Origin of the sequence: Clostridium massiliamazoniense (genome assembly GCF_001403635.1) — a bacterium.
Lineage (GTDB): Bacteria > Bacillota > Clostridia > Clostridiales > Clostridiaceae > Sarcina > Sarcina massiliamazoniense.
On record NZ_LN879466.1, the window covers coordinates 115,344 to 230,686 of the forward strand.

General features: G+C 28.1%; 103 protein-coding genes, 1 pseudogene and 1 other annotated feature (2 of these 105 cut by a window edge). Of the genes and pseudogenes, 86 read left to right on the plus strand and 18 right to left on the minus strand.

Annotation, left to right across the window (positions count from 1 at the left end; all coding sequences use genetic code 11):
* The 39 genes from ARA19_RS01580 to ARA19_RS01770 form a co-directional block, all read left to right on the plus strand.
* On the plus strand, positions 1-384 hold the 3' portion of the coding sequence (locus ARA19_RS01580) for a Crp/Fnr family transcriptional regulator (protein ID WP_055069204.1). It extends 300 nt beyond the left edge of the window; only the last 384 of its 684 coding nucleotides appear in the window; the start codon falls outside the window, past its left edge; it ends in the stop codon at positions 382-384.
* A 119-nt stretch (positions 385-503) separates the two neighbouring features.
* The gene (gene asrA, locus ARA19_RS01585; RefSeq protein ID WP_055069205.1) at positions 504-1,514 is read left to right on the plus strand and encodes an anaerobic sulfite reductase subunit AsrA; all 1,011 of its coding nucleotides are present in this window, start codon (positions 504-506) and stop codon (positions 1,512-1,514) included.
* Positions 1,514-2,308 carry an anaerobic sulfite reductase subunit AsrB gene (gene asrB, locus ARA19_RS01590; protein ID WP_055069206.1) on the plus strand — a complete coding sequence of 265 codons (795 nt, stop codon included), beginning with the start codon at positions 1,514-1,516 and terminating at the stop codon, positions 2,306-2,308. Before asrA ends, asrB begins: the two co-directional genes overlap by 1 nt.
* Positions 2,309-2,333: 25 nt before the next feature.
* Positions 2,334-3,299, plus strand: coding sequence for a sulfite reductase subunit C (gene asrC, locus ARA19_RS01595; RefSeq protein ID WP_055069647.1), 966 nt, complete (start codon positions 2,334-2,336; stop codon positions 3,297-3,299).
* Positions 3,300-3,555: 256 nt separating this feature from the next.
* Entirely contained in the window at positions 3,556-4,848 is a 1,293-nt protein-coding gene (locus tag ARA19_RS01600; RefSeq protein ID WP_055069207.1) for a polysaccharide deacetylase family protein, read from the plus strand.
* A 705-nt stretch (positions 4,849-5,553) separates the two neighbouring features.
* On the plus strand, positions 5,554-7,629 hold the full coding sequence (locus ARA19_RS01605; protein ID WP_055069208.1) for a molybdopterin oxidoreductase family protein: 2,076 nt from the start codon (positions 5,554-5,556) through the stop codon (positions 7,627-7,629).
* A 23-nt stretch (positions 7,630-7,652) separates the two neighbouring features.
* Positions 7,653-8,066 carry a 4Fe-4S dicluster domain-containing protein gene (locus ARA19_RS01610; protein WP_055069209.1) on the plus strand — a complete coding sequence of 138 codons (414 nt, stop codon included), beginning with the start codon at positions 7,653-7,655 and terminating at the stop codon, positions 8,064-8,066.
* Positions 8,066-9,295, plus strand: a complete 1,230-nt coding sequence (locus ARA19_RS01615) for an NAD(P)/FAD-dependent oxidoreductase (protein ID WP_055069210.1) — start codon at positions 8,066-8,068, stop codon at positions 9,293-9,295. Before ARA19_RS01610 ends, ARA19_RS01615 begins: the two co-directional genes overlap by 1 nt.
* Before the next feature lie 307 nt (positions 9,296-9,602).
* On the plus strand, positions 9,603-10,811 hold the full coding sequence (locus ARA19_RS01620; RefSeq protein ID WP_055069211.1) for a molybdopterin molybdotransferase MoeA: 1,209 nt from the start codon (positions 9,603-9,605) through the stop codon (positions 10,809-10,811).
* A 267-nt stretch (positions 10,812-11,078) separates the two neighbouring features.
* A complete protein-coding gene (locus tag ARA19_RS01625; protein WP_055069212.1) occupies positions 11,079-12,815 on the plus strand; it encodes a sigma-54 interaction domain-containing protein in 1,737 nt (578 codons plus the stop codon).
* A gap of 185 nt (positions 12,816-13,000) precedes the next feature.
* Positions 13,001-13,162: a binding site (T-box leader), on the plus strand.
* Between the two features lie 383 nt (positions 13,163-13,545).
* Positions 13,546-14,871: an APC family permease gene (locus ARA19_RS01630; protein ID WP_055069213.1), complete on the plus strand. Its 1,326-nt coding sequence runs from the start codon at positions 13,546-13,548 to the stop codon at positions 14,869-14,871.
* Between the two features lie 436 nt (positions 14,872-15,307).
* A complete protein-coding gene (dpaL, locus tag ARA19_RS01635) occupies positions 15,308-16,525 on the plus strand; it encodes a diaminopropionate ammonia-lyase (RefSeq protein WP_055069214.1) in 1,218 nt (405 codons plus the stop codon).
* Between the two features lie 51 nt (positions 16,526-16,576).
* A complete protein-coding gene (locus tag ARA19_RS01640; protein WP_055069215.1) occupies positions 16,577-17,764 on the plus strand; it encodes a YgeY family selenium metabolism-linked hydrolase in 1,188 nt (395 codons plus the stop codon).
* Positions 17,765-17,780: 16 nt separating this feature from the next.
* Entirely contained in the window at positions 17,781-19,367 is a 1,587-nt protein-coding gene (locus ARA19_RS01645; protein WP_055069216.1) for an N-acyl-D-amino-acid deacylase family protein, read from the plus strand.
* An 80-nt stretch (positions 19,368-19,447) separates the two neighbouring features.
* Positions 19,448-20,539 carry a 4Fe-4S binding protein gene (locus ARA19_RS01650; RefSeq protein ID WP_055069217.1) on the plus strand — a complete coding sequence of 364 codons (1,092 nt, stop codon included), beginning with the start codon at positions 19,448-19,450 and terminating at the stop codon, positions 20,537-20,539.
* Between the two features lie 106 nt (positions 20,540-20,645).
* Positions 20,646-21,020 (plus strand): RidA family protein, encoded by a 375-nt coding sequence (locus tag ARA19_RS01655; RefSeq protein WP_055069218.1) that lies wholly within the window; start codon positions 20,646-20,648, stop codon positions 21,018-21,020.
* Between the two features lie 352 nt (positions 21,021-21,372).
* Positions 21,373-21,669: a hypothetical protein gene (locus ARA19_RS01660; protein ID WP_055069219.1), complete on the plus strand. Its 297-nt coding sequence runs from the start codon at positions 21,373-21,375 to the stop codon at positions 21,667-21,669.
* A 29-nt stretch (positions 21,670-21,698) separates the two neighbouring features.
* A complete protein-coding gene (locus ARA19_RS01665; protein WP_055069220.1) occupies positions 21,699-21,989 on the plus strand; it encodes a PQ-loop domain-containing transporter in 291 nt (96 codons plus the stop codon).
* Positions 21,990-22,126: 137 nt separating this feature from the next.
* Positions 22,127-22,963 (plus strand): selenium-dependent molybdenum cofactor biosynthesis protein YqeB, encoded by an 837-nt coding sequence (gene yqeB, locus ARA19_RS01670; RefSeq protein WP_055069221.1) that lies wholly within the window; start codon positions 22,127-22,129, stop codon positions 22,961-22,963.
* A 252-nt stretch (positions 22,964-23,215) separates the two neighbouring features.
* Complete coding sequence (gene ssnA / locus ARA19_RS01675; RefSeq protein WP_055069222.1) at positions 23,216-24,544, plus strand: putative aminohydrolase SsnA; 1,329 nt, start codon at positions 23,216-23,218, stop codon at positions 24,542-24,544.
* Between the two features lie 35 nt (positions 24,545-24,579).
* Positions 24,580-25,980 carry a dihydropyrimidinase gene (gene hydA / locus ARA19_RS01680; protein WP_055069223.1) on the plus strand — a complete coding sequence of 467 codons (1,401 nt, stop codon included), beginning with the start codon at positions 24,580-24,582 and terminating at the stop codon, positions 25,978-25,980.
* Positions 25,980-28,547 (plus strand): selenium-dependent xanthine dehydrogenase, encoded by a 2,568-nt coding sequence (gene xdh, locus ARA19_RS01685; RefSeq protein WP_055069224.1) that lies wholly within the window; start codon positions 25,980-25,982, stop codon positions 28,545-28,547. Before hydA ends, xdh begins: the two co-directional genes overlap by 1 nt.
* Positions 28,548-28,767: 220 nt before the next feature.
* Positions 28,768-29,052 (plus strand): hypothetical protein, encoded by a 285-nt coding sequence (locus ARA19_RS01690; RefSeq protein ID WP_055069225.1) that lies wholly within the window; start codon positions 28,768-28,770, stop codon positions 29,050-29,052.
* Between the two features lie 24 nt (positions 29,053-29,076).
* A complete protein-coding gene (locus ARA19_RS01695) occupies positions 29,077-29,388 on the plus strand; it encodes a PQ-loop domain-containing transporter (protein ID WP_197276548.1) in 312 nt (103 codons plus the stop codon).
* Positions 29,389-30,228: 840 nt separating this feature from the next.
* On the plus strand, positions 30,229-32,520 hold the full coding sequence (xdhA, locus tag ARA19_RS01700; RefSeq protein WP_055069226.1) for a xanthine dehydrogenase molybdenum-binding subunit XdhA: 2,292 nt from the start codon (positions 30,229-30,231) through the stop codon (positions 32,518-32,520).
* Between the two features lie 12 nt (positions 32,521-32,532).
* The gene (gene xdhB / locus ARA19_RS01705) at positions 32,533-33,405 is read left to right on the plus strand and encodes a xanthine dehydrogenase FAD-binding subunit XdhB (protein WP_055069227.1); all 873 of its coding nucleotides are present in this window, start codon (positions 32,533-32,535) and stop codon (positions 33,403-33,405) included.
* Position 33,406: 1 nt separating this feature from the next.
* Positions 33,407-33,874, plus strand: a complete 468-nt coding sequence (gene xdhC, locus ARA19_RS01710) for a xanthine dehydrogenase subunit XdhC (protein WP_055069228.1) — start codon at positions 33,407-33,409, stop codon at positions 33,872-33,874.
* Positions 33,875-33,912: 38 nt separating this feature from the next.
* Positions 33,913-34,386 carry a nucleoside deaminase gene (locus tag ARA19_RS01715; RefSeq protein WP_055069229.1) on the plus strand — a complete coding sequence of 158 codons (474 nt, stop codon included), beginning with the start codon at positions 33,913-33,915 and terminating at the stop codon, positions 34,384-34,386.
* 69 nt (positions 34,387-34,455) lie between these two features.
* Positions 34,456-35,160, plus strand: coding sequence for a selenium cofactor biosynthesis protein YqeC (gene yqeC / locus ARA19_RS01720; protein WP_055069230.1), 705 nt, complete (start codon positions 34,456-34,458; stop codon positions 35,158-35,160).
* A gap of 3 nt (positions 35,161-35,163) precedes the next feature.
* Positions 35,164-35,754: a nucleotidyltransferase family protein gene (locus ARA19_RS01725; protein WP_055069231.1), complete on the plus strand. Its 591-nt coding sequence runs from the start codon at positions 35,164-35,166 to the stop codon at positions 35,752-35,754.
* An 84-nt stretch (positions 35,755-35,838) separates the two neighbouring features.
* Positions 35,839-36,624, plus strand: coding sequence for an XdhC family protein (locus ARA19_RS01730; RefSeq protein WP_055069232.1), 786 nt, complete (start codon positions 35,839-35,841; stop codon positions 36,622-36,624).
* A 364-nt stretch (positions 36,625-36,988) separates the two neighbouring features.
* Entirely contained in the window at positions 36,989-38,071 is a 1,083-nt protein-coding gene (mobB, locus tag ARA19_RS17005) for a molybdopterin-guanine dinucleotide biosynthesis protein B (RefSeq protein WP_084764146.1), read from the plus strand.
* Positions 38,059-38,550, plus strand: coding sequence for a MogA/MoaB family molybdenum cofactor biosynthesis protein (locus tag ARA19_RS01740; protein WP_055069233.1), 492 nt, complete (start codon positions 38,059-38,061; stop codon positions 38,548-38,550). Before mobB ends, ARA19_RS01740 begins: the two co-directional genes overlap by 13 nt.
* A 25-nt stretch (positions 38,551-38,575) precedes the next feature.
* On the plus strand, positions 38,576-39,100 hold the full coding sequence (locus ARA19_RS01745; protein ID WP_055069234.1) for a substrate-binding domain-containing protein: 525 nt from the start codon (positions 38,576-38,578) through the stop codon (positions 39,098-39,100).
* 36 nt (positions 39,101-39,136) lie between these two features.
* Entirely contained in the window at positions 39,137-40,156 is a 1,020-nt protein-coding gene (locus ARA19_RS01750; RefSeq protein WP_055069235.1) for a molybdopterin-binding protein, read from the plus strand.
* 140 nt (positions 40,157-40,296) lie between these two features.
* Complete coding sequence (gene moaC / locus ARA19_RS01755; protein WP_055069650.1) at positions 40,297-40,791, plus strand: cyclic pyranopterin monophosphate synthase MoaC; 495 nt, start codon at positions 40,297-40,299, stop codon at positions 40,789-40,791.
* 1 nt (position 40,792) lies between these two features.
* Positions 40,793-41,758 carry a GTP 3',8-cyclase MoaA gene (moaA, locus tag ARA19_RS01760; protein WP_055069236.1) on the plus strand — a complete coding sequence of 322 codons (966 nt, stop codon included), beginning with the start codon at positions 40,793-40,795 and terminating at the stop codon, positions 41,756-41,758.
* Between the two features lies 1 nt (position 41,759).
* Positions 41,760-42,188, plus strand: coding sequence for an MOSC domain-containing protein (locus ARA19_RS01765; RefSeq protein ID WP_055069237.1), 429 nt, complete (start codon positions 41,760-41,762; stop codon positions 42,186-42,188).
* Positions 42,189-42,411: 223 nt separating this feature from the next.
* A complete protein-coding gene (locus ARA19_RS01770; RefSeq protein ID WP_055069238.1) occupies positions 42,412-43,575 on the plus strand; it encodes a macrolide family glycosyltransferase in 1,164 nt (387 codons plus the stop codon).
* Between the two features lie 93 nt (positions 43,576-43,668).
* On the opposite strand, the gene ARA19_RS18260 is transcribed toward ARA19_RS01770, so the two are convergent.
* The 4 genes and pseudogenes from ARA19_RS18260 to ARA19_RS01785 form a co-directional block, all read right to left on the minus strand.
* A complete protein-coding gene (locus tag ARA19_RS18260) occupies positions 43,669-43,926 on the minus strand; it encodes an SDR family oxidoreductase (protein WP_197276560.1) in 258 nt (85 codons plus the stop codon).
* Positions 43,927-43,952: 26 nt separating this feature from the next.
* A pseudogene (locus ARA19_RS01775) lies at positions 43,953-44,165 on the minus strand (aldo/keto reductase); the annotation flags it as partial.
* A gap of 148 nt (positions 44,166-44,313) precedes the next feature.
* Positions 44,314-45,645: an MFS transporter gene (locus ARA19_RS01780; protein ID WP_055069240.1), complete on the minus strand. Its 1,332-nt coding sequence runs from the start codon at positions 45,643-45,645 to the stop codon at positions 44,314-44,316.
* 151 nt (positions 45,646-45,796) lie between these two features.
* Positions 45,797-46,420, minus strand: a complete 624-nt coding sequence (locus ARA19_RS01785; RefSeq protein ID WP_055069241.1) for a TetR/AcrR family transcriptional regulator — start codon at positions 46,418-46,420, stop codon at positions 45,797-45,799.
* Between the two features lie 360 nt (positions 46,421-46,780).
* Here ARA19_RS01785 and ARA19_RS01790 point away from each other — a divergent pair, with 360 nt between their 5' ends.
* Positions 46,781-48,223: an MDR family MFS transporter gene (locus tag ARA19_RS01790; RefSeq protein ID WP_197276550.1), complete on the plus strand. Its 1,443-nt coding sequence runs from the start codon at positions 46,781-46,783 to the stop codon at positions 48,221-48,223.
* A 147-nt stretch (positions 48,224-48,370) separates the two neighbouring features.
* On the opposite strand, the gene ARA19_RS01795 is transcribed toward ARA19_RS01790, so the two are convergent.
* From ARA19_RS01795 to ARA19_RS01805, 3 genes are all read right to left on the minus strand, one after another.
* The gene (locus ARA19_RS01795; RefSeq protein ID WP_055069242.1) at positions 48,371-49,633 is read right to left on the minus strand and encodes an ArsB/NhaD family transporter; all 1,263 of its coding nucleotides are present in this window, start codon (positions 49,631-49,633) and stop codon (positions 48,371-48,373) included.
* Positions 49,634-49,800: 167 nt separating this feature from the next.
* Positions 49,801-51,066 (minus strand): ArsB/NhaD family transporter, encoded by a 1,266-nt coding sequence (locus tag ARA19_RS01800; RefSeq protein ID WP_055069243.1) that lies wholly within the window; start codon positions 51,064-51,066, stop codon positions 49,801-49,803.
* Between the two features lie 90 nt (positions 51,067-51,156).
* Positions 51,157-51,477, minus strand: a complete 321-nt coding sequence (locus ARA19_RS01805; protein WP_147574344.1) for a hypothetical protein — start codon at positions 51,475-51,477, stop codon at positions 51,157-51,159.
* A gap of 757 nt (positions 51,478-52,234) precedes the next feature.
* Here ARA19_RS01805 and ARA19_RS01810 point away from each other — a divergent pair.
* The 7 genes from ARA19_RS01810 (at position 52,235) to ARA19_RS01835 (ending at position 58,249) form a co-directional block, all read left to right on the plus strand.
* Positions 52,235-52,603 (plus strand): glucuronate isomerase, encoded by a 369-nt coding sequence (locus ARA19_RS01810; protein ID WP_055069245.1) that lies wholly within the window; start codon positions 52,235-52,237, stop codon positions 52,601-52,603.
* Positions 52,604-52,843: 240 nt separating this feature from the next.
* Positions 52,844-54,238: a glucuronate isomerase gene (uxaC, locus tag ARA19_RS01815; RefSeq protein WP_055069246.1), complete on the plus strand. Its 1,395-nt coding sequence runs from the start codon at positions 52,844-52,846 to the stop codon at positions 54,236-54,238.
* 27 nt (positions 54,239-54,265) lie between these two features.
* On the plus strand, positions 54,266-54,829 hold the full coding sequence (locus ARA19_RS01820; protein WP_242862371.1) for a GntR family transcriptional regulator: 564 nt from the start codon (positions 54,266-54,268) through the stop codon (positions 54,827-54,829).
* Positions 54,813-54,956, plus strand: a complete 144-nt coding sequence (locus ARA19_RS17935) for a hypothetical protein (protein WP_242862372.1) — start codon at positions 54,813-54,815, stop codon at positions 54,954-54,956. The genes ARA19_RS01820 and ARA19_RS17935 overlap by 17 nt, the downstream gene beginning before the upstream one ends.
* A gap of 449 nt (positions 54,957-55,405) precedes the next feature.
* Positions 55,406-56,419 carry a TRAP transporter substrate-binding protein gene (locus ARA19_RS01825; RefSeq protein ID WP_197276551.1) on the plus strand — a complete coding sequence of 338 codons (1,014 nt, stop codon included), beginning with the start codon at positions 55,406-55,408 and terminating at the stop codon, positions 56,417-56,419.
* An 11-nt stretch (positions 56,420-56,430) separates the two neighbouring features.
* Entirely contained in the window at positions 56,431-56,922 is a 492-nt protein-coding gene (locus ARA19_RS01830; protein WP_055069247.1) for a TRAP transporter small permease, read from the plus strand.
* A gap of 19 nt (positions 56,923-56,941) precedes the next feature.
* Positions 56,942-58,249 (plus strand): TRAP transporter large permease, encoded by a 1,308-nt coding sequence (locus ARA19_RS01835; protein ID WP_055069248.1) that lies wholly within the window; start codon positions 56,942-56,944, stop codon positions 58,247-58,249.
* 88 nt (positions 58,250-58,337) lie between these two features.
* Here ARA19_RS01835 and ARA19_RS01840 read toward each other — a convergent pair whose 3' ends face one another.
* Positions 58,338-60,341 carry an FUSC family protein gene (locus ARA19_RS01840; protein WP_055069249.1) on the minus strand — a complete coding sequence of 668 codons (2,004 nt, stop codon included), beginning with the start codon at positions 60,339-60,341 and terminating at the stop codon, positions 58,338-58,340.
* Positions 60,342-60,438: 97 nt separating this feature from the next.
* On the minus strand, positions 60,439-60,867 hold the full coding sequence (locus ARA19_RS01845) for a MarR family winged helix-turn-helix transcriptional regulator (RefSeq protein ID WP_055069250.1): 429 nt from the start codon (positions 60,865-60,867) through the stop codon (positions 60,439-60,441).
* A 450-nt stretch (positions 60,868-61,317) separates the two neighbouring features.
* Between ARA19_RS01845 and ARA19_RS01850 the strand changes: the two genes are divergently transcribed.
* The 4 genes from ARA19_RS01850 (at position 61,318) to ARA19_RS01865 (ending at position 66,630) form a co-directional block, all read left to right on the plus strand.
* Positions 61,318-62,175, plus strand: a complete 858-nt coding sequence (locus tag ARA19_RS01850) for an SDR family oxidoreductase (RefSeq protein ID WP_055069251.1) — start codon at positions 61,318-61,320, stop codon at positions 62,173-62,175.
* Between the two features lie 38 nt (positions 62,176-62,213).
* Positions 62,214-63,260, plus strand: a complete 1,047-nt coding sequence (gene uxuA, locus ARA19_RS01855; protein WP_055069252.1) for a mannonate dehydratase — start codon at positions 62,214-62,216, stop codon at positions 63,258-63,260.
* 40 nt (positions 63,261-63,300) lie between these two features.
* Positions 63,301-65,103 (plus strand): beta-glucuronidase, encoded by a 1,803-nt coding sequence (uidA, locus tag ARA19_RS01860; RefSeq protein ID WP_055069253.1) that lies wholly within the window; start codon positions 63,301-63,303, stop codon positions 65,101-65,103.
* 129 nt (positions 65,104-65,232) lie between these two features.
* Positions 65,233-66,630, plus strand: a complete 1,398-nt coding sequence (locus tag ARA19_RS01865) for an MFS transporter (RefSeq protein WP_055069254.1) — start codon at positions 65,233-65,235, stop codon at positions 66,628-66,630.
* A 952-nt stretch (positions 66,631-67,582) separates the two neighbouring features.
* On the opposite strand, the gene ARA19_RS01870 is transcribed toward ARA19_RS01865, so the two are convergent.
* Together ARA19_RS01870 and ARA19_RS01875 are read right to left on the minus strand one after the other, a co-directional pair.
* A complete protein-coding gene (locus ARA19_RS01870) occupies positions 67,583-67,804 on the minus strand; it encodes a DUF2922 domain-containing protein (RefSeq protein ID WP_055069255.1) in 222 nt (73 codons plus the stop codon).
* A 110-nt stretch (positions 67,805-67,914) separates the two neighbouring features.
* Complete coding sequence (locus tag ARA19_RS01875; protein WP_055069256.1) at positions 67,915-68,130, minus strand: DUF1659 domain-containing protein; 216 nt, start codon at positions 68,128-68,130, stop codon at positions 67,915-67,917.
* Between the two features lie 368 nt (positions 68,131-68,498).
* Between ARA19_RS01875 and ARA19_RS01880 the strand changes: the two genes are divergently transcribed.
* From ARA19_RS01880 to ARA19_RS01945, 15 genes are all read left to right on the plus strand, one after another.
* On the plus strand, positions 68,499-69,116 hold the full coding sequence (locus tag ARA19_RS01880) for a bifunctional 4-hydroxy-2-oxoglutarate aldolase/2-dehydro-3-deoxy-phosphogluconate aldolase (RefSeq protein WP_055069257.1): 618 nt from the start codon (positions 68,499-68,501) through the stop codon (positions 69,114-69,116).
* Positions 69,094-70,128, plus strand: coding sequence for a sugar kinase (locus ARA19_RS01885; protein ID WP_055069258.1), 1,035 nt, complete (start codon positions 69,094-69,096; stop codon positions 70,126-70,128). Before ARA19_RS01880 ends, ARA19_RS01885 begins: the two co-directional genes overlap by 23 nt.
* A 188-nt stretch (positions 70,129-70,316) precedes the next feature.
* A complete protein-coding gene (locus ARA19_RS01890) occupies positions 70,317-71,003 on the plus strand; it encodes a FadR/GntR family transcriptional regulator (RefSeq protein WP_055069259.1) in 687 nt (228 codons plus the stop codon).
* Positions 71,004-71,566: 563 nt separating this feature from the next.
* On the plus strand, positions 71,567-71,848 hold the full coding sequence (locus ARA19_RS01895) for a hypothetical protein (protein WP_055069260.1): 282 nt from the start codon (positions 71,567-71,569) through the stop codon (positions 71,846-71,848).
* Between the two features lie 165 nt (positions 71,849-72,013).
* Entirely contained in the window at positions 72,014-72,274 is a 261-nt protein-coding gene (locus tag ARA19_RS01900) for a DUF1294 domain-containing protein (RefSeq protein WP_278321657.1), read from the plus strand.
* Between the two features lie 533 nt (positions 72,275-72,807).
* Positions 72,808-73,038 (plus strand): hypothetical protein, encoded by a 231-nt coding sequence (locus tag ARA19_RS01905; protein WP_055069261.1) that lies wholly within the window; start codon positions 72,808-72,810, stop codon positions 73,036-73,038.
* Positions 73,035-73,598 carry a hypothetical protein gene (locus ARA19_RS01910; protein WP_055069262.1) on the plus strand — a complete coding sequence of 188 codons (564 nt, stop codon included), beginning with the start codon at positions 73,035-73,037 and terminating at the stop codon, positions 73,596-73,598. The genes ARA19_RS01905 and ARA19_RS01910 overlap by 4 nt, the downstream gene beginning before the upstream one ends.
* A gap of 72 nt (positions 73,599-73,670) precedes the next feature.
* Complete coding sequence (locus tag ARA19_RS17365) at positions 73,671-73,814, plus strand: hypothetical protein (RefSeq protein ID WP_157452210.1); 144 nt, start codon at positions 73,671-73,673, stop codon at positions 73,812-73,814.
* A 436-nt stretch (positions 73,815-74,250) separates the two neighbouring features.
* A complete protein-coding gene (locus ARA19_RS01915) occupies positions 74,251-77,625 on the plus strand; it encodes an MMPL family transporter (RefSeq protein ID WP_055069263.1) in 3,375 nt (1,124 codons plus the stop codon).
* A 407-nt stretch (positions 77,626-78,032) separates the two neighbouring features.
* Positions 78,033-78,926 carry a phosphoenolpyruvate carboxykinase (ATP) gene (locus tag ARA19_RS01920; protein WP_055069264.1) on the plus strand — a complete coding sequence of 298 codons (894 nt, stop codon included), beginning with the start codon at positions 78,033-78,035 and terminating at the stop codon, positions 78,924-78,926.
* Positions 78,927-79,791: 865 nt separating this feature from the next.
* Positions 79,792-80,754, plus strand: a complete 963-nt coding sequence (locus tag ARA19_RS01925; protein ID WP_197276552.1) for a TDT family transporter — start codon at positions 79,792-79,794, stop codon at positions 80,752-80,754.
* A gap of 191 nt (positions 80,755-80,945) precedes the next feature.
* Positions 80,946-81,308, plus strand: a complete 363-nt coding sequence (locus ARA19_RS01930; RefSeq protein ID WP_055069266.1) for a YccF domain-containing protein — start codon at positions 80,946-80,948, stop codon at positions 81,306-81,308.
* Between the two features lie 250 nt (positions 81,309-81,558).
* Positions 81,559-82,263, plus strand: coding sequence for a FadR/GntR family transcriptional regulator (locus ARA19_RS01935; protein WP_207643331.1), 705 nt, complete (start codon positions 81,559-81,561; stop codon positions 82,261-82,263).
* Positions 82,264-83,387: 1,124 nt separating this feature from the next.
* On the plus strand, positions 83,388-84,035 hold the full coding sequence (locus ARA19_RS01940; RefSeq protein WP_055069268.1) for a nitrite/sulfite reductase domain-containing protein: 648 nt from the start codon (positions 83,388-83,390) through the stop codon (positions 84,033-84,035).
* A 238-nt stretch (positions 84,036-84,273) separates the two neighbouring features.
* The gene (locus ARA19_RS01945; RefSeq protein WP_055069269.1) at positions 84,274-85,332 is read left to right on the plus strand and encodes an SH3 domain-containing protein; all 1,059 of its coding nucleotides are present in this window, start codon (positions 84,274-84,276) and stop codon (positions 85,330-85,332) included.
* 197 nt (positions 85,333-85,529) lie between these two features.
* On the opposite strand, the gene ARA19_RS01950 is transcribed toward ARA19_RS01945, so the two are convergent.
* Together ARA19_RS01950 and ARA19_RS01955 are read right to left on the minus strand one after the other, a co-directional pair.
* Positions 85,530-85,808, minus strand: a complete 279-nt coding sequence (locus ARA19_RS01950) for a hypothetical protein (RefSeq protein WP_055069270.1) — start codon at positions 85,806-85,808, stop codon at positions 85,530-85,532.
* 163 nt (positions 85,809-85,971) lie between these two features.
* Positions 85,972-86,181, minus strand: coding sequence for a hypothetical protein (locus ARA19_RS01955; protein ID WP_055069271.1), 210 nt, complete (start codon positions 86,179-86,181; stop codon positions 85,972-85,974).
* Between the two features lie 311 nt (positions 86,182-86,492).
* Between ARA19_RS01955 and ARA19_RS01960 the strand changes: the two genes are divergently transcribed.
* The 4 genes from ARA19_RS01960 to ARA19_RS01975 all read left to right on the plus strand — a co-directional run bounded on the left by ARA19_RS01960 (position 86,493) and on the right by ARA19_RS01975 (position 89,931).
* Positions 86,493-86,990 carry a hypothetical protein gene (locus ARA19_RS01960; protein WP_055069272.1) on the plus strand — a complete coding sequence of 166 codons (498 nt, stop codon included), beginning with the start codon at positions 86,493-86,495 and terminating at the stop codon, positions 86,988-86,990.
* Positions 86,991-87,521: 531 nt separating this feature from the next.
* Complete coding sequence (locus tag ARA19_RS01965; RefSeq protein ID WP_055069273.1) at positions 87,522-88,568, plus strand: hypothetical protein; 1,047 nt, start codon at positions 87,522-87,524, stop codon at positions 88,566-88,568.
* A 22-nt stretch (positions 88,569-88,590) separates the two neighbouring features.
* Positions 88,591-88,905: a hypothetical protein gene (locus tag ARA19_RS01970; RefSeq protein ID WP_055069274.1), complete on the plus strand. Its 315-nt coding sequence runs from the start codon at positions 88,591-88,593 to the stop codon at positions 88,903-88,905.
* Between the two features lie 162 nt (positions 88,906-89,067).
* Positions 89,068-89,931 (plus strand): metallophosphoesterase, encoded by an 864-nt coding sequence (locus ARA19_RS01975; protein WP_055069275.1) that lies wholly within the window; start codon positions 89,068-89,070, stop codon positions 89,929-89,931.
* Positions 89,932-89,991: 60 nt separating this feature from the next.
* On the opposite strand, the gene ARA19_RS17370 is transcribed toward ARA19_RS01975, so the two are convergent.
* Positions 89,992-90,150 (minus strand): hypothetical protein, encoded by a 159-nt coding sequence (locus tag ARA19_RS17370; RefSeq protein ID WP_157452211.1) that lies wholly within the window; start codon positions 90,148-90,150, stop codon positions 89,992-89,994.
* A 648-nt stretch (positions 90,151-90,798) separates the two neighbouring features.
* On the opposite strand from ARA19_RS17370, the gene ARA19_RS17375 reads away from it, so the two are divergent.
* From ARA19_RS17375 to ARA19_RS01995, 5 genes are all read left to right on the plus strand, one after another.
* On the plus strand, positions 90,799-90,954 hold the full coding sequence (locus tag ARA19_RS17375; RefSeq protein WP_157452212.1) for a hypothetical protein: 156 nt from the start codon (positions 90,799-90,801) through the stop codon (positions 90,952-90,954).
* A 936-nt stretch (positions 90,955-91,890) separates the two neighbouring features.
* On the plus strand, positions 91,891-92,793 hold the full coding sequence (rocF, locus tag ARA19_RS01980; RefSeq protein ID WP_055069276.1) for an arginase: 903 nt from the start codon (positions 91,891-91,893) through the stop codon (positions 92,791-92,793).
* Between the two features lie 85 nt (positions 92,794-92,878).
* On the plus strand, positions 92,879-93,787 hold the full coding sequence (gene rocF / locus ARA19_RS01985; RefSeq protein ID WP_055069277.1) for an arginase: 909 nt from the start codon (positions 92,879-92,881) through the stop codon (positions 93,785-93,787).
* A gap of 232 nt (positions 93,788-94,019) precedes the next feature.
* Positions 94,020-95,435, plus strand: a complete 1,416-nt coding sequence (locus ARA19_RS01990) for a basic amino acid/polyamine antiporter (RefSeq protein ID WP_242862373.1) — start codon at positions 94,020-94,022, stop codon at positions 95,433-95,435.
* Positions 95,436-95,842: 407 nt separating this feature from the next.
* On the plus strand, positions 95,843-97,288 hold the full coding sequence (locus ARA19_RS01995; protein ID WP_055069654.1) for an amino acid permease: 1,446 nt from the start codon (positions 95,843-95,845) through the stop codon (positions 97,286-97,288).
* A gap of 76 nt (positions 97,289-97,364) precedes the next feature.
* Here the strand turns inward: ARA19_RS01995 and brnQ are convergent, their stop codons facing one another.
* Positions 97,365-98,657 (minus strand): branched-chain amino acid transport system II carrier protein, encoded by a 1,293-nt coding sequence (gene brnQ, locus ARA19_RS02000; RefSeq protein ID WP_055069279.1) that lies wholly within the window; start codon positions 98,655-98,657, stop codon positions 97,365-97,367.
* Between the two features lie 246 nt (positions 98,658-98,903).
* Here brnQ and ARA19_RS02005 point away from each other — a divergent pair, with 246 nt between their 5' ends.
* The 11 genes from ARA19_RS02005 to ARA19_RS02055 all read left to right on the plus strand — a co-directional run bounded on the left by ARA19_RS02005 (position 98,904) and on the right by ARA19_RS02055 (position 112,045).
* Positions 98,904-99,302, plus strand: a complete 399-nt coding sequence (locus tag ARA19_RS02005) for a MarR family winged helix-turn-helix transcriptional regulator (protein WP_055069280.1) — start codon at positions 98,904-98,906, stop codon at positions 99,300-99,302.
* 17 nt (positions 99,303-99,319) lie between these two features.
* Positions 99,320-101,065 carry an ABC transporter ATP-binding protein gene (locus ARA19_RS02010; protein ID WP_055069281.1) on the plus strand — a complete coding sequence of 582 codons (1,746 nt, stop codon included), beginning with the start codon at positions 99,320-99,322 and terminating at the stop codon, positions 101,063-101,065.
* Entirely contained in the window at positions 101,049-102,896 is a 1,848-nt protein-coding gene (locus ARA19_RS02015; protein ID WP_055069282.1) for an ABC transporter ATP-binding protein, read from the plus strand. The genes ARA19_RS02010 and ARA19_RS02015 overlap by 17 nt, the downstream gene beginning before the upstream one ends.
* A 1,447-nt stretch (positions 102,897-104,343) precedes the next feature.
* On the plus strand, positions 104,344-105,552 hold the full coding sequence (locus tag ARA19_RS02020) for a hypothetical protein (protein WP_055069283.1): 1,209 nt from the start codon (positions 104,344-104,346) through the stop codon (positions 105,550-105,552).
* A 372-nt stretch (positions 105,553-105,924) separates the two neighbouring features.
* Positions 105,925-106,698, plus strand: a complete 774-nt coding sequence (locus ARA19_RS02025; protein ID WP_055069284.1) for a tyrosine-protein phosphatase — start codon at positions 105,925-105,927, stop codon at positions 106,696-106,698.
* Between the two features lie 464 nt (positions 106,699-107,162).
* The gene (locus ARA19_RS02030; protein ID WP_055069285.1) at positions 107,163-107,555 is read left to right on the plus strand and encodes a hypothetical protein; all 393 of its coding nucleotides are present in this window, start codon (positions 107,163-107,165) and stop codon (positions 107,553-107,555) included.
* Between the two features lie 3 nt (positions 107,556-107,558).
* A complete protein-coding gene (locus tag ARA19_RS02035; protein WP_055069286.1) occupies positions 107,559-107,918 on the plus strand; it encodes a hypothetical protein in 360 nt (119 codons plus the stop codon).
* A gap of 193 nt (positions 107,919-108,111) precedes the next feature.
* The gene (locus ARA19_RS02040) at positions 108,112-108,420 is read left to right on the plus strand and encodes a hypothetical protein (RefSeq protein WP_055069287.1); all 309 of its coding nucleotides are present in this window, start codon (positions 108,112-108,114) and stop codon (positions 108,418-108,420) included.
* A gap of 577 nt (positions 108,421-108,997) precedes the next feature.
* Positions 108,998-109,870: a UTP--glucose-1-phosphate uridylyltransferase GalU gene (gene galU / locus ARA19_RS02045; RefSeq protein ID WP_055069655.1), complete on the plus strand. Its 873-nt coding sequence runs from the start codon at positions 108,998-109,000 to the stop codon at positions 109,868-109,870.
* A gap of 209 nt (positions 109,871-110,079) precedes the next feature.
* Entirely contained in the window at positions 110,080-110,823 is a 744-nt protein-coding gene (locus tag ARA19_RS02050; protein WP_055069288.1) for a hypothetical protein, read from the plus strand.
* A gap of 190 nt (positions 110,824-111,013) precedes the next feature.
* Complete coding sequence (locus ARA19_RS02055; protein ID WP_055069289.1) at positions 111,014-112,045, plus strand: hypothetical protein; 1,032 nt, start codon at positions 111,014-111,016, stop codon at positions 112,043-112,045.
* Between the two features lie 501 nt (positions 112,046-112,546).
* On the opposite strand, the gene galE is transcribed toward ARA19_RS02055, so the two are convergent.
* From galE to ARA19_RS02070, 3 genes are all read right to left on the minus strand, one after another.
* A complete protein-coding gene (gene galE, locus ARA19_RS02060; protein ID WP_055069290.1) occupies positions 112,547-113,533 on the minus strand; it encodes a UDP-glucose 4-epimerase GalE in 987 nt (328 codons plus the stop codon).
* A gap of 260 nt (positions 113,534-113,793) precedes the next feature.
* Positions 113,794-114,726, minus strand: a complete 933-nt coding sequence (locus ARA19_RS02065) for a glycosyltransferase family 2 protein (RefSeq protein WP_055069291.1) — start codon at positions 114,724-114,726, stop codon at positions 113,794-113,796.
* Positions 114,727-114,754: 28 nt separating this feature from the next.
* On the minus strand, positions 114,755-115,343 hold the 3' portion of the coding sequence (locus ARA19_RS02070) for a glycosyltransferase family 2 protein (RefSeq protein WP_055069292.1). Its footprint extends 182 nt past the window's final position; only the last 589 of its 771 coding nucleotides appear in the window; its start codon lies beyond the right edge, outside the window — the gene reads right to left on this strand; it ends in the stop codon at positions 114,755-114,757.

Genomic DNA, 115,343 nt, shown 5'->3' on the forward strand with positions numbered 1-115,343 from the left:
GAAATAGTATCCATTAAAAAAGTTAAATTTGTGGAAATAATGGAAAAGGATTTCAAGATAACAACATTAGTTATTAATTCTCTAGCTAAAAAAACAAGAAGAATGTATAGACAACTTAAAAATTCCACTTCCTTAAAAATTGAGAAAAAAGTAGCTGCAAAGCTATGGAAGCTTAGCAAGGACTATGGGAAAAGTGTTGAAGAAGGAACTTTAATAGATTTAGCATTATCTGTTACATATTTATCAGAGATGTTTGGAACTCCAAGAGAAACTATATCAAGAGCTTTGAAGATATTAGCAAAGGAAGGGTTAATAATTCAAAGAAATAAAAGAATTATAGTAGTAGATAAAGAAAAATTAGCTAAATACTTTAAGGGTTTGTAAAAAGATTCCCAAAAAGAACTGTGATATTTATCATAGTTCTTTTTTGATTGTTAAATTATAATCAAAGTATAAAATTTAGAAATTTTTTAGGGAATAATAAACTTTACATGAGGTGGACTATGGGATTTAGAGTTAACTTAGAAAGTTTGAATAAGGCTTTCAGCGAATTAAGAAAAGAATATAGAATCTATGCTCCAACAGTTATTGAAGGGGACGGAAGATTTTCAGATACAAATATGGTTAGATACGGAGAAGTAAGCACAGTAGAAGAAATAGAGTTTGAAAAAAAAGCTCAATTTTCATATAAAGAAGTGTTACTTCCAATAAGACAAACACTATTCTTCTTTACAGAAAAAGAATGTAAGGAACCAGATGTAGATGAGAAGAAAATCTTAATATTTTTAAGAAGCTGTGATATGCACTCATTAATAAGAATAGATGATATATACTTAAGAAATGGATTTGTTGACCCTTACTATAAAAAGTTAAGAGATAAAGCTAAATTTGTGTTAATTGGATGCGAAAAGAGCTTTGAAAGTTGTTTCTGTGTAGATATGGGAACTAACAAGAGTGATAACTATGATGCTTATTTAAAAGTAGTAGGAAATGAAGCTCTAATGGATGTTAAGGATGAAGAGTTATTAAAAGTATTCTCAGATATGGACAAGAAAGAAGAAAATGTAACTCCAGATTTTGTAACAGAAACAGAAACAAGAGTAAATATTCCAGAGAACTTAGATTTAAGAATAACTAAGTCAGAAATGTGGGATGAGTATAATGATAGATGTATAGCTTGTGGAAGATGTAACTTCGTATGTCCTACTTGTACTTGCTTCACAATGCAAGATATATTCTATAAAGATAACGCAAAGAATGGTGAAAGAAGAAGAGTATGGGCTTCATGTCATGTAGATGGATATACTGATATGGCTGGTGGACATTCATTCAGAAACTCAAAGGGTGAAAGAATGAGATTCAAAGTTATGCACAAAGTTTATGACTATAAAAAAAGATGGGGATACAACATGTGCGTAGGATGTGGAAGATGTGATGATATATGTCCTGAGTATATTTCATTCTCATCAACAATAAACAAATTAGAGAAAGCTATGGAAGAGGTGTCAAAATAATGCATAATGAATATATTCCTTTTTTATCAGAGATAAAAGAAGTTATCAAACATACAGAAAAAGAGTACACATTCAGAATGGAATTCAGAGGAGACGTTAAACCAGGACAATTCTTTGAAGTATCTCTTCCAAAGTTTGGTGAGGCTCCAATATCAGTTAGTGGTATAGGAGAAGATTACGTTGACTTAACAATAAGAAAAGTTGGTAAGGTTACTAATGAAGTATTTGAAAAATATGTTGGAGATAAATTATTCTTAAGAGGACCTTATGGAAATGGTTTTGACTTAGAAAATTATAAGGGAAAAGAAGTAATAATAGTTGCAGGAGGAACTGGGGTTTCACCAGTTAAAGCTGTTATAGATTATTTTGCAGTTAATCCAAAGGATGCTATAAGATCAACTTTAATAGCTGGTTTTAGATCTCCTAGTGACATGTTATTCTTGAAAGAAATGGAAAATTGGAAGAAAAATCTTGATACATGCATAATAACAGTTGATGGTGCTGAAGAAGGGTATGAAGGACCAATCGGACTAGTTACAAAGTATATACCAGATTTAGAAATAAAGGATAAAGATAATGTACAAGTTATAGTTGTTGGACCTCCAATGATGATGAAGTTTACAGTTATGGAATTTGAAAAGTTAGGAATAAAAGAAGAAAATATTTGGATTTCACAAGAAAGAAAAATGTGCTGTGGAATAGGTAAATGTGGTCACTGTAAGATGGATGATACTTACATATGTTTAGATGGACCAGTATTTAATTACACAAAAGGTAAACTTTTAATCGATTAATAGAAGGAGGGGACTAATAATGGGAATGGATATTAATACTAAAAAACTTAAAAAGAATGCTTTCAGAGTTACAAAGCATAGAGGAGTAACTGCTGCAAGAATAAGAGTTCCAGGTGGACAACTTAAAGCTGAACATCTAGGTCAAATTCAAAAAATTGCTGAAGAGTACGGAAATGGATTAGTAAATATAACTATAAGACAAGGATTCGAAATACCTGGTATAAGCATGAAAGACATGCCTGAAGTTAACATAATGCTTCAACCAATTATAGAAGGATTAGATATAAATCAAGAAAATCCAAATGGTGGATATAATGCATCAGGTACAAGAAATGTATCTGCTTGTGTAGGAAATCAAGTTTGTCCTTTTGCAAACTATGATACTACAAGCTTTGCAAAGAGAATAGAAAAGGAAATATTCCCAAATGATTTACACTTCAAAGTAGCTTTAACAGGATGTTCAAATGACTGTATAAAAGCTAGAATGAATGATTTTGGAATTATAGGAATGACAGAGCCACAATATGATAGCAATAGATGTGTATCATGTGGAGCTTGTGTTAGAGTATGTAAGAGAAAATCAACAGGTGCATTAAGTGCTGAAAATTATACAGTTGTAAGAGATCACGAAAGATGTATTGGATGTGGAGAGTGTGTAGTGGCTTGTCCAACAAGAGCTATGACAAGAAGCAAAGAAAAATACTACAGACTAGTTATTATGGGGAGAACAGGAAAGAAAAATCCAAGACTTGCAGAAGATTTCTTAATTTGGGCTGATGAAGAAAGTATTAGAAAAATTATAAGAAATACTTATAAATATGTAACAGAGCATATAGACCGTACAGCACCAGGTGGAAAAGAGCATATAGGTTACATTATAGATAGAACTGGATTCATGGAATACAAGAAATGGGCTTTAGAAGGTGTTGAACTTTCAGATAAAGCAATAATGAAAAATAATGTATACTGGAGCGGAGTAAGATATAAGTAAGTTTGAATTATATCATTTAGTTATTGTAAAAATTTAAAGATAGTAATATCCTACAATACTTAATTTAGTATTGTAGGATATTTTTGTATATAGATTATTATTTTACTAAGATTTTATTCTTTATAATAACTATTTTAAATAAATTATGAATAAAATATATATTTTTTGTTACCATATTGACATTTTAAGATGGTAATATATTGTTAGTAAATTAAACAACTAAAATAACAACTAAATTTATACAATGGAGGGACAAATGATAAAAAGAAAAAATGGTGGAAAAACAACAGCTATTATAATTGCTGCATTGGTTGTGGTTGGAATCTGCGTAGGGGGATATTTTTATTCTCAGAGCAAGAAAACCGTTACTAATAAAGCAACTTTAGGTAAACCATCTAATACTTCTGTTGCTACAGTTGATACAAACAAAACATCAACAGATATAACTAAAGCAACAGCAACAGAAGCTAAGGGAACTGGAAAGGGAGATGAATATGAGAATGTAGGATACAATCCTACAACTGGTACATCACCTATACTAAATGATGGTAAGGGGCAGGCCGTAGCTCAAATTAAGTCATCTTATACAAGTGTGCCTGATTTAGGAGCTTCAGCAAATCCTATATCAGAAGCAACTTTAAATCAAATGAAGGCTGGATTTAATGCGCCAGACAATCTTGGATATGTAAATCCTATACCAAGTTGGTATAAGCCTAATGAAATCATTCCAGGTGAAAATATAATTGAATCAGCTAACAGTTATGCTGTTCCTGCTAACCAAGTAGCACTTATGATTTCAGGACATTCACAAATTAAACAAAAAGAAGTATTTTTAGCCTTTGATGATGGTCCAAGTGTAAATAATACACCTAAAATACTGCAAATACTTAAGAAAAACAATGTACATGCTACATTCTTCTTAATTGGGGATCACTTAAAGAATAATGCAGCTATCCAAAACATAGTAAGACAAGAAATAATGGATGGAAATGCAGTGGGAGATCACACATTCACTCACCAATTACCACTACTTTATCCAACTATTAATGGAGTATCTACAGTAAATGTTCCAGAATTCATGTCACAAATAAATCAATGTAAGGATTTAGAACATTATGTATTAGGACCTCACTTTGATACTAGAATATTAAGACTTCCAGGTGGATATATGTCAAGGGTTTACTACCATGATCCACATCTAGAAGAATTTAATAAAGCTTTAGACCAAGAAGGATGGACTGCAATGGACTGGACAGCAGATTCAGGAGTTGCAGCAACTCAAGCACAAATAAGTCCAGAAAAAATGCTTCAATGTTCAACAGAAGGATGGCAGGAAATGCCTCAAGATGTAATCTTACTTCATGATGCAGGAGCAAAGGTTGATACAGTTAATGGACTTCAAGGAGTTATAACATTCTTTAAAGATCATGGTTACAAATTCATGGTAATTAAGAATGCACCTACTCAATCATTTAAAGATATATCATATACTGATTTCAGTACAGATTCAAACCAAGGTCAAGTAGCAACGACAAAACCTGGGTATTAAAAAATATAGGTACAGAATATTATAATTATTAAATTACTAATTAAAAAGCTCTTCATTTCTGAAAAAAGTTGTGTAAATGGAAATTAAACAAAGTAAGTTTGGAAATTTTAGCAACTATTATTATGGAAGAAATGATAGAGCTTTTTTATATGATAAAGTATTACAAGTAAATTACAATTTACTTAAATATTTGAAATAATGATGCGTTTCTTTGCCTTATGTAATATAATTTATCAGAGATTTAAGGAGAAATGCGGGGGGATTATTATTAATAAGGGGTTAAAGGATATAAGGCAAGTTTTGATTTTTGCTTTGATGGGTGCGGTCAATACTGGTTTAGAAATATTAGCATTTTAGTAATGCTTCTATGTATAACTTTCTAAAAAGTATATGAGGGTTAAATTTAGGATAAAATACTAAATGTTAATTAATATTTATAGACACTATAACTTATTTTCCTTATTTTGCTTTTTACTTTTTAGAAGTATATCAAATATTTAATTATTTGCTATAATATGTGATTATACTTTTAAATAATAATTTAATTATAAAGAATTTTTTAAATTTTATTTTATATAGTAGCAATTATATAGGGAAATGTGTTAAAAAATAATTAATAGTGATTTTTATCACAGTTAAAAGTTAATCAATATGATAAGTTTAAAATGATAAATATTTAACAAATAAATGAAAGCAGGGATTGTTATGAGAAAAGTACAATCAACTTGTAATTACTGTGCGATAGCATGTAATTTAGATTTTTATGTTGAAAATGATAAGATAATAAAAATACTTCCTACAGAGGAGCATCCAATAAATTATGGATTCAGCTGTATAAAGGGATTAAATTTAGATAAACAAAATACAATGATTAAAGAACCTAAGGGACCTAAGGTAAGAAACTCAGAGGGAGTTTTAGAAGAGGTATCTTGGGATAAAGCTTTTGAAGAAACAGCAAAAAGAATTAAAGATATTCAAGCCAAGTATGGTAAAGAAAGTTTTGCTTTCATTAGTACAGGACAGCTTGAAACTACAGAAATGGCTCTTATAGGCCATATAGGAAGAACATTTTTAGGTGGAAATGGTGATGGTAACACAAGACTTTGCATGGCAACATCAGTAGTTGCACATAAGCAAACTTATGGATTTGATGCACCACCTTATGCATTAAAGGATTTTGAACTTTCAGATACAATATTCCTATTTGGTGCTAACCCAGTAGTTGCACATCCTGTAATTTGGGGAAAAATAAGAGATAATAAAGATGCTAAAGTAATAGTAGTAGATCCAAGAAACTCAGAAACAGCTAAAAATGCTCATATATGGGTAGATATTAAACCAAAGGGTGATTTAGCTTTAATCTATACTTTAGCTAATGTTTTAATAGAAAATAATTGGATAGATAAAGAATACATTGATGCTCATGTTGATGGTTTTGAAGATTTCAAAGAATTTGTTAAAGAATTCACTTTAGATAAAGTTGAAGAAGGTTCAGGAATTTCTCCAGAAAGAGTTTTAGAACTTGCTAAAATAATCCATGAAGGAAAGAGAGTTTCTTTCTGGTGGACTATGGGAGTAAACCAAAGTTATCAAGCGGTTAGAACAGCTCAAGGAATAATGAACTTAGCATTAATTACAGGAAATATGGGCAGACCTGGAACTGGTGGAAACTCAATTACAGGTCAATGTAATGCTATGGGATCAAGATTATTCAGTAACACAACAGGACTTTATGGTGGTTCAGATTATACAAATGAAGCTGAAAGAGAAAAGGTTGCTAAGGCTCTTAAAATAGACCCAGCAATGCTTCCAACTAAACCAACAATACCATATAATCAAATAATAGAAAAAGCTATTTCAGGGGAAATAAAGGCTCTATGGATAATAGCAACAAACCCAATGCATTCATGGGTTAATAATTCAAGTTTCAAAAAAGCTGTGGAGAATTTAGATTTATTCATAGTTCAAGATATCTATGATGATACTCATAGTGCTGTATATGCAGATATAATGCTTCCAGCAGCTTCAGCTTTAAAGAAAGAAGGGTTCTTAATAAATACAGAAAGAAGATTAACAGGTCTTCAACCAGTCTTAGAAAAACAAGAGGGCGAAAAGGACGATTTTGATATTTTCCTAGGAGTAGGTAAAGCTTTAGGAATGGGATCAGCTTTAGATGTATGGACAGATAAAAAGAATGTATTCGAGGTATTAAGAGCTTGTACAGAAGGACTTCCATGTGATATTTCTGGTGTTGAATATGAAGATTTAATGTTCTCAAAAGGAATACAATGGCCATTAAGAAAAGGTGAAAAATTAACTTCTAATGAAAGAAGATTATTTGAAGATGGAAAATTTTTCACTCCAAATGGAAGAGCTAAATTATTATTTGAACCAATAGCAGAAAATCCTTCAGGAAAAACAAAGGAGTTCCCATACTTATTAAATACAGGTAGAGGAACAGTTGGACAATGGCATACTCAAACAAGAACAAGAGAAATAGATTATACAACTAATGTTTCAGAAAGAGAGGCATATATCTATATAAATGATGAGGATGCAAAGGCTTTAGGAATAAAAACTAATGACTATGTTAATATAAGTTCAATAAATGGTAAAAAATCTAAGTTTATGGCGAAGGTAACTAAAGATGTTAAGAAGGGACAATTATATGCACCGCTTCATTATATTGAAACAAATGTATTAACTCCTTCAGATTATGACACTTATTCAAAGGAGCCTTCATATAAAACTGTAGCAGTTAATATAGAGATTATTAAATAGAGTAAACAATGGAGGACTTAGCTATGAAAAGAATAAAAATAGATAGAAGCAAATGTGTGGGCTGTTTAACCTGCACATCAGCTTGTATTATTTCACATAAGGCAGAAGAAACAAGAAGTAGAGTAGTAATAGATAGTTCAGGAAAATATGCACCTATTTTTTGTAGACACTGTGAGAAACCAGAATGTGTTTTCACATGCATGACAGGGGCTATGCATAAGGATAAAGAAACAGGTTATGTAACTTATGATAGTAATAAGTGTGCTAGCTGCTACATGTGTATAATGGCTTGTCCTTATGGTGTGTTAAAAGCTGATGATAGAAGTAAAAAGGAAATAATGAAATGTGATATGTGTCTTTCAACAAAGGAAAAAACACCTCAATGTGTGGCTAAATGTCCAATGCATGCTATAACACTAGAGGAGGTTGTTGACTAATGAGATATGTAGTAATCGGAGCTTCAGCAGCTGGAATAAGTGGAGCTAAAACTTTAAGGGAATTAGATGAAAATGCAGAAATAATTTTAGTATCAAAGGATGAATATATCTATTCAAGATGTATTTTGCATCATTATATAAGTGGAGTAAGAACAATAGAGCAACTTGACTTCTCAGAGAAGGATTTCATAGAAAAGTATAATATACTATGGAAAAAGGGAGTAGAAGTTATTAAATTAAATGATGAAGAAAAAACTTTAACTCTTAGTAATCAAGAAGTTTTAAAATATGATAAAGTCCTAATATGTAGTGGAGCTTCATCATTTATACCACCAATAGAAAATTTAAGAACAGCTAATAATGTAGTCGGGCTTAGAAATTTAGATGATGCAGAAACTATGGTGAAGGTAGGAAAAAAAGTTAAAAGTGCAGTAGTATTAGGTGCTGGACTTGTTGGTATAGATGCAATATCAGGTCTTATGAACTATAACTTAAACCTTACTTTAGTAGAAATGGGAGATAGAATATTACCAATACAATTAGATCATTATGCAGCTAAAGAATATGAAAAGAAATTTGAAGAAAAAGGTGTTAACCTAAGATTAGGAGTAAAGGCAGAAAAGCTTATAGTTGATGAAAATAATAATCCAAAAGCATTACTTCTAAACACAGGAGAAGAAGTTCCTTGTGAGCTTATAGTTGTAGCAACAGGGGTTCGTTCTAATGTAGCATTCCTAGAAGATAGCAATGTAATTTGTGATAAATTTGGATTAATAATAACTCCAGATGGAAAAACTAATATTGAAGATGTCTATGGAGCTGGAGATGTAACAGGAAGAAATCCAATATGGCCAACAGCTGTAAAGGAAGGAATAATAGCAGCTTCAAATATGTTAGGTGTAAAGCGTGAAATGACAGACTTCTTTGGAAGTAAAAATACAATGAACTTTGTTGGAATTGCAACACTATCTTTAGGAATGGTAGATGCACCAGAAAATGAAGGTTATGAAGTTGAAATAGAAATGAATGAAAAAGGTTATAAAAAAATCATTCATAAAGAGGGAAAAATCTATGGAGCAATAATACAAGGAGACTTATCTTACGCAGGTGTCTTAACTCAATTAATAAGAGAAAAAATAGACATCTCAAGAGTTAAAAAACCATTATTCAAAATAGATTATTCAGATTTCTTTAATATAACAGAAAACTTAGAATATACTTATGAGTAAAACCTAGGGGGCTGTAGTAATCAGCCCCCATATTTTTATACTATAATATATAAGTAGCTGTCGAGATAGTTATATAGGTGAAAAATGCAGTGACCGTTGAACTAGTAATTAGAATATCTTCATTTCTGATATAAAAGTTACGTGAAAAATTTCTAATGTTTGAACGGAGTGAGTTTTAGAAATTTAGTAACTTTTATAGAAGAAATGTTAGAGATTCTTTACGTAGGTGAGTAGGTCACAAATGATACACCTATATGACTATCTAAAAGGCAGCGAGGATATATTATATAAAAAAGGAGTGAGTGGGATGATTTCATTAGAAGAGGCTAAGGCGTTGATTATAGATTCTGTTAAGGTACAGCAATGTGAAGAAGTTGATATTCTTGAGGGAAGAAGAAGAATTTTAGGGGAAGATATTGTGTCTCCTATAGATAGTCCTCCCTTTGATAGGTCACCTTTAGATGGTTATGCTGTTAGGTCAGAGGATTTGAGTTTAGCAAGTGAGGGAAATCCTATAACTTTTAAAGTTATTGATAAGATTTATGCAGGATATGTTAGTTCTAAAACTATAGGTCCTTTTGAGGCTGTTAGAATTATGACAGGTGCTAAGTTACCAAATGGAGCAGATACTATTGTAAGACAGGAAGTTGTTGAAGTTTTAGATGAGAACATTGTTAATATTTCTGTGAAACAGGAACATAATGAAAATGTTATTTTTAAAGGGGAAGATTTTAGAAAGGGAACTTTAATTCTTGAAAAAGGTGTTATGTTAAATTCTTCTGAGTTAACAGCTATTGCTTCCTTAGGTATAAGAAAAGTTAAGGTTTATAAAAAGCCTGTTGTGGCTATTATAACTACAGGTGATGAACTTCAAAATCCTGGTGAATCTTTAGGTGAAGGAAAAATTTATAATAGTAATAGAATTTTCTTAAAGACTAGACTAGAGGAACTTGGATGTGAGGCATTATTCTTCGATTCAGTATGTGATAGTGAGGAAAAAATAATTGAGCTAGTTAAAAAGGCAGAGGAACAAGCTGATATTTTAATTTCTACAGGTGGAGTATCTGTTGGGGAAAAAGATATAGTACAAGAATCTGTTAAGAAAGTTGGTTATAAGGTTTTATTTTGGAAGGTTGATATAAAACCAGGTTCACCTATGTTTGCAGCTATAAGCCCTCAAAATAAGCTTTATGTAGGGCTCTCAGGAACTCCAGTAGCAGCAGCAACCACCTTTGAGCTTACAGTTAGAGGAGCAATAAGTAAAATGTTAGGTTCTAAGGAGTTAGAGCTTAAAGAAGTAGATGGAATATTACAAGATGAATTTCTTAAGATTTCAAAGAAAAGGAGATTTTTAAGAGTTTATTTAGAAGAGAGCTATGAGAATAAAGTGTACATAAATAAGGCTTATCAAAGTCCAGGACAAATTCATACTATGTTAAATAGTAATGCTATATTAGAAGTTCCTAAATCAACTAAGCTAGAAAAAAATACAAAAGTTAAGCTATATAAATTATAAAGTTTATAATAAAAACATTGAGGAAATTATCAATATGATAAATAATTATTATATTGATAATTTTTTATGTTTAAACTTATAGGCTTTTTTTATTGATAAATTTTTGTTAAAGTTAATATCATACTATATCTAATGATAAAAGTTGTTATAACTTTATTAAAATACTTTATTTGTTATAAATAGACAAATGATTTGTGAAAATATTATAATATATTAGAAAAATATGAATAAATATAAGTTCTAAATTTAAGAAATGGAAGGTTTTTTATGGATAATAGAGGGAAATTTTCTTTTTTAAAGCAAATACAAAGTTATGTTATAAAATACTCTAATGTAATATCTGAGGTTTTGAATATAGATATAGAGATTGTTGATAATAATTTAGTAAGAATTGCAGGAACAGGGGTTTATAGTTCACAAATAGATAGACAATGCGAAGGCGTATCTTATAAAAGTGTTATGAAAACTGGAGAACATAAAATAATTTTAGATCCAATAAATGATGAATGTTGTAAGATATGCAAGTTACATTCATCATGTAAAGAGGTCTTAGAAATAGCTACTCCTATATTTTATGAAGGAGAAATAATAGGAGTAATAGGATTAATTTGTTTTGATATAGTGCAAAAAAATAGAATACTAAAAAATGTAGAAGAGAACCTAAGATTTTTGGATAATATATCTGAACTAATAAGTTCTAAGGTTTATGAAGAATTCAAAGTTAAAAATGAAGGAGACTTTTTATTAATTTTAGATAAATTTATAAAAAATGTTGATACTGGAGTTGTAATCTTAACTGATGAAAATAAAATATATGATTTAAATGAAATGGCTATAAAGCAATTAACATTGCTTGAGGGAAAAAATTTCTTTTATAATCAAGCTTTAATAAAGAGTAGCTATTTTGATATGAATAAATATAAGAATAAAGGAACAGAAATATATATTAATATAGGTAAGTATAAAAGTATTTTTGTTTTTGATAGTAAAAAAGAAAAGGTCGATGGAAAAAGTAAGATAGATGAAGATAAGAAACTATTTGGTGTAGATAGAATAATAGGTAATTCACAACCTATGAGAGAAATAAAAAGTAGGGTTCAGAGAATAGCAGATTCAACTTCAACTGTTTTAATAACAGGAGAAAGTGGAACAGGAAAAGAAGTTTTAGCAAAAGCTATACATGAATCTAGTGATAGAAAAGATAAGCCTTTTATAGCTATTAACTGTGCAGCTATTCCAGAAAGTTTATTAGAAAGTGAACTTTTGGGTTATGAAAAAGGTGCTTTTAGTGGAGCAAGTTCTCAAGGAAGAGTAGGTAAATTTGAACTTGCAAATAAGGGAATTATATTTCTAGATGAAATAGGAGATATGCCACTTCATTTACAAGCAAAAATTTTAAGAGTAATTCAAGATAGAAGATGTATAAGAATAGGTTCAAATAAGGTTATTGAATTAGATATAAGAATAATTGCAGCAACGAATAAAAATTTAAGAAAACTAGTAGAAGAAGGTAAATTTAGAGAAGACTTATATTATAGATTAAATGTTATTCCTATGGAATTGCCTCCATTAAGAGAGAGACAAGGTGATGTATTACTTTTGATGAATAATTTCATGGAAAAGTATAGTAAAAATTTAAAGATAGAAAAAAAAGAAATAGCACCTAAAGTTTTGAAAAAAATGGAGAAGTATAATTGGCCGGGAAATATAAGAGAACTTGAAAACTGTGTGGAGTACATGGTTAATATATCTAAATGTGAAGATATAATAAATGAAGAGTTTTTACCTGAAGCTATAAAAAATTATAATAAGGTTTCGGAAATATCAACTTTAGTAAATGATGAATTAACATTAAATCAATTAGAGAAAAAATATATAGAGTTAATGATAGACAAGTACGGAAATGATTTAAAGGCTAAAAAGATAATAGCTGATAAATTAGGCATTGGTATTGCAACTTTATATAGAAAGATAGATAAGGAAAAAACAACTAAAGAACTTTAAAGAGAATTGAGATATTATAATGGAAATAATTATATTATTTTATGGTTTTAAATATAAAAAACTTAGAAAAAGTTATAAAATTTAATTAAAAAATATTACTAACTATAACCTTAATTTTAAATTAAAATTTTATTATTTTTTCGATTGACTTTTATAAATACGTAATATATAATACATCTAAAAAGAAAAAGACGTTGATTAGGAAAAGTAATTGTTCACTGTATTTTCAGAGAGTGCTTGGTTGGTGAAAAAGCATAGTACACTTCAATGAAAATCACCTATGAGTTGGTAGCTGAAAAGGTTTCTTATTAAGTTTACACGTTAGCTCGCGTTAAGAGATAGGATATGTTGGTATCTGAAATTACAATCAATATACTTTATACTTTTGAAAGAATATTAAATTTATATATTGGTTATTCACCATGGGTGGTTTATCGAGTTTATTACTCGTCCTATTGTAGGACGAGTTTTTTTTATTCTAAAAATTTTTATTTTCATATATTTAATAAGACAATTACTTTTAAAAGGAGGTTAAATTTATAAATATTTGTTTTGGTTTTAGTAGTTAGATTAATTAAGTTATTCTTATTGATGACATATGAAAATATTAATTTATATATTAAAATTCACCTTTATTTATTAAGTAAGATAATCATAAAAACTAGATAAATAAGTGGTTATAGAATTCCAAAGCAATTTAGTTAAATATTTAAACAAAGGAGGAAGTACTGTGAATAACAATTTAAGTAAAACAATAACATTTTGGACAGCTTTATCTACAGTAATTGGGCTTGTAATAGGTTCTGGTGTATTTTTCATGCCTCAACAAATTTTTAAAGCTACAGGTGGGTCACCCGGATTAGGTATTTTTGCTTGGATATTAGGGGGAGTTATAACTATTGCTGCAGGATTAACTGCTACAGAAATATCAGCTTTATTTCCTGAAACTGGTGGTATGATGGTTTATATGAGGGAAATTTATGGTGAAAAACTTTCATATTTAACAGCATGGATGCAAACAATTTTATATTTTCCTAGTGTTATTGCTGCTCTTGCTATATTGTTTGCTGAGCAAGCATGTATAGTAATTAATTGTCCTAGCTTAAAAATTCCAATCGCCATAAGTATAATTATATTTATAGTAATTTTAAATCTTTTTGGTTCCAAAACAGGAGGATTTGTTCAAATCATTTCTACCTTAGGGAAACTTATTCCTATTATTCTTATAATAGCTTTTGGATTTATTAAAAGTAAGCATGGATCACATATAATGACACCATTTTTAGGACATAATCTTAATTTTGTTTCAGTACTTGGTCAAGTCCTAGTTGCAACACTTTTTGCTTATGATGGTTGGATATATGTAGGTAATATCGCTGGTGAAATGAAAAATCCTAAAAAAGATCTTCCAACTGCTATAATTGGTGGACTTATGATAATAATGGCGATTTACATAGCTATTAATATAGCTTTTGTACTTGTAGTTCCTGCTAAAGATTTAGCAGCTAGTAGTACACCAGCTTCATTAGTAGCACAAAAATTATTTGGGAATATTGGTGCTCAAATTATAAATATAGGTATATTAATATCTATTCTTGGAACATTAAATGGATATATTTTGACAGCTCCTAGAGTACCTTTTGCTCTTGCATGTACTGGACTTTTACCATTTAGTAAAACTTTTTCAAAATTAAATAAGAAGAATGTTCCAGCTAATGTTACATGGCTTATAGCAATTCTAGCAATTTTATATACTCTAAGTGGTCAATTTAGTCTTTTAAGCAACTTTTCAATCTTTACTATATGGATCTTTTATTCATTAATATTTATTGGAGTGTTTAAGTTAAGAAAGGAAAGGCCGGAAATGAATAGACCTTATAAAGTTATTGGATATCCTATTATTCCTTTTATAGCTATACTTGGTGGTGTATTTGTTATAATAAATCAATTGTTTATGTGTGGAGTTAAAACAAGTTTAATTGCTCTTGGAGGACTTATTATAACACTTATGGGAATTCCTTTATATAGTTATATGTTAAAAAGAAAAAGAGTTTAAATATTGTGATTAGAATAAAAAATAATGCTACTTTTTAAAAGTAGCATTATTTTTATTAGTAAATTAAGTAATTTTAATAAATTTAGAAGTGAAATTCAAAGAAATTAAAATTTTAAAATTTCTGATTTAAAAATTTTTTATTAAATTGTGAATAAAGAAAAATAATTATATTTTAAAATATCAAAATAATAAATTTCTATAAAATATAAAATAAAATGGATGTAAACTTAGTAAATAAGCTAATTATCATATCGATAAAAATTTATCAATATGATAATTAGCTTATTTTTTTACTTTTATAAGTTCAAAATAGGCTCATAAAAAACTAAAAAATCAATTAAAATCAATTTTTTGTGAATAAAATTTTGGCTTTTAAATTGCTATAGATAATTATATAAAAAATTAAATGAGATTTTTTTAGAAGGAGTATGTTGATATGGAAAAAATAAAATGGAAAATGAATACAATGAAACCTAGCGACAAAGAAGCTTCTATCTCTTATTTAACAAAAGAAGAAGTGAGTAAAGCAAGAAGATTCCATGAAAGTATTGATGGATATGAAAAAACACCATTAGTTAAATTAGATAATTTAGCAAAGCATATAGGAATCAAAGGTTTATATGTAAAAGATGAATCTTATAGATTTGGATTAAATGCTTTTAAAGTATTAGGTGGATCTTATTGCATGGCTAGATACTTAGCAAAAAGATTAGGAAGAGAAAATGAAGAAATGACTTATAAAGAGTTAATTTCAAAAGAAGTTAAAGATAAATTAGGAGATGTTACTTTCTATACAGCTACAGATGGTAACCACGGAAGAGGAGTTGCTTGGACAGCTAACAAGTTAAATCAAAAATCAGTTGTTTTAATGCCAAAAGGTTCATCATTAACAAGACTTAACAACATTAAAGCAGAAGGTGCTGATGCTTCAATAACAGATTTAAATTATGATGATGCTGTTAGATTAGCTAATAAATATGCTGAAGAAAACGGTGGAGTAATGGTTCAAGATACAGCTTGGGAAGGTTATGTTGACATTCCAACTAACATCATGCAAGGATATGGAACAATGGCTTTAGAAGCTATAGAACAATTAGAAGCATATGGAGTTAAAAGACCAACTCACATATTTGTACAAGCTGGTGTTGGTTCATTAGCAGGTGGAATTCAAGGTGTATTTGCTAATGTATTTAAAGGTAATTGTCCAATAACAACAGTAGTTGAAGCTAACTTAGCAGATTGTTACTACAAATCAGCAATAGCTGATGATGGTAAGGCTAGATTCGTTGGTGGAGATATGAATACAGTAATGGCTGGTCTTGCTTGTGGAGAACCTAACATATTAGGATTTGAAGTTCTTAAAAATTATGCAAGTTGCTTTATTTCATGTCCTGATTGGGTTTCAACTAAAGGTATGAGAATCTTAGGAGCTCCAATGAAAGGTGATAAACAAGTAATTTCTGGAGAATCAGGTTCAGTTACTAGTGCTACAGTATTTGAAATAATGACAAACCCAGAATTAGCAGACTTAAGAAGACAATTAAAATTAGATGAAAATTCAGAAGTTTTAGTATTTAGTACAGAGGGAGATACTGACCCAGATAAATTCAAAGATATAGTTTGGAATGGATTAATCACAGAGTATGATAAATAAACTAAGATTTAATTCAGATAAAAAATAGATGTATTTTAGGAGGATGTTAATATGTTAAGCCAAGAACGTAAAAATGAAGTTGTTGATATTTGTAGAGAGCTAATTAGTCATTACACAGTTTCAGGAAATGAAAAAGGTGTAGTTGATGCTATAAAAGGTAGATTTGAAAAAATGGGATTTGATGATGTTCAAATAGATAAATATGGTAATGTTATAGGTCACATAAAAGGTAGCAAACCAGGTAAAAAAATATTATTAGATGGACATATAGATACAGTACCTGTTCCAGATAAAACTCAATGGAAACATGATCCATTTGCTGGAGAAATAGTAGATGGAAAAATATACGGAAGAGGAACTTCAGATATGAAGGGACAAGTTAGTGCTATGATAGCAGCTGCATCTTACTTTGCTAAAGATATGAACAAAGACTTTGCAGGTGATATCTATGTTGCTGGTGTAGTTCAAGAAGAATTATTTGAAGGAGTTTCAGCTAGAGAAATAAGTAAAAATGTAAAACCAGATTACGTTATAATTGGTGAATCTTCAGAATTAAACCTTAAAATCGGACAAAGAGGTAGAGCTGAAATAGTAGTAGAAAGTTACGGTAAACCAGCTCACTCAGCTAACCCAGAAAAAGGTATAAACGCAGTTTATAAAATGTCTAAGTTTATAGAAAAGGTTCAAAATATAGAAACAGTAGTACATCCTAAATTAGGAAAAGGTATTTTAGTTTTAACTGATATAAAATCAACACCATACCCAGGTTCATCAGTAGTTCCTTCATATTGTAAAGCTACATTTGATAGAAGACTTTTAGTTGGAGAAACTTTAGAATCTGTTATAGCTCCAGTTAAAAAATTAGCAGAAGATTTAATGAAAGAAGATCCAGAAATGAAAATAGAAGTTTCATATGCAAAAGGTAAAGAAACTTGCTATACAGGTGAAACAATTGAAGCTGAAAGATTCTTCCCAGGTTGGTTATATGATGAAAATGATGAGTTTGTACAAGCTGCATATAAAGGATTAAAATCAGCTGGAATAAACCCAGAAATAACAGAATACTCATTCTGTACTAATGGTTCACATTATGCTGGAGAAGCTGGAATTAAAACTATAGGATTTGGTCCTTCTAAGGAAAATTTAGCTCATACAATAGATGAGTATATCGAAGTAGAACAATTACACAAAGGTGTAGAAGGATACTATGGAATATTAAAATCAGTTTACAACAAATAATTTAGGAGATGATTCTATGAAGACCTTAATTAAAAATGGATTAATAGTAGACGGGCTTCTAAACAAACCCTTTAAAGGCGAAGTTTTAATTGAAGGGGATAAGATTGCAAAAATAGGAACTAACATAAATGAAAAGGCTGAGAATGTTATTGATGCTAAAGGCAGAGTTGTGTGTCCAGGTTTTGTTGACACACACAGCCACTCAGATTTAATGATGTTAGTTAATCCTTATAATGAAGTTAAAATAAGACAAGGTATAACAACTGAAGTTTTAGGTCAAGATGGTATCTCAATGGCACCACTTCCTAAAGAATTTATAAGCCCTTGGAGAAAGAATCTTGCTGGATTAGATGGAGAAAGTGATGAAATAGACTGGGGTTATGAAACAACAGATAACTATTTAAAACTTATGGAAAAACAAGGTGTAGGGCTTAATGAAAGTTACTTAGTTCCTCATGGAAATATAAGAATGGAATCTATGGGACTTGTTGATGCTCCAGCAACTAAAGAGCAAATAGCTAAAATGTGTGAAATAACTGAAAGAGAAATGAAAGCTGGTGCATTTGGATTATCAAGTGGATTAATATATATCCCTTGTGCTTATTCAAGAACAGATGAATTAATAGAAATGTGTAAAGTTGTTGCTAAATATGATGGAGTATTTGTAGTTCATCAAAGAAGTGAAGCTGATACAATAGTTGATTCTATGGAAGAAATTATTAAGATTGGTAGAGAGTCAGGAGTTAAAATACATTTTTCTCATTTTAAAGTTTGTGGAAAACAAAACTGGAAGTATATAGATGATATGGAAAGACTTTTAGATGAGGGAGAAAAAGAAGGGTTAAAAATATCTTATGACCAATACCCATATGCAGCAGGTAGTACAATGCTTGGTGTAATACTTCCACCATGGGCTCATGATGGTGGAACAGATAATCTTATGAAAAGATTAGATGATGAAGAGTGCAGAAAAAGAATGAAGGAAGATATGGCTAATGGAATTCCAGGATGGGACAACTTTATTGAATTTGCTGGAATAGACCAAATCTTCGTAACTAGTGTAAAAACAGAAAAAAATAAAGATGTGATCGGAAAAAGTTTAAAAGAAATTGGAGAAATGAGAGGAAAAGATCCTCTAGATGCAACATTTGATTTACTTCGTGATGAAGAAAATGCAGTTGGAATGGTTGATTTTTATGGACTAGAAGAACATGTAATTAAATTCTTAAAAAGACCAGAACAAAATGTTTGTACAGATGGTCTTCTTTCAGGAAAACCTCATCCAAGAGCTTATGGGGCATTCCCAAGAATTCTAGGAAGATATGTGAGAGAGCTTAAAGTATTAAGTTTAGAAGAAGCTGTTCACAAAATGAGTAAGAAAGCAACAGATGCTTTATCTATTAAAAATAGAGGAAGCTTAGAAGTTGGAAACTTTGCTGACATAGTAATCTTTAACCAAGATACTGTAATAGATAAAGGAACTTTTGTTGATTCAACTCAATTCCCAGAAGGTATAGATTATGTAATTGTAAATGGAACTGTTGTTTTAGAAGAGGGAACTTATCATAAGGTTCTACCTGGAACAGTTATAAGAAGGAAATAGTTAATTTAGGTTAATATTTTAATTTAAGTTAATTTATATAAATTTCAAAAAATACTAAAAGAGAAGAGGAGTTGTTTTTTATGGCAAATTTAAAAGTAGATATATTAGGATTAAATTTAAGAAACCCAATAATGACTGCAGCAGGTCCAGGAGCAAGAAATGCTGATTTAATACTTAAAGCTGTAGATTTAGGATTAGGTGGTATTGTTACAAAAACAGTTTCAGAAAAAGCTGCTGAAGTACCAAGACCATGTATGGCTAAGACAAACAGTGGATTCTTAAACACTGAATTATGGTCAGAATTAACTGTTGAACATTGGGTTGAACATGAATATCCAAGATTAAAGAAAGCTGGTCTTCCAGTTATAGTAAGTATGGGATATACAGAAGATCAAATTAGAAAAGTTGCACCACTTGTAAAACCATATGCAGATGCTGTTGAACTTTCAACTCACTATGTAGGAACAGACGTAGCTCCAATAGTTAATGCTATGAAAGCTGCTAAAGAAGTATTAGATTGTCCAGTATTCATGAAAATGAGTCCACATACTGATATCCATGTTATAGCAAAAGCTTTAGAGGATGCAGGAGCTGATGGATTAGTTATGATCAATTCATTTGGTCCATGTATGGCTATAGACACTGAAACAGGATATCCAATAATGAGTAGCAAAACTGGTTACGGTTGGTTATCAGGATCATCAATAAGACCACTTGCAATCAGAAATATTTATGATGCTGCAAAAGAAGTTAACATACCAATAATAGGTGTTGGTGGAGTAACTTGTGGTAGAGATGCTGCTGAAATGTTAATGGCTGGAGCATCAGCTGTACAAGTTTGTACTGAAGCAATATTAAAAGGACCAGGAATCTATGGAAAAATAGCTAAAGAATTAGATCAATTCTTAGAAGAACATGGATATAAAGATGTTAGTGAAATAATTGGATTAGCACATAAAAAATCAGCTGATAGAACATTTAAAACAGAAAAAAGAGAAACTCCAACAATTAATTATGATAAATGTGTTAAATGTGGAGTTTGTGTAACAAGTTGCGTTTATGATGCACTTTCAATAACAGATAAATTAGAATTAGATGCAAATAGATGTTTTGAATGTGGACTTTGTGTAACAAGATGTCCAAAAAATGCATTAGAATTACCATATTGTTAAGAATTAAATAAGCTTATAAATCTAATGAGTTTATTTTTTGAATTGTCTTTTATTAAAAGTAAACTCATTAGATATTATATAGAATCTATCTAGGAGGAATAAGGATATGAAAAAAATAATCAACACTAAAAATGCACCAGGTGCTATAGGACCATACTCACAAGGAACTGAAGCAGGAAACTTAGTATTTGTTTCAGGACAACTTCCTATTAACATGAGCACTGGAGAGTTAGAAACTGAAATAAAAGCAGCTACTAAAGCTTCATTAGATAATGTAAAAGCTATATTAGAAGAAGCTGGTTCATCAATGGACAAAGTATTAAAAACAACAGTTTTCTTAAAAGATATTAATGATTTTGCTGCTGTTAATGAAGTTTATGGAAAATACTTTACTAAAGATTGTCCAGCAAGAGCTTGTTTTGCAGTTGGAAAACTTCCAAAAGATGCTTTAGTTGAAATAGAAGTTATAGCTTGTAAGTAATTTATATTTTAAAAGTAACAGATAGCTTGTAAGTAATTCATTGCTTAAAGATAAATTTCTTGCTTAAAAATAAGTTTTTATAATTGAAAAATTATAAAATGTTCATTAGTAAGAAAATAATTTTTGTTTTATATAGTAAGAATTATTTTCTTGAATTCCTAACCATAATCTTAAAATTTTAAAATAAACAAATTAAATTAAACAAATTAAATGAACATTTAAGATAAAACTAAAAATTAATTCGTAAAACGAAGGGAGGGACTTGCTTTCATTGTTCTGATCCTAAGCCCAAAACAGTTTGAATTATAAATTATTTAAAGGTTTATCATTAGGAAGGAAGCAAGGGTGCTATATGAGCGGTTTACATGAATTCGGAACAGTTGTAAATATAATAGGAGGAATCCTATTAGCATACGGATATTTGCCTCATTTATATAGTCTAATAAAAACAAAAAATCCAGGAAATAATAGTGTACAATATTGGGTCATAATGACATTTGGTATATTCTGCATAGGTGTTAATCAATTTATAAATAAATTACCAAAAGTTCAATTAGTTACTCAGAGTTTCAATGTTGGTTTAGCTTTCATTTGTACAGTAGTTTTAATTTACTACGTCCAAAAAAACAAGAAAAAAGTGAATGCTTAATATTATTATTTTAAAAGGAGTTGTTTAAGATGGATATGTATTTCTGGGGAAATGTTGCACAAGTATTAGGAAGTTGCACATTAGTTTATGCGTATTTTCCACAAATTTATAGATTATTTAGATCAAAGGATGCAGAAGGAATGAACCTACAATTCTGGACTATACTAACTATAGGTTTGTGTTGTATAGCAATTAATTTAACAATAAGTGACGTTAACCTATTTATTCAAGGTACTCAATGGTTTAATGTACTATTAGCATTTATTGTATTAGTATTATCAATAACTTATAAAAGAAATAAAAAAGCACATGCACATTAATTTATCTTTAAAACATGTGAAAATATTTAAAATATATTAATAATAAAAATACTCAAATTTGATTGCAAAATCTTATGAGAGTATTTTTATTATTAATATCATACTTTTAGCAAGAATAGGTAAAGGAGAGCGGAAACATGGCATATAATAAGGAACTTGTAGTGGTAAGAGGTGGAGGAGATATCTCCACTGGAACAATACAAAAGATAAAGAGAGCAGGGTTTAAGGTAGTGGTTTTAGAAAGTGAAAAACCAACAAGTATAAGAAGACATGTTTGCTTAAGTGAAGCTATATATGATGGTGAAGCAACTGTAGAGGATATAAAGGCTATAAAAGCTAATAATTTATCAGATATAGAAAGAATATTAAATGAAGGTAATATAGCAATAGCTGTAGATGAAAAGGGAGAATTTATAAATAAATTAAAGCCCATAGCAGTTATTGATGCTATTCTTGCAAAGAAAAATTTAGGAACTAATAGAAATATGGCACCTATAACTATAGGATTAGGTCCTGGATTTGAGGCTGGAAAAGATGTTGATGTTGTTGTTGAGACTATGAGAGGACATAATTTAGCAAGACTTATATTTGAAGGGAAACCTATGGATAACACAGGGGTTCCAGGAGAGATAAAAGGAGTTTCTAAGGATAGAGTAATATATAGTGAAAATGAAGGAATAATAAAAAATATAAGTAAGATAAGTGATTCTGTGAAAAAAGGCGAAGTTATTGCTAAAATTGGAGAAAAAGAAGTTAAGGCAACTATAGATGGGGTTTTAAGAGGATTAATAAGAGATGGATTCTATGTTAAAGAGGGCTTAAAAATAGCAGATATAGATCCAAGAGCTAGTGAGAAAAACAATTGCTTTACAATATCAGATAAAGCAAGAAATGTGGGAGGCGCATCTCTAGAAGCACTTTTAATAATGCTAAATAGAAAAAATCCCTATCAATATGATAATAAGAATAATTAACAAGAAAATACTTGAAATTAAAGGCGATTTTTAAATTATCAATTTGATAATTTAATTATTAAATTGATAATTTAAGGCATCAAAGAAATATAAAAAGGGTTTCTTTGATGCCTTTTTTAACGTAGAAGGGCTAAAAATAGAGGTTTTACTTGGCATGTTAATTGCGACAATAATAATTAATAAAAGTTTAATAAAAAAATAACACAGATAAATTTTTGAATTTTGATTTTATTATGAGTTGGAGGGATTTTAATGGTTATTATAGGGAACGGTGTTGTAGTAACAAGAGACGACAACAATACCTTTATAAAAAATGGAGCTGTTGCTGTAGATGGTAGCAAAATAATAGAAGTAGGTACAGTAGAAGAGATCAAAGGAAAATATAAGGATGCTGAATTTATTGATGCTAAAGGTAATTTAATAATGCCAGGATTAATTAATACACATCATCATATTTATAGTGCTTTTGCTAGGGGATTAAACCTAAATAATCCTCCAGCAAAAGGATTTATAGATATTCTAGAAAATATGTGGTGGACAATAGATAAAAAATTAACTTTAGAAGATGTTAAGTATAGTGGTTATACAACTCTTATTGATTGTATCAAAAATGGTGTTACTACAGTTTTTGACCACCATGCAAGTCCATATGCTATAGAAAATAGCTTATTCACATTAGCTGATGTTGCAAAGGAAGTTGGAATAAGAGGTTCTTTCTGTTATGAAACATCAGATAGAGATGGTGAAGCTATTACAGATGCCGGAATTAAGGAAAATGTAGAATTTATAAAATATGCAAATAAAGAAAATTCAGATATGGTTAAAGGTATGTTTGGATTACATGCTCAATTTACATTAAGCGATAAAACTTTAGAAAAATGTGCTAAAGAAATGGAGAGCTTAGATGCTGGATACCATGTTCATACAGCAGAAGGAATAGATGATTTACATCATTGTTTAAAGGAACATGGTAAAAGAGTAGTTGAAAGACTTATGGACTTTGATATTTTAGGAGAAAAAACTCTATCAGTTCATAACCTTCACATTAATTCAAGAGAAATGGATATTTTAAAAGAAACAAAGACAAACTTAGTTAACAATCCAGAATCAAATATGGGAAATGCAGTTGGTTGTGCTCCTGTAATAGAAATGATGAAGAGAGGATTAAATGTTGGTCTTGGAACAGATGGATATACAAGTGATATGTTTGAATCAATGAAAGTAGGAAACTTAATTCATAAACATAATCTTTGTGATTCTAATGTAGCTTGGGGAGAAGTTCCAAAAATGTTCTTTGAAAATAACAGAGATATTGCATCAAGACATTTTAATGCAGAAATAGGAGCATTAAAACCAGGAGCCGTAGCAGATATTATTGTTGTTGAATATGATCCATTAACACCTATGGATGCTAGCAATATAAATTCACATTTATTATTTGGAGTTAACGGAAAAAGTACATTAACAACTATGGTAAACGGAAAAGTTGTTATGAAAGATAGAATTTTATTAACTTTAGATGAAAAAGAAATATTTGAAAAATCTAGAGAAGTATCAAGTAAATTATGGTCAAGATTCTAAGTAATTAGAATCATAAGCCTTATGGAGGAATAAATATGGGCACTATATTATCAGGAGGAAGAATTGTAACTCCACAGGAAACAATAAATGCTGATATTAAATTTGAAAATGGCATTATAGTAGCCATAGAGAAAAATATTAAAGCGGAAGAAAATGATGAAGTTATTGCTATCAATGGTTCTTATGTATTACCTGGAGCAATAGATACACATACACATTTTGATTTAGATACAGGTGTTATGAAAACAGCTGATGATTTTAAAACAGGAACTTTAGCTGCTATAGCAGGGGGAACTACTACTATTCTTGATTTTGCAACTCAAGATAAGGGTGATAGTTTAGAGAATGCCCTAAAAGTTTGGCATGAAAAGGCTCGTAATGTATCTTTTTGTGATTATGGATTTCACATGGCTATAACTGATTGGAATGAAAAAACTTCAAAATCAATGGAGCAAATGATTAAAGATGGGGTTAGCTCATTCAAGATGTATATGGCTTATAAAGGAACTTTACAAGTTGATGATGGTGAAATATATGAAGCTTTAAAGAGAAGTAAAGAAGTAGGAGCAATTATAGGTTTCCACTGTGAGAATGGAGATATGGTTGTTGAACTTGCTAAGGAACATATAAATAAAGGTTTAGTAGCTCCAAAATATCACCCACAATCAAGACCAAGTGAGTTAGAGGCAGAGGCTATTTCAAGGGTTACTAAAATTGCTAAATTAGCAGATTCACCTTTGTATGTTGTTCATTTAAGTTCAGAAGAAGGATTAAAAGAAGCTAGAGAAGCTAGAAAAAATGGAGTTAAAGTTTATTTAGAAACTTGTCCACAATACCTTTTATTAGATGATTCAAGTTATGAAGGAACAGCTGAAGATAGCTTTAATGGTGCAAAATATGTAATGTCTCCACCTTTAAGAAAGAAAAAAGATGGAGTTGCATTATGGAATGCTCTAAAAGATGGAGAAATTGAAGTTACAGGTACAGACCATTGTTCATTTAATTATAAAGGACAAAAGTCTGTAGGAAAGGATGACTTCAGAAATATACCAAATGGTGGTCCAGGTGTAGAACATAGATTACTTTTAATGTATCAACATGGAGTTATAGAAAATAAGTTTTCTATAAATAAATTAAGTGAATTATTATCTACTAATGCAGCTAAGTTCTTTGGTATGTATCCTAAAAAGGGAATAGTACAATGCGGAAGTGATGCAGATTTAGTAGTTTTAAATCCTAATAAAGATTTTGTTATAAGTTCAAAAAATCAACATCAAAATGTTGATTACACACCTTATGACGGTTATAGGATAGATGGAAATATAGACTATGTGTTCTTAAGAGGTGAAAAAGTTATTTTAGATAATAACTTAAACATTAAAGAACCAAAAGGTAAGTATGTACAGAGAAATTCTTTTAAAGGAGGTTGTTTATAATGTACGAATTTATTTTAAATGGCGAGAAAGTAACAGCAGAAGAAAATGAGAAGTTATTACATTTCTTAAGAGATAAAAAAGGTATTTTATCAGTTAAAAATGGCTGTGATGAGGGAGCTTGTGGAGCTTGTACTTTACTTATAGATGGAGTTGCAACTAAGTCTTGTGTACAAACTTTAGAAAGAATCAACGGAAAAACAGTTACAACAATAGAAGGATTTACTGAAAGAGAAAAGGAGGTATTTGCTTATGCCTTTACTGAAGCTGGAGCAGTTCAATGTGGATTCTGTATACCAGGTATGGTTGTGTCTGCAAAAGGACTTTTCAATAAAACTTTAAATCCAACAGCTGATGAAGTTAAAAAAGCATTAAGAGGTAACATATGTAGATGTACAGGTTACGTAAAAATTGAAGATGCCATAATGCTAGCTGCTGAAATTTTTAGAGAAAATAAAGAAGTACCTCGTAGATCTTGTAAAGGTATTATAGGAGAAAATGCACATAAAGTTGATGCTCATGATAAGACTTTAGGAACAGCAAAATATGCTGATGATTTATATTTTGATGGAATGCTTTATGGTAGTGCATTAAGACCAGAATATGCAAGAGAATTAATTAAAAAAATAGATACTTCTAAAGCTGAGTCTATGGATGGAGTTTATGCTGTTGTAACAGCTAAAGATATCCCTGGAAAAAGATATATAGGTCACTTAAAACAAGATTGGCCAGCACTTATAGCTGAAGGAGAAGAAACAAGATATATAGGTGATGCTTTAGCTTTAGTAGCAGCTAGAGATAAAAAGACATTAAAAGAAGCTTTAAATGCCATAGAAGTTGATTATGAAAAGTTAGAACCTGTAACAACTATTGAAGATGCTTTAAAAGCAGGTGCACCTAAGGTTCACGAAACAGGAAACTTATTAGTTCATGAACAACTAAAAAGAGGAGATGCAGATAATGCTATAAAAAATTCTAAGTTTGTTTATGAAGAAGATTTTGTTGTTCCACCAACAGAACATGCTTTTATGGAGCCAGAAGCTGCTGTAGCAAGATATGAAGATGGAATATTAACTGTTTATACAGGTGGACAAGGTATCTATGATGAAGTTCATGAATTATGTAATTTATTAGGATTAACAGACAAAGAGTTAAGAATAAAAAGTATGTATGTAGGTGGAGGTTTTGGTGGTAAAGAAGATATGAGCGTTCAACACCACGCTGCATTACTTACTTATGTTACTAAAAAACCTGTAAAGGTTGTTTTATCTAGACAGGAAAGTTTAAATATACATCCAAAAAGACATATGATGAAGATGCATTTCACTGTTGGATGTGATGAAAATGGAATATTACAAGGAATGAAGGCTGAGATATTATCAGATACTGGTGCTTATGCATCACTAGGTGGACCAGTTCTTCAAAGAGCATGTACTCATGCAGGCGGACCATATAATTTCCAAAATGTAACTGTTGATGGAAAGGCGCTTTATACTAATAATCCACCAGGTGGAGCATTTAGAGGATTTGGTGTTACTCAATCAGCCTTTGCAATGGAATGTTGTATGAATAAACTAGCTGAAATGGTAGGAATATCAGGTTGGGAAATCAGATATAGAAATGCTATAAAACCAGGTCAAGAATTATCAAATGGACAAATAGCTGATGAAGGTACAGCTTATGTTGAAACTTTAGAAGCAGTTAAAGATGTATATGAAAATAATAAAATTGTTGGTATTGCATCAGCATTTAAAAATGCTGGAGTAGGTGTTGGAGTTCCTGATATAGGAAGATGTAATCTTGCTATTATAGATGGAAAAGTTCATGTTAGAAGTTCAGCTGCTGATATAGGACAAGGTATCATGACAGTTACATCACAAATAGTAGCAGAGATAACTGGATTACCTCAAGATTCATTAATCGTAGAGAGACCAGATAGTTTACTAACTCCTGATGCTGGTACAACAACAGCTTCAAGACAAACTGTATTTACAGGGGAAGCTACTAAGGTTGCAGCATTGAAACTTAAAAAGGCAATGGAAAGTAAAACTTTAAATGAGTTAAATGGAGAAATATTCAAAGGTGAATATTCTGGAGTTACAGACCCAATGGGTTCAGATAAACCAAATCCAGTAAGCCATATTGCTTATGGATTTGCAACACAAGTAGTAGTGCTAGATGAAACTGGTAAGCTTGTAAAAGTCGTTGCAGCCCATGATGTAGGTAAAGCAATAAATCCTCAAGGTGTTGAAGGACAAATTGAAGGTGGAGTTACTATGGGACTTGGTTATGGATTAACAGAAGACTTTCCTACAAAGGATGGTGTTCCAGCAGTTAAATATGGAACATTAGGATTAATGAGATCAATATCTGTTCCAGAAATAGTTCCAATAATAATAGAAAAAAATAAAGCAGAGTTAAGCTTTGGAGCAAAGGGTGTTGGAGAAATTGTTTGTGTGCCAACAGCACCAGCACTTCAAAATGCTTATTATAAGTTAGATGGTATATTTAGAACAAAATTGCCACTTGATGATACTGCATATAGAAAGAAAAAAGTAGTAAAGAAATAAAAAACAATATTGCAATTATAGAAACTGGGGAAAGTTACGGTGATCGTACTTTCCCCAATATAAAGAAATCCACTAATAGTCAACAAATTTATTTGAAGTAAGAGGGGAGGAACTTATTTCTAAATAAATTAACAGTTACGTTATGAAAACTATTAGTGTTTGCTACTTTATAAGTTTTTAGTGCTGTGAATGTTTTCTTATATTTAGAAATAGGGCTAAAATGAATGGAATTCAAACATTTGGATTTTTATTAAATATTTTTGGAGGATTCCTATTAATATCAGGATATATTCCACAAATAGGTAGATTATATAAATCAAAGTCTCCAGGGAATAACAGTCCACAGTATTGGACAATAATGACTTTCGGAATTTTTTGTGTAGGTATTAATCAGGCTATTCGTGGTGTACCAACAATTCAATTAATGATTCAATGGTGTAATATTTTTCTTGCTTTAACATGTACTACTTTAATACTACGTTATAGCGCTAAAAATAAAAATTAATTGAAGTTGATGGGGGTAAAGATCATGGATAAGTATTTAATAGGGACTATAGCTCAGGTATTGGGAAGTTGCACACTTATGTATGCATATTTTCCACAAATTATAAGATTACTAAAGACTAAAGACGCTACAGGGGTTAGTCCAAAGTTTTGGTCTAAATTAACTTTAGGATTAAGTTGTGTTGCAATTAATTTGACTATAAGTAAAGTAAATATTTTTATACAGTGTACTCAATGGTTTAATGTTTTCCTAGCATTTACTGTGTTAATGCTAGCTATAAAATATAAACCAACTTCTGAAGAATCTAAAAATAAAGAAATTGAATTAGAAGCTTAAAAATAAAGATATTATTTAAAGAAATTTGTGGATTTTCACTTTAAATAATATTGTAAAAACTTAATAATGTTAATGAATCTGTAATTTAAAAGATGCTATGGATTTAATAATACTTTATATAAATTTATTTTATCTATAATCAAAAGTTATTATTAATAGCTTTAATAGAATCTATAAAGTTATTTTAAGGAGGTGAGGAAAATGTAATACCTAGATTAGGTAAGAAAGTATTTTAACAAAATGTGTAGAGTTGTTAAAAGAACAAATTACAGAAGGGAGGGACTTATTTCTAAAGTTCGAAGCTAAATATTATAGCTTATAGAAATAAGGGTGCTATATGAGTGGTCTACATGTATACAGAACTATGAAAGATAATAATATTATCATGTATATAAAAACAATTTTCTACAAAGATTTTCAAAACTTTAGGAAATTACACCCAAAATACAATTCATAAAATTTTAAATTATTTAGAAATTTGATTTTTGTTTTTTAATGCTAATTATTAGAATGCGGCGTATAACTTACAAAGATAACTCTGATAATTTAAGATTAAGATTCTAATAATTTAAAATTTATTATGGATGTAGAAAATGCTAATTAATATATTTTTATAAGTAGAATAAGATTTAAACAAATTTACTTTGTTTAATACTTAAATTTATTAGTCTATAATCATGTAAGTTAGTACCACATTTATAAGATTAAATGCACAGTTTAAAACAAACTATTGTGCTACAAATTATTATTTTAAATTAAAGGTTTTTATTGTAATTGAAACACTATATAACCTTTAATATAAAAAATGTTTGTGAAACTTTTAAATTGGAGGTATAGACTATGATTTATAAATCTTTAGGTGAAAGTGAAAAAAGAGTAGATGCTTTCGCAAAGGTAACAGGTAAGGCGAAATATAGTAGCGACTATTTTGAAAGTGATTTATTAATAGGGAAAGTTTTAAGGAGTCCATATGCTCATGCTATAGTGAAGAGCATAGATACAACTGAAGCTGAAAAGCTTCCTGGTGTAGAAGCTGTATTAACATATAAAAATGTTCCACAAGGAAAGTTCCCAACAGCAGGGCATCCATATTCCTTAGACCCAAGTCATAGAGATGTGGAAGATAGATCACTGTTAACAAATAAAGCTCGTTTTGTTGGAGATGAAATTGCAGCAGTTGTTGCTGTAGATGAATTAACAGCATTAAAAGCTTTAAAATTAATTAAGGTTGAATATGATGTTTTACCATTTGTACTAGATCAAGAAGAAGCAATAAAAGAAGGAGCTCCAATAATCCATGAAGAAAGACCAAATAATATAATAAGTGATTTTGGTATAACCGTAGGAGATCCTCATAAGGTATTCAGTGAAGCTGATAAAATATTTGAGGGCAAGTACGAAACTCAAACTGTTCAACATTCACAAATGGAAGTTCATAATGTAATAAGTAAATTAGATGAGTATGGAAGATTATTAATTATAAGTTCAACTCAAATTCCCCACATAGTTAGAAGAATAGTTTCTCAAGCTTGTCATTATCCAATTGGTGATATTAGAGTTATTAAACCATTTGTAGGTGGTGGTTTTGGTGGAAAACAAGATGTTGTTTTAGAGCCACTTGCAGCGGCTATGACATTAGCTGTTAATGGAAGACCTGTATTATATTCTCTAACTAGAGAAGAAGATATTATAGGGGCAAGAACTAGACATGCTATGAAAATTAATATTCAGTTAGCAATGTCAAAAGAGAACAAAATCAAGGGATATAAAATAGAGAACCTTGTTAATAATGGTTCCTACGCATCACATGGACATTCAATAGCTATGAGTGCAGGTAGCAAGATTAGGCCTCTTTACAATATAGAAGCAGAAAAGTATTTACCAAAGACTATATATACAAACTTGCCAGCAGCAGGAGCTATGAGAGGATATGGAATTCCTCAAATAATCTTTGCTTTAGAGTCAATGATAGAGGATGTAGCATACGCATTAGATATAGATCCAATAGAGTTCAGATTACAAAATTTAATAAAGGAAGGTCATATTGATCCAGATAACGGATTAGTAGTTAGGAGCTTTGCATTACCTCAATGTATTAATAAGGGTAAAGAAATTTTAGATTGGGATAGAAAAAGAGAATTATATAAAAATCAAACTGGAAACAAGAGACGTGGTGTAGGAATGGCTTGTTTCAGTTACTTCTCAGGAACTTACCCAGTAGCTTTAGAAGCAGCGGGAGTAAGAATAATAATGAACCAAGATGGTACAGTTCAAGTGCAAGTAGGTGCTACTGAAATTGGACAAGGTAGCGATACTGTATTCAGTCAAATGGTAGCAGATACTATAGGAATAAGTTTTGATAAAGTTCATGTGGTATCTATTCAAGATACAGATGTAACACCATTTGATACTGGTTCTTATGCATCAAGACAATCTTATATTGCAGGACATGGAATTAAAAAAGCTGCAGAGGAAGTAAAAAGAAAAGCTCTAGAAATAGCTAGTGATAAATGTGGATATTTTGTAGATCAATTAGATATAGAGGATTCTATAATAGTTGAAAAAATAACTAGAAGACAATTATTCACCTTAGAGGAAATTTGTCAAGAAGCTTATTTTAATAAAACAAAATATGAACCTATTACAAGTGACTTAACAGTAAAGGTTCAAAACAATTCAATAGCCTATGGAGCAACTTTTGCTGAAGTAGAAGTTGATATTAAAACTGGAAAAATTGAAGTTATTGATATATGCAATATACATGATTCAGGAAAAATTTTAAATAGAAAGGCAGCTGAAGGACAAGTCCAAGGGGGCGTAAGTATGGCTTTAGGATTTGCTTTATCAGAAAAATTACTATTTAATAAGGAAACTGGAGCACCATATAATAACAATTTATTACATTACAAAATTGGTACTATGATGGATACTCCTGATATAAAAGTAGAGTTTGTAGAAAAACCAGATCCAACTTCAAGTTATGGACAAAAATCATTAGGAGAAAATACTACACTTTCAATAGCACCAGCAATACGTAATGCTGTTTTAAATGCTACAGGTGTTAAGTTTAATGAATTGCCAATGAGTCCACAAGCAGTTTTTGAAAAGTTTAAAGAAGTCGGTGTTTTATAGGAGGAGTTAGATATGTACGATATAAGAGGAGTAGCTGAACCTAAAACAGTAGAAGAAGCCTTAGAGGTTTTAGATAAAAATTCAGATTTAACTATAATATCAGGTGGAACTGATGTATTAGTTAAATTACATGAAGGAAGAATGGAAAATCTTGATTTAGTAAGTATAAGAGAAATAAAGGAGCTAGAAGCTATTTCTATGTTAGAGAATGGTGACATAGAAATTGGATCAAGGGCATCATTCACAGATATTTTTAGAAGTGAAATTATAAATAAGCATTTAGGTGTTCTTGCTGAAGCAGCAGTTTCAATGGGTGGTCCACAAATTAGAAATATTGCTACTATAGGTGGAAATGTTTGTAATGGAGCTGTTTCAGGAGATAGTGCACCAACATTATTTGCACTAAACACTAAATTAAAATTAAAAAGTAAAAATAGGGAAAGAATTGTACCTATTAGTGAATTCTATGCAGGTCCAGGGATTGTAAACATAGATTCAAATGAATTATTACTATCATTAATCATAGAAAAAAAAGATTATGAAAATGCAAAAGGAAATTATATAAAATTTGCCACAAGAAAAGCTATGGATATTTCTATAATGGGTGTTTCTGTTGTAGTTAAAGTGAAAGGTAATAAATTTAATGATGTAAGAATAGCTTTAGGGGTGGCAGGTCCAACACCTATAAGATGTTCTGAAGCTGAGAAATTAGCTGAAAATTTAGAAGTAAATGAAGGAAACATGAAGTTAATAGCTCACAAGGCATTAGAAGCTTCAAAGGCTATAGACTTTTGGAATGCATCAAAAGCCTACAAAGATCATTTAATTGATGAATTAGTATATAGAGCCTTAAAAGAATCAGTTAAGAGATTAGGAGGAAAGTAAGATGGGATTTAATAGAAAAATAAAAATTAATGTTAATGGTAATGATTATGAATTAGAGATAGATTTAAGAGAATCTTTGTCATCTGTATTAAGACATAAATTACATCTTACTGGAGTTAAAGAAGGCTGTCTTGTTGGAGAATGTGGAGCTTGTACAGTTCTTATTGATGGAGTTCCAACAGATTCATGTATTTATTTAGCTGTTTGGGCTAATGGAAAGAGAATAAGAACAATTGAAGGTGAAAGTAAGAATGGAAAGCTTTCAAAGGTTCAACAAGCTTTTATTGATGAGGGAGCTATCCAATGTGGTTTTTGCACACCAGGGTTAGTTATGACATCAACAGCTTTAGTTGAAAGTGGAAAAGAATTCACTGATGCAGAGCTAAAGAGAGAATTATCAGGTCACTTATGTAGATGTACAGGATATAATAAAATATTCCTAGCTACAAAAAAAGCATTAAAAAAATAATATATATTAGATATATTTAATTAAAGGTGGCGATTATTATGGATAAAAAGGAAATAATGGATTTGTGTGTTCAAAGTTGTCTTGACGGAATGAAAAATCATGAAGGAGGACCTTTTGGTTCAGCAATAGTGAAGGATGGTAAAGTAATTGCTGTTGCACACAATACTGTAATTGGAACAAATGATCCAACAGCACATGGAGAAATAAACGCAATAAGAGAAGCATGTAAAAAGCTTAATACATTTGATTTAAGTGGATGTGAGTTATATACAACTTCAGAGCCTTGTCCAATGTGTATGTCAGCTATAATATGGGCTAATATATCTAAGGTATATTATGCTTGTACTGTACAAGATGCAAGAGATATTGGCTTTAGGGATGAGCACATTTTAAATTTCCTTCAAAATGATTGTAAGGATAAAAAAATATTAGATTTAGAAGCTGTTGATAAATCAGAAGCTATGAAAGCTTTTGAATTTTGGACAAAGGATAATTCTAGAACAAATTACTAGAATATAGATTAACTTATCAAGGGCGTAAATTCTATTAATTGAAAATATTATGATAGTATAGGTGATTAAATGAATGATGTATTTAAGATAAAAGATAAAGATGTGGTTTCTATAGTTGGTAGTGGTGGAAAAACCACTTTAATGAATTACTTAGCAAAGGAGTTTAGTAGTAAGAAAGTCTTAGTAAGTACCACAACTAAAATTAGAGTTCCATCTCAAGGATTTTATGATTTTATAGCATTCAATAAAGAAGAAGCTGATGCTATTAAAGATATTAATAATAAAGGAATTTACGTTCTTGGTTCAAAAATAAAAGATAATAAATTGGAGTCTTTTGACTTAGGTTATATGGAATCAATAACTAATAATTTCGATGTTGTATTTTTAGAAGCTGATGGTTCAAAGGAGAAGTTTATAAAAGGTTGGAATGAAACAGAACCAGTTATTTTAGATAATACAACTATTACAATAGGGATTATAAATTTAGAGATATTAGGAAAATTGGTAAATGAGGATAATGTTCATAGGGTAGAGCAATTTATGGATTTAACAAGAGCTAAGCTTAATGATGCTATAGGAAAAGAGCACTTAATAGCTGTTGTTAGAGGAAAAAAAGGATTATTTAAAAACTCCAGAGGACGAAGAATACTTTTGATAAATGGAGTTAAGGATCATAAAACAAGAAAAACAGCTAATGAAATAGCAGATGTTATTTTAAAGGACCACAACATGATAGATGAAGTAATAATAGGGAATAAAGAATGGAAGTGTTAGATAATGATAAATGTTGACGCTGTAATTTTGGGTTCTGGTTTAAGTAGAAGAATGGGAGGAGATAATAAATTATTATTAGAATATGAAGGAAAGACGATAATTGAGAGGGTAGTATGTTCAGTAATAAAAGCAAATTGTTTTAAGGAAATATTAGTTGTAATAAAAGATAGAGAAGTTGAAGAAATTCTAGCTAAATATAATGTAAAAACAGTATTTAACCCTAACTATAAAGAGGGAAAATCTGAAGCAATAAAGTTAGCATTGAAAATACTTGGAGAAAGTGATGGAACAATGTTTTTTGTGGGGGATCAACCTTTTGTTGATGCAGATAGTATATTAAAAATTTGGGGAGAATTTATTCAAGATAAGAATAGTATTACAGCCCCTTATGTAAATAAGGCAATTGGAAATCCTATAATTTTTCCTAAAAGTTTATATGGAGAATTAAATGAACTTAAGGGGGAAGAGGGTGGAATGAAAGTGCTTAAAAGACATGAGGATTTAGTGAAACAAGTCAGGTTAAGTAATTATAAATTATTTTTTGATGTAGATACCAAAGAGGATTATGAGATTTTAAAGGATAATCTTATATAATACAGGGATTAAGCTTATTATAATTATTTACTTAAATAAAAAATAGATAATAAATATGACAATAAGATTTGGATGGTGAGCAATATGGATTATAAAATATTAGAGGAAATAGAGAAAAGATTAGCTAGAGGTGAAGAAAGTGCATTGGTAACCATAACAGAATCCATTGGTTCAACTCCAAGAAAAGTAGGATCTTTAATGGCTGTTTTTGAAGATGGTATTTTAGGTTCAATAGGTGGAGGTACTGTTGAATTTGAAGTTATAAAAGAAGCTAGAGAATTAATAAAAAAAGGTGTAAGTAAAGAATTTGAATACGGTATGGGACCAAATGATAAATTACAATTGGCTTGTGGAGGTAGTGTTAAAGGATTTATAAAAGTATTCAAAAGTTCAAACAAGTTAGTGGTTGTTGGAGCTGGTCACATAGGAAGAGAACTAACTTATATGGCAAAGCATTTAGATTTTGATATAACTGTATTAGATGATAGAAATGACTATGAAGAAATTAATAATATAAAAGTTATTACTGGAGATATAGTTAAGAATATACACGATTTAGATATAACCAAAAACACCTATGTTGTTATAGCTTCAAGAGGACATAGATTAGATTTAGATGCTTTAAGAGAATTTATAAAGATGGATGTAAAATATATCGGAATGGTGGGAAGTAAAGCTAAAGTTCATCAAGTAACTAGTCAGGTTTTAGAAGAGGGGATTGATAAGGAGTTATTTGAAAAATTATATTCACCAGTAGGGTTAAATTTTTCTAATGGAACTCCAGAGGAAATAGCAATAGAAATATTATCAGAAATATTATTAATAAAAAATAATGGATCCTTAGAACATAGAAGAATAAAAATAAAATAGAAATTAGTTTGGAAGGTAATTAAAAACCTTCTAAATTTTTTTACTTATTATTTTATTTAAGCTTAATTAATAATGATTAGAATAATTTATAGCATTAATTTAGCCTTTTTCTTAAAAATTTAATTTAAATTAAGAATAATTTATATCAACATAGTTAAATAATAGTGAAAAATAATAAAAGAATATAGAGAATTAAGTAATATACCTAAGAGTTGAACCTTTTAATTAGCAGTAATATATAGTAATATTAATAATATATTAAATAATAATGTCGAAAAATAAAATATCGAAAATTGAATGTAAAAATTAACCTTATTTATTATATTTTGACTTTGTTTTAATATGGTTTCTTGGAGGTATTTATATGAAAAGTGAAATCACAGCTGTTATTTTATCAGGTGGTAAAAATTCAAGAATGAACTATAAAACAAAAGCTTTTTTAGATATTGATGGTAAAAGTTTTATAGAGAAGAGAATTGAAGAATTACAAGGATTTAAGGAAATTATAATATCTTGTAATGATTTTGAATTATATAGTAAATTTACTCATAAGTGTAGATTAGTTGCAGATATAAAAAAAGAAATAGGCCCTATGGGAGCCCTATATTCTGTTTTTAAGGAAACAGATGCTGAAAAAATATTTGTTGTAGCAGCAGATATGCCATCAATAAATCCTGAGATTGTAGAAAACATGTCAAACATTGAATTTTCTGAGGATGCTTTAGTTGTTTGCTCTAATGGTCGTATAGAACCCTTATTAGCAATTTACAAAAGATCCGTTTTGGATAAATTAGAGGAGCTTATAACGAATAAAAGTTATAAACTTTTAAACTTTATAAATGGTATTAAATCTTCGTATTTTTATGTTAGTGACAAAGAAAGTTTATTAAATATAAATACACCAGAGGATTATTATAATTTCTTAGAAAATAGAAAGAAATTAAAAAAGCCAACAGTTATAAATATTGTAGCAAGTTGCTCTAATTCAGGAAAAACAACTTTAATAGAAGGGCTTTTAAAAGCCTTAAAAAAGAAAAATTATATTGTTTCAACAATAAAGCATGATGTTCATGGATTTGATATAGACAAAGAAGGGAAAGACACCTATAGGCATAGAATAGCTGGTGCTGATAATGTGGCAATTTCATCGGCAAATAGGTTTGCATTAATTAGAGAATTAAAAGAAGAGATACCACTTGAAGATGTGATAAAAACAATGCCTCAAAGTGATTTTATTATATTAGAAGGATTTAAGAAAAGTAATTATAGGAAAATAGAAGTCTTTAGAAAAGGCTTTTCAAAAAATATAATTACTCCTAGGGAACAACTTATTGCGGTAGCAACCGATGAAGAAAATTTAAAGGTAGATGGAATAGTTGTTAATTTAAATGATTATGATACTATTGTGGAATTAATGGAGAAGGAGGCTGGATTATGTATACTTTAGGAATAATAACAAGTAGTGATAAAGGATATGCTGGAGAAAGAGAAGATGGTAGTGGAAAGGTAATAAAAGAAATTGCCGAAGCAAATGGGTTTAAAGTTGAGAGTTATGTAATAGTTCCAGATGAAAAAGAAATGTTAAAAGAACAGTTTATAAAAATGAGTGATGAATTAGGAGTTAACCTAATTTTAAGCACAGGTGGAACAGGATTTGCACCAAGAGATGTAACACCTGAGGCAACAAAAGAAATAATAGATAGAGAAGCTCCAGGAATAGCAGAAGCTATAAGAATGTATAGTTTATCTATAACAAAGAGAGCTATGCTATCAAGAGCAGTTTCAGGAATAAGAAAAAGAACTTTAATTGTTAATCTACCAGGTAGCCCAAAAGCATGCAAAGAAGCATTAGACTATGTTTTAAATGATTTAAAACATGGAATAGACATATTAAATGAAACAGCTAAAGACTGTGCAAGAAAATGATAATGTTTAGAGATAGGGATATACAATGAGTAAATATTTACTTTTAATACTAGCAATGCTAGGTGGGGGATTAATAATTTTATTTAATGGAAAAAATAATAGTAAAGAAGAAAATAAAGAAGTAATAGTGGGGGCATCTTCATTTTTAGAGAAACCATTAAAAGAGATGAAAGAAGCCTATGAAAGAATAAATAAGGGTGCAAAAGTAAAATTAATATTCAATCAGTCCTCAAAGTTAGAAGAAGAAATAGTAAGAGGAGTGAAAATGGATATATTCATAGCCTATAAGGAAAAATATACAGATTATATAGTAGATGTTGGAATAGCTGAAGAAAGTGATGTGAAAAGCTTTGGAGATACTCAGGTATTCTACAAAAAAGACTTAACAGAAAGCCAAAACTTAGAATCAGATATAGAAGATGAAGAGAAATTCAAATATACAGTAATAAGACTAAGCAACAACATTTTAGCAAATAAATTTATGGCATTTGTTGAAAGTAAAGAAGGGGAAGCAATACTGAAAAAATATTCCTTAATAAGAAAAAAATAATGAATTATTGACTGAAGAAGTTTGGAGGTTTTTACGATGAAAATGATTAAGACAGAAGATGCTGTAGGAAGAGTTCTTCAGCATGATGTAACTAAAATAGTTCCAGGTGAGTTTAAAGGAAGATTATTTAAAAAGGGACATGTCATTAGAGAAGAGGATATAGAACCACTTCTTAAAGCAGGGAAATTTCACGTTTACGTCTGGGAAGACACTCCAGGGCTTGTGCATGAAAATGATGCAGCTCAAATTCTTATAGATGCAACTTGTAGTGAAGCAGAAGGTCTTGAATTTGCTGAAGTTAAAGAAGGAAAAATAGATGTTTTTGCAGCTAGAGATGGATTATTAAAAGTAGATAAAGAGCAACTTTTAAATCTTAATATGATAGATGAAATTATGTTTGCAACTCTTCATAATAATATGGAAGTTAAAAAAGGTGAAAAAATAGGTGGAACTAGAGTAATTCCTTTAATGATAAGAGAAGAACTTTTAGAAGAAGCAAAGAAAACTTGTAATAAAAACTTAATTTCAGTTAAGGAAATTAAAAAGAAAAAAGTTGGTATAGTAACAACTGGTAGTGAAGTGTTTACAGGAAAAATAAAAGATAAATTTGGACCTGTTATAAGAGCTAAGGTTGAATACTTTGGTTGTGAAGTTTTAGGACAAAGTATAATAGATGATAAAAAGGAAAAAATAAGTGAAGCAATAATGGAATGGTTTGAAAAGGGTGCAGAATTAGTAGTATGCACAGGGGGAATGTCAGTAGACCCAGATGATATGACACCAACTGCAATAAAAGATTGTGGTGGAGAATTAGTAACTTATGGTTCACCAGTATTACCAGGAGCTATGTTACTTTTATCATATTTAGATGGAAAACCAATACTTGGCTTACCAGCTTGTGTAATGTATTCAAAAAGAACAGTATTCGATTTAGTGTTACCTAGAGTATTAGCAGATGAAAAGCTAACAAAAAGGGATATAGCAGAATTAGGACATGGAGGACTATGTATGGATTGTCCAGTATGTACTTATCCACACTGTTCTTTCGGTAAGTAAACTGAAACTTAATTCAGATAGGATTAAAGCTTCATATAAATTTTAGTGGAAGTTATCTAGATGTCTGTGTTTATAATACTTTAGCTATAGGAGTTCAAAGAATTATAAACAATAGGCATCAGATGATATGTGGAGGTGATATAATGAATGAGTTAACTCATTTTGATGAGAAGGGCAATGCTCGTATGGTTGATGTTTCAGAAAAAAATGAAACTAAGCGTGTAGCCCTTGCTAGAGGAGCTATTAGAGTTAGCAAAGAAATTATGAACCGTGTTAAAGAAGGTTCTATTGAGAAGGGGGATGTTTTAGGGGTTGCTAGAGTTGCTGGTATTATGGGAAGTAAAGCAACTAGCACTTTAATACCTATGTGTCATCCACTTATGATTAATGGTGTTAATGTAGATTTTGAAATAGATGAAAAAAATAGCGAAATAGTTATTTATGGAGAAGTTAAAACCACTGGAAAAACAGGAGTTGAAATGGAAGCTTTAACTGCTGTTTCTACAGCAGCACTAACAATTTATGATATGTGTAAAGCTGTTGATAAATCTATGGTTATAACGGGAATACATTTAGTATCTAAAAAAGGCGGAAAAAGTGGAGATTTTTACTTTAACGAAGGAGGATCAAATTAAAGTGAAGGATAAATGTGGCAGAGAGATAGACTACTTAAGAATATCTCTTACTGATGCTTGTAATCTAAGGTGTATTTATTGTATGCCTGAAAAAGATGTAAAATTTAATAATGTTGAAGGTGCTTTAACTAATAGGGAACTTGAAAAAATAATTAATATTTTCGGGGAATTAGGTACAAAGAAATTAAGATTTACAGGTGGTGAGCCACTACTTAGAAAAGATCTTCATTGTTTAATTGATGTTGCTAAGAAAAGTGGAATTGAAAAAATTGCAATTACCACTAATGGCATACTCCTTGAGGAGAAACTTGAGCAATTAGTTAAAGCAGGATTATCTGAAGCTAATATAAGTCTTGATACCCTTCATGAAGAGAAGTTTAGTGATATAACAAGAGGTGGAGATTTACATAAAGTTTTAAAGGCTATAGATAAATCTCTAGAACTTGGAGTAAAAGTTAAAATAAATGTTGTTATAATTGATGGAATTAATGATAATGAATTTATAGATTTATGTAAATTATCTATAAATAAAAAATTAGATGTAAGATTTATTGAATTAATGCCAATAGGAGAGGGTATTAAATTCAAAGGAAAAACAGAAGAACAATTACTAGGTTTATTAAAGAAAAAATATGAACTTGAAGAATCTCATAATGAAGGAATTAATGGACCAGCAAAATATGTAAAAATAAAAGGTGCAAAGGGGAAGGTTGGTTTTATATCAGCAATATCCGAGCATTTTTGTGATAGTTGTAACAGAATAAGAATAACGCCAGATGGATTCTTAAAGCAGTGTTTACATTTTAAAAGTGGATTAGACCTTAAGAAGCTAATAGCTCAAACTGAGGATAAGGAACTTTTAGAAGAAAAAATAAAAGAAACTATATTTAATAAACCAGTAGGACATAAATTTAATGAAGAAAAGAAATCAGAAGACAGTAGATTTATGTTCCAAATAGGAGGTTAAAATGGCAAAGTTAGTAGCAATATGTATAAGTGAGAAAAAAGGTATAGGGAAAACACAAATAAATGAAGTAGAATTAGTAGAAGGATTTGGATTAAAAGGTGATGCTCACGGTGGAAATTGGCATAGACAAGTTTCTCTACTAGAAAAGGAAAAAATAGAAGACTTTATTGCAAGAGGTGGAAAAGTTAAATTTGGAGATTTTGGTGAAAATCTAGTAACTGAAGGATTAGATTTAGATAAAATCCAAGTTGGTGATAAAGTAACTGTTGGAGATGCAATAATCGAAATTACTCAAAAAGGTAAAAAGTGTCATGATAAATGTCATATATACAAAATGGTAGGTGATTGTATTATGCCTAAAAATGGAGTTTTTGGAACAGTACAAAAAGGTGCTCTAGTAAAACCTGGAGATGAAATAACAGTATTATAATTTATATAATGCAACTGAGGAAGGCTGTATCTGATTGATAGAAATCAATTAGGATATGGCCTCTTTTTTGGATAAAAATTTAATATATAGATAAATAGCTGTGTTTCAAAGAGAGTGTGAAAAAATATACTTAATATAGTAAAATAAATAAAATAGAGTAAGTAAAATAAATTTAGATTAGAATAATAAGTTTAAATAGATATAAAATACGAAGGAGAAAAGAATGAAGAAATTTTTAGTAATCAATTATCCAGGGCATGGTCACGTAAATCCAACTATAAAAATGATGAAGGATTTAATTTGTCTTAGAAATGAGGTTGTATGTTATTGTACTGAGGAATTTAGAGGAATAGTAGAGAAGACAGGGGCTAGGTTTAAGAGTTACAACTATGAACCTTTAGAAGAGGATGATGATAAAATAGATGAACATCTTCCTATAGAAAATGCTATAAGACTAGCCGATGCTATGTTATCAACAATACTTAAAGAAAAGGAAAGCTTTGATGTAATTATCTATGATTCAGTTTTATCCATAGGGGAAGACATAGCACAAAGATTGAACATAAAGAAAACAGTAGCTTTATACACAACTTTTGCTATATCAAAGAATATGGTGTCTCTTGTGAAGAAATCAGGAAAGAGAACATTCTTAGTAAATGGAGATTCTGATGAATTTAAAGGAAGAACAAGAGAAATTAATGAAAAATATGATATAAAGTTAAGATCAATGATAGATAATGTTTCAGATTGTAAGGCTCAAAAAAAATTAGTTTTTGCATCAAAATATTATCAACCTTTTATAGAAGATTTTGACCAGAGTTTTTTATTTTTAGGCCCTTCAATTATAGAAAGAGGGGAAGAAATAAAATTTGATTTTGAAAAGGAAGAAGGAAAAACTTTAATATACATATCTCAAGGAACTAAAGATACAAAAAAAATAGAGTTTTACCAGACAACCTTTAGAGCCTTTGGGGACTTAGAAAAAATAGAAGTAATATTATCTGTGGGTAAGAAAACAGACATAGAGAGCTTAGGAAAGATACCGAGCAACTTTAAGGTGTATAACTATGTTCCACAACTAGAAGTACTGAAAAAAGCTGATATATTTATAACTCATGGTGGAATGAATAGCTGTAGTGAGGGGTTATACCATAGTATTCCCTTAATAGTATTACCACAGTTTGGAGACCAAATTTTAGTTTCAAAAATAGTGAAAAATAGTGGAGCAGGGATTATGATACATAGAGTAGATGTGACAGAATTAACCTTGAGAGAAGCAGTAGGTGAAATAATAGCAAATTCAAGCTATAAGAATAATGCAACATTAATAGGAGAATCCTTGAGAAACGCTTCAAAGGAAGCAAATCAAATATATAAGGACTTATAAATAAAAATTAGGGATAGCCCATTTTAATAGGCTATCCCTAAAAAGTAAATAATAAGTTTTTATTTCATAGACTAAGTAAATAATTTTGATTAATTATTGAACTTGTTTAGTTGGACGAATGATAACTTCATTCCAAGAAGCATCATTTGGTAGGTCAATAGCTTGTTGAATAGTTAAAGCAACACGTTCTACTGGAATACCAAAGTTTTCATAAAACTTTTTGTAGTTTTCCCTTAGAGAAGAATCAGTAACTGAAGTTAATAGTTCAGTATTAATTGCGCTTGGGGAAATAATAGTTACACGAATATTACTTTCATCTTTAGCTACTTCCTCACGTAAGGATTCACTAATAGCACGAACGGCCCATTTTGTTGCTGAATAAACAGCTCTTCTCTATTAATCCCACTTTTCTTTATAGCTCTACCTACAGCTTCTTCATTACCATAGGATTGAGCAGTATCAATAAGGCGATACCCAACATTAATGGCATCAATTACAGATTTTTCACATTCCTTTTCATCATTAATTTGAAAAACTCCAAAACCAAGAGCAGGCATTTTTACACCGTTATTTAAAGTTACATATTTCATATTTGTTATTTTCCTTTATAAACTTAATAATTGTATATTTGTCACTGCTAATAAAAGTATTTCTTGTTCTTAAATAAATGATATACTTTTGAGTTAACTCAAAGGCAATAGGATTTTAAAAAATTTTTTTAGTAAAATTACACCAAATCTATTTATTCTCACTTGGCATGATTAAAAAAACAGTAAATAGTAAAGAAATAAATAAGAATATGGATGCAATTAACATTGCTATATTGTAAGTGTGATGAGTAAATAAACTTGTGATACTAATGATAATTGAAAGTCCAACAGCACCACCCATTTGATGGACAGTATTTACAACTCCTGAAGCTGATCCAGCTTCTTTTGCTTTAGTATGAGTAACACCAGACACTGTTAAAGGGCTTAAGGTCATACCTTGACCAGCACCAAGTAGAACCATAGGAATAGCAATACCAATCCAATATCCTAAATGCGCACTAAAGAAGGTTATGAAAATCATTCCAACTAAAGTTATTATAAGACCTATTGCTAAAAGACGTGCATTTCCAAAACGTAAAGTTAATTTTGCAACTTTCATAGCAACAAAGAAATTCACTATAGTTAATGGGAAGAATCCTATTCCAGCCATTAGAGCTGAAAAGTGAAGTTCAGTTTGCATAATTTGTGGTGTTAAGAACCAGAAACTTAACATTGCACCTAAATAAAAGAAACGAGCAAGATATGCACCTAAACGCTCATTGTTTTTAAATAGGCTAAGTGGCATCATTGGATCTTTTGCAACGGATTCTTGATAAATAAATCCAATAAGGAGAAGTATTGAAATAATTAAGCTAACTAATCTGTATTTATCCCCATCTATGCTATATACTAATAAAATCATACCAACTAAAGATATAAATGTTCCTAAATAATCCACTTTTCCAACTTTTGTAGTGCTTTTATTTAAGTATTTTTGAGAAAGTATTAACATAATAATACTAATTGGTACATTTATAAAAAATCCATAACGCCATGATAATAAACTTGCAAAGAAGCCACCAATAACTAGTCCAATACTAGCTCCAATTCCAGCAGTAGCACCATAATAAGAAATAGCTTTAGTACGTTCATGACCTGTATAGTTGTCCATTAATAAGGCTAAAGAAGTTGGTGCTAAAAGAGCTGAACTAATACCTTGGAAGCCACGAGATAAAATAATAGTTGTAGCATTATGGGAAAGTCCAACAATTAATGAACCAATACCAAATATAAATAATCCAATTTGGAAGATTCTTTTACGCCCCCAAATATCACCTGCACGTCCTCCAAAAAGTAGAAAACCACCAAAGGTTAATGAGTAAGCATCAGTTACCCAAGAAAGTTCAACTTTATTTAAGTGTAAACTTTGAGCCATTTTTATAGTTCCTGTAAAGATAATAGAATTGTCTAATAATATCATGAAATAACTTATTAAAATAATAAATAAGATAATATCAAGCTTTTTTCTTTTTGTTTTCATATTTTATTCCTCCAATTTTTTCGACAATTAGAAGTATAATCTTTGAAGTTAACTCTAAGGCAAGTAATTTTTTTATTTTTATAATAATTATTTTTAGATTATGAAAATAAAAAAGAGGTTGTATGAAATCAACCTCTAAATTCATCTTATTTTACAAATTATTTATTCCATTTTGAACAATGAGAATCATATCATCTAATTCTTTTTTTATAGCATCCTTTGATAATTTTCCATAGAGTTTTTCTTCGATTAATAAATCAAATAATAAACGGAATGGAGCAATTAAATTTATTGCAATAAGTTTTGCTTGCAAAGGAGATAAGTTTAAATTATTATCTTTTTCAAGTATGGCACTTAATTCATCTTCATAAGCTTTCCACATTATTAGAAGATGAGAAATAATACTAGGAGTTTTTGAAACTATTTCGATTAAGGTATTGCTTTCAAAACAAGCGTTATTATCTTCTTCATCTAATAGGTTATCTATTAATTTTCTTTCAATTTCAATTAAACTTTCATTTTCTTTTCTATTTTCAAAGGCAGATTTTATGGCATTAATTAATTCATTTTCTCCAGCAAATATTATAGATTCCTTTGAACTAAAGTATGTAAAAAGAGTTTTCACAGAGATATTTGCGCCATCTGCTATTTCAGCAACTTTAACGTTATCAAATCCTTTTTCTTCGAATAAATTCCAAGCAACTTTTAATATATTATTGCGTGTTTGGAGTTTTTTTCTTTCCCTTAATCCTAAAGTTTTTTTCATATCATTCATAACTTAAAGTTACCTACCTTTCTATTTATATCATAACTAGTGTCTGTAAAACTTTGATTTTCTATAAACACAAGATAACAGATACAGCTTTCTAGTCAAAGTTTATATAAAAATCTTAACCTAATTTTTTTTAAAAGTCAATAAAGTAAAGTAAATATAAAAATACATTGACTTTAAAAGTAAAGTGAGTTACTATTTTTATAAAGTGAAGTTTTTGACTTTAGAATTAAAAAGGAAATTATCTTAACAGTTGATTCATCACAAAAAATTTTCTTTAAAAACTAAAAGATGTGATAAAAGAAGAATGTTTCTTAGATTAATTTCATAGCAACAAATTTAAAACAAGGAGATGAAAGTAAAGTGAACGAAGATACAAAAGAGAATTATAGTAGTGGCATTATGTCTATAATGATTCCACTTATGCTAGTTTTATTTATTTCAGGATTAGATCAAACTGTTGTAGCAACAGCTTTGCCTACTATAAGCATGGACTTAGGTGGATTGAAGTATGTTTCGTGGGTTGCAACGGCTTATTTATTAACAAGTTCAATAACAACTTTATTATTTGGGAAGCTTGGGGATATATATGGAAGAAAGGTTATTTTCCAAATATCAATTGGAATATTTTTAATAGGTTCAGTATTATCAGGATTAGCTTCCAATATGTTTATGCTTATTATATTTCGTGCCTTTCAAGGTATAGGGGGAGGAGCTCTTAATTCTTTAACTATGGCTATAATTGGTGACATAGTACCTCCTCGTCAACGTTCAAAATACCAAGGTTATACTGGTATAGTTGCAATGATAGCTTTAATAACAGGACCATTTTTAGGTGGATTTATTTCGCAATATTTTTCATGGAGAATTATATTTTATATAAATGTACCAATAGGAATTTTAGCTATGTTTATGGTTGCTATTAAGCTTAAGCTTCATGTTCCTAAAAGAAAAGGTAAAGTTGATGTATTTGGAGGAGTATTAGCAACTATAATAACAACTTTAGTTTTATTAATAGCAACTTGGGGAGGAAATTTATATAAATGGAACTCACCGATGATTTTAACATTAGCTGTAATTTCAGCAATTTTATTAGTGATTTATATATTTGTGGAGAAGAGGGTAAAAGAACCTATAACTCCATTACATTTATTTAAATCAAGTATATTTATAATTTCAAGTATTCAATTTTTACTTGCTACTTTAGTTTTATTTGTAGTAATGCTATATGTTCCAATGTTCTTACAAAATGTAGGTGGTTATTCTGCTACAAAGGCAGGTTTATTTGTAATTCCTATGATAGTAGGTATAACTATCGCCACTATTTTTGCAGGTCAGTTAATTGCAAAAAACGGTAGCTATAAAATATATCCTATAATAGGTTCAATAATGACAGGAGCATCAATGTATGTTTTAAGTTTAATAAGCCAAAATACTTCAGTAGTAGAATTAATAATTGCATTACTTTTCTCTGGAGCTGGTATGGGATTTTTAATACAAGTAGCTTTATTAGCAGGACAAAATACTGTAGAGCATAAGTTTTTAGGGGTTGCAACAGGAGCATTGAATTTTTTTAAAAGCCTTGGTGGTGCTTTTGGAGCAGCAATATTTGGAGCAATTTTAACAACTTCCTTAGCCACAGACCATACAATGGTAGCTAATGTACATTCCTTTGATAAAATATTTTTATGGACAGTGCCGCTTATGATTTTATCTTTTGTATTAGGTATAATTATGAAAGAAAAACCACTATCAGATGAAATGATAAAGGTTGCAGAAGGAGAAATTGAGGTACCAGAGTATTAGAATATTTGAGTAGATAAAAAAGTAATATATTAAATTAATTTTTAATTAAGAGAAGAGGATGTATCAAATTACAGATACATCCTCTCTGCCTTTTATCTAGTTATATGGGCTTATCATTCTTTTAAAGTTAAGATAAGTTACTTATTCTTAGGAAATAATAAGCAAATATGCCATAGAAATTATTATAGAGAGTATCATAAGTGGAAATCCAACTTTAAAGTAGTCTATGAAAGAAATTTTATATCCTTTACTTTCTGAAACCTTTGCAAGAACAACGTTAGCTGAAGCTCCAATTAATGTTCCATTTCCACCAAGACAAGCTCCTAATGAAATAGCCCACCAAAGCATTGTTACATCAATTCCTTGTTCTTTTAAGGTTAGTACTAAGGGAATTAAAGTTGCAACAAAAGGAATATTGTCTAGGAATGGAGATACAAGTGCAGAAAGCCACAATAAAATTAACATTAATATTAAGGTACTATGATTAAATTCTAATATTAATTCAGCTAATTTTTCTATGAGTCCAGCACTTTCAAGTCCGCCAACCAAAATAAATAATCCAGTAAAAAATAGTATGGCTGACCATTCAACATGATTAATAAATTGTCCAAGTGGTTTTCTTGCTATTAATAGATATAAAGTTGCTCCTGTTATGGCAATAACTCCAGCAGATAATCCAAAATGTTCACCAAATATAAATCCAAAGAGAACAAATAAAATAATTACTAAGCCCTTATATAAAAGGTTTTTATCTTTTAGAGAATCTTTAGGATTTAAACTTAAAAGCTCAGTAACATATTGATTTTCAACAGTGAGCTTTTTTCTATATGTAAAATATAAGATGCCAGCAGTGATAAATAAAATAACTGTTGTAACAGGCATAAGAGTTTTAATGAAATCAACGAAAGATAAGTTAGCAGCACTTCCAATCATAATATTAGGTGGGTCACCAATTAAGGTAGTGGTTCCACCAATATTAGAAGCCATGATTTCCATAATAACAAAAGGGATAGGATTAATATTAAGCTTTTTAGTTATTAAGAAAGTAACTGGCCCCATAAGCAAAACAGTAGTAACGTTATCAAGTATTCCAGAAAAAAATGCAGTTAAGACAGCTAAGCTAAAAAAAATGCTAATGACTTTACCTTTGCAGAGCTTAGCGGTGGAAATTGCAATAAATTCAAAAAAACCAGTTTCACCAAGAATGGCAACAATAAGCATCATACCTATGAGAACTGCTAAGGTGTTAAAACTAACGTAGGACATAGCTTTTTCTAAAGGAACAATCTTAAAAATAATCATTAAAACTGCACCGAAAAGGGCTAAAACAGTGTTATCAAACTTTTCAGAAATTATAGCAAAAATAATAATAAGAAAAATAGCTAGTGCTAAAATCTGTTGAGAATTCATAAAAATCACCTCCACAGATTTATAGTCCCCAAGAATTCTTAAAAATAATCTAAATGAAGGAAGATGTGAAATACCTATGTTTGATTATCTTAGATTTATATGAGGTTAGAGTATTGTAGACAAAAAAATAGAGGATGATTTTACACATCCTCCAATATAGTTAGCTATTAACCTAGAATGAATAAGTACCCTGTTGACATTAATATAGATAGCAACATAAGTGGAAATCCAATTTTTAAGTACTGTCCAAAGGTTATTTTATAACCATTTCTTTCTGATATTTTTGATAAGACTACATTGGCTGAAGCACCTATTAAAGTACCATTTCCTCCAAGACAAGCTCCAAGTGATATTGCCCACCAAAGCATAGAAACATCTACACCTTGACCTTTTAAGGTCATTACTAAAGGAATTAGCGTTGCAACAAATGGTATATTGTCTAAGAAAGATGATACTATTGCTGATATCCATAATAGTATTATCATTAGTAGAATTATGTTATTATGATCGTATTTTAGGATTAGATTAGCTAGTATTTTGATTATTCCAGCACTTTCTAGTCCTCCAACAAGTATGAACAGTCCTGTAAAGAATAAGATAGATGACCATTCAACTTGAATTATGTAATTACTAATAGGTTTACGAGTTACTAATAAGTAAACCATTGCCCCAGTCATAGCAACAACTCCAGCTGATAAGCCTAGTTTATCACCAAATATAAATCCAAGAAGAACAAATAATAAAATAATAAGCCCTGTATAAAGAAGCTTTTTATCTTTTAAGGAGTCCTTTGGATTTAACTTCATTATTTCTAATTTAACTTCATTTTTAATAACTAGATTTTTTCTATATACAAAATAAATTATAGTTGTTGTTACTAATAAAATTACTATAGTGATAGGTAGTAGGTGAACTATAAAGTCCATAAAGCTAAGATTAGCAGCACTACCTATCATTATATTTGGGGGATCTCCAATAAGTGTACTTGTTCCACCAATATTAGAAGCAAAAATCTCCATAATAACAAAAGGTATTGGATTGATTTTTAGTTTCTTAGTGATTAGAAAAGTTACTGGTCCCATAAGTAAAACAGTAGTAACATTATCTAATATTCCAGAAAATATGGCGGTTAAAATAGCTAAGCTAAATATTATTTTTAAAACATTCCCCTTACAAAATTTTGCTGTAAATATGGCTATGTATTCAAAAAATCCTGTTTCACCTAAAATAGCCACAAAAAGCATCATACCAATAAGCACAGCTAAGGTATTGAAGCTTACGTAAGACATAACAGAATCTAAAGGTATTACTTTGAAAATTACCATTGCTACGGCACCAAGTAAAGCCAAAACGGTATTATCAAACCTTTCAGATATAATAGCAAAAATTGTAATTAAAAATATAGTAATTGCTATAATTTGCATATGATTCATTAAAATCCTCCTCTAAGTGTTAGCGTCCCCAGGATTGAAGCAAATAATCACAGAAACATTACTAAAATGTCATATGGATTCTGTTATATATTACTTTATATTGTGTGCAAAAAGAAAAGTAAGAGCATTCACAATATAATAAATTAAAACTAAGGTAATAATAACGATAGTATATTTGAATTTAGAATTATAAGTTTTAGTCAATTTAGAGATTTCGGTAGAATTCTCAGAATTCTTACCATTACTTTCACCTTTAAGTTGGGAAAGGCTCATATTAGTTACTATTAAATCAGCAAATAAAAGTGTAAAAATCCCGAAAATTAAAGTGAAGTTATTACTAGATGCTGCATTTATCCCCATTTTCATCATCCTTTCTGTAGCATATTGATTATATATAAAATCAATTACCAAAGAGAATTGTATCCAAACTCTTTTAATCTATTATAGCTTAAAAAACAAGGAGTGTTAATAAAATGTGTACAAAAAATCAATTATAAACTGAGATTTAGTCTGAAATAAAATTAAAGTTATAGAAAAAAGATTTTAAAAAATTATAAACAAATTAGCAATAAGAGATTTATACAATATATTTTATTAATAAAATTATAAAAATATAAAAATAATTAATAAATTTCATTGGAGAATTATAAGAAAATTTTCAGTATATAAAAAAACAACAAATTATGTAAAAAAATGTTGTACGTATAAGATTGAAATGGTAAAAAAAGGTTGATAAACTTAAAATGAATAAGTTAATATATATAAAATAAATTATATAAATTTTAGGGGGAAACAATGTTATAAGTGCTAGCTAGTTTAAAGAGAGTTAAAGTTCTATTTTATTCTTAGTGAAAGTTATCTAGGGACTTGTGTTTATTTATGATTAGTTTATAGAATATTGGGAGGTTACAGGCGCTAGTCATTAGATAAATAATGAGTTACTACATTACTTAATTTTATATAGGTTATATTAATTTGGAATTGTAGATTTTTAGAATGTAAATGTTTTAAAAAATTAACAATAATTATAATATTAATATAGTAAACTATAAATAATGGGTAAGATATTAATTAAAAATAGGGGGAGGTGACTGTTGTTTAGGGATTATAAGTTTAGAAAAATAAGGTGAGTTTTCTGAATTTATAGGAACCTAACAACGGGTATACAGTGAAAAAATTAGATGGAAAGAATTTTGTTGTTTTTAAAGCTCATAATCTTTTAGCTATTGATAAAGATGGGTTTTCAGATTATATCTATAATTTGGGGGAAACTATAGATTTTAGAATATATGATTTAGCATCCCTATTGTTTGCTATAAGATTAAGGGTTTTAGCTTTCAGAAATCAAGAGTGTAGAATAATAGATAAGGTTTTAGAATCAGAAGTTATGAAAAATAGTAATTTTTCAGAAGTTGATGAAATTTTAAAAAAAGCTTTAAGAAATGAAGAAATACTTTTTGAAGAAAGAGAAAAATATGCATCATATATAATGAATTATTTAGAGGAAATAGCTGAAGAACTAGAATTTAAAATCTAGTAGTTTAGAAATGAAAATTTAGATTTAAAGTTTAAAGGTAAATAGAATTTAGCTAATACAAGGATATTTATAAGTGTAAATATTTATAATATTACAGTTAAAAAAATCCTTGTGTTATTTTTTATTGTTTAAATATATTAATAAAATAGCCAATGAAAATGTTTAAAATTGTTAACAATTATTTTTATAAAAGTATAGTATACTAGTATTATAAAATAGTAGTTTAAGGGGATTGATAACATGAAAAATTTTATGGGGAAAGATTTTTTATTAAGTAGTGAAACAGCTAAGGAGTTATATGAAGTAGCAGAAAAAATGCCAATAGTTGATTTCCATTGTCATCTTAATCCAAAGGAGATTTTAGAAAATAAAAGATATAAAAATATAACTGAAATGTGGCTTGGACATGATCATTATAAATGGAGAGCTATGAGAAGTAATGGCATAGATGAAAAGTATATAACTGGTGATGCTTCAGATTATGAAAAGTTCGTAATGTGGGCAAAGACTGTAGATAATGCCATTGGAAATCCATTATATCACTGGACACATTTAGAATTAAAAAGATTCTTTGGAATTGAAGAAACTTTAAGTGAAGATACAGCAAAGGAAATTTGGGATAAATGTAATGAAAAAATAGCATCTGGTGAAATGGATGTTATGAATCTTATAAATAAGGCGAATGTTGAGTATATAGCTACAACTGATGACCCTATAGATACTTTAGAATATCACATAGAATTAAGAAAAAAAGATTTAAATTTTGTAGTAGCACCAACATTTAGACCAGATAATATTATAAAAATAAGAAAAGACGGTTTCATTGAGTACATAGGAAATTTAGGTGAGGCATCAAAGAGTAAAATAGAAAATTTAAATGATTTATTAGGAGCAATTGAAAATAGATTACTATTTTTCAAGGATAATGGTTCATTAATAAGTGACCATGGCTTAGAGAGAGTTATGTATAGAGAATGTTCAAAGGAAGAATGTGAAAGAATATTTAAAAAAGCATTGAATAATGAGGAAATAACTTTAGAAGAAGAAGAAAAATATTTTACTTATATAATGACATACTTAGGAAAGCTTTACCATGAAAATGGATTTGCTATGCAGCTTCATATAGGACCACTTAGAAATAACAATAAAAGAATGTTTAAGGTTTTAGGTGCTGATTGTGGTTTTGATTCTATAAATGACCATGTTGTTGCAGAACCACTTAGTTATCTTTTAAATGCTATGGATGAAGAAAATAAGCTTCCAAAAACAGTTTTATATTGTTTAAATCCAAAGGACAATGAGGTTATAGGAACAATGTTAGGAAACTTCCAAGGGGGAGGAGATATAAGTAAAATTCAATTTGGCTCAGGCTGGTGGTTTAATGACCAAAAAGATGGAATGGAAAGACAAATGATGGCATTATCACAGCTAGGATTAATTAGTAAGTTTATAGGTATGTTAACTGATTCAAGAAGCTTTTTATCATATACAAGACATGAATATTTCAGAAGAATATTATGTGAGTTCTTAGGTAATATTGTTGAAAATGGAGAATATCCGAAAAACAATAAAAAACTTAAAGAAATTGTAGAAAATATATGTTACTATAATAGCAAGAAATATTTTGATATATAGATATAGAGTGATGATGGAAGGTAAGTTATGCAATTATACGAAAAAATCAAGGGTGAAAGTAATAAAGAATATGCTTATAGGGTACTTAAAAGCAATATAATGAATTTAGATTTAAAACCAGGTGAAGGACTTAGTGAAACAGATATAGCTGAGCGTTTAGGATTATCAAGAACTCCAATAAGAGAAGTTGTTATGAAACTTAAAGAAGATCACCTAATAGAGGTTATTCCACAAAGGGGAACCTATATATCCTTAATAGACAGGGACCTTATGAATGAAGGGACATTTATGAGGACGGTACTTGAAAAGGAAGTGTTAAAATTAGCTTGCGTAAGCTTTCCAGAAGAGTCAATTGATGAGTTAGAAAAAAATCTTTTTGCACAAAAATTAGCTAGTGGAAAAGAAAATTCAAAAATGGAAATGCATAGATTAGATCAAGAATTCCATGAAATCATATTTAGAGGAGTAAATATGATTAACATATGGGAAAGTATACAAAAAATAAGTTCTCATTATAATAGGGTAAGATTATTATCAGAACTTAGTAAATCAACAGTTCATATATCTGATGAGCATGAAAAAAATACTTAACATAATAAAAACTAAGGATATATCATCTGTTGAGTATATAATAGACCTTCATATAAAGAAACCTACAGAAAAGTGGGCAGAATTATATGCAGAGGGTAGTAAATTTAATCAGTTTTTCAAAAAGTAAAAGATGTCTACTAAATTTAGTGCCTTATTGGCACCTAACTTAGTAGACATCTTTTACTTTTAAAAAGTTGTTTGAAAAGGCTTAAAGAATGTCAGGATTTTTTTAGATATTATAGATAATTTTAGTTTACTTATAAAAAAATACAAAATGTTAATAGATAATTAACAAAAAGAAAATATTTACTATTTTTCTTGTAAATGTATACAGAGGATGCTAGTATACAAGTATAACAGGATAGTAAAAATTAAGTAAACTTAAGGTATTTTATTAAAAAGTTTTAGTTATAAGGGGAGATAATTTTAAAGATATCTTAGATTACTTATTATGATTAATACTTAGAGTGGTAAAGAATATATTTTTAAATTTAAGTTATTAAAAATATATTTAAATACATAATATAATTTTTTTAATATTTGAAATACTTATACAAAAGTAAGGGGGAATTTTATATGGTCAAAAAAACGTTGTTTGTACTTATGATTACAACATTGCTCAGTTCAACTTTGGTAGGTTGTTCAAATGGAGGAAAAACCACAAGTGGAAAGAAAGTTGAATTATTGAGAGTAGCTCACAATCAAGGAGAAAATCATCCCATTCATAAAGCTCTATTAGAATTTGAAAAAGAAGTAGAGAAAAATAGTAATGCAGAGATTGATGTTCAAGTGTTTCCAAATGAAATATTAGGTTCACAAAGAGAAGCAGTTGAATTAACTCAGACTGGTGCTATAGATATATCTGTAGCAAGTATAAGTTTGCTTGAGAGTTTTGAAGAAATGTATAGCGTATTTAACGTACCATATTTATTTGATAGTAAAGAACATTATTATTCAGTTATGAATGATAAGGAGATTTTGGGTACTTTATTCGAACAAACTAGAAATGATGGTTTTGTTGGATTAACTTGGTATGATGCAGGTACAAGAAATATTTATACTAATAAGAAGTCAATTGAAAAACCTGAGGACTTAAAAGGAATGAAAATAAGGGTTCAACAAAGTCCTACTAATATAAAAATGATAGAACTATTAGGGGGATCACCAACACCAATGGGTTTTGGTGAAGTTTATACAGCTTTGCAACAAAATGTTATAGATGGCGCTGAAAATAATGAAATGGCTTTAATAACTAACAAGCATGGGGAGGTTAGTAAATATTATTCTTATAATGAGCATGCAATGATACCAGATATTTTAATAATGAATGCAAAAAAACTAGATGGAATGAGTGAAGAACATAGAAATATAGTTTTAGATGCTGTTAACAAATCTAATGAATTTGAAGTTGAGGAATGGAAAAAATCTATTGAAGAAGCCAAAAAAGAAGCAGAAGAAATGGGTGTTAAATTTACATATCCAGATACAAAGCCATTCCAAGAAAAAGTTATGCCTATTCATGAGGAGTTTAAGAAGAATGAAAAGGTAGCACCAATATACAATAAAATACGTGAAAAGGCAGAAAAGTAGGGGGAAATTAAATGGAGAACGTAAAGAAATTTCTAAATAAAACCCTAGAAGTTATTTGTATGTCCATTATAGTTTTAATGGTTCTTTTAGCACTTTGGCAAGTTATATCAAGATATTTTTTAAACAAGCCAAGTACAACTTCTGAGGAACTTTTAATATATTGTTTTGTTTGGGTATCACTTCTTGGAGCGGCCTATGTTTTTGGAAAGAGAGACCATATGGCAATGTCATTCTTTGTTGAAAAGTTACCTCCAGCAAAAAATAATCTTACAAAGATAATAAGTGAAGTAGCAGTTTTAGTTTTTGCAGGAGCAGTTTTAGTTTATGGAGGTATTGAAATAACAAAATTAGCTATGGGACAAGTATCACCAGCATTAGGTGTTCCAATGGGTTATATATATACAGTATTACCTCTTTCAGGAGTTATAACAATAATTTACAGTGTAATAAATTTAAAGGAACTTTTGATTAAATATGGTAAAAAAGTAAAGGTAGAACAATAGAATTTAGGGGGAGAGAAAAATGGATTTAGCACTGCAAACAGGTTTAATATTACTAGCTGTTTTTCCTATATTATTACTTATAGGTATACCAATATCTATAAGTATAGGAATTACATCGGTAGTTTCTATATTAACAGCATTACCTTTAGAGAATGCATTAATAACATCAGCACAACGTATATTTTCAGGAATAGATTCATTTTCATTATTAGCAATACCATTCTTCGTATTGGCTGGAGTAATAATGAATAATGGAGGTATAGCTTTAAGGTTAGTAAACTTTGCTAAATTGATGGGAGGGAAGCTCCCAGGGTCTTTAGCGCAAACTAATGTAGTTGGAAATATGTTATTTGGTTCAGTAAGTGGATCAGCAGTAGCAGCTGCTGCGGCTATAGGTGGAACTATAGGACCACTTCAAGAAAAAGAAGGTTATGATAAAGACTTTAGTGCAGCTGTAAATATAGCATCAGCACCAACAGGGCTTTTGATTCCTCCTAGTAATTCTTTAATTATTTATTCTTTAGTAAGTGGTGGAACATCAGTAGCAGCTTTATTTATGGCTGGATACATACCAGGAATTCTTTGGGGACTAGCAGTAATGGGTGTTGCTTTAGTAATAAGTAAAAGAAAGAAATATGGTCAAACTCAAAAGATATCCTTTAAAGATGCTTTTAAAGTATTTGTAGAAGCCATTCCTTCTTTATCATTAATAATAATTATTATTGGTGGTATAGTTGGTGGAGTGTTTACAGCAACAGAAGGAGCAGCAGTAGCAGTGGCTTATTCATTTATTTTAGCTTTCTTCTTTTATAAAACAATAAAGTTAAAGGATATGCCAAAGCTTTTAATGGAAACAGTTGAAATGACAGGGATAATAGTATTTTTAATAGGTGTATCATCAATTATGTCATGGGTATTAGCATTCACTAATATACCAAATGCAATAACAACTGTATTATTAAAAATTTCAAGTAATCCAATTGTTATATTAATAATAATGAATATAATTTTATTGATTGTAGGAACATTTATGGATTTAACTCCAGCAATATTAATATTTACGCCAATATTCTTACCAGTAGTTAAGAATTTTGGAATGGATCCAATTCACTTTGGAATGATATTAATATTTAACTTGTGTATAGGGGGAATAACACCTCCAGTTGGAAATACTCTTTTCGTTGGATGTAGGGTAGCAAAAACAAAGTTAGAACATGTTATAAAACATCTATTACCATTTTATGCTGCAATAATAGCAGTTCTGATGTTAATAACCTTTGTTCCAGAAATAAGTTTATTTATACCTAGATTACTAGGAATGATTTAAAGATAGGCTTAATTTAAATAAAAAGCGAGGGCTGTTTTTCAAAGTAGCGTTAGAATCTACTTTGGATAACAGTCTCCTTTTTTTAGTTTTAAGCAAATTTTTCTTGTGGTTGGTGTATTAACTTTATTGTTGAATCAAGTAGTTCAATATCTGAAATTAGAGTTTTTAAGTTTTCCTTAAAAGTAGGATTTAATTCCTTCTCATTAATATCTGCTTTTAAATTTTCAATGTTGTATTCATACTCACTTTCTTTTGCAGTACTTCCAATGATAAAGTTACTTAAACATTCCATAGAAGAATTAAATTTTTCTGCAAATTCATTGATATTAGAATTTTTAGAATTCATTTTTTCTAAAGTAACATTTAAGCTAGAAATTTTATAGGTTATATCAGTAATAAGAGATGTAAGTTCCTCTAAGGCTGCATTATTCCATTTTGAATTTGAAAATACAGGTTCATATTTTGCTTTTTTTATATTACCTAATAATTGTTGATGAGTTAAGTTTGATTTATGACGTATAGCATTAAGTTTAGAGGGCTCAAAGCTATTTGAATTAAGGTTTAAAGTTATTATGCCTTGTATATATTGTCCTTGAAGCTTAACCCAATTAGCAAGTAATTTATCTATTTTATTAGTATTCCAAGTAGGCCAAATTATACAAGCAATTAGAGCGAGAATACTTCCAACAATGGTATCTATAGCTCTTGGAACTGCAACATGGTGTAAAACGCTTAAGTTACAAAGCCATGCAACAATCCAGAACATTATCCAAGCTTGTCCTGAACTACGGAAAACTACATATCCACAAAGTAAAATCAATGTAATAATAGAGTGCCCTAGTAATCCAAATGGAAGTAAGGAAATTAAATAGCCTACTATGGCACCAGCAATAGTTCCCAAGGTACGTTCAATTGATCTAGTAAAAGTATCTACATAGTCTGGGAAAAGAACAATTGCTGTGGTTAATGGAATCCAAAAACCATGACCTGGTACAGATATACTAGGGAAGTAATTTAACAAGTCACCAGCCACTGTTGCAATCATAACGAAAATTGATAAACGTATGGATTGAATGAAAATTGGTGATTTAAAATTCAATTCATCTAGAAGTAGTTTAATAACATTCTTAGATGCATTAGGAGAATTTAATAATTGATTAAATTCAGATTTTGAGCTTATTTCTTTATTAAAGTTATATTTATTTAAATGAGTAAATATATTTTTGAATTCATGTTCAAAAGAAAAGTTTTTATTGTTTTTATCATTTAATTTATTAGAAATATCTATTAATGAATTTCCAATCTCTTTTAATTCTTTTTCTTGAGAGTTATATATATCATTAAGATAAATAAAATTAAAACAATCTTCTATTATTTCTGCTTTTGCAACTAATTCAAATAAAAAATTAACGTTATGTTTGGAGTTTTTATCTAGTGAATCTAAAGAATTTCTAGATAAATGAATTGCTCCTAAATAAGCAGAAGTATTTCTTTTCTTATTAACTAATGAATGTGCATCAAGAGCTAATTGTTTAAAAACATTAGATAAACATTGTTTTTCATAGGTAAATTTGTTTGTATATGGAGGAAGTATTTGACATACTAAAGTTATTAAAACTCCAGCTCCTATACCAAAGCTTATAGTCATTCCAGTTTTTAAATCTGGAGACATTTGAGCAGAAGCTAATACAAATATTGATAGTATTAAAGCTTTGATTCCTATTGCAATACCTAGTTTTCTTAAAAGTCCAGAAATAAATATGAGCACAAAAAATATTATATATAAAAGTACTGGTTCACTATGTAAAAGTGCACCTACAAAAAAGGCAAGTATAAGTAAAAAAGAATTACTTATTCCTACTAAAGCTCTGTTACTATGGTGAGGTATTAAAATTAGAATACCAGCTAAGAAAGCACCTACAGATAACAAGGCTTGCAAATCAGGATTTTTTAAAATAAATCCAACTAAAATTGCTATGAAAATTCCAATTACTACACGAAGACTATCCCAAGGATCATGGAAAAGTTTTTTTGGGTGTATATTGTTAAGGACAATATTTGTAATTGTATTTTGCGAGTTATGTTTTTGCATTTGAAGTTTCACATCCTTATATTTAAATTACTTGTTATGACAAGTAATTAGGTAAAAAATAACTTTAGTTGTTATAGCAAGTATTTTTCTAAAAAAATTAATTATCGAAGTTATTAGAAATACTATTCATTATTTTCTTAAAAGTAACTACTTCTGAAGGGGTTAAACTTTCTAAAATTTTATTCTCAACCTCTTGAGCTATAGTATCTAAAGGCTTTTCTAGTTTTTTACCTTCTTCAGTTAAATATACTAAATAAGCTCTAGAATCATTTGGATTCTCTTTTTTCTCAATTAAGCCTTTTTCTCTGAGTTTAACTAAAGTTCTTGTAACAGTTGGTAAATCCTTATTTGTTCTTATTGCTAATTCTGTTTGAGATATACCATCATCCTTCCAAAGTCTTGTTAATAAAGACCATTGTTCTAAAGTTACATCATAGGGCTTAATTTGTTTTGCCATATTCTTTTTTATTTTTACTATTAATCTATTAAGAGCATAAAAAGTAGTTTCTTCAACAATGTATTTCATAACATCTCTCCTTTTTTAAATATACTTGTTAAAACAATAATTGTTATAACAAGTATATGCCTAAAAAATTTTATTGTCAAATTTAATTGAAATAAGTTGAAATTTAAATATTTTTAAATATTCTCTAATCGATTTATTCATGATGTAATATTTTAAGTTTCTACAAATTGGAGTCAAATAAATAAAAATTTTTTAGATAACTTTTACTGAGGTTCAACTGGAATTAAGTCTTAGATTATAATTTTCTTTCATTACGAGTTGTATAGGGTTTATTTTATTTTTATATAAACTATGAGAAAATTTAAATAAAAAGTATGTGTAAATTAAGTCTATTTAAAATAATTTCCAAAAAATGAATAATAGATTAATAAAGAGAAAATATTACCTTTTTACTATTGTAAATGTATACAGTGTATGCTAGTATACAAGTATAACGAAGGAGGGGTAAAAATGAACTTACCATTTAATATAGATTTAAATAATAAAGTTGCTGTTGTAACAGGAGGAGCAGGTATCTTATGTGGAGCTATGGCAGAAGCTTTAGCAAACTGTGGTGCCAAGATTGCTATTCTTGACAGAGATATAGAAAAGGCTGAAGAGAGAGCAAAGGCGATTTGTGAAAATGGAGGAAAAGCCATTGGAGTTAAGGTTGATGTTTTAAGCAAAGAAAGCTTAGCAGAAGCAAGAACAATAGTAAATGAGCTTTTAGGTCCATGTGACATCTTAATAAATGGAGCTGGTGGAAATCATCCTTTAGGAACAACATCTAAAGAATATTTATTCCCAGAGGATTTAACAAATAAGGATAGTAATATAAAAACTTTCTTTGATTTAGATCAAAAAGGTATTGAGTTTGTTTTTAACTTAAATTTCTTAGGTACTTTACTTCCAAGTCAAGAGTTTGTAAAGGACATGATTAATAAAGAAGGTGCAACAATAATTAATATATCATCGATGAATGCTTTTACACCATTAACTAAAATTCCAGCATATTCAGGAGCTAAAGCTGCTGTTAGTAACTTCACTCAATGGTTAGCTGTTCATATGAGTAAGGTTGGAATAAGAGTAAATGCCATAGCACCAGGATTCTTCGTAACTAAACAAAATGAAAAGTTACTTAAAAATGAAGATGGAACTTACACAGAAAGAGCACAAAAAATAATAAATAGTACACCAATGGGTAGATTTGGTGAAAATGAAGAGTTAATAGGTACATTATTATACCTAGTATGTCATGAGGCATCATCTTTTGTTAATGGAGTTGTAATTCCTGTTGATGGAGCTTTCTCAGCTTACTCAGGTGTATAGAGGTTTAAAATAGATTATAAGGTATGGGGGGAGAAACCATGGAAATGACTTTTAGATGGTATGGCGTAGATGACCCTGTTAAGATTGAATATATTGCACAAATTCCTGGGATGAAAGGAATAGTAACAGCAATATATGATATTCCAGTAGGTGAAGAATGGCCATTAGAAAAAATATTAGAATTAAAGGCTTTAGTTGAAAAACATAATTTAGAGCTTTCAGTAATTGAAAGTGTTCCTGTTCATGAGGATATTAAGTTAGGCTTACCAACTAGAGATAAATATATTGAGAATTATAAAAACACTTTAAGAAATTTAGGGAAAGCAGGAATAAAAACTGTATGTTATAACTTCATGCCAGTGTTTGACTGGACAAGATCAAACTTGGCTTATGAATTAGAGGATGGTTCAACAACTTTAATTTATGACCATGAAGATGTTGCGAAGATGGATCCTAATTTAGGTGAATTACATCTTCCAGGATGGGATACTTCATATACAGCTGAAGAAATGAAGGCCCTTTTAGGAAAATATAAGGATATAGATGAAGAAAAACTTTGGGAGAATTTAGAGTACTTCATTAAAGAAATAATCCCTGTAGCAGAGGAAAATGATGTTAGAATGGCTATACATCCGGATGATCCACCATGGTCAATATTTGGATTACCAAGAATCATAACAAACTTTGAAAATCTAGAAAGATTTACAAAGCTTTATGATAGTGAATATAACGGAATCACATTATGTACAGGTTCTCTAGGATGTACTAGTGAAAATGACATAGTAAAGATGATAAATAAATTTGGAAAAGAAATGAATAGAATCCACTTTGCACATTTAAGAAATGTATCAATAGATGGAAAAGGAAGTTTCAAAGAAACAGGACATGTAACTGAATACGGAAGTTTAGATTTTTATGAAATAGTTAAGGCTTATTTAGATTATGACTTTAAAGGCCCTTATAGACCAGATCATGGAAGAATGATATGGGGTGAAACAGGGAAACCAGGCTATGGATTATATGATAGAGCTTTAGGGGCTACTTATATCCATGGATTAATAGAAGCTATTAAGAAGAGCAAATAAAGTTTAAATAAAATATATAAGTTTAGGGGTTGATTTTAATATGTTATATCCAATAATTACAGAATCAAGAAAATTAATAGATTTAAATGGTATTTGGAACTTTAAATTAGATAATGGTAATGGATTAAAAGATGAATGGTTTAAAGGTAAATTAAAAGATACAATGTTAATGGCTGTTCCATCATCTTATAACGATTTAAAAGAAGATGAAGCTATAAGAGATCATGTGGGATATGTTTGGTATGAAAGAGAAATCATTCTTCAAGAAGAATTATTTAATGAAAGAATAGTATTAAGATTAGGTTCAGCAACTCACCACGCAAAGGTTTATGTTAATGGTGAATTTGCGGTAGAGCATAGAGGTGGATTCTTACCTTTTGAAGTTGAAATAAACAATTTAGCTAAGGTTGGTAAAAATAGAATAACAGTGGCTGTTGATAATATATTAGATGAAACTACAATGCCAGTAGGTTTAATTAAGAAAACAAAAAGAACTAATGGAGAAGAAAAAATAACTAACCCAGTTAACTTTGATTTCTTCAACTATGCAGGATTAAATAGACCTATAAAAATATATACAACACCTAAAAATTATATAGAAGACGTTACAATAGTAACTGATATTGAAGATAATAAAGGAATAGTTAATTATGATGTTGATATAGTTGGACAAGGAGCTGTATCAGTGGAAGTAATTGATGAAGATGATAATAAAGTTGCTGAATTAGAAGGAAAAGATGGCAAAATAGTTATAGAGGATGTTAAGTTATGGCAACCACTAAATGCTTACTTATATAGATTAAGAATAACTTTAAAGAGCGAAGATGGAAAAATAGATATTTATGAGCAAGAGTTTGGGGTAAGAACTGTAGAAGTTAAAGATGGAAAGTTCTTAATCAATGGAGAGCCATTCTACTTCAAAGGATTTGGAAAGCATGAAGATTCTCATGTTCATGGAAGAGGTTTTGATGAAGCATTAAATATAAAAGATTTCAGTTTAATGAAATGGATTGGAGCAAACTCATTTAGAACAGCTCACTATCCATATTCAGATGAAATAATGAGACTTGCAGATAGAGAAGGTATAGTAATAATAGATGAAACTCCAGGGGTAGGGCTTCACCTAAACTTTATGGCTACTTTACTTAGTGGTGATTCTAAAAAAAGAGAGACGTGGAAAGAAATTGGAACTAAGGAGCATCATGAGCAAGTATTAAGAGATTTAGTTAAGAGAGATAAAAATCACCCTTCAGTTGTAATGTGGTCAGTGGCAAATGAGCCAGCATCAGAGGAAGAAGGAGCAGATGGATATTTCAAGCCATTAGTAGAATTAACAAAGAGCTTAGACCCTCAAAAGAGACCAGTAACAATAGTAACACACATGATGTCAACTCCAGATCGTTGTAAAGTTGCAGATTTCATAGATGTACTTTGCTTAAATAGATACTATGGATGGTATGTAAATGGTGGAGAATTAGATATGGCAAAAGAAGGCTTAAGAGCTGAGCTTAAAGGTTGGGAAAAAAGATGTCCAGGAAAGCCAATAATGTTCACTGAGTATGGAGCAGATACAGTGGCTGGATTACACGATACAACACCAGTTATGTTCACAGAAGAATATCAAGTTCTTTACTATGAATCAAATCATGAGGTTGTTGACGAATGTAAGTCATTTGTAGGGGAGCAAGTGTGGAACTTTGCAGATTTCCAAACAAGCCAAGGTATTTTAAGAGTTCAAGGAAATAAAAAGGGAATTTTCACAAGAGATAGAAAACCTAAGGCTGTAGCACATGCCTTAAGAAAAAGATGGACTAATATACCAGAGTTCAACTATAAGAAATAATTATAGTTAAGTAAATGCAAATCTACTAGAATTGAGGTTTTAGTAGATTTGCAAAATGTTTCTTATGTAAACATATACAATGCTTATTTCTAGATAATCATATTAGAATATGTGGGGGGAAATTAAATTATGGTTGAAGAAAGATATAGAGCGGTACCTAATGAAGAAGAGCCAAAAGTAAGACCTTTTGGAAAGAGAGATAAAATAGGATATATGTTTGGTGATTTAGGAAACACTATGTTTTTTGGATTCATAGGTAGTTACTTAATGCTTTTTTATACTGATATAGTTGGAATATCAGCAGCTGCTGTTGGTACTTTGTTATTAGTTGCTCGTATATGGGATGCTATAAATGATCCTATGATAGGAACAATTATAGATTCTAGACCTGGAAGTAAAAAAGGAAAATTTAAACCATACTTATGGTACTTTGCAATACCTGTAATTGTATCTGGAATACTATGCTTTACAACACCAAGTGGAGCTTCACAGGGAGTTAAATTAGCATATGCATATGTAACATACATTTTATTTGGTATGATGTATACATGTATTAATATTCCTTATGGTTCTTTATCTTCAGTAATGACTAATGATCCAGTTGAAAGAACTTCATTATCAACATTTAGAAGTGTTGGAAGCTTAATTGGAAACCTAATAATAATGGCTATAGTTCCTGCATTAGTATTTACTAATAAAGTACCAACTCAAAAAGGTTTTTTTATAGCTGCAATTGTAATGGGGATAATTGGAATAATATCATATAAATCAGCTCATAGCTTAGTTACAGAAAGAATTGTTCATAATAATGCTAAAAAAGAAAAAGTAGACTTTAAGAAAACTATTGTAGGCATTTTCAAAAATAAAGGTTTATTAGGTATTATGATAGCATCTTTAGCTCAATTAACTGCAATGATGTTATCACAATCTTTAACTCCATATCTTTATAAAGATTATTTTAAAGCACCTGGTTTAATAGGATTAGCTGGTATGGTTGGTATGGTTGTATCATTTACTATTCTTCCTATGTTAGGACCTTTAGTTAAGAAATTTGGTAAAAAAGAAATAGTATCATATGGAATGGTATTAGCAACAGCTATGTATTTCTTATCTTTTATTTTACCAATAAAAAATCCTTTAGTATTTATAGCTATACAAACTGTTGCATCTTTTGGAATGGCTTTCATGAACGTTCTTGTATGGGCTATAGTTGCAGATGCTATAGATTATCATGAATACTTAACTGGTGAAAGAAAAGAAGGTATTGTATATGCATCATATTCACTAGTTAGAAAGTTAGGACAAGCTGCTGCGGGTGGATTAGCAGGTATAACATTAACTTTTATAGGATATGTATCAGGAGCAGAAGCACAAACTGCTGAAGTGGCTCTAGGAATAAAAAGAATTGCTACTTTAGTTCCGGCTATAGCAGGAGTAGTTGCAATAGTTGCGTTAGTATTTGTATGTAACTTATCAAAGGAAAGATTAGTTCAATTAAATGATGAATTAGAAGAAATGAGAAAATAATTTAATTTAAAATATAAAAGTTAGAAGAGGATGTATCAAATTGCAGATACATCCTTTTCTATCTTTTATCTAGCTATATAGGTTCATCATTTGTGACCACTTACTTACGAGTTCAATGGTCACAGCATTTTGTACCTATATAGCTATCTTGGCAGATGAAAAAATGTATTTATAAAATAATGACTAATAAAAACTTGTATTAAATAATGTAAAAAGGAGTTAATTCGAAGTAATTTTTATAAAATTACTTTGAGTTAACTCCTTTTCTTTTTGAATGTGTGAATAATGTATAATTTTAAGTTAAGTGCACTGTAATTAAGATTTAATTAACTAATGACTTAGTCTTAATTTAATTTTACATCCATAAGATTACAAAAAAATTACTAGATTATTAATAAATGGGGTAATTTTAGAAATAATAAGAAATTTTAATTAAGGAAATATATGGGGAGTGAAGTTGAGTAAATATAAATAAGTTTTATTATAAAATTTTACGACAATTGTAAGAATACATATGTATAAAGTTAAATAGAAATTATTTGTTTTATAATTAAAAAGCAGGATATATGATTATAGATGACCATTATTATAATGAGTTAATAAAAGATATTTTAGAGAATGATGTCTTTGGAAAAAAGAATAGAGAAGATATTTTTTATTGATACAGTGAAAAAGCAGATTACAAGGAAGAGTTACTAAGAAAACTTGGATTAAAGTAATTTTATTTTATAGTTAATTAGGAATTAGCAAATGAATTTATGATAATTTTAAAAATGTTGTATGAATGGTGGAAACAAAAATGGATATAAAAAAATAATGAGAAGAAAGAAATTAGTTTAAATTCAACCAAAAATTATAAATATTAAATATATATTTGGAAATTATAGTAATTTAGAAGGTATTGATAAGATAAAAAGCCCTGTAGACTATAAAGTCTCCAAGGCCTTTTATATTAAGCTTCTACAGTTTTTTTAGTTGTTTCTATTATTTCGGCATCAATTATTGATACAAGAGCACCACCAGCAGACGAAAAAATATCATTGTCTACAATAGCATTCATAGCAGCATCAACATCAGCTTTTGCTAAGTTTTCTTTAATATTTTTTAGGGTTAAAGTAGTTTGTTTACCTTCCTCATTTTTGAAATTCATTTTTAAAAGATATTTTGTTTCCATATTAAAATCCTCCCTTATTTTTAATTTTTAATTTTTATATTTATCTTTTGTGCTTAATGAGGTTAACTCTTTTTTCTTATGTTAATATTGCAAAATCTTATCTTAGAAAATTAATCAAAAATATAATTTTCTTCTTTTCTTATAAATACTCCAGTACTGTTTATTAAAATAGCAAGTTTTTCACCTACATTTTTTAGTGCCTCATCAGATGCAGTTGTTCTAATGTTAGAAAATTTCTGTGATGTTGGTATGTTTTTGTCCTCCTCAAAGTTAAACACCTCATACTTTAATACTAATGATTTTTTAGTTAATGTTGTTACTTTCATTACTATCAACTCCTTTCATAATGTATATATGCACTAATTAGAATTTTTGTTGAAATTTTTTTAAAAAAATTTTCAGAATAAGAATGAATTTTAGATAAGTTACTGAACTTTGAATAAATAGTAAAAAAATATATATTAAATTGAGTTGTATGATGTCTTATGTTATTATTTTATTAAGGGATAAATATAGACTTAATTCAGGTGAAGTTTTGACTCCATCGGAATACTTAGAGAGTGTTATCTAGAAGCGTGAAGCTGTTTTTCTCCTACTTAAAGATAGGAATATTACAATCTCTAGCTATTAGATAAGTTTCCTAAGTGGTGAGAATTAATTAGTAAATATTATTTAAATATAAGGGGATATTATTATGATAAATAAATTTAGAGAATTAGGTATAGTTGCAGTTATTAGGGCAAATAATCATGAAGAAGCAGAGGAATATGTTAAAGCTACTTTAGAGGGAGGAATAAAGGCTATAGAGCTTACTTATTCTATTCCTAATATGCCTGAACTTTTAAAAAAGTTAAAAGAAAAATATAAAGATGGATTTTTTGGAGCTGGTAGTGTATTAAACGCTAAAATGGCTATTGATGCTATTGATGCAGGAGCTGAATATATAGTTAGTCCAGGGTATAGTCAAGGAGTTAATGATGTTTGTAAGGAAAGAGAAATAACTTATTCTCCAGGGTGTATGACTATAAGTGAAATGATGATAGCTATGGATAATGGAAATGAACTAGTTAAAATGTTTCCAGGAAATTTATTTGGACCATCCTTTGTTAAAGCTGTTAAGGCACCAATACCAAATATAAATATTATGCCAACAGGTGGTGTTGATGTAAATAATGTTCAAGAATGGTTTAAGAATGGTGTTACATGTGTAGGGGTAGGAAGTTCACTTTTAGCATCAAAGGACTATGAAACTATAAAAAATCTTGCAAGGGAATTTGTGGTGAAAATAGATGAGTACAAAAAATCTTGTTAATGAAAAGGCAGTAATTTTAGGAATTGGAGAAATAATGATGAGACTTAGTCCTACAGATAATGATGTCTTAGGAACAAGTAACAAGTTAAATGAGACTTATGGCGGTGGTGAGGGAAATGTTATTTGTTCTCTAGCTAACTTTAATCATAAAACAAAATTTTTTACTAAGCTACCATCTAATGATTTAGGGAAAAAATCTTTAAAAGTATTTAAGGAAAGAGATGTTGATTTATCAAATGTTATATTTGGTGAAGGAAGACTTGGAATATATTTTTTAGAAGAAGGAGTAGGTGTTAGAAATTCAAAGGTTATTTATGATAGGGCTTATTCAGCTTTTTCTATGATAAAGGAAGAAGAAATAAACTATGATGAACTACTTAAAGATGTGGGGTTGTTACATATAAGCGGAATAACGGCAGCTTTAAGTGAAGAACATAGAAAAATAACATTAAATTTAGTAAAGGAAGCTAAAAGTAGAAGTATATTAGTAAGTTATGATTCTAACTTTAGAGCAAAACTTTGGAGTGCAGAGCTTTGTGGACAGTTCCTTAAGGAAATTTTAAATTATGTTGATATAGCATTTTTAGGACATCTAGATATAACTAAGTTATTAAACTTTAATCATGACTTTATAGGAATTCATAAAGAGGACTTAAAAATATTATATGATAAGTTACAAAAGGAATATCCAAATATAAAGGTTATAGCTTCAACAAAGAGAGAAATAGAATCTGCTAGAAAAAATTCTTTAACTGGATATATATATGAAAAAGGTATTTTAGTAGAATCTGAAAAATATACTTTTGATATATTAGATAGAGTTGGTGGTGGTGATGCCTTTTCAGCAGGAGTGCTTCATGGTTTAATAGAAGGAAAAAGTCTTAAAGATGTAATTGAGTTTGGTACTGTAGCTAGTGTTTTAAAACATAGCTATAAGGGCGATATTAATTATTGTACCAAAGAAGATGTGGAAATCTTCTTGGCTAATGGCGTATCTGCCATAGGAAGGTAATTAGAATTTAATAATTTTAAGAATAAAAGTTAATGATTAAGGGGGCTGTATAAAAAATCAGCTCCTTAATTTAGTTACATATAAAATTCTTTAGGATTTAATATGAAAAAAAGATATAGATTATAATAAAATATACATTCAGTATGTTATAGTTAGATAAAGACTTTTAATTGAAAGGGGCAGTATTAATGAGCAAGAAATTGCTACCAGATAAAATTGCTGATGAAATAAAAACTATGATAGTTGATAAAAAGCTAAACATTGGAGATAAGTTACCTAATGAATTAGAGTTATGTAAAAGTCTTGATGTAAGTAGAACAACTGTAAGGGAAGCAATAAAAATATTAGTTGCGGGAAATGTTTTAGAAATAAGAAGAGGAAAAGGAACCTTTGTAAGTGAAAGATTAGGTGTTAGTAAAGATCCTTTAGGATTATTATTTGAAAGTGATAAAAAGAAGTTAATAAGAGATCTTTTTGAAACTAGATTAATCATAGAACCAGAACTTGTTAGTTTAGTTTGTGAAAGAGCAGAAGAATATGAAATTGAAAAAATGAAAGTATTAGCTAAAGAAATAGAAGAGTTAATATTAAAAAAAGAAAACCACCTTCAAAAGGATATAGAATTTCACAAATTAATTGCAAAGGCTAGCCATAATTCAGTGGTTACTAAAATAATTCCTATAATAAATGATTCAATAAACTATGGCTATGATGCAACTAAAGATGATGACGGTGTAAATAAAGATGTAATGAGAGTACATAGAAATATAGTAGAAGCAATTTCAAAAAGAGATAAGGTTATGGCAAAAGAAGCTACTATAGAACATATTAAGATAGCTATTAATAAAATGAAACTTAATTTAATGGAAGAATAAAATTTTGTAGAATAAATATTATATTTAAGCAGTTAAAAATTAGATATATAAATATATGTAGGAAAGAAAGTAGAAAGAGGTAAATCTAAGTATTTAGAGATATCTCTTTTTATTTTTATAATTAAAAAATATGATAATAGATTATAAATTTAATAAAATTATTAATAATTAGTAAATAAGTTGATAAATTAATAAAAATATGTTATTATTAATTTAAGTTATTTCGTATTTTTATTATTAGATTAAATAAATAACAATTTAATTGAAAATAAATGTTTAAAACTTAGGACAATACTTAAAGTATTTCATTAATGGAGAATGAATTTTAGCCTAATGTATAATTAAACAAGATTTTCTGGAATTGTTATAAACAGAATACTAAATTTATAATTATTTTTAATACTAAATTTTAGTTAAAATTATTTAATGGAAGATAGTTTTTAAATATTTATGTAAACCTTTAAATAATATTTTAGATTATTTGAATATAAAGAGAATTTTAATTTACACAACTTAATAAAGAAAGTAACCAAAGAAAAAATGACTTGCAAAGGAGAATGCTAATGAAGAAGAAAATACACAATTTTATACATAAGAAATTAATTATTATAGCTATATTGACTCAATTGATTATTGTTTTTGGAGGTACTGCAATGTCTGCTGTTGTTGATGCACAAGAAAAAAATCAACAATATTTTGAATATACAGAGACAATGAGACACTTAGAAGAACATTTAGAAGAGCATAGTAGAAATAAATTTGAGATGAATAGAGCTATGATTAGAACTAATCTTAGAGGTAAGATGAGAGAAGTTGATTACTATACTAATATTGTAAACGATTAAAAATATATTAAAGTGAGATATATCAAAATTATAGATATATCTCCTTTTTGTTGTTAGTTAAATATATAAATATTTTAGTATATTAAAGAAAGAGAGTTATCTGAATTAAATTTTAGTTTATGATAATATGATTATAAGATTAAGTAGAAAAAGGGGAATAGATATTTGGTTTTAATAGGTACTTATTTAATTTTAATTAATTTAATAGGATTTTTTATTATGTACTATGATAAGAAAAAGGCAATTAAGGGACAGTGGAGGATTAGTGAAGCTACTTTAATTACTATAGCAATTATAGGAGGAAGCATTGGAGTATACTTAGGAATGCAGAATTTTAGACATAAAACTAAACATTTAAAGTTTAAAGTTGGCATACCAATAATAATTATATTTCAAATTATTTTTCTAGGAACTTTATTCAAATAGAAGATAAGAACTAGTGTAAATAAAGTAGATAGATATTAACTAAAAAATAAATTATATAGGATTATAAAGTGGGGCTGTATCAAATTACAGATACATCTTCTCTGCCTTTTATCTAGCTATATAGGTTCATCATTTGTGACCACTCACTTACGTAAAGAAGCTCTAATATTTTTTCTACAACAGTTTCTAAAATTTCCAAACTCACTTTGTTCAAACAGTGAAAATTTTTCACGAAACTATTATTCAAAAATAAAGAGCTTCTAGTACTAGTTCAATGGTCACAGCATTTTGTACCTATATAGCTATCTCGGCAGATAAAAAAATATATTTATAAAAGTAATATAAATTAAGGGGCTGATTTGATATATTCCTATTTAATTTTTTTTAATAAAGGCTATTTTAAAGATGAGGAAACTCGACTTTGAAGTAGTTTTTTTATGTTAGTTTATATAAAGTTATTTGCCATATATTTACATAAAATATGAAATGAAATATAATGTTATTATAACTATATGATAAAAGTAGGTGAATTAATGGGGGTAAAATTAGGAGCAATACTTTGTACTGCTATGGTAGCTTTAACTTTAAATGGGGGTACACCTAATGAAAAAAAGCTTAGTAAAGAGGGACGTCAACATAATAATGAAAATGTAATCTTAAATAAAGAAGTTGTAAATGACATTGTAATAGGAAACTTAGAAAAGGGTTATAAAATAATTGATCTTATAAGAAAAGATAAAGCAAAATGGGGGAATAGTTTATGAGGGAATCAGTAGCTCGAGCTTTAGCCTTTAGTTTATCTTTAGGTCTTGCTGGAACTATAATAAATCCTGTTTCTGTCTTAGCAGAAAATAGAGAAATTGTTATGGACATAAATGATGAAGCTTATATTGAGGGCTATATTAATCTAAATGATTATTTAAAATTAACTTCGGGATCTTACGAAAAAAAAGTGATTTCAGAAAATAAGAGTGTCTATTTTATAACTATAGAATCTTCTAAAACTGAAAATTCTTATATTATTGAATTAGCAAGTAGTAAAAATAATATGAAAATTGGAGATAAGTATATTCCTTATGGATATAAAGAAATAGCAGGTTATAAAGTTCCTGATAATTCAAAAAAGGTAATTGAAAAGGATGGTTTTCTCTATGTACCATTTTCTTTTTTTGAAGGCTTATTTAATGAAGAAATAAAAATAGATAGAGAAAATAAGAAATTTATTTTTCCTAGAGACTTAGGAGAATATTTGGATGAAAATATAGAAAATTTATTTAGTAATATTGATAATTTGAAAAAGGAAAAAGAGGACTTAGAAGAGTAATAGTTTTTCTTTTTTTTATTAGAAAGTATTATAATATAAAAGAAAAATAAATTTTGAACGGAGGATAAAATTATGATTTTTAAGGGATTTTTAATTTTAATTACTATAATAGTATTTATGATTTCATTTGTTGCTGTAGCTAAACCTAGTATAATTGATGATATTGAAAAAAGAGAAAAAGCTGAAATGATGAAAAAGTCTAAGAAAAATAAATAAGTTCTAAAAGAATAATTATAGATAGAAATATATGGCTATATTAAGGAGGATTTTAAAATCACCTTTAATATAGCTATTTTTGAATTAATTTTATTTTGTAAGTAAAAGCTTTTTAATACTTTGATTGTATTAACCATATATTTTTAATTTATTTTTATATTTGTATTTTTGAATAAGCTATTTATTGATAGTATAATTTAAAATGTAAAATATTTATTAATAAAAAATATAATTTAATTGATGTTAATTTTGTTAAAAGTAAAAGGTTTTAGGATAGTTTTATTTTAAATTGAAAGCTCCTTATTTATAAGAGAGCAATTATTTTTCAATTTAAATGTTTTAATTTTAACAAAGTCTACAGTCAATAGCTTCTAATAAAGGATTAGAAGTAATATTAAAGTTTAAAAATTTGAATAAAGAGAAATGGGAGACTGAAATGAATTTTTTCAAAGAAAAAAAGAATTTGAAGTGGGTTTCTTTAATTGCATGGGCTGTAATAATAGTAGTTCTAGCATTAGTTTCACCATCTCTTAGTAAATTAGTCACAGAAAAGGGAGCTATAACTCTACCTAGTAATTATCCAACAGAAGTTATTAAGCAATTAGCTATTGAAAATCAGCAAAGTGCAACAGATCAAACTGTAAGTAATAAAAATTCAAGGAGTACTTCTAATAATAAAGCTGCTAATAAGTCAAATAGTAATAATTCTAGTGGGCTTAATGCTAATCAGTATATTGCTGTGTTTAATGTACCAACGGGTTTAACTGAAAGTGATATAAAAAATATAAGCAATACATTAAGTAATGTTAGTAAGAATAAGAGTAAATTACATATTTCATCAATAACAGATTGTTTTAGTAACACAGCTTTAAAACCTCAAATGATTTCTAAAAATAATAAAACTATATTAGCTATTTTTAATATCAATTCTAAGGGAGCAAAGGGTTCGGTTATTAGAAAAGAGGTTAATGACAGTATAAAGACACCAGGAGTTCAAACATATCTTACTGGAAATAATTTAATTGCATCAGATATAAATATAGCTTCTCAAAAAGGATTAGCTAGAATTGCCGTTATAACTGTAGCATTTATTTTAATAGTTTTATTTTTAGTATTTAGGTCTTTTATAGTTCCTTTTATACCATTGTTAACTATAATCATAAGCTTTGGAGTATCTCAATTTATTGTAGCTATACTATCTAATAGTTTTAATTTCCCAGTTTCAAATTATACACAAGTATTTATGATTTCTATTTTGTTTGGAATAGGAACGGATTATTCCATACTTTTAATTAGTAGATTTAGGGAAGAACTTGATAATGGAATTAATAAGTATGAAGCTATAAAAGTTACGTATAAGACAGCTGGTAGAACTGTATTATTTAGTGCAATACCTGTATTTATTGTTTTTGCTTTATTATATTTTGTGAATTTTTCATTATATAGAAGTGCAAGTGCAGTATCCATTAGTATAATTGTTTTAATTTTAGCTTTATTTAGTCTTTTACCATCAGCTATGGCTATTTTGGGAGATAAGTTATTTTGGCCATTTAACAAAAAGCATGAGCATAAAGAAAATAAATTTTGGACAATTCTTGGTAAGTTTGCATTAAATAGACCAATATTAGCTTTAATAGTGGTAGGAATAGTTTGCATACCTCCAATTTGTCTTAATAATGGTGTTGAATCCTTTAATTTGGTTAATGAAATAAGTAGTAAATATCAATCCATAGAAGGCTTTAACATAATAGCAAAGAATTTTGGAATGGGTAAAATATCCCCAGTTACTATTTATATAGCTAATGATACTAATATGAAATCACCACAATATATTGAAACTATAGCTAAGATTTCGGACAATATATCAAAGGCACCAGGAATTCAAAGTGTAATGAGTATTTCTCAGCCATTAGGAACTAGATTAAATGATATATATGTAGATACTCAAGCAGGAATGGTTAATAAGGGCTTAGATACTGGAACAAAAGATTTAGGTAAAATAGGGAATAGTTTAAATAGTACAAGTAAAGAGCTTAAAGGTTCAGAACCTCAGTTAGCTAGTGCAGTTGCTAATGTTAGTAAATTAAATGCAGGTACTTTAGCTACAAAGAACGGGGTGGAGCAACTACAAAGTGCTTTAGGTGAGCTTAGTAATAGTATTAATCTAGAAGCTAATGCTACTAATAAGCTTAAAAATGGAGTTGAGTCAGCAGAAAGTCAATTAAATGAATTGAAGAATGGTCAACAGGAAATTCAACATGGTTATAAAGAGGTAGGAGAAAATTTAAATTTAATTTCAAATAAAGTTAATTCAGCAACTAATAAGGCTAATACTATAGCAGAAGAGGCTAATCAATTAACAAGTAATATAAATACTAGTAAATTAAATAATATTTCTAATGCTATAAATAGTAATTTAGAAGCCTATATAAAAGCTAATCCAAAAGCTTTAAAGAATAAAAACTTTATGGAAGCTGTTAATGAGTTAAATGCTTTATCATCAGTAGCAAATAAAGATCAGAATCAGTTAATGGGAGCCATAAAAACAGAAACTGAAAATTCTTTAAATGAGTTAAATGCATTGAATTCAGGACTTAAGGATTTATCTATTGTTATGAATGAACTTAATTCTAAATCTACTTTGGTCACTAATGGTATTGGAGAATTCCAAAGTGGTATAGGTGAAGTAGCAAATGGATTGAATGAATTAAATAATGGATTAAATGAAACTAATAAAGGTGGAAAAGAAATTGTTTCTAAAGTACCAGAAATATCAGATGCTTTAGGACAAATTTCACAAGGACAATCAGAAATAAAATCTGGTTTCCAAGAGTTTTCAGGGAAAATAAAAGAATTATCAGGAGGCTTAGCGACTGGAGCTTCAGACATTAATAAGATTAAGAATGGAGTGAAGGAAGCTAATGGTTATATAGGAGAATGGTCAAAGTTACCTTATGGAAATACAGGAGTATATGTACCAGCATCTGTATTCAAGAATAAGGCGTTTAAAGAAGCTCTAAATAATTATATGAGCCCAAATGGAAAGTTAACAAAAATAAGTGTTACTTTAAAGGAAAATCCATATTCTAATGGTGCAATGGATGAAATACCAGCATTAAAGAATATTGTTGAGAGTAGTATTAGAGGAACTAATTTAAGTAATGCACAAGTAGGAATCGGTGGTTTAGTTAGTACTGATTACCAAGTTAGAACAATGGCAAATCATGATTATTATGAAGTTATGTTCTTAGTTATTGTGGGAGTATTAATAACTTTAATAATACTTTTAAGAAGTATTATAATGCCAATGTATTTAGTAGGTTCAATTATTTTAACTTACTTTGCAGCACTTGGAATAGTTCAATTAATATTCCAAAAAATCTTAGGATATGTTGGATTAAGCTGGATTGCAGTATTCTTTGGTTTTGTTGTTCTAGTTGCTTTAGGAATTGATTATTCAATATTTATAATAACTAGATTTAAACAAAATAAGGGAATGCCAGTAAAAGAGAGAATGATGAGAACAATTCAAGTAATGGGTGGAGTTATAATGTCTGCAGCTCTAATTCTTGGAGGAACTTTTGCAGCATTAATGCCATCAGGCGTGCTAATACTAGGAGAAATAGCATCAGTAGTTATTATGGGATTAATATTATATGTTGTAATAGTATTACCAATGTTTATACCCGTAATGGCTAAGATGTTTAATGAGACAAACTTCTGGCCTTATGATGGAAATGGAAATTTCATATTATTTAAGAAAAATAATAAGGCAGAGGAGAAAATTTCTAAAAAAAATAATAATAAATAAAAATGTAAAGAAGATTGTTTCTAATAATTTAAGAGTAGAAACAATCTTTTTATATGTAGGTTTAATAGCTAATATAAAATTCTTAGTTCTAAGAACATAAAAAAATCATAGATTATAAAGAAGAAATTAAAAGGGAAGAAATTTAAAAATATAAAATAGGAGTGATTAAAAATAAAAGAAAAATGTGTAAGCCTGTAGTAGAAAAAATACAATAAAGTATTATTATCATAACCATGGACATGGTAATTGTGGTTATGGAGGTAATGAAGATATCATTAACTTATAAAGTTTTAAGTTATTAATAATAAGGGGAAAAGCAAGAAAGTATATGAAAAGTAGTGAATATAAGCTTCAATTTTGATATAGCTACTTTCTTTGTAATATTAAATTATAGTTGGGGGAAGTTAATGTATTACTATAAAATATATGGATTGAATGTTAAGTCAGAAAAGAAAATAGATGAATTAGTAGAGTCAAATAATACACTTAATATAGATGTTGAAATTAAAGTAGATAAAATACCAAAGGAAAAATTAAAATATCTTAAGGATGATATTTGGTTATATGTTTCTAAAGATATTTCAGTGTTTAGAATAGATAATCATGTAACATATTTAATTGAAGATGGAAATAAAATTACTATTGAAGAGAAGGAAGGCAGTGACTTGCAATTAGTAAAAACTTTTCTTTTAGGAACCTCTTTTGGGTTATTATTAAAACAAAGAAATATTATTGCTATTCATGGAGGAGCTATTTTAATAAATAATAAGGCAGTTATTTTTACAGGGAATAGTGGTGTAGGAAAATCTACTATAACCAATGCTTTTCGATTAAATAATTTTAAATTTTTAGCAGATGATGTGTCTGTTATAGAAATAAATGAAAATAAGGTTATTGTTAATCCCGCATATCCTCAACAAAAAATCTGTAGAGATGCTATGGAGAAAATGGGATATAACATTAGTAATTTTGAGCTTATAGATGAGGGGAGAGGAAAGTATGTAATACCAGCTAAAGAAAGCTTTACATATTCATCGAAGGAACTTGGGGCTATTTGTGAAATAGAAGTAAGTGATTGTGATGATGTCTATATGGAAGAAGTGTTAGGTATAGAAAAGATAAAGCTTATAATGAAAAGTATTTATAGAAGTGAGATATTCTTTAACATTGGTGTTGAAAAAGAGTATTTAAAAAAAATGGTTGAATTGGCTAAAAGCATAGAAGTTTATAAGATACTTAGACCCAAAAATAAATTTAGTGTGGATGATCAAATTAAATTAATTTTAGAAAAATTTAAATGAAATAAAAATTGAATTTGAAATAAAGTATGCAGGAATATATTCATAAATGGTTTGAGTGAAAAGAAGTGAGTTTTATAAAAAAATATAACTTAAAAATAATAAAACATGTAATCTTTTAACGAATTTCTACTAGTTAAAAGACACATGTTTCATTACTTATATAAGTTTCTAAACTATGCAAATTACTCATTTCCTTCATATCTTTCTGGTACAATTTGAACTTTATGTCTGGTTATGAAGTAAACGAAATCTGATAAAATATCTAAATCCATAATATATCTTTCACATGCTCTGTACATACACTTGTCCTCCTCAGAATTACAAAATATTCAATAAATTTTATATTGTCATTGTAGCATAATAAATGAATGTTGTCTTGCGTTTTTTTATATTTTTTTTGCAAGTTTAAATTTGAAACTTGCAGCTTTGAGAGTTTATTTTTTTTAATAAATATAGAATAATAAAATAATAATAAAAAGTCTTTTTAAAAGAAAAAAGAATAATAAAAATGAAAAAAAATTATTATATTTACTTTATAAATGGGAGAAAAAATGATTAAGTGCAAAAATGATAATTTATTCATTGAATTATGAATTATTATGCAGAATGTATAGTTGCTTTTTACTTTGTGTAAATTTTTATAAGTAAATTTTCACTATATTTATAAAGATAAAAATCTATAGAAATAATTTGTTTATATAGAAAGTATAAGGAGAAAAATTGAATAATAGTTAATGAAGAATGTATAATAAAAAGGTCTATATTGAAATATTTTTATTAAGTACATAGTTTTTATTTTGAATTAGATATTAACTAAAGAGGAGGTGGACTGTTATAATGATTAATTATTATAACAGTGAAAAAAATGAAAAAGTATATAAGTATGTTGGAGAATTATCCAATAGGAATGATGGGGACAGGATTAGGATTTGTAACTTTAGCTAATGTATATGCTAGTCAGCATGTGGGGTTTTTAAGAATTTATGCTATTTACTTTGAAATTATAGCTGCAATTTTAATGCTTTCAAGATTCATTATTTTTCCCAAAAGCATTTGGAAAGATTTAAAGAATCCAGTGGCAGCTAGTTTTTATGGAACTATAGATATGGGATTATTTTTAGTTGCAGCTTATTATCATGATAAATTTCCTAGTACAACTAGTGGACTATGGAGTTTCTGTGTATTATTACATTGCACTTTTATAGTTATATATAGCTTTTTTAGAATAAAAAATCATAATTTTTCTGAGGTTGTTCCAAGTTGGTTTGTAACTTATGTTGGAATTGCTACAGGGACTATGACTTATTTAGGCTTAGGAAATATGGAAGTAGCAAAAATAATAGCTTATTTTGCAACATTTTCTTATTTAGTTTTATATCCATTTATGCTCTATAAAATATTCTTTAAGAAGATAGAGACATCTAAAATAACTACAGTAGGAATAATTGGAGCACCAGCAGCTCTTGTTTTAGGGGCATTAATGAGTATATGTAAAGATATAAATGTATATTTCTTCTGGTTTTTAGTTGTGACTTTAATATTTAATATATTAATTGCATATTACTTTGCTGTTAAATTATTTATAAAGAAATTTAATCCGGGACTAGCAGCATTCACTTTTCCACTAGCTGTTAGTACCTTAGTAACATTTAAAATGGTGCTTTATTTAAAACATCATGGAATGTGGGGAATAGGATTATTTAAAACTATAGGTTATATTGAATTAATAATAGCTACAATAATAATAGCCTATGTTATTATAAGTTTTTTTATTTTATTTTATCAGTCAGCTATTAAAAGAAATTTAGTTAATCGAGTAGATAAATAATAGACAAATTTATAAAGAAAATATATAATATATAGAACTAAGATAAACGTAGACCTAAATCAGGTGGAGCTTTGATTCTATCTGAATGTTTAGTGGGTGTTATCTAGAAGGATGAGGTTATTTCTCTCCTACTTATAGAAGATAGGAGTATTACAGCCTCTAGCTATCAGATGAAAAGGGGGATTTTTTAAATGTCATGCTTAGGCAATATACTTTGGTTTATATTTGGGGGGTTTTTTAATGCATTAGGTTGGTTTTTTATAGGAGTACTTTGGTGTATAACTATAATAGGAATTCCTATAGGTAAACAATGTTTTAAAATGGCTGGTTTACAACTTGCTCCTTTTGGGAAAGAAATAGTGACTGTTAATGACGGTACAGGGAGCTTAATTTTAAATATACTTTGGATAATATTTGGTGGATTTGGATTAGCTGTTGCTAACTTAATAAGTGCAGTATGTTTAGCAGTAACAATTATAGGAATACCATTTGCTATTCAAGCTTTAAAAATGGCATATTTATCTCTTATGCCTTTTGGTAAAGATGTGCAATAAAAATTAAAATTTTAGAAATAGGGCTAGTTTAAAGGATAGAATAATTAGTTATCTTTTAGACTAGTCTATTTTTATAGTCTCACAGAGGATGGCTCTTATTAATTGACGTTGTATTATAGTAGATATAAACTATAATTATAGAAGATAAGGGGAAGGTTAAATTTTAGGTAGGTTACATTAAATATACAAGTTCCTAAAAAGAAAAAAGGAGGAATTACCATCTCTGTAAAAGGAATATTGGTAAATGCATATGAAAAGTTTAAAAGAAGAAAAATTATATATAAAAGTTGTAGAAGAAGTAAAAAAAGAAATAATGGATGGAAAATTAAAGCCTGGAGATAAGCTTCCCCCAGAGAGAGAAATGGCTGAAATGCTTGAAGTTAGTAGAGCATCGGTGAGAGAGGCAATGAGAGCACTAGAAGTAGGTGGGCTTGTTGAAAGTAAGCATGGTTCTGGTAATTTTATAAGAACAGATTTTTCTGAATCTTTACTTGAACCTTTATCATTAATATTTTTATTAAATGATTATAGTAAAAATGAAATTCGTGAAATGAGAAGTGCACTTGCAATTCAAGCTGCCTTAATTGCTAGTGAAAAAATTACAACAGAAGAAATTGATAAATTAGATAAAATTATTGATATAATGAGAGATAGTGAAGATGAGGAATTAAATAGAGAGCTAGATAATGAATTTCATAGGACTATAATCTTAGCCACAGATAATGTATTTATAAATATAATTTTTAGTAGTATATCTTCTTTATTTAAGAAATCTATAAAGGAAACAAGACGAGGTATTTTATTGTGTGCAGAAAATAAAGAAAAGCTTAATGATATTCATAAAGAAATAGTAGAAGCTTTTAAAGAAAAGAATAGGTCTAGACTATATGATGCTATGGCAAAACATTCAGATATAGTTTGTAATGTTATAGGAGCAGAAGGGTATCCTTTGTAGCCTTAAAAAGTTTAGCGCCTTTATTAAATATAAAAAATAAAAATTAATATAAAAAAATATTGATTTTTATTTTTTTATTTTTTAAATAATAAATAAAAATTTTAGAGAATTAGATTAAATTTAAAATATAGTTAAAAAAAAAACAATTATAGATAGAAAAAATGAACAAAAAGTTAAAAATATATAGATTAAAATTAAAGAAAAACTTAAAAATAAGGATATTAGTTATATTTATTAAAGTTAAAAAAATAACAATAGTAGATATTTTTTTATAAAAAGAATAAACTATAGATGTTGGCAAATTGGTCTGACATCTTACCAAAAGATGATGGTATAATAAATTGTATACAACCTATTTATTGTAGATTCTAATTTAATATATTCTTTAACAAAATAAACTAAATTTTTCAAGTCACTGCAAAGCCCTCTTTTATAGAGAGCACTATGTTTGTAAAAGTAATTATTAAATTATCATGATTATCTAAAAAAATTTACAGTAATGAAATTTTTAAACCTATCCCTAGAGTATTTAATTTATTAGAACTATCAAAGGTAAGAAATTTGATTTCTAAATGAAATAAATTATATTTAATCCTAAGTACTTAATTTAACCTGTTTTTCCCCTTAATTCAGGTCGAAATAGCTACGTTACACAAACAAGAGAGTATAATAAGATGATTTAAGAAAAATCATTTTATTATGCTCTTTTTTTGATAAAAATAGAGGATTATTATTTTTAATTTACCTTTTGAACCAGTTAAGAGTATTAGGATAATGTTAGAGAAAATGAGATTTGTTTCAGGTGCAATTAAAGCTACAGTAGAAGTTATTTAGAATAGTTGTATTTAGTTATTTATGGTTCACAGGATATTGAAATATTGTAGATATTAGTGATTTAATAAGCAATTATAGGGGGAATATAGTTGACACCTAATTTTTCTAAGTTTAAATTATAAACATAGACTTAATTCAGATAGAGTTTTGACTATATCTGAATGCTTAGTCAAAGTTATCTAGCTAAAGCAAGGATTAATTTGAGGTATATTGAAATTTTATTTTAAGCTAAAAAAGCGCAATTATTGCCGTAGTTGCTGAGAAAATAACCATATAATAGAGGTGTTAATATGAAATACGGAAATCTTCAAAAAGTCAGAGATGGTAGAAGAACTTACGGTGTAACTCCACATATTCCAGGTGGATTTATAACTGTAGATAATATGCAAAAGATAGTTGATGTGGCAAGAAAGTATGATGGAGTTTTAAAAATAACTTCAGGACAAAGAATTCTTATAACCAATTTGAAAGAAGAAGTTTTAGAGGATGTTTGGAAAGATCTTGGAATGGAACCAGCTGTTAAGACACAAAATTCTATGAAAAATATTGAGATGTGTCCAGCTGGGTTTTGTAAGAGATCAAAATATAATACTATAGGAACAGGAATGAAGCTATCAAAAAAATATCAGTGGATGGAAATGCCCTGTAGAACTAAAATAGGAGTAGCAGGGTGTAAAAATGCTTGTGGAAGTGTTTATGCTAAAGATATTGGTATAATAGCTGATAAAACAGGATTTATTGTTACTGCAGGAGGTTCAGCAGGATATAATCCAAGAATGGCTGATATTTTAATTACAGAGATAACAGAGAAAGAAGCTTTAAGTTTAGTTGATAAAATAGTTGAAGTATATCAAGAACATGGAGAAGAGGGAGAAAAATTAGGATTTTTAATTGATAGAATAGGCATAGAAAGATTTAGAGAACTTTTAAATCTATAAGGATATATATTTTTTTTGAATAAGGAATATTTTTATTAAATATAGTGATTGGTAGTATATACTATATTTATGTATAAAAATATTCTTTTTTTGTAAATATTAAATAATGCTTTAGAACATTGTAATTATTATTAATACCTTTGGTTTTCAATTTGTAATAATAAAGAAAAGATTTTTACTGAATAAAGCATTATAATTTTTATATTAAAATAGTTTTAGAAAGGCTAAGGATAAATATATGAAAAAAGTTACTATTATAGCTGTTATTCTAATAATATTAGGTGTAGGTGCTTATATTATTGGTAGTTATGTGGTTTCAAATAATTTAAATAGTAATGCATCCATAATAAATAAACCTGGTACTACTGAAACAAATCAGGATATAATTAATGCATCTACATCAATTGATGCAAAAGTGGCATTAAATACTACACCAACCACTAGTATAGCGGCACCGATAGTAGAGAATAAAGAAAGTATAGTATCTAATAATTCCAGTATAGTTAATCCAGAAGGGGTAGATTTAAGCAGTATATTAAGTACTCAGTCACCAGCAGGATATAATATAAATTCAATACAAGTGGTGGGAAATTTAAATGTAGAGCCTTATCAGTTGAAGGTTTATAGTAAGCCTGATGCTAACTCAAAGTATGGATACTTACATAGTAATAGTAGATATGTAACAATAACAGGAGAATATAAAGATTGGTATAGAATAAGTATAGGAAATTATGTTGGATTTATAGATAAAAATAAAGTTGAGATATCTGCAGTAGTTAATGCAGGGAACTCATTTATGAAATGTAATCTTATTGGTTGTGTAAATGGAGTTAATAGTAGTAATGTTCTTTTAAATGTAAGACAGAGTCCAAATTCAAATTCAGAAATAATATATAGATTAAGTAATGTGGGAAACTTTAATATTATAGGAGCTATTGGAAACTGGTATGAAGTTGACGTTCAAGGAAGTTTAGGTTATGTAGATTCTAAATATGTAGGTACTATATTACCATCAATATTAGAAAATAATTTTAGAATAATGGATAATATAACTCCAGCTATAGGGGATTTACAAAGTACAGCAAGTTATATTATAAAATCACAACCAGTTAGTGCATATCTTAAATGCAATACAAATGTTCCTGTGTATAGTAAACCATCTTCTAGCAGTAATCTAGAATATTATCTATCAAATAATTATGCTTTTAAATGTGTTGAGTTAGGTCCAAATTGGATTAAGATAATTTACAATGGGAAAATTGGATATATTTTAGAGCAATCAATTAATAACTTGTAAAAAGGTTATAGATAATATATAATAAATAAAGTTAACAGTAAGTTATCAAAAAATTCAAAAAATATAAAGCTTTTTTATTAATGTATTAATAGAGAAAAGAAATAGGAGAGGCCAATCATCTTTCCTTTATATAGCCAAAAGAAAAAATGAGATGTGTTAAATTTAACACATCTCATTTTTTGTTCCGTTCTCTTCAATTAAGCAATGCTACTATATTCCTTTATTATAGTGTCAAAACCTTCTTTTATGAATTCTTCTTTTATGTGATTATGACAATTAGTAAATTTGTCACCCAAAAGATTGATAAGTTCATAAGGGCTAACTCCTAAGATCTCAGAGTTTGTTTTTATAAACTTTAAAGCCATTATTTTTCCTTCAGTTTTGTCTCTTTGAATTATTTCGCTTACTGAAACTAATAATACTTCCAATAAACTAATTCTTTCTTCAATTTCCTTAAGTAAAACTTCCTTATTCATAAAACATCCTCCTTAATCTTAAATACAAATTATTATTTTATGTAGCTTAATTGATTCTTTATTAATATAGTAATAAAAATTTGGAATATAATAAAGAACCACTAACATATGTATGTACATATATAGTGGTTGTTAATATTGAGACAAGGTATTTAATTTTAATTTATCCAATTTGACTTTCATTATTCACTTGCTCTAGAAAAAGTTCTCTTTCATTTATAAGAGCTCTTAATTCATCGATATCTGATGAAGTAGCTTTATTTCTAACAAAACTTCTAGCTGTACTTCTACTCTTTAAATAGTTAGAGTATTCCTTATTTTTAGCTTGCCATCTTTTATTTGCTTGAGTTTGACTGCTAGGCATATTGGTCATCTCCATTCATATAATATTTATTATTAATTATATTTGGTTAAGATTTACATTATAAATTATAAAATAAGTAGAATTTATTTTCAAAAAAACTAAAAGAGGTTTTATATAAAATTTTATAATATTTTTATAAAGATATACTACTATACAAGTAAATTTTTTCAATAATGGAGTGGAGTTATAAATAATGGTTACTATGTCATAATTCATGTACTATAATTTAAAATAGAATTTTATAGTGTGATTGAATAAAAAGTATAAATTATGTATATAAATTTAAAGAGAAAAATATACTAAGGTAAGGGGAACGGGTTATGAGATATTTAAAAACCTATAGAGGCAATATTAAAGCTGTTGAAAATAAAGTAAATTTACTTTATAAATCAGAAATTGCTGATATTATAGCTATAAAAGATACAAAATTATCTATTAATAAAAATAGAGCTACAGCTGCTATTTCTTTAGAAATTAAAGTGGATAATGAGTTTATGGATTGTTCCCATATCAATACTGTAAGATTAGAAAAGTATAAACGAAGTAGAATATTATATTTCACAATAGATGACGGTAGGGAATTTAAATTAGTTATGAGTAATAGATTTTTATTTTCTAAGACAACAGGAATTTATTATAATAATCTTAAAGTAGGGAAGTTAACTTTTAAAAATAATTTATCCATAACTAATTTGAAAAATATAGTAATAGATTTTTTTAGAGCAACAGGAATTTTAATAAGTGTTATGGAATTACAAACTAGTTTGAAAAGTAATATGGATAATATAAATGATGTACCTAAAAGATTGGTATATTAGGACTAAGGGTTTTAACGAGGGCTTGAAATTCTTAGTCCTTATTACTAAAGAAAAAATTAAGATTTAATTTACATAGAGTTTTCACTTTATCCAAATTTTAGCAGATTATATAGAGATAGTTTTTGTTTATTTTCAATTTATAGAAAGCGGATTATACACATATTAGTAAAAGATAAAAAAGAGTGAGAGTGGGGGATTATTCCAATAACTCACTCTAAAAATAATAAATAATATAAGTGTAATTTGCAATTATATTATTGGCAAAATGAATAAATAATATTCAAAATAATATAAAATTAAATATATTTAAAATAAATTTAATTTTAAGTTATTGTAAAAAAAGTATAAATTTTGTTCATCATAAGAGATTATTAAGTAATTATAGTATAAAATTATTTTAACTAAGGTCTTTAATTTCTATAAATTGTAGCTTAATTCAGATGGAGTTAAAACTCCACATGAATTGAGTTTACGTTTACCTGAAGTTACATTAAATATTTAAAAATAGTGCTCTAATTAAGGGGGATATCTATGAAAGAAGATATAGATAAGGTTAATAAGGAAAAAGAGCAAATAGATAAAAAAGCTCCTTACAGCTATGAAGAGTATTGCAGGAGATTTAAAACTTCAAAAAGAGATAATAAGAAAAATTTTAAGATAATATTATTACTTATATTTTTGATAGTTATAGGCATATTAATATATTTTTTAATAAATAGCATGAAAGAAACTTCTAATAAAATAGATGAAGATGTACTTGTTATTAATGAAAATAGTGAAACACCAGTTTTAAAGGAAGCTTGGGATAAGGGTATTAAGTTAGAACTAAATGAAGTAAATTTAGATGGAAATCATTTAAATATTAAAATGATGTTAGATTATAGAAACTTAGATAAGGATTTAATTAATGAGGATGAAAATAAGTTTGAAATATCCACTAAAGGGCATTTTGAAATATTTATTGGGGATAGAAAAATGAAAACATTTTCTCCAACTATACAGAGTGTTTTTTTAGATAAGAAAACAGAAATAACTGTAAAGGCAGAAGTTCCTATAAGTGAAATAAAAGCGCCTATTAGATTAGATTATGTTTGTAATAAATTAGATGTAATTTATTCATCTACTAAAACCTATTCTATAGATGGAAATTGGGGATTTTCATATAATATAAATGATATATCAAACATTGAACAAGGAGATATTTTAAAGGTTAATAAATCTAGCTCTTTAGTTAATGAGAATTTCAATGTTAAAGTTGATGTAGATAATATAATTATTAAAGGAGACACAATGGATATTTCCTATATGTATGGGGGAAAGTCAAAAAGAAAAATAAATAATAAATATAGTTTAGAAGTTAAGGTACTTAATAGTTTTGGTGGAGAAATAGTGAATTTAACTAATAAGTTAAATGATAATGGACAGGTTAAGAGAATAACGTCTTTAAAGGTAGGTAAAGAAACAGAGAAAATTACATTAGTACCAAGATTAACTGAGAATACTTTTTTTTCAAACTCAAATGTTATTATAGAAGGTGTGCCAATAGAAATAGAATTAAAAAAATTAATTAATAAATAGTTGATAATAAGGGTGAGGGGTAATGATTAATTCAAAAAAAGCTTTAGCTACTGTAAGGGTAAAAAATAATAGTAATAAATATATGGATAAGTTAGGTTTTACTTATGATGGAGTAGGAATTCAATTATTTAATTTAAAAAATCTAGGTATAAAAGAGATTAAGGAAATAGAAATACCAACGGAATATTTTAGGGATAGAACTATAATAAGAATGTACACAGAAGATGGACGTATATATAGTATTAAAGAGGACGTAAGCAAAAATGAAAATATTACAATTGAGATTTCTATAAATGAAATTAAAGAAGATGGAAGTTTAGAATTTGACATATTGTAAATTAAAAGGTAAGAGGATGTATGGAATTTATAGATACATCCTTTTTCTTATATAGGTTCATTATTAAGATAAGTAATTTAATAATTTGAGTGATATAATATAAGTATATTTAAGGTTTATATTATATTAAAAGCAATAAAATTTGGCTTAAGGAGGATTTCTATGAAGAAAAAAACAAAGCTTTTATTAGGGCTTGGATTGATAACAGCTCCAGTAATATATAATGTAATAGATAATAATAGAATAAGGGTTGTTAGAGAAGAGATATTAATAAAGGATCTACCTGTAGAGTTTGAAAATTTTAAAATACTTCAAATAAGTGATTTGCATTGTAAAAGCTTTGGATATAAACAAAAGAGATTACTAAATAAAATAAATTCATTAGATTATGATATTTTAGCATTAACAGGGGACATGGCGAATTATAGATTTACAGATGATATTAAGGAATTTATATGGATGTTAGATGGAATAGAAAATAAAGAGCATATGTTTTATGTAGCTGGAAACAATGGACCAGTGGCAATAGATAGAGAAAGTAGAAAAAAGACTAAAATGGGATGCTTTTTAGAGGAAAAAGGTTGTAATATTTTAGAAAAACCTTTTTTAATAGAGAAAAATAATAAGAAAATATGGATTTCAAAATATTTAGATAAGGAAGTTTACTATAGTTATGGTTTAGATATAAAAGAAGAGGATTTAAAAATAGCTATATGTCATTATCCTAGGAATAAAAAATTTTTTGAAAGGATAGCACATACTAAAATTCCTCATTATGATTTAATATTAGCAGGACATTATCATGGAGGACAATTTAGAATTCCTTTTATGGGAGCTTTTTATGTTCCTGATATAACAGGAGATTGTTTTTTTCCTAGTGAGGAAAAGGTTAGTGGCTTAACTACTTGGGCTGGATATAATCAATATGTATCGAGAGGATTAGGTTCTGGTGGGAGAATTAAAGAGTTACAATTTAGAACTTTTAATACACCTGAAATAAATTTATTAACATTAAAAAGAAAGTAACATAATAAATCAACCTGAGGTATATTTTATCACAGGTTGATTTTTTCTCGTAGATAAAAGTTATTTGCTTTGAGTTGTAGCAGTTGCTGGAGCTTTTGATTTTTGATTTAAAATTTCATTTTTGTTATGTATAAACATTCCTATTTCTGCAATGGCAACTATTATACAGATACAAACAACTAATATAATTGATTTTTTCTTAGAATTTGTTGTACTCAAAAAATCACCTCTTAAGTTTATTTTTATTATATTATTTATTTTTAAAATACAATTTATCTGATAATTAGTATTTGTAATATTCCACTTTTTTATAAATTAGAGATAAACAGACACTAATCTCAGTTTATGCTAATAAAATAAGAATCAATTTAAATAGAATCTTTATAAAAATCTTGATTATTGATTTAATTATTTTTATCTTAGTAAGTTTAAAAGTTAAATAATATTAAAATTAGAGAACTAGAATGCTAAATCCTCCTAATTTATATTAATATATTAATGGATTAATGAGATAAAATCAAAGGATATATAAGGAATTAATTACCTGAAGTCACTAATAAACTTAAATATAGGAGAAAATATTATAGATTACTATGGAATTTATTCTAGAAATGAAGATGTATTTATAAAAAGTTTTATTAAAATATATATAAATTATGGTATTAAATAAGAAAAAGGTGAATTAAAATTCATAGTAATTTCATATAAAGTTTTTTTTAAATACACCTTATCATATTAAAATGTAGTAAATAATTAAAATAAATTTCAAGTTATACTTAGAAAAAGAGGATTAAGATGCAATAAAGATAAGATTTATTTGTTTCTTTTAAATTCTCTTTTTAATATATTAAGCTACGGAGAAATTGTATGAATATTAAGGATGAAAAGAAAATTAAAAATGTAGAATCTAGTGAAAAGAAATTACAGCAAGGCAGTAGACAAGAGCATTCAGCAGCTTCTTTTTCCATTGCAGAAAAAATATTTATTCTTTCAATGAGAGAAAAGATAAGTAACTATAATTGATATAAAAAAAGGACTTAATTCAGTAAAAGAAAAATTTTATTTGGATTAAGTCCTTTTTTGGGGTTAAAAAATACTTAAATTTAGCCTTTTTTTCTTCAATTTTTATACAAATTACAGCTTTTTAAAAAAAATTAGGTATTTTAAGATATATAATAAAGGCTATTATTAAAAGTGTAGAAAATAAATTGAATTATTAATAAATTAATATATCAAAAATTTTATGAAGGTAAAAATTTAAGAAGAAAAATTAAAAGAAAATGCTTCAAAAAAGCCAATTGAACTATAGGAAAAAAATGTTTTTTTAATAATATTATGATTTTGTTAAAAAAGTATGATAAAATGTATAAATATTAATTAGTTGTTAATGAAAAATATTAATTTTAATTTTTAGGTGCTTATAATAATATCGAGTTTCAATATTGAAATTTATAAAAAAAAAGAATTTTATTATTAATTTTAATAATAATTTTTCCTTTTACTGTGATTATAGAAAAATTTATAATATGCAATTTTATGGAAAATAATTTACAATTTCTTTAAAAAAGTAGTTTAATTAACAAAAATAATTTTAAATTACCTTTTGATTTTGAATTTATTAACATATTTTTATCTTATTATTATGATTTTTCAATAAAAAAACCTTTTTTTTGAAAATATATAGGATATAGCTTTTTTGATTTAATAAATTAAAGTGGCTATTCTATAGATGTGCCGCAAAACAAATAAAAAACGGCGAAAAAATTAAGAATTTAATAAATAAAAAATACTTTTTATTTATAAAAATTAATTTAAACTGTATTTTTATTAACTTTAAATTTATTAATATAAATTATTATTTAAAATATATAATAATTTAAAGTTAATAAAGGGCGGAAATAACATTAATTTTTCAAAGTAATAAGGTTAAAAATAATAAGACAGAGGAGGAGATATATTATGAATATTAATATATTAGGAGTGCCACTATACTATGGATGTGACAGATATGGAGTTCAATTTGGTCCAGAAAAATTAAGAGAAAAGGGATTAGTTGATATATTTAGAAACGAAGGTCACAAAGTTTATGATTTAGGAAACCTTTATGTGAAAGAAGTAACTGCTTTTGAAAAATATGAAGTTGGAACAACAATGAAGTATTTATCTCCAGTTGTTAACACTAATAACAACTTAGCACAATCAGTATATTCAACAATTAAAGCTGGAAACTTCCCATTTTCAGTAGGAGGAGACCATGCAATGGGTCTTGGAACACTAGCAGGAGCTGCTAAAGCTTTTGGAGAAGACTACGGAGTAGTTTGGATAGATGCACATGGTGATATAAACACAGAAGCATCAAGCCCATCAGGAAATACTCATGGAATGCCACTTGGAGCATCAATGGGATTTGGAAGCGATAAATTAAAAAATATATTCTTTGAAGGCAAAAAAGTTGATCCAAGCAAGGTATTCTTAATTTGTCAAAGAGATCTTGATGAAGGTGAAGTTGAATTAATAAAAGAATACAACATTAATTTATGGACAAGTGCTGACATAAAGGAAAAAGGTATGGAAGCAATAATGAAAGAAGTAATTGCTAAAATGGAAGGAACTAAAGTTAATAACTTCCATATAAGCTTTGATATTGACTGTATGGATGCAAGCTTAGTTCCAGGAACAGGTACACCAGTAGATAACGGAATATCAGTTGAAGATGCAGAATTTATGTTAGAGCAATTATTCAAAACTGGAAAAATAAAAGCTATGGATTTTGCTGAGTATAATCCAGGATTAGAATACAATAAAACAACTGATAGTTGTATAAAAGTATTAAATCATTTAGCTAAAAACTGTATGAAATAATTGAAATATAGAAAATTTAAACAAGTACGTTAAGGAAACATTAAAGATAAAATTCACTTTTTTAATTTGCAGGAGGTAATTTACTATGAAAATGAATATAGTAGGAATTCCATTACATTATGGATGTGATAGATTCGGAGTAGAAAAGGGACCAAATAAACTAAGAGAAAACGGATTAATTGAAATATTTGAAAAGAATGGAAATGAAGTTTATGATTTAGGTAACTTAATTGTTCCTGAAAGACCAGCTTCAGAAAAATATGAAGAAGGAACTCATATGAAATGGGTAACTCCAATTGTAAAATGTAATGAAGAATTAGCAGAAGTAGTTTATTCTTCACATAAAGCAGGAGCTTTTCCATTTTCAGTAGGTGGAGACCATGCAATGGGACTTGGAACAGTAGCAGGATCATCTAAAGCTTTCGGAGAAGACTTTGGAGTAGTTTGGATAGACGCACATGGAGATATAAATACAGAAGAATCAAGTCCATCAGGTAATATTCATGGTATGCCATTAGCATCATCAATGGGATTTGGAAGTGAAAGACTTAAAAATATATTCTTTGAAGGTAAAAAAGTTGATCCAAGTAAAGTATTCTTAATTTGTCAAAGAGATTTAGATCCAGGCGAAGTTGATATGATAAAAGAATACAATATAAACTACTGGTCAAGTGCTGATATAAGAGAAAGAGGCATGGATGTAATTATGAAGGAAGTAGTTGCAAGAATGGAGAAAGTAGGGGTTAACAACTTCCATTTAAGTTTTGATATAGACTCTATGGATGCGAACTTAGTTCCAGGAACAGGTACTCCAGTATATGATGGAATAAATGTGCATGATACAGAATATATGTTACAACAATTATTCAAAACAGGAAAAATAAAAGCTATGGATTTCTCAGAATATAATCCAGGACTTGAATATACAGTAACTACAGATAACTGTATTAAAATATTAAATGCTGTATCAAGATGTTTAGCAGAGATTAAGTAGTTTTTACTAATTAAATCTTATAAATGTTATTAAGCTTAGGTTTTCTACTTAAGCTTAATAACAATTTTAAAAAGCTTTTAAAAGAAATAGTTTAAAAAATATTTATTTATAGAATAAAAAGATTTATATCTTAAATCCGCGAAATAATAGCAATTAAAAATAGTTTATTTTAGAATTTATCCTATTTAAAAAAAGCTTTTACATGTACAAAAGATTAGAGGAGGATAACTCAATGGAAAAGAAAGTGGGACTTATTGGACTTATTGCGCTTGTTGTAGGCTCAATGATTGGTGGAGGTATATTCCAATTACCTTCAGAGATGGCTCAAGCAGGTGGTCCTATAGCAGCAATGATTGCTTGGGTAATTACTGGTATAGGTATGTTTTTCTTAGGAAAAGTATTCCAAATACTTAATGAAAAAAGACCTGATTTATCAGGAGGGATATATACATATGCTAGAGAAGGATTTGGTAAATATGTAGGATTTAACTCTGCTTGGGGATATTGGTTAAGCCAAACTTTAGGGAATGTATCCTATGCAGTACTATTTATATATGCCCTTAAATCATTTTTCCCTGAAATGGGTGGTGTTGATAGCTGGACTGGTTTAATAATTGCTACAATAATGATTTGGGGAGCAATAGTAATATTAGTTAAAAGTATGGCTGTTGCAGAAAAATTAAATACTATAGCAACTGTATGTAAAATATTACCAGTTATTATGGCTATAATTTTATTAATTATTTCATTTAAGTTACACATATTTACATCAGACCTTTGGGCAGCAAATACAGCTTTACAAGGTGGACAAAACTTAGGTGGAATTGGAACACAAGTTCAAAATGGATTATTACAAACTGTATGGGTATTCATTGGTATAGAAAGTGCAGTTGTTATATCAGGTAGAGCTAAAAAAGCTAGTGATGTTGGTAAGGCTACAATTATCGGTTACCTATTCACATTTATCTGTTATGTATTAATAGTTCTTTTAAGCTTTGGTGCTCTTCCACAAGATACTTTAATAAACTTACAAAACCCAGCTTTAGGTGGAGTTTTACAAAAAACTTGGGGTACATGGGCTGCAGTTATCATTAACTTAGGTGTTCTTATATCAGTTGCTGGTGCTTGGATTGCATGGACAATTATTAATGCAGAGGTTCCAATGACTGTTGCTCAAGATAAGGTGTTCCCTAAAGGTCTTGCAAAAACAGTTAAGAGCGGAGCTGCTATAAACTCATTAATTCTTAATGGTGTAATAATGGAAATTGGTTTCATATTTGCTATGTTTGCAAGTAATGCATTTACAGCTATTACCAATATAGCAACTGCAATGGTTCTTTTACCTTATATACTTTCAGCTGCATTCTTAATCAAATTATGCTGGAAAGAAGAAAAAAGATCATGGGCTCCAATTATTTACTCAGTTATAAGTATGTTATTTGCACTTTATGCATTATCAACTTCAGGAATAACAGGTATATTAGAATTGTTTATATTATATGCTTTTGGTTGGATATTTGTATTCATCAGAGCAAAAGAACAAAAGAACAAAATGTTCGATACAAAATGGGAATTAGGCCTATGTATAGGTATAATGGTAATAGCTTGTTGTGCTATAGCATATCTTGTTGTACCAATGATTAAATAAATTATATTTTACGATAGTAAAATTATAAATGTAACTAGAGAAAAGATTCTATTGATTTAGAAGATTATAACTTTAAATATTATTTTAGTAATATTTATTTTGAGGTTCTAGTTCTACTAGAACCTTTTTAGCTATTGTAAGAAATTTCAATTACATTTTAAATAAATTAATTAGTTTACATAAACTAAGGATTAATTCGGGTAGAGTGTTGACGCTAGCTGGATTTTAGTGGAGGTTATCAAGGATATGTGTCTGTTTAGCTTTAGGTTATAGGAGAGTAGAGTGTTACAGATACTGGCCATCAGATAAATAATATTTTAAAAACATTATGGAGTTTTAAATCATAATTATCAAATTTACTTTAAGGAGTAATAGTTATGGTTAAATATCTAACAGGAGGAATAAAAATGAGTAAGAAAAATGAATCCAATGGACCACAACTTAAAAGAACCTTAAAACCTAGACATCTTAGTATGATAGCAATGGGGGGAGCCATAGGAACAGGGATATTCTTGGCAATGGGAGATAGTATACACCAAGCTGGTGTAGGTGGAGCTTTCACTGCTTACGGAATAATAGGAGTAATGGTATATTTTATATGTACGAGTCTTGGAGAAATGGCAACTTACTTACCAGAATCAGGGTCATTCGGATCTTACGCTACTAAATTCATAGACCCAGCAATGGGATTTGCTTTAGGGTGGAATTACTGGTATAGTTGGGCAGTAACTATAGCAGCTGAGCTTGTTGCGGGGTCTCTTGTAATGAAATTTTGGTTTCCTCATGTGCCAGCAATAGTTTGGAGTGTCTTTTTTCTAGCAATAATAGTAGCATTAAACTTATTATCAGCTAAAGCATATGGTGAGGGCGAATTTTGGTTTTCTACTGTTAAAGTAGCAACTATTATAATTTTCTTAATATTAGGTGGCGCAATGATATTTATATCATTTAATGGTCATACAGCTACTGGATTTAAAAATTACTTTTTAAATGGAGGTCCATTTAATGGTGGATTTAAATCAATATTTGCTATATTCTTAATAGCTGGGTATTCATTTCAAGGAACAGAACTTGTAGGTCTTGCTGCTGGAGAAAGTGAAAATCCAGAAAGAGATGTACCAAAGGCTGTTAAAGCTATATTTTGGAGAATTTTATTATTCTATTTATTAACAATACTTGTTATAGGTGCTATAGTACCTTATGCTAGCTCAGGTGTTCAAACAAGTGCATTTACTATAGTTTTTGAAAAAATAGGTATAGCGGGAGCAGCATCAATAATGAATTTAGTTATCCTAACAGCTATATTATCAGCAGGAAATTCTGGAATGTATGCATCAAGTAGAATGCTATATGCTATGGCTATGGAAGGAAAAGCACCAAAAATATTTAAGAAAACAAATAAAGGTGGAACTCCAGTAAATGCTATAATATTAACTACTTTAGTGGCATCTGTTTGTTTTCTAACAGGTATATTCTCACAAAGTACAGTGTATTTATGGTTAGTTGCAGCAGCTGGATTATCTGGATTCATAGCATGGCTAGGAATAGCAATGTGTCATTATAGATTTAGAAAAGCCTATGTTCATCAAAAAGGTACATTGGAAGGATTAAAGTATAAAGCTACATTATATCCATTTGGACCTATATTAGCTTTTCTTCTATGTTTTATAGTAATAGTAGGACAAGGATATGCGTACTTCTCACCACTAAATTGGGGGGGATTGATATCTTCTTATATAGCAATTCCTATATTTTTAGGATTATTTTTATATTATAAAATTAAATATAAGACAAAGTTATTAACATTAGATGAAGTTGACTTAAGAAGATTAGATGAAATAGATAAAGAATAAAAAGTAAGGAATAAGCTAAAGTAGCTTATTCCTTACTTTTTTAGTTTTAAAAACAAAATTCATAAATTTATTTTTTTTAACTAAGTTTATCTGTGCTTAATTTATTATTAGTAACTAAATTTTCTTTTGGCATAAAGTAGTTACATATTAAGAAAACTATTACGAATGGAATTACCCAGCCAAAACCTGCTTTGGTTAATGGAATATAATTCATATATTTTTGTAGTAGTGGTATGGCATCAAGTAAACTTATTAATAGTGTTATGTAAGTACATAGTTTAAATACATAATTGTTGTTTATATATTTTTTTATTAGGTTTAATAGTATTAGCACCATTGTAGTCGGATAGACTATATTTAATAGTACGGTTGAAATAGAAATTATTCTAGTAAGTCCTATACTAGCTATTAATCCAGTTATTATAATCATAAATATTATAGCTACATTGTATTTTATTTTATTGTTTGATATTCTTACAAAAAATTCACCGCTTGCTGATAATACTCCAATAGATGTAGCTATACAACCTAAGGCTAGTACTATTTCTATACCTATAGTTCCTGCATTTCCAAGAAGAGAATGAGCTAGGAATAGAAGTAATGATGAATCAGAAAGGTTATGTCCAAGAACTCCTGTTCTAGAGCCAAGGTAAATAAGCCCTCCATAAACAGAGCAAAGCCCAAGAATTGCTACTATAGATGATTTTAATATAACTTTTATCTTTTCTTTATGTTTATATCCTTTTGATTTTACTGTTCCCATTATTAGACATGCAAATATTATTGAAGCTATGGTATCCATAGTTTCATAACCATCTGTTAAAGCCTTAGGGAAGCTATCAACAGGAACTGTTGTTGAATAAGAACTTATAGGTGCTATTATTCCTTTTATTATTAAAGTAAAGAGTATTAATAATAATATTGGTGTTAAGTATGTTCCAACTACATCTATTAATTTTGATGGTCTTATAACTAAGAAAAAATCTATTAATAGAAATACTATTAAAAACTCTATTATATTTAAATGATGGAAATTTGGTTGAACAGCTAAAGAAAATGTGGTAGCTGCTGTTCTTGGAATAGCCACTATAGGACCTATTAATAAAACTAATATTATAGAGAATATTTTTGAAAAATTTTTTCCTACTCTTTCAAATAATTCTTCGAAGTTACCATGAGTTTTAGTACATGCCATAAGACCTAGCACAGGGAATATAACACCTGTTAAGCAAAAGCCTATAATTCCTAAATAAAATTGATTGCCCACTGCTTCTCCGAGTTTTGGTGGAAATATTAGATTTCCAGACCCAAAAAACAAAGAGAAGATAGCAAAACCTATAACTATATAATCTTTAGTTTTTTTATTCATAACTTTATCTCTCCATATGATTTTAAATCCACGTTACGTAATAGCATATATATCATAACAAAAATACTATCGGAATACAAAGAATATTGTAATTTAATTTGGAAATAATGAATAATAATTATAAATTAGTTGACAAAATACAACAAAAAATTTACTATATTAATTAGCCGACTAATTAAATTCAAAGAGGTGATTAAAATTAACAATACTTCAGAAGTAAGTTCTTATGATATTTTTTTAAAAACTATGAAATTACATTATAAATGTAGTAAAAAAATATTAGAAAGCAAAGGTTTGTATTCTGGACAACCAGCTATGTTATTTATTTTGTTAAAGCAAGGGATGCAAAGTCAACGAGAACTTGCAAAAAAGCTTAATGTGAGTCCTGCAACAGTTAATGTCATGGTAAAAAGATTAGAAAAATCAGGCTTTGTTGAAAGAGTGAAAGACAAGGATGATTTAAGAATTTCAAGAGTGAGTTTAACTGAAAAAGGAAAAGCTATTGCTAAAGAAGCTTTTTATGGAATGAATGAAGTTAGTGAAAAAGTATTTAAAAATTTAAGTCCAGAAGAAGAAAAAGATCTCAATTTTCTATTAAACAAAATAAATGATGGTTTAATGGAAGTTTTAGATAATAAGAATTAAAGACGGGGTGATGATTAATGCTTAAATTATTAAAGCATTTGAAGGCATATACCCTTCAAGTTATAGTTATAGTTATTTTACTATTTATACAAGCGTTATCTAATTTATATTTACCTAATTTAATGTCTAAAATTGTAGACAAAGGTATTATAGCAGGTAATATAGACGCTATATATAAATTTGGTGGAAAAATGATTCTTATAACTATAATCGGTATGATTGCCATGATAATTGCTTTTTATCTTATTGCGAAGGTAGGAGATGCTTTTGCTAGAGATATTAGGGAAAAGGTGTTTATTAAAGTGGAAAGTTTTTCACAAGCTGATATTGATAAGTTTGGTACTTCTTCTTTAATAAATAGAACTACTAATGATATTAGTCAGGTTCAAAGAGTTACTATAATTATATTTAAAATGATGATAACAGCACCACTTGTATGTATTGGTGGAATTGTAATGGCTGTAAGTAGTAACCCAAAATTATCTTTAGTGTTAGTAGTTGCTCTTCCAGTTTTAATAGTAGCTATTACAATTATAGGGAAAAAAGGAATCCCTTTATTTAGGGCTATGCAAGGGAAGTTAGATAGAATAAATCTTATAATGAGAGAAAAACTTACTGGTGTAAGGGTTATTAGAGCTTTTAATAAAGACGATTTTGAAAGAGAAAGATTTTCTAAAGGAAATGATGATTTAACAAATACATCAATAAGAGTAAATCAAATAATGGCAACTTTAAGACCTTCAATGATGTTAATTATGAACTTAACTTCAGTGGCTATAATATGGTTTGGTGCTAAGCTTATTAATGTTAATGGGCTTCAAATAGGAGATTTAATGGCATTTTTACAATATGCAATGCAAATAATGTTCTCATTATTAATGTTAGCAATGATGTTTGTTATGGTACCTAGAGCATCAGCTTCAGCTGCTAGAATAAATGAAGTATTAGCAGTAGAACCTTCTATAGTTGATGGAAAAAAAGAAGTTAAAGAAGAAAATAATAAAAAAGGAAAAATTGAATTTAGAAATGTTAGTTTTTCTTATGAAGGAGCAGAAAATCCAGTTATAAGTAACGTAAGTTTTGTAACTAGACCAGGCGAAACAACTGCTATAATTGGTGGTACTGGAAGTGGTAAATCAACACTTGTTAACTTAATACCTAGATTTTATGATGTTACAGAAGGTCAAATTTTAATTAATGATATTGATATAAGAACTATGTCACAAATGGATTTAAGAAATAAAATAGGTTTTGTACCACAAAAGGCTGTACTATTTAGTGGAACTATTGAAGAAAATATTAAGTATGGTAAAAGGGATGCTACAATGGATGAAGTTAAGCATGCAGCAGAAATTGCTCAAGCAACAGAATTCATAAATAATATGGAAGAAAAATATAAGCATCCAATAGAACAGGGTGGTAACAATGTATCTGGTGGACAAAAACAACGTTTATCTATAGCAAGAGCTTTAGTAAAAAAGCCAGAAGTTTATGTATTTGATGATAGTTTTTCAGCTTTAGATTTTAAAACAGATGCAAAGTTAAGAGCTGCTTTAAAAGATGAAACTAAGGAAGCTGCTGTAATTATAGTTGGTCAAAGAATTAGTAGTGTTAGAGATTCTGATAGAATAATAGTGTTAGACGAAGGTAAGATAGAGGGAATAGGAACTCACCAAGAATTATTAGAAAACTGTTCACTATATAAAGAAATAGCTTTATCTCAACTTTCAGAAGAGGAGGTAGAAAATGAGTATGCAAAATAAAAAAGGCGGCATGGGCATGGGCCCTGGTAGAGGGATGAGACCTGGTTCTGGAGCTAAGGCAAAGGACTTTAAGGGCTCTTCTAAAAGACTTTTTAGTTATTTATTACCTCATAAAGGAAAACTTGTGCTTATTTTTATAATGGCAATATTGAGTACTATATTTTCTATATTAAGTCCTTATATTTTAGGTAAAGCAATTACTAAAATTGGTGAAGGTGTAATGATGAAATATAAGGGTGTTCCAGGGGCAACTATTGATTTTAAATATGTTGGAATCATAGTCCTAACTCTTATTGCATTATATATATTTAGTTCTATATTTTCTTACGTACAGCAATATTATATGGCCGGTGTTGCTCAAAATACAGTTAAGGTGTTACGTAATGATATAGATGAAAAATTAGCTAAATTACCTTTAAAATACTTTGATTCTCATTCAAAGGGAGATATTTTAAGTAGGGTAACAAATGACTTAGATAATATAAGTACTACTTTACAACAAAGTTTAAACCAATTAATAACATCAATAATTACAATAATAGGTGTAACTATAATGATGCTTACTATAAATATTTGGTTAACACTTATATGCTTAGTAACACTTCCAATATGTATGTTTGTTATTGCACCTTTCATGAAAAAAGCTCAAATTCACTTTGGAAGACAACAAAGAGAACTTGGAGTTATAAATGGACATATTGAGGAATACTATGGTGGACATAAAGTAGTAAAAGCTTTTAATAGAGAAGAAATAGTAATCAATGAATTTAAGGAAATAAATGAAAGATTATATGATGCTGGATGGAGAGCTCAATTTGTTTCAGGTATAATAATGCCTTTAATGAATTTTATAAACAATGTAGCTTATGTAGCTATTGCAGTGGCTGGTGCTATTTTTGTAACAAAGAGATTAATAACTCTTGGAGATATTCAAGCATTTATCCAATATACAAGACAATTTAGTCAGCCAATAAGTCAAACAGCCAATATAGTTAATATTCTTCAATCAACTATGGCTTCTGCTGAAAGAGTTTTTGAAATTTTAGATGAGGAAGAAGAAGTTCCAGAACCAAAAGAAACAAAGGCTATAGAAGGTAAAGGTAATGTTACTTTTGAACATGTTAAATTTGGATATAGTGAAGAGAAAATTCTTATTACAGATATGAATATAGAAGCTAAACCAGGAGAGACTGTAGCTATTGTAGGACCAACTGGAGCAGGAAAAACAACACTTATAAATCTATTAATGAGATTCTATGATGTAAATGATGGAGCTATAAAGGTTGATGGTGTTGATATAAGAGATTTATCAAGATTTGATTTAAGAAGTACTTTTGGAATGGTTCTTCAAGATACATGGTTATTTAATGGAAGTATAAAAGATAATATAGCTTATGGAAGAGAGGGAGCAACCTTTGAAGAAGTTGTAGAAGCAGCTAAGGCAGCACATGCAGACTACTTTATAAGAACTCTTCCAGAGGGATATGATACTATATTAAATGAGGAGGCTTCAAATATATCTCAAGGACAAAAACAATTATTAACAATAGCAAGAGCTATTTTAGCAAATCCTAAAATACTTATTCTTGATGAAGCAACAAGTAGTGTAGATACAAGAACAGAAGGCTATATACAAAAAGCTATGAATAAGTTAATGGAAGGAAGAACAAGCTTTGTAATAGCTCATAGATTATCAACAATTAAAGATGCTGATTTAATATTGGTTATGAAGCAAGGAAATGTTATAGAAAAAGGAACTCATGATGAGTTACTAGCTCAAGATGGTCTTTATGCAGATCTTTATAATAGTCAATTTGATGAAACTGCTTAATTTTTTTAGAGGAATGTATTAAAGTAAGAGATATGTTCCTCTTATTTTTTTGTTAAGAAATTAATTATTTGCAACTATTTATATATACAGATGTTTTAATAATAATAAACATAAGTTAGAAGAATGAATAAAAAAATGAATATTTTTTTATTGATATTGCATAAATATAGAAAATCAAAAGAGATTATAATAGGTTAACTTTGAATAAATAGCAATATATGTAGTTTTAAACTATTTTTTTTATTATTGATTAAATAATAGATGAATAATTAAAAAAATTTCATAAGGAAAATATATCTAATATTTTTTTAATAAATTATGAATAAAAAAATGCTAAATTATGAATTAAACCTTTTTGACTTAAAAAAGGAATGAATGTATTATAATGACATAGAGATTATTTAAGTTTTTACACAAAAAAAGGTATGAGTATTTAGCTAATATTTATAGGAGCTAAGCTACTGTTGCTATAAATATTAGGTGGGTAATTTTTAGCAGATTTTAAGAATGGATGAGGAGTATATATGCTTAAAGGTTTTGGGTATATATGCTCCTCACACTTTTCTTAGATAATTTTATAATTTTGTAGTATTTAAATATATATAAATATGAATTAGTAATAATAATATGGTAAATTTCAAATAAATGTTATAAATTAGTATTTCTTTTAAGAAAAATATTTTTGAACTTCCTTGATTTAAGATAAGAATAGGAATAATGTTAAAGTAACCATTATATTTCTCCTTAAAAAAGTTAAGGAATAGATGATTTAATTTATAAACTAAGACTTAATTCAGATAGAGTTCTGACTCTAGCTGAATTTTAGTCGAAGTTATCTAGGGGCATGTATTTGTTTGGTTCCACCTTATAAAGAGCTGGAATGATATAGATATTAGTGATTAAGCAAATATTTATTTTAAAGAATAATATTTTATTTTTAGTTAGGTACTAAGAATAAAATATTTTTTTATAATTCTTTTTAATGAAAATATTAAGAAGGATAATTTTATTCATTACAAATAATAAAATAAAAAATATTAAATAATATAGATTAATTGGTATTGTTAAAGGTGGTTAAAATAATTTTAATAGTCAGATAAATATAGTAATTTTTAATTTACCTTATTTCCTCAAAAATAACTTGTAGTATAATTTAAAATTCCTAAATGAAAACCTATTAAATTTATGATTTTGTTAATTTAACTTTATTTAAATTAACGATAATAAATAAGTTTAAAAAAATATGGAAATTAAACATTTTTTTTAATCTTGTACTTAAATATAGGAATTGAGTTGTATATTTCTATGTATAAATATGAATTATTGTAAAATGCATCAAAAAACCTATTTTTTATCTATAAGATTGAATTGTAGAATTTAAAAAAATGTAAATAGATATGTTATAATTCTCATGGTTGGGAATTACTACAAGAAAAAGGTGATAGGTATGGATTTGAAAAATTATGTTATAGAAAAGTTTGAAAAATATTACTATGAAAATGATAGAGCAATAAATATTCAAGAGGCATGTTATCTATACATGGATAAGCAAAATCTATTAGAAATACTTAAAGAGAAGGAATTTTTTAAAGTAGCAGATAAGGATTATGGATTGGTTAAATGGATTTTACAGGATATCTGTAAAATATTTAATGCTACAGGTTTCTTTGAGGTCATAAATATAAAGGAAGTAGCTCAAAAAACCTATGGGATTGAAATAGAAGATGTGAGTGAATTATTAAAAAAACTTAGGATATTAGGGGAACAATGGAAATTTGAAAAATCAAGTTTTAAAGACTTATTAAGAGAATACAATATAGTATATGATTTAGAGTTAATAAGTGAAGAAAAAGAAGAAAAGAGTATAATTGATGAATTAGAAGAAGAACTAATTTGTGAAAAGAAAACAATAAAAAGATTAGAAGAAAAGTTAAGAGAGCAAGAATTATTTAAAATAAATATAGAAATTGAAGAAATAATGAAATACTATAAAAATATTAACAAGATTTCATTAAGTACAAAAATAGGTAGATTTTTAGGAAGCAGTGATAAGGGGATGTCCTTTGATGAACTATATTATAATATATCTATATTAGAAGACATTACAAAAGATGAATTATATAGAGAGCTTGAAAGTTCTAGATTGCTTGAAGAAAATAATGAAGGAATTTGGATTTTAAGAAATAATAATATATCTGAGAAAGAAATAGATATGAAGAAATTAATAGAAATAGTAGAGAACTATGTTAATTCATCTAGTAGTAAAACCTTAAAAGAATCTTGGAATATATTTAAAGAATATAATTTCACAAAAGAAGAAGTTTCGTTGCAGAAAATTGGCAATAAATATGGTTATACAAGAGATTATACATTTCAGCTTCATAATATGTCCATAGAAATGTTTGAGTATAAAAAAATAAAAAGATATTTAGATTTATATCTTGTAGAAATTGAACAAATAATAAAAGAAGAAAAATTCATAAAAATTAAAAGTGAAAGTTATAAAAAAATATTTGGACAATGGAATACAAAGAAATTTATAAATTTTATAAATAAATTAGGATTAGATTTAATATTAACAGATAATAAATATATTATGAGTAAAAATTTATATGAAGAATACTTTTTTAGTAAGAAAGAAATTTTAAATCTCTAAAAAAAAGTACTCTTAAGCAGTATGCTAATTAAAAAATAAAAATATAAGATTTTATAAACTATATACATTATATATGGGTATTAGAAATAGTACTTATACCTAATGTATATAGTTTTTTTTAATCTGATAGCTTATTAATGCTTCTATCTTCTATAAGTAGGAGATAAATAACCTCACGCTTTTAGATAAGTTTGACTAAGCATTCAGATGAAGTCAAAATTCCACCTGAATTAAGTCTACGTTTATTTGCAATAATATATGTGAAAATATTATTAATTTAGTTAATTATATTTAGTTTAGTAAAAAAATGCATAATAAAATGATAAAATTATAAGTGTTGAAGTAATGTATTTTTAAGAGTGGGGGATTTTAGTGGTAGATTTACATAGTCACGTTATGTATGGAGTTGATGATGGAGCGAGAAGCAAAGAAATGGCAATTAATATGCTTAAACTTGCTGAGTCTGGGGGAACTAGAAAGCTTATCTGTACTCCACATTATTTTAGGGGAAGATTTGAAAAAACTTTTTCAGAGGTTAAGGATGAATTAGAAAATTTAAAAAAAATAGCTGAAGACAATAATATTTCTTTAGAACTATATTGTGGACAAGAAATTTATTTAACTAATTACTTATTGGAAGACTTAGAAGAAGGTAGAATAGGAACTATAAATAATAGTAAATATATGCTCATTGAAATGAATATGAATGAAATTCCTAAAAGAGCCTTAGATATTATTTATGAACTAAGATTAAAGGGAATAGTTCCAATAATAGCTCACCCAGAAAGATATGTACCTTTTATGGATAATCCTGAGTTAATAAATGATTTTATTGAGGAAGGATGCCTCTTTCAGTTAAATGGAGGAAGTATAAGTGGAAAATTTGGAAGCTTAGTTAAAAAAACAGCAAAGCTTTTTTTAGAAAATAATTTATATAGTTTTTTAGGATCTGATGGGCATTTTGATGAACAAAGAAATACTAATTTAAGTGATGCAATGGATAATATAAGAAATATAGATGAAGAACTATTAAATATTTATAAGGAAAATGGAGAAAAAGTCATATTAAATGAACATGTAGCTTTTAAAGGTAAAGCAATAGAAAGAAAAAAAATAAGCTTTTTTAGATTTTTTAAGAAAAAATAGTATAATATATGATAATTAAAGATAATGTTTACAAATAATTCGTCAATTGAAAAAACTTTGTTAAAATCTCTATGTTAATATATACTTAAGGCAGTCGTTAGTAAGGGGAAAACAACTTCGTAAGGGATTTTGGGGAAAATCAAAAATTAGTGAATTAGTTATAAAATTGAGCGGACTAAAGTCATTGTAGTAATACAATGGCTTTTTTTTATTGTGAATTTTAGTTGAAGTTCATTGTAGGAAAAATAATATTATTTAAAAATTTAAGTTAGTAAATATTTTGAAGTATTTTAGATTCAAATCAAATAGATGGTTAAAAGAATTTTAGGAAAAAATTGATAATTACTACGAATTTTCATAATAATATTTTTTATATTAAAGTGAAATAATAATAATGTATTTTAATATAGTTATTGAAATACACAGAAATAAAATTTCAAATAAATTATTAAGGAGTGAAAGTTATGGGAAATAAAACACCTATAGACCTTTTAGCGGGAGGAATAAATATAGTAATGTGTTTACTATCATTCTTAGTTCCATTTGCCGTTATAAATGAAGTTTTATATAGTAATTTTGCAAATTTTTCATATTTTTGGGCAGCTGGACAATATGAATACGCCTCTATAACTTTATTTATATTAGGATTGGCAGCATTAGTTTTAAATGTAATGGCACTAATTGAAGCTAGAAGAAGAGATTTTTCTATGGTAGGCTCAATAATTGGGATAATAGCTAGTTTAATAACTATATTCTCAGGAATAGCATTTAGTCTTGTAACAATGGTCCTTTATGTTTTAGCAGCGATATTTGTTTTAAGAGAAAAACATGTTGTAAGGAAAGCAAAATTTAGTTAGATAATGAGAAAAACTCTGTGGCTAAATGTTATTGCAGGAATTATTGATATAATTATGTTTTTATTTGGAATTGGAAAAATAATAATTACTTATAAAAATATAAATATGAAATTTCAAGTTTTATATTATAATTTGTCAATAATTCAAATAGTGGCTATGGTTTTAGCAATGATATCCTTAATAATGCATATAATTGCATTTGTGGAGGCGAATAATAATGGTGTATACAATGTAGGAAACGTACTTGGAATAGTAGCATCGGGGATAATAATTTTAAAGTTAGGTGTGTTTAAAGTGTTTTCTATTGTAGTATATTTTATAGCGGCTTTATTTAGTATGATTCAAAAAGAATCTTATCTATAATAAATTAATATTAGTAAAATTTCCTTTAATATTTAAACAAAATGTCAATAATTTAGAGTTTAAAAGTGATAGAATTTAGAAAAAAGAAAGTCTAATTATTCTAAATCTATTTAAGAAGTTATTTCTTGGCTATATTTTACAAATGTTATATAGAAATATTAAGTAAAGATTAAAAAATAAAGGAGAAATCGCTATGAAAAAATCAGTTAAATTTATAAGAATTTCGTCTAAATGTTTAGGAAAAGGTGCTGAATATAGCCTAAAGTGTACTGGGAAAATAATAGGCACTGCGGCTAGAATAGCTAGTTGTGATAAGTTAGCTAATAATACAGAAAAAACTTTTAATGTTATAGGTGAAGGTTTGGGAAAAGGAACTGAAATTACAGGTATGGGATTAGGTTATGTAGTAGATAAAGCCTTTGACGTTAATGCAAAAAGAAAAGCAAAAAATCATAAAAAAAATAACCTTATAGTGGTTTCTCGTAGAAGCTTAAATGATTAAATTTATATAAAAAAGAACTATTTCTTTATGGAATAGTTCTTTTTCAGTTTGAGTATGTTACTCTATTAAGTTTCCAATAATTCATAAGTCACCTTACTTTTCAAATGAGTTATCATAAAAATTAAATTTTTTATCCTTTGGTACTATTGAAGCTACCACTACAGACATAACTACAAATGAAATTGCTAAAATTGCGAATGCGTTAAACATAAATAATTCCCCCTAATCTTTCTTTAATTAATTCTTATTCAAATATTTATTACCTCTATATTTTTATTATAAAACCAAATAGTTACAAAAAAGTAATTTTAAAATTAATAATTGATTTAATTTTTAGATTATTTTTATTACAGTTTTAAATAGTAATTATAACTATTAATATGGTTATATATACAGTTTTAAGTTTTTTTGAAACTGTTTATTTTTTACAAAATATTATGGTAAAATGATATAGAAAATATTAAATTTGAAGGATTTAAGAGGAGGTGACTATTGCTATAAATTATTCTTTATTACATAGGAATAAAGCTAATAAGAGGACAAGCTATAAAATAAATAATTTATGGGCAATGGAAGTATGAAAAAGAAAATAAGAAAAGCTATTATACCAGCTGCTGGTTTAGGAACAAGATTTTTACCAGCAACAAAAGCACAACCTAAAGAGATGTCACCCATCGTTGATAAACCAACAATTCAATATATAATAGAGGAAGCCATTGCTTCAGGAATAGAAGAAATTTTAATTATCACTGGGAGAAATAAAAAGTGTATAGAAGATCATTTTGATAAATCGATAGAACTTGAGTTAGAGCTTGAGAAAAGTGGAAAAGAAGAACTTTTAGAACTTGTTAGAGATATATCAGAAATGGTTGATATTCATTTTATAAGACAAAAAGAGCCAAAAGGATTAGGGCATGCCATATATTGTGCAAAAACTTTTGTTGGCAATGAACCTTTTGCAGTACTTTTAGGTGATGATATTGTTTATAATAATGAATATCCATGTTTAAAACAATTAATGGATTGTTATAATGAGTATGGAACTACTATATTAGGAGTTCAAAGTGTAAAAAAAGAAGATGTGAACAAATACGGAATAGTAGATGGAATTCATATAGAAAATAGAGTACATAAAGTAAAAGGATTAATTGAAAAGCCTTCAATAGATGAAGCTCCAACTAATGTTGCCATTTTAGGTAGATATATAATAACACCTAAAATATTTGAAATATTAGAAAATACTGCTCCGGGAAAAGGTGGAGAAATTCAGTTAACAGATGCACTTTTAGAACTTATAGGACAAGAAGCTATGTATGCTTATGATTTTGTAGGAAGAAGATATGATGTTGGTTCAAAACAAGGCTTTTTAGAAGCAACAATTGAATATGCTTTAAGAAGACCAGAATTAAGAGGTGATTTAATAGAATATTTAAAAAAAATAGAGTTATAATTTTAAATTGGCGATTTAATAGAATTTTATTATTTTTAGAAATTTATAATTTCTTATAATATAAGTAATAATTTTCTGTAAATCGCCTTATTTTGTTTCAAATTAACTTTTCCGTATTTTACAAACTGGGAAAAAAGTGATAAAATTAAATGTAGTTCACAAAAAATTAATATATTAGAATTAATTTGTTAACAAAGGGGGCTTTTTTTATGAAAAAGCTAGCGGGGGTTTTGATTATAGCAGTTATGGTAGTTGGAGGGATTATTTATAAAGAGTCTATAGATAGGACAGCGACTTTGAATTCCTTAAACAAAAATACCGTTGTTATGAGTAGTACTAAAAATGATATTGTAAGAAATTTCACTAATAATGATGTTTTAAGTGCAGCAAATAAGAATAATAGTTATAACTTTAATAAAGTTTTAAATAAAGAAGTTTCAGGGGATATAATGAGTGCAAAACTAGAAAATGCTAAAGGAGATAACTATATTGTAGACTTAGAGATTATTGGAGGTAAGTTATATCCAACAGGTAAAGTTATAGACTTAAAAAATAAAGAAAAGGAAAACTTACTTTTAAATAATAAGGAAAATTCAAGCAGTGGAAGTATTATTGTTACAGAGAACAATGGAAATTCAGAGAAACAAAGTGATTATATAGAAGGAACTTTAGGAAGTAATAGTAATAGTAAAAAGAATAATTATAATGTAGATAATGGAAATGATGCTATAAAATTTGTATTAAATTATTATAAAAATAAGGATAAATCCTTAGAGGTTAAAAATTTACAAAGTACTGTTTTAGCAAATCAAAATATAGATGGTGAAGCTGGGTACTTAGTTCAAGTTTATGATAATGAGAATAATCATAATAAAAATATAGGTGTACTTTTAGTAACTAAGAATGGAAATCTATATAATGCTAATACAGATCCTTTAGAAAAATTAAACTAAATTTAAGTACTTATCTAGGATAGAAAAACTTTTTGAGCTATAATTAATGTGATAGTTCAAAAAGTTTTATTTTATATAATTAATAAATATCTCTATTTAATTTTTTGAAACTTCAATTTAATAAATTAAAAATTAAAGAGGATACCTTTAACTATTAGATGAATCTCTTTAAATGAGGAGGAGTATACTGATGAATATTAATAGTATTTTAGTTTTAGGAAAAAAGGAATCAAATAAAGATTATTTTATAGACTATATATATGATGGAAATTATCTTGAAAAAAAGAAAGATAACTATAATGATGAAGTATTATATAAAGATGTTGTTTATGTTAATGATGTAAAAATAAATGTAATGGAACTTGCTGATTTAACAGAAGAAAATGCAAATGATATAAGAAAAAAAGTTACTGATGAAATTGTAAAAGGTGAGGCTTATTCAAATATAAACAATAGAATTCATTCAATAATTTATTGTGTTTCAGTTAGAAATTTTAGTGAATTTGAATTAGAAGAAGTAATAAGACCTATATCTATAGCAGCTCAAAAAATGGTTGTTGCTATAACAGATTGTAATGAAGCTACAATGGAAGAAATAGATGAAATAGATAAAAAATTAAGTGGTGTAGTACATCATGATGAGATAATAAGATTAAATGTAAAAGAAGAAAAATTTGAAGATGAAAATGTCTTTGTAGCAGAGAGAAAAGATGCTATGAGAGCAATTACAATAAATATGTGGGAAAGACTTAAAATAAGATCATTAGGTGAAGCTTATGTAGAGTTAAATCAAATAGTAGATGATTGGAAAAAATACTGTTATGATTATGTAAATAATAATGTTAATATACTAAATGTAAAGAAGACAAAAATTAATTCAGAAAAAATCTTCACAGATATGTTAAATGAACAGTTTGCTAAAGAAAGAGTAAATATTGAAAAATCAATAAAAGAAAGTGTAGATTATTTTACAAAAGTAGATGAAGTATTAAATACACTTGTAGATGATGAATATCAATTACATCATAAAAATATAGAAATTGTATATCCTGAAGATCTTACAAAAAATTGGACAGGTGATTATGAAGCTGACATGATAGAAACAAAATTTGAAGGAAAGGCTACTAAGGAGAAGATAATAGAGGACATAGATGAATTTTATGCTGTAGCTAAAAGACAAATAGCTATTATAATGGAAACATATAAAAATGTATTACATTAATTGAATAGAAATCAGAATGCAGTCAATAATTTAACTAAATTGGTTAAAGAGGTGATTGTATGTATTGTATTTTGCATTCAACAATAATAATAGTGGGGTTAGCTTTTTATTTAAGTGATATAATTCAAGAAAAAATAGATAGAAAAGCAATTAAGGTTAGAAATATTCAAGAATAAAGTAAAAGAGGATGTATCAAATTACAGATACATCCTCTCTGCCTTTTATCTAGCTATATAGGTTCATCATTTGTGACTACTCACCTACGTAAAGAAGCTCTAATATTTTTTCTACAACAGTTTCTAAAATTCCCAAACTCACTTTGTTCAAACAATGGAAATTTTTTAACGAAACTATTGTTCAAAAATAAAGAGCTTCTAGTACTAGTTCAATGGTCACAGCATTTTGTACCTATATAGCTATCTCGGCAGATGAAAAAGTAATGTAAATTAAGGAGCTGATTTGATACAGCCCCTTTTTGCTTTAAGAAATATTATATTCAAATTAATCTTCATATCCATTAGGGTGATTTTTATGCCAATTCCAAGCAGTTTCAATTATTGTTTCTAATGAATTAAATTTAGGTTTCCAGTTTAGTTCTTCCATTGCCTTTTGTGAAGAAGCTATTAATGTTGCAGGGTCTCCAGCTCTTCTTTCTGCAACTACTGCTGGAATAGGATGTCTAGTAACTTTTCTTGCAACTTCTATAACTTCTTTAACAGAGAAACCTGTCCCATTTCCTAAGTTATATATTCTGCTTTCTCCACCATTCATTAATCTTTCTACAGCAAGTGAATGAGCTGATGCAAGGTCACTTACATGAATATAATCTCTTATGCAAGAACCATCTTTAGTGTTATAGTCATCTCCAAAAATCATTATATGTTCTCTTTTACCAAGAGGTACTTGAAGAATAAGTGGAATTAAGTGACTTTCTGGACTATGGTCTTCTCCTATTTTTCCATTTATATGAGCACCAGCTGCATTAAAATATCTTAAAGCTGTGTATTTTATGCCATAAGCATAATCAGCCCAAGCTAATATTTTTTCAACTAATAGCTTAGATTCACCATAAGCATTTGTTGGAACTGTTTTATCACTTTCTAATATAGGGATACTTTCAGGTTCTCCATAAGTGGCAGCTGTTGATGAGAAAACTATTTTTTTTATATCATGATCTCTCATGGCTTCTAATAGAGAAATTGTTCCAGATACATTGTTATTAAAGTATTTTAAAGGTTCTGTCATACTTTCTCCTACAAGAGAATAGGCTGCAAAATCTATAACAGCATCTATTTTATTTTCTGTAAAGATTTTGTCCAATATAGAACGATCTCTTAAGTCTCCCTCATAGAATTTTCCACCAAGTATAGCACCTTTATGTCCTTTTTCTAGGTTATCAAGAATAACTACTTCATGGTTATTTTCTAGTAGTTCTGCTACCATATGACTTCCTATGTAACCAGCACCACCACAAACAAGTATTTTCATAAGTTAAGCCTCCTATTTGCTTTCTATCAATTCTAGTATACCAAAATTATGTATATTTTTTACTTATAAAGAAAATTTTATTTGTTAATATTTTTTATTTTCTAAATTGTTAGGGTTATATAAAGAAGAGTATTTATAAACACAGACTACACATTTAGGTATCTGAATGTGTAGTCGAAGTTATCTATAAGCATGAGGCTGTTATCTTCTACTTATGAAAGTAGAAGTATTACAGCCTCTAGCTATGAGATGAATAAGATTTATTTTAGTAATGGTCTGCTCAAGAATGGTGATATTCTAAATAAATCAATTAATATTCTTCTTTTAGTTGTAAGATGTCTTGAATCTATATTAAATAATTTTGATTTTATCTCTTTGCATATTTGTTTTTTATATTTTATATTAGAAGATCTAACCTTATAAAAATTGTACATAAGTTCATAAGCATACTGATCCTCAACTTTAGGAATTAAAAAAGATAAATCATTTTTCATACAAAAGAGTAATCTATCTTCAATAGCTTCAATAAAATGAAGGTGTTTTTCATCAAATTTATTAAAGCTTGATGTATCTTTAATATCCTTGCAATATAAAAGTGGAGTATCAGTATAAACAATTTTATCTGCTTCAAATAATATTTTATGAATCATATATTCATCTTCATAGACTTTACCTATAGGAAACTTTAAATTTTTAAAAATCTCTTTTTTATATAATTTCCCATAAATAACAACCATGTTAGTGTATTTATCAGTGTATATTTTATTGAGGCTTTCTTCTTTAGATAAAAGTTCAACATTTGGAGTTATTTCTTCATTAATGATATTTTCTTCATTAGTCAATAAATAGTTACAAATAGCTATATCTGCCGAATTATCTAATATAAGATCACGAAGTGTTTGAAGATAATTAATATAAATAAAATGATTACAATCAATGAAAGTAATATATTTACCACAACAGATCTCTAATCCAGCATTTCTGCAGGAAGAACTATCATTATTTTTTCTATGTATAACCTTTATATTATCGTATTTAGCTGCATAAGCATCACAAATTTCTGCTGAACCATCAGTAGATCCATCATCAATTAGGATTATTTCAAATTTTTGAAAGCTTTGAGCTAGTATAGATTCTATACATTTAATAAGATATTTATTTGCGTTATATACAGGAATTATTATACTTATCATTGCTTTGTCTCCCTCAATAATTTAAGTTTTAATTTAATAGTTTTTTTCTATATTTAATAATTCCTTTTATGATATAGAAAAAAGAATACCATAGGGATCTAAATAAACCTAAATGTTCTATTTCGTAATATATAAAAAATCTTTTGATTATACCATCTAATTTATTTGAAGATCTAGATTTAGCAGATAATCTATATATAGCAAGTGGTTTATTAATACCTATAGCAGTTTTTGCTTCTTTCATTATTTTAAGCCAAGTAACATAATCTTCATGTTTTTCGTTAGTAACCATTGTTATGTCCTTAACTTTCGTTTTATCTATAATAACCGTGTCACAGGAAAAATAATTCATTTTTAATAATGATTTATAGTCTATATGATCAGGAACTTCAAAAGTACCATATTTAGTAGATAAATCATGAGAAAATAAATCATAAGCTGTACAAGAAATAGGTACATTAGCTTTTTTCATTGCATCAAGTTGCAATGATAATTTATCTTCCATCCATGTATCATCACTATCAAGAAAAGCTATAAATTGTCCTTTTGATTCTCTTATGGCGGTATTTCTAGCTTCAGCAGGACCCTTATTATTAATATGTTTGATTAATTTTATT

Bases quoted from the DNA above. Each gene is read 5' to 3' on its own strand.
- asrA (WP_055069205.1), top strand. From the start codon at position 504: ATGGGATTTAGAGTTAACTTAGAAAGTTTGAATAAGGCTTTCAGCGAA.
- asrB (WP_055069206.1), top strand. From the start codon at position 1,514: ATGCATAATGAATATATTCCTTTTTTATCAGAGATAAAAGAAGTTATC.
- asrC (WP_055069647.1), top strand. From the start codon at position 2,334: ATGGATATTAATACTAAAAAACTTAAAAAGAATGCTTTCAGAGTTACA.
- ARA19_RS01600 (WP_055069207.1), top strand. From the start codon at position 3,556: ATGATAAAAAGAAAAAATGGTGGAAAAACAACAGCTATTATAATTGCT.
- ARA19_RS01605 (WP_055069208.1), top strand. From the start codon at position 5,554: ATGAGAAAAGTACAATCAACTTGTAATTACTGTGCGATAGCATGTAAT.
- ARA19_RS01610 (WP_055069209.1), top strand. From the start codon at position 7,653: ATGAAAAGAATAAAAATAGATAGAAGCAAATGTGTGGGCTGTTTAACC.
- ARA19_RS01615 (WP_055069210.1), top strand. From the start codon at position 8,066: ATGAGATATGTAGTAATCGGAGCTTCAGCAGCTGGAATAAGTGGAGCT.
- ARA19_RS01620 (WP_055069211.1), top strand. From the start codon at position 9,603: ATGATTTCATTAGAAGAGGCTAAGGCGTTGATTATAGATTCTGTTAAG.
- ARA19_RS01625 (WP_055069212.1), top strand. From the start codon at position 11,079: ATGGATAATAGAGGGAAATTTTCTTTTTTAAAGCAAATACAAAGTTAT.
- dpaL (WP_055069214.1), top strand. From the start codon at position 15,308: ATGGAAAAAATAAAATGGAAAATGAATACAATGAAACCTAGCGACAAA.
- ARA19_RS01640 (WP_055069215.1), top strand. From the start codon at position 16,577: ATGTTAAGCCAAGAACGTAAAAATGAAGTTGTTGATATTTGTAGAGAG.
- ARA19_RS01645 (WP_055069216.1), top strand. From the start codon at position 17,781: ATGAAGACCTTAATTAAAAATGGATTAATAGTAGACGGGCTTCTAAAC.
- ARA19_RS01650 (WP_055069217.1), top strand. From the start codon at position 19,448: ATGGCAAATTTAAAAGTAGATATATTAGGATTAAATTTAAGAAACCCA.
- ARA19_RS01655 (WP_055069218.1), top strand. From the start codon at position 20,646: ATGAAAAAAATAATCAACACTAAAAATGCACCAGGTGCTATAGGACCA.
- ARA19_RS01660 (WP_055069219.1), top strand. From the start codon at position 21,373: ATGAGCGGTTTACATGAATTCGGAACAGTTGTAAATATAATAGGAGGA.
- ARA19_RS01665 (WP_055069220.1), top strand. From the start codon at position 21,699: ATGGATATGTATTTCTGGGGAAATGTTGCACAAGTATTAGGAAGTTGC.
- yqeB (WP_055069221.1), top strand. From the start codon at position 22,127: ATGGCATATAATAAGGAACTTGTAGTGGTAAGAGGTGGAGGAGATATC.
- ssnA (WP_055069222.1), top strand. From the start codon at position 23,216: ATGGTTATTATAGGGAACGGTGTTGTAGTAACAAGAGACGACAACAAT.
- hydA (WP_055069223.1), top strand. From the start codon at position 24,580: ATGGGCACTATATTATCAGGAGGAAGAATTGTAACTCCACAGGAAACA.
- xdh (WP_055069224.1), top strand. From the start codon at position 25,980: ATGTACGAATTTATTTTAAATGGCGAGAAAGTAACAGCAGAAGAAAAT.
- ARA19_RS01690 (WP_055069225.1), top strand. From the start codon at position 28,768: ATGAATGGAATTCAAACATTTGGATTTTTATTAAATATTTTTGGAGGA.
- ARA19_RS01695 (WP_197276548.1), top strand. From the start codon at position 29,077: ATGGATAAGTATTTAATAGGGACTATAGCTCAGGTATTGGGAAGTTGC.
- xdhA (WP_055069226.1), top strand. From the start codon at position 30,229: ATGATTTATAAATCTTTAGGTGAAAGTGAAAAAAGAGTAGATGCTTTC.
- xdhB (WP_055069227.1), top strand. From the start codon at position 32,533: ATGTACGATATAAGAGGAGTAGCTGAACCTAAAACAGTAGAAGAAGCC.
- xdhC (WP_055069228.1), top strand. From the start codon at position 33,407: ATGGGATTTAATAGAAAAATAAAAATTAATGTTAATGGTAATGATTAT.
- ARA19_RS01715 (WP_055069229.1), top strand. From the start codon at position 33,913: ATGGATAAAAAGGAAATAATGGATTTGTGTGTTCAAAGTTGTCTTGAC.
- yqeC (WP_055069230.1), top strand. From the start codon at position 34,456: ATGAATGATGTATTTAAGATAAAAGATAAAGATGTGGTTTCTATAGTT.
- ARA19_RS01725 (WP_055069231.1), top strand. From the start codon at position 35,164: ATGATAAATGTTGACGCTGTAATTTTGGGTTCTGGTTTAAGTAGAAGA.
- ARA19_RS01730 (WP_055069232.1), top strand. From the start codon at position 35,839: ATGGATTATAAAATATTAGAGGAAATAGAGAAAAGATTAGCTAGAGGT.
- mobB (WP_084764146.1), top strand. From the start codon at position 36,989: ATGAAAAGTGAAATCACAGCTGTTATTTTATCAGGTGGTAAAAATTCA.
- ARA19_RS01740 (WP_055069233.1), top strand. From the start codon at position 38,059: ATGTATACTTTAGGAATAATAACAAGTAGTGATAAAGGATATGCTGGA.
- ARA19_RS01745 (WP_055069234.1), top strand. From the start codon at position 38,576: ATGAGTAAATATTTACTTTTAATACTAGCAATGCTAGGTGGGGGATTA.
- ARA19_RS01750 (WP_055069235.1), top strand. From the start codon at position 39,137: ATGAAAATGATTAAGACAGAAGATGCTGTAGGAAGAGTTCTTCAGCAT.
- ARA19_RS01765 (WP_055069237.1), top strand. From the start codon at position 41,760: ATGGCAAAGTTAGTAGCAATATGTATAAGTGAGAAAAAAGGTATAGGG.
- ARA19_RS01770 (WP_055069238.1), top strand. From the start codon at position 42,412: ATGAAGAAATTTTTAGTAATCAATTATCCAGGGCATGGTCACGTAAAT.
- ARA19_RS01780 (WP_055069240.1), bottom strand. From the start codon at position 45,645: ATGAAAACAAAAAGAAAAAAGCTTGATATTATCTTATTTATTATTTTA.
- ARA19_RS01785 (WP_055069241.1), bottom strand. From the start codon at position 46,420: ATGAATGATATGAAAAAAACTTTAGGATTAAGGGAAAGAAAAAAACTC.
- ARA19_RS01795 (WP_055069242.1), bottom strand. From the start codon at position 49,633: ATGAATTCTCAACAGATTTTAGCACTAGCTATTTTTCTTATTATTATT.
- ARA19_RS01800 (WP_055069243.1), bottom strand. From the start codon at position 51,066: ATGAATCATATGCAAATTATAGCAATTACTATATTTTTAATTACAATT.
- uxaC (WP_055069246.1), top strand. From the start codon at position 52,844: ATGAAAAATTTTATGGGGAAAGATTTTTTATTAAGTAGTGAAACAGCT.
- ARA19_RS01820 (WP_242862371.1), top strand. From the start codon at position 54,266: ATGCAATTATACGAAAAAATCAAGGGTGAAAGTAATAAAGAATATGCT.
- ARA19_RS17935 (WP_242862372.1), top strand. From the start codon at position 54,813: ATGAAAAAAATACTTAACATAATAAAAACTAAGGATATATCATCTGTT.
- ARA19_RS01825 (WP_197276551.1), top strand. From the start codon at position 55,406: ATGGTCAAAAAAACGTTGTTTGTACTTATGATTACAACATTGCTCAGT.
- ARA19_RS01830 (WP_055069247.1), top strand. From the start codon at position 56,431: ATGGAGAACGTAAAGAAATTTCTAAATAAAACCCTAGAAGTTATTTGT.
- ARA19_RS01835 (WP_055069248.1), top strand. From the start codon at position 56,942: ATGGATTTAGCACTGCAAACAGGTTTAATATTACTAGCTGTTTTTCCT.
- ARA19_RS01840 (WP_055069249.1), bottom strand. From the start codon at position 60,341: ATGCAAAAACATAACTCGCAAAATACAATTACAAATATTGTCCTTAAC.
- ARA19_RS01845 (WP_055069250.1), bottom strand. From the start codon at position 60,867: ATGAAATACATTGTTGAAGAAACTACTTTTTATGCTCTTAATAGATTA.
- ARA19_RS01850 (WP_055069251.1), top strand. From the start codon at position 61,318: ATGAACTTACCATTTAATATAGATTTAAATAATAAAGTTGCTGTTGTA.
- uxuA (WP_055069252.1), top strand. From the start codon at position 62,214: ATGGAAATGACTTTTAGATGGTATGGCGTAGATGACCCTGTTAAGATT.
- uidA (WP_055069253.1), top strand. From the start codon at position 63,301: ATGTTATATCCAATAATTACAGAATCAAGAAAATTAATAGATTTAAAT.
- ARA19_RS01865 (WP_055069254.1), top strand. From the start codon at position 65,233: ATGGTTGAAGAAAGATATAGAGCGGTACCTAATGAAGAAGAGCCAAAA.
- ARA19_RS01870 (WP_055069255.1), bottom strand. From the start codon at position 67,804: ATGGAAACAAAATATCTTTTAAAAATGAATTTCAAAAATGAGGAAGGT.
- ARA19_RS01875 (WP_055069256.1), bottom strand. From the start codon at position 68,130: ATGAAAGTAACAACATTAACTAAAAAATCATTAGTATTAAAGTATGAG.
- ARA19_RS01880 (WP_055069257.1), top strand. From the start codon at position 68,499: ATGATAAATAAATTTAGAGAATTAGGTATAGTTGCAGTTATTAGGGCA.
- ARA19_RS01885 (WP_055069258.1), top strand. From the start codon at position 69,094: ATGAGTACAAAAAATCTTGTTAATGAAAAGGCAGTAATTTTAGGAATT.
- ARA19_RS01890 (WP_055069259.1), top strand. From the start codon at position 70,317: ATGAGCAAGAAATTGCTACCAGATAAAATTGCTGATGAAATAAAAACT.
- ARA19_RS01895 (WP_055069260.1), top strand. From the start codon at position 71,567: ATGAAGAAGAAAATACACAATTTTATACATAAGAAATTAATTATTATA.
- ARA19_RS01905 (WP_055069261.1), top strand. From the start codon at position 72,808: ATGGGGGTAAAATTAGGAGCAATACTTTGTACTGCTATGGTAGCTTTA.
- ARA19_RS01910 (WP_055069262.1), top strand. From the start codon at position 73,035: ATGAGGGAATCAGTAGCTCGAGCTTTAGCCTTTAGTTTATCTTTAGGT.
- ARA19_RS17365 (WP_157452210.1), top strand. From the start codon at position 73,671: ATGATTTTTAAGGGATTTTTAATTTTAATTACTATAATAGTATTTATG.
- ARA19_RS01915 (WP_055069263.1), top strand. From the start codon at position 74,251: ATGAATTTTTTCAAAGAAAAAAAGAATTTGAAGTGGGTTTCTTTAATT.
- ARA19_RS01920 (WP_055069264.1), top strand. From the start codon at position 78,033: ATGTATTACTATAAAATATATGGATTGAATGTTAAGTCAGAAAAGAAA.
- ARA19_RS01925 (WP_197276552.1), top strand. From the start codon at position 79,792: ATGAAAAAGTATATAAGTATGTTGGAGAATTATCCAATAGGAATGATG.
- ARA19_RS01930 (WP_055069266.1), top strand. From the start codon at position 80,946: ATGTCATGCTTAGGCAATATACTTTGGTTTATATTTGGGGGGTTTTTT.
- ARA19_RS01935 (WP_207643331.1), top strand. From the start codon at position 81,559: ATGAAAAGTTTAAAAGAAGAAAAATTATATATAAAAGTTGTAGAAGAA.
- ARA19_RS01940 (WP_055069268.1), top strand. From the start codon at position 83,388: ATGAAATACGGAAATCTTCAAAAAGTCAGAGATGGTAGAAGAACTTAC.
- ARA19_RS01945 (WP_055069269.1), top strand. From the start codon at position 84,274: ATGAAAAAAGTTACTATTATAGCTGTTATTCTAATAATATTAGGTGTA.
- ARA19_RS01950 (WP_055069270.1), bottom strand. From the start codon at position 85,808: ATGAATAAGGAAGTTTTACTTAAGGAAATTGAAGAAAGAATTAGTTTA.
- ARA19_RS01955 (WP_055069271.1), bottom strand. From the start codon at position 86,181: ATGACCAATATGCCTAGCAGTCAAACTCAAGCAAATAAAAGATGGCAA.
- ARA19_RS01960 (WP_055069272.1), top strand. From the start codon at position 86,493: ATGAGATATTTAAAAACCTATAGAGGCAATATTAAAGCTGTTGAAAAT.
- ARA19_RS01965 (WP_055069273.1), top strand. From the start codon at position 87,522: ATGAAAGAAGATATAGATAAGGTTAATAAGGAAAAAGAGCAAATAGAT.
- ARA19_RS01970 (WP_055069274.1), top strand. From the start codon at position 88,591: ATGATTAATTCAAAAAAAGCTTTAGCTACTGTAAGGGTAAAAAATAAT.
- ARA19_RS01975 (WP_055069275.1), top strand. From the start codon at position 89,068: ATGAAGAAAAAAACAAAGCTTTTATTAGGGCTTGGATTGATAACAGCT.
- ARA19_RS17375 (WP_157452212.1), top strand. From the start codon at position 90,799: ATGAATATTAAGGATGAAAAGAAAATTAAAAATGTAGAATCTAGTGAA.
- rocF (WP_055069276.1), top strand. From the start codon at position 91,891: ATGAATATTAATATATTAGGAGTGCCACTATACTATGGATGTGACAGA.
- rocF (WP_055069277.1), top strand. From the start codon at position 92,879: ATGAAAATGAATATAGTAGGAATTCCATTACATTATGGATGTGATAGA.
- ARA19_RS01990 (WP_242862373.1), top strand. From the start codon at position 94,020: ATGGAAAAGAAAGTGGGACTTATTGGACTTATTGCGCTTGTTGTAGGC.
- ARA19_RS01995 (WP_055069654.1), top strand. From the start codon at position 95,843: ATGAGTAAGAAAAATGAATCCAATGGACCACAACTTAAAAGAACCTTA.
- brnQ (WP_055069279.1), bottom strand. From the start codon at position 98,657: ATGAATAAAAAAACTAAAGATTATATAGTTATAGGTTTTGCTATCTTC.
- ARA19_RS02005 (WP_055069280.1), top strand. From the start codon at position 98,904: ATGAAATTACATTATAAATGTAGTAAAAAAATATTAGAAAGCAAAGGT.
- ARA19_RS02010 (WP_055069281.1), top strand. From the start codon at position 99,320: ATGCTTAAATTATTAAAGCATTTGAAGGCATATACCCTTCAAGTTATA.
- ARA19_RS02015 (WP_055069282.1), top strand. From the start codon at position 101,049: ATGAGTATGCAAAATAAAAAAGGCGGCATGGGCATGGGCCCTGGTAGA.
- ARA19_RS02020 (WP_055069283.1), top strand. From the start codon at position 104,344: ATGGATTTGAAAAATTATGTTATAGAAAAGTTTGAAAAATATTACTAT.
- ARA19_RS02030 (WP_055069285.1), top strand. From the start codon at position 107,163: ATGGGAAATAAAACACCTATAGACCTTTTAGCGGGAGGAATAAATATA.
- ARA19_RS02035 (WP_055069286.1), top strand. From the start codon at position 107,559: ATGAGAAAAACTCTGTGGCTAAATGTTATTGCAGGAATTATTGATATA.
- ARA19_RS02040 (WP_055069287.1), top strand. From the start codon at position 108,112: ATGAAAAAATCAGTTAAATTTATAAGAATTTCGTCTAAATGTTTAGGA.
- galU (WP_055069655.1), top strand. From the start codon at position 108,998: ATGAAAAAGAAAATAAGAAAAGCTATTATACCAGCTGCTGGTTTAGGA.
- ARA19_RS02050 (WP_055069288.1), top strand. From the start codon at position 110,080: ATGAAAAAGCTAGCGGGGGTTTTGATTATAGCAGTTATGGTAGTTGGA.
- ARA19_RS02055 (WP_055069289.1), top strand. From the start codon at position 111,014: ATGAATATTAATAGTATTTTAGTTTTAGGAAAAAAGGAATCAAATAAA.
- galE (WP_055069290.1), bottom strand. From the start codon at position 113,533: ATGAAAATACTTGTTTGTGGTGGTGCTGGTTACATAGGAAGTCATATG.
- ARA19_RS02065 (WP_055069291.1), bottom strand. From the start codon at position 114,726: ATGATAAGTATAATAATTCCTGTATATAACGCAAATAAATATCTTATT.